A 115,343-nucleotide genomic window follows, 5' to 3' on the forward strand; every position below is an offset into this window, starting at 1 on the left:
TCACCACTGCTGTATTACTCACGTCTGTAATATTTACAGTTGCAGTATTATTATCATGGTCATACTGCACATTTACCGTATTATTTATGCTCACTGCATTAATTTGATTTATTTTCACTTTAAATTCAATATAACCACTCGTATTTGCAGGAACACTACTGAGCACAGCAGTAACAACATTAGATTTCACACTATAATTCATTCCAACAGGATCATTATTTCCTTCACTTGGATTGACTGTCACACCATTCCAATTTTCTCCACTGTTCGATTGATATATTAAACCTGCATCTAAAGTGTCTGTTAACGTCACTATACCTGTGGCTGTACTGCTTAAATTTTGATAATCCAACCGAACAGTAATCACATCTCCATTTGCCACTGTAGTTTGAGAGAATTTTTTGCGTACCACAAATGCAGACTGATTGGTCAACGTTGCTGTATCTACATTGAGTTTAGTACCAGACGCATTGTTAAGGGAATTGACATTAAAATTTATTATCCCTTTTTGGCTTACTGTTGCACTTGTCGGTACATTCGCAGCCACAATTAAGCCAATCGACTCACCTGACGCCAAAGGATAAGAAGTGATTGCCTTACCATCTGGCACACCATCATTGTCTTTATCTAAAAATACAGATAAATTCGTAAAGTCGTAATGATCACCCGTTGTATTACTGGCAGAAAATGTATATTGATCCACTGCATTACCAGTATTGGTTAGAGTATGATTAAAATATACCGTTTGCCCTGAAACCACTGTTTTTGTATTGTTTTCACTTAAATTCATCGAATAAACAGGCAATACGGTGGTCTGTACTAAATTCGAACGGCTCACTTGTATAACACTCGACCCCTCTTCAGTATACTCACCAATCGCCATGTTACTAATAATTTGTTGACTTGACGTTGCGGCAAAACTCATTTGCGGTATAAGTAATAGACTGAACACAAAAATAGCCCAAACTATGATTTGTGTACGAATTTTTTCAAATCGATTGAGACTATTCATTTTTATCATCTGCCCTATTACGGTGTGACTTGTATAGAAAAATACAGTATGGCTTGCTCTTGAGGTGCAAGCCCCCCAATATTTGCTGATATTTGATCACCACGTACCACAACAGACCCTTTACTGACCGAAGGCGCTAAATTACTCCGCAACACACTATATGCAGGAACTACATCATTCATAACGACATTGGCAGCTTGTGTTGAACCTTCATTTTTGAGTGTCAAACGATAAGTTACACACTGATTAGGTTTAATCGTTAATGCTGTACTACTGTAAGTTACGTTCAATACATTGGTTATTCGGCATGTCTCGTCTTTGTTTTGTTCTTTTGTTAAGCGAAGCTGTGTCGGATCAACAGTGGTTAAATCTGTATTTTGCACAGTACTTAGCGTTAATCCTTGCACGGTATTGTTTGCTGACACTACAAGATTAGCAACACTAGACACCCCATTGGTTGCAGTTGTGGGAGCTTGAACTTTTAATAATAACTGAATCGACTGTTGTGGGTTTAATCCGCCCGTCACAAACAGATCATTTGCAACAGGATCTGTTTCATCTAAGACACCATTATTATTGGCATCGTAATAAAGTACATAAGTAAAACCATCATTACTATTTTGAGCAACGACTTTTAAATTAATTTTCCCATTGGCATCTCCCTCAACTAGTGTTCCCACATTCTTTAAAGTATGTAAGTACACCACAGTACCTCCAACATTAATTCGACCTTGTTGATCATTGGCCAAAGTAAGTTTGCGTGACGCAATGTCAATCTGGTTTTTAATACTGTCACCTTGTGCATTCATTGGAGATTTTATAGCAAACCACAACGGTAAACTCGATACACTGGTATTGGCAGGAATACTTACTACAGCACAATATTGTTTTGTTGCGCCTGCAGCTATATTTCCTGTATTACTCATTTCTCCTTGTAAATTTTGGCACGTTGCATCTGCATTATAAAATTTTACAATCCAATCTGCAGGTAAAGTCGTACTGACATTATTTACATCAATGCTGACACTTGAAGCATAAAGATTATAATTATTGCTAGTCGAACTACTATTTTTCACCACCAAAGGAAAAGTAACGTTCGTTGCCTTTACACCACTTTTAATCAATAGAGCCTGCCCTGTTGAACCCGTAACATTACCAACACCTATACCTGTATTATTGCTGTTATATAAATCACTTTCACCAACAGCAATGCTATTTATGAGTCGATTACGGGTACTATTTTTTATGGTCGTATCTATCGATGATGTTGCTGTAATATCAAAATCCATCACATTTGAAGACATACAATTTGATGGAAAATAAATGCCTAATTTTATACGTTTTGAAGCACCTGCAGCTAAACTTCCCGTATCGACCACACCATCGCCATTGGTATCTGTCAGCAATGTACGGCCATCTGCATGGTACATACGCACCACTGCGCACTGAGGAACATTATTAGACACTACCGTTAAATTATAATTATCTGTGGCTTGGCCTGTATTCCAAACATAATTATCAAATTGAATTTCTTTAGCAACACCACCAAAGGTATTATTTAAACTTTGCAGATTATTTGGGTCGTTATTGGGCTCACCATCATCATTTGCACTACTTGCATTTGTATTAAGTATTACAGCAAGTGTTTGTTCTACATTAAAAATGACTGTATTGGTCAGTGCACTTTTAATTACTGTATTTGATGTATTGTATTGTTGATAACTGGCTGTATTTGATATTTTGGATGCAGCATTACTATTCACAATTGCTTTAAAGCGAATATTTCCTTTACTTAAAGGTGCAACATTTTCAACTTCAATGTCAATTTGTCCACGATTGGATTTATATTTAATACCTGTGTTAGTTGTCGCTTCAATATCATCTGCATCTGTGAGCACCCCTGAACCATTGCTCCAACTGGCACTATTGTTTTCATAGCTTACATCTGTTGCCAATGTATCTTTTAAAACTAATCGTGCTGAAGCTGTACCTGTATTGATATAATTGAGGGTGTATATAATTTCTGTACCTGTTTTACCGGTACTCAAATGTTGTGCTTTTGTCACTTGTATAACCGCATCATCAACCACTTTGGCTGTGTCATTAACGGTCATCGTTATATTACTATTGTGCTGACTTGTTGCTGTTAACGTAAAATTTGCACTATTGCTTTCAAGCACAGTTGTCGGAATACTTCCCACTACAACAAGCGAGGCAGATTCACCTGCTTCTAGTCGAAAGCTTGCACTTTCATTGAGCAAATTATTATTATCATCAGGCTCTCCATTTTGATCCCGATCGATATAAACTGCCATATTTTCCAAATTAAATTGGTCGTTTGTTAATTGTTTTAAGCTTAATTTATAATCGTCAACAATATTACCTGTGTTTAATAACACATGTGGAAAGCTGACTTTACTACCAATGGTGCCAATATTTTGCTGATTACTTTGTAAACTGAGCGAGTAAATGGCCTGAACCGTTAAAATAACAGGGTTTGAGTTAATGACTTGTAAATTACCTTGCTCATCGTAAAAATCACCACTTGCAATATTCGTAATACTACTTCCCGCTTTAGGTTGCGCAAACGCCAAAGTGCTAAAACAGGTAATTAAAAAACCAATCAAAGCAATCCATGTTGTTCGAAAAACAGCACTTTGACTAAGAGCGGTAATCATTTTTCATCCTTAAAACGAGTGATCATCATCATTTTTTATTAAAATTTAAAAAAAACTACAAAAAATTACGTCCATGCAACATATTAAATAAATCTTTAACATAGAACAAGGTACATGTGCTGTTTTATACGTATAAAGCATCTAACTTCAAACTTTAATACAGGGTTATTTTCATTTTACATCTGCTGTAAATCAAAGAACATCAGAACATCAGAACATCAGAACATCAGAACATCAGAACATCAGAACATCAGAACATCAGAACATCAGAACATCAGAACATCAGAACATCAGAACATCAGAACATCAGAACATCAGATACATTTAAACTTAAATCCATTTCACGAAAATAGAGATAAATACAATGGCTTTCCATAAAAAAAGCCCCAACAATTGTGAGGCTTTTGGCTAAACCAAAACTATTTAATTACGTCGATGGTACCATGATCGTCACAGTGATCACCATGCGGATGGTGTAAATGACCATCAACTAAGTAATCGATATGGTCACCATGTGGCACAGCTTCATGCCCACAATTTGGACCATGCACATGCTCTTTGTCATGTCCCGAACAGTGATGCTGTGGTGTGCAATCTGCAGGGTTTTTTGCATCAACGGCAATCACATGTTCATCGACATGCGACTCATGCGGGTGGTGTAAATGGCCATCATGTAAATAATCCACATGATCTTCATGTTTGATCGCTGTATGTCCACAGCCTTCGCCATGTTGATGTTCGTGGTTTGTGTGATGCTTATGATTACAAGTCATGCAATTACCCTCTTTTTGATTTCATACAAATCACATAAAGTAGTGATGTATTTAATGCCAGCTACAACTATACCACCGCAATCTTATGATGTAAAAAGCCCCTGCTTTTCTATGAACTCAATCACTTGTTCTACACCATCTTGTGTTTTCATGTTTGAAAAAATGAAAGGTTTATCACCACGCATACGTTTTGCATCTTGTGCCATAATCTCTAAATTTGCCCCAACCATAGGAGCTAAATCTGTTTTGTTAATAATTAATAAATCTGATTTAGTAATGCCAGGCCCACCTTTACGTGGAATTTTTTCACCACCCGACACATCAATCACATATAGCGTTAGATCAGATAGTTCAGGACTAAACGTTGCCGCTAAATTATCTCCACCACTTTCAATAATAATCAGCTCTAACCCATCAAATTTTTCACATAAATCATCTATAGCCGCCAAGTTAATTGAAGCATCTTCACGAATTGCAGTGTGTGGACAACCACCTGTTTCGACTCCCACAATTCGCTCTGGGTCCATGGCTTGATGACGTGTAAGAAAATTTGAATCCTCTTTGGTATAAATGTCATTGGTGACGACTGCCATATTGTATTTTTCTCTTAAAATACGACATAAATTTAACGTTAATGCAGTTTTCCCTGAACCAACAGGGCCGCCAATACCTACACGCAATGGGCTACGTTGTGTCATGTGTTTTTCCTTATTTTAAGATCTAAAAAGTCGTGAATATTGTGTTTCATGTTGCATGCTTAGCATAGCGTATTGGGGTAATGCACTCGATAAACATTCATCAGGCAAAGCCATTGCTTGTTGTACAACCAATGGTACATGCGCATGTAAATGCCATAAAATACGTTGACCACTCATCTGACCTAAAGGCACGGTTTTAACTGCAGCAAGCACCTGATTTTCGAGTACAGTAAACGTATATGCCGTTAGCACTTCATGTACACCAAGCCCCAACTCACCACACAAATGTGCATATACAGGCACAAAACCCAATTGCTTCTTTACTTGAACTGGTTTTTTTAATACATCTCTAATCCATGCATTCAATGAAAATGCAAGTTGTTGCGATTCTGCCAATAATTCTTTACTTTCACGGCTTGCTCGATACATATTGGCCCAAGATAAAAACTCAGTTTCATTTTGATACGAAAGAAGTAGCCGCTTTAAAATAGGTAATTCAAAGCGTGCTAAGAGCATATATAGCACATCATCAAAATAGTGAATTGCTGATGCTTCATCATGCACAGTTCCACAATGAATGGCTGTTTCTACACCTTGTGAATAACAATACGCACCCACAGGTAAAGCTGTAGATGACAAACTGAGAAGCTGAAGTAATTGGGCTGAATTAATGTCCATGATGGTGTAAAGATTTAATTGGGCTCAAGCGATGCTCATGAGCATGTTGAGCATATGCACCACTTTCAGGTTCAAAAGGATGCTCAACCTGTATCACTGTTAGGCCTAAACCTTCAACCATTTCTGCCAGTACATGATCTGGCTCAAAATATAAAGCAGAAGGTGTTAACATGAGTGGAACATGACGATTTCCCAAATGATACGCGGCTTTGAGTAAATCAAAATCTGATTGTGCTGTGACTTGCATCAGCGTTTCTGCTTTGGCATCAATGCGTAAAATATCACCATCTTTTGTGGCAATATATGCGCCACTGCGAAGAATTCCTGTTCTTGGCAAATCTGCACCAATATCAGTCATGTCCTTCATTTGTGCACGAAATCTAGATTTTTGTCGTGTATCAAAACATAACTCTAAAGTGTCAAATGTATCTGATGATGAAATTTCATCTAAACGTTGTGTATAAATTTTCATAAAACAATCTATCTTGAGTCAAATATCTGCCGAATATTAGGCTATAGTGCATTAAAATAAAAAGTATCGTTGTGCCATAGGTAATGTCGTTGCTGGCTCACATGTCAGTAACTCACCATCTGCACGAACTTCATAGGTTTCTGGGTGAACATCCATTACAGGACAATATGTATTATGTTTCATGTCTTTTTTAGTAATGTTACGCGTGTTGTAACATGGACTAATTTGTTTTTTTAACCCCAATTGCGCTGCAATTCCTGCGTCAATAGCCACTTTGGGTAAGAATGTCAGACAAGTTTGTTGAGCGCCTCGTGCCGATGCACCAAACATAGGGCGATAATGCACAGGCTGTGGTGTTGGAATAGATGCATTAATATCTCCCATTGGCGCTGCTGCGATCATTCCACCTTTAATGATCATTGCTGGTTTTACACCAAAAAAAGCAGGTTTCCATAGCACCAAGTCGGCCAATTTCCCTTCTTCAACTGATCCAACTTCATGGCTTAATCCATGTGTAATGGCAGGATTAATAGTATATTTTGCGATATAACGTTTTACCCGTTGGTTGTCACATTGGTAACGATCGCCTTCGAGTGAACCACGTTGGAGTTTCATTTTATGTGCTGTTTGCCATGTACGAATAATTACTTCGCCCACTCGCCCCATGGCTTGCGAATCAGATGACATCATCGCAATTGCGCCTAAATCTTGTAAAATATCTTCAGCAGCAATGGTTTCTCTACGAATTCGACTTTCAGCAAAAGCAACATCTTCAGCAATAGCAGGATCTAAATGATGGCAGACCATGAGCATGTCTAAATGTTCATCAATCGTATTGACGGTATATGGTCGGGTTGGATTTGTAGATGATGGCAAAACGTGACTTTGACCAATTGCTTTTAAAATATCTGGTGCATGTCCACCACCAGCCCCTTCAGTATGATAGGTATGAATAGTTCGGTCTTTGAACGCAGCCAAGGTTTCCTCTAAAAAACCACCTTCATTTAATGTGTCTGTATGTATAGCTACTTGCACGTCAAATTCATCAGCAACACTCAAGCAGTTATCAATCGCCGCAGGGGTTGAACCCCAGTCTTCGTGGAGTTTTAATCCAACAACGCCTGCTTTAATTTGCTCTCGAATAGGCTCTGGCAAACTCAAATTCCCTTTGCCTAATAAACCAATATTCATAGGCATATCATCAATTGCTTGTAACATACGATGAATATGCCATGGCCCCGGTGTTACTGTAGTGGCAGATGTTCCTGCCGCAGGCCCTGTTCCCCCACCAATCATGGTCGTTACACCCGACATGAGTGCAGTTTCCACTTGCTGTGGGCAAATCCAATGAATATGTGTATCTACACCACCTGCAGTTAAAATTTGACCTTCACCTGCAATAACCTCAGTTGCCGCGCCTAAAGGAATCGTAATTCCTGGTTGAATATCTGGATTTCCTGCTTTACCGATTTTCCAAATTCGACCATTTTTAAGCCCTACATCTGCTTTAACAATCCCCCACCAATCCACAATTAACGCATTCGTAATCACGGTATCTGCCACTTCGGCACTTAACTGTTGTGATTGCCCCATGCCATCACGAATCACTTTACCGCCACCAAATTTTACTTCTTCACCATACGTAGTGAGATCTTTTTCAACCTCAACAAAAAGTTCAGTGTCGGCAAGACGTACTTTATCGCCAAGTGTAGGGCCAAACATTTCTGTATAGGCTTTGCGTGACATTTTCATTTTTTTATCCTATGTTTAATCTAATGGCCCCATCACACGACCTGCAAAGCCGTATACCACTCGTTTTCCTGCCAATGCGACTAATTCGATGTCACGAGTTTGCCCCGGCTCAAATCGTATTGCTGTACCTGCTGCAATATTTAATCGATAGCCTCGAGCTTGTACACGATCAAAATTTAAAGCGTCATTGGCTTCTGCAAAATGAAAATGTGAACCCACTTGAATGGGACGATCGCCCGTATTAGATACACTAAGCTTCATTTTTTGACGCCCAACATTTAGCTCAATATCATTGTCTGAACAAATAATTTCACCAGGTATCATAATTTATCCTTATACAATGGGCTGATGTACAGTGACCAATTTAGAGCCATCTGGAAAAGTTGCTTCAACTTGCACCTCAAGAATCATTTCTGGTATGCCATCCATTACATCTTCTCTTGTGAGTAATGTCGTGCCAAAATGCATTAGCTCAGCAACAGTCATGCCATCACGTGCACCCTCTAAAAGTGCAGCCGAAATATATGCAATAGATTCAGGATAATTCAGCTTTAACCCTCTTGCTTTTCTACGCTCAGCCACTAGGCCTGCGGTAAAAATAAGTAGTTTGTCTTTTTCCGTTGGGTTCAACTCCATGATCTTTCCTTTGATTTGAAATAGGGATCCAATCTGATTAAATTACAACAGCATCATGCATACTCAGTATTGTTTTACACCTTTTTTTCTAGGTTTTCCATATTCTTGGGTAAGCTTCTTCGAGTGCAAACCAATATTGACGCAATCTAGCACGTATAGCAGCAAATGCATCATGACACACTCGCACATCATTGCCTAAAAAACGCGCACTAACAACATCATTGAGTAAGGTAATTGTTACAGGCACATGCATACGCATCATTAATTCACGAATCAACTCAATGTGTTGATCTAACTGAACACTTGAACGATATTGTTTAGGTGGGGTCGCCCAAAAACTCCCCATCACTGCATGACCATTCATTCCTAAATAAGAACTTAAAAATCGATCACTACCTTGAAAATAAAGTGTATCGGCAACCAATAAATGTTGCTCTCTTTGTAGTTTAAATTGACTGTTATATTGTCCTGATACAAAGTTTTCTTGTCGAGCTTGGCGACCAATCACAAGCATATCCCAGCCAATAAAACTTGCATGCTCTGACAAACAAATCGTCGTTGTAGTTTTGGCCATAGCACCATCGAACAACATGGTTTCTTGTGGTAGCCATTCAAATATAGCGTCATCATTCACTTCAATTTGAATATGTTGATCAGCCATTTTCCCATTGGTTTTATACCATTTACCTGCACCAGGAGTGGTCACTACAGCATGTGAATGTTGCTTAGCACACATAGAAAACGTGAGATGATCACCCCCTGCAATACCTGCTGGAGGGTGAACAATAATCGCATGGCACACACCTGTTTTTTCAGGCCATAACATTTTTTGCACCCGAACAGGGCCAAAATGCTTTCTATGAGACATAATGGTGCGATCACTCACTGATTCAAAACCTAGTTCTAAGCGTGCGTGCCACTGTTTCTCTTGTTGTGTTTCTAAACCATTCATGCTGTCTTTTAAAATGTGGCAATCAATATTTTTCAGTATAAAGCATGCCAAAATTAAGCCAAGTTATTTCACTTATAGTTATTTTTTAACCACTTAGCGTATTTAACATAAAAAAGCCAACGATATTTACACACCGTTGGCTTATTTTCAATCTACAGAATTAATGCTGTTTATCAATGTTCGCTTCTAAGAACCATAAAAATTGGTCTAAGTCTTCAAGCGCACCTTGAATAATATCTCCTGAAATTGGATCTTTAATTTCATCGATAATTGAACGCAAATGGTTTGCAACCACAGCATAGCGATCGGCAAGCTCTACAAGGTGGTCTTGCACATCGTAAATATCACTTGGGTATTCTTTAAGCTGTGAATTTGCTGAAACACCTTGTACACTGCCTAATGCCGTACCACCAATTTGCACAGAGCGTTCTGCAACATTATCTAAATGAGTGATAATGGTTGTACGGAATGTATCTAACATTTCGTGTACAGCAATAAAGTTGCTACCACGCATATTCCAATGCGCTTGCTTAGTAATTAACGATAAATCAATCAGGTTTGCAAGAACCTGACCTAAAATTTTCAGTGTAGGTTCTTTTATTTTTTCATCGAGATTGTTACGTGTGTAAACACGGCTGATTTGTTTAGGTTTAGTCGTTTTCATCCTGTCCTCACTTTCAAATAATAATAACTTTGATAAAATTTCTTCGTCTTTCTATGATTAAATCATACGCTCTATAGCCGATAAAATCGACCATATCAGCAAGTTTGAAACATTGTTATTACAAATAAGTTTAAACTATTTTAAAAATAACAAAAGAGAATAAAAATGATTATTAATTAAGATCATAAATAAAACAGACTATATATTTCATGATGATTTCTTTGCAAAAAACACACTCAGAAATCATCGTTTAACGGTACATTTTAAATTTAAAACGCAAAATTTTAAGTGTTTAAACGATTGAACCTCAAACCTATTCAAAATATGAAATCATTCACTTTCATTCAAACTTATTTGGGTTAAAATGCATCAATGTACCGTTATAACATCTTTTAAAACAATCGATTTAAACCATTGAGTGCAGCCACACGATAAGCTTCAGCCATTGTTGGGTAGTTAAAGGTTGCTTCCACAAAATACCTTAAAGAATTATTTTGACTTTGCATAATCGCCTGTCCGATATGAATAATTTCAGAAGCATTATTGCCAAAACAATGAATTCCCAAAATTTCTAAAGTATCACGATGAAATAACAGTTTTAACTCACCCTCGGTATCTCCTGTAATTTGAGCACGCGCTAGGTGTCTAAAAGAAGATTGTCCGACTTCATAAGGAATTTTTTCTTCGGTTAACTGCTGTTCTGTTTTACCAAAACACGATATTTCAGGAATTGTATAAATGCCTGTTGGTATATCAGTTACAGGTTTAACATTTTCTTCACCGCTCATATTTGATCCTGCACAGCGCCCTTGATCATAGGCTGCAGATGCCAAAGACGGCCAACCCACAACATCACCTGCAGCATAAATATGTGGTAATTCTGTTTGGTAGCGTTCATTCACCATCATTTGACCGCGACTATTTGGAGTTAGGCCAATGTTTTCTAAACCCAAACCATCCGTATTTCCTGATCGTCCGTTACACCATAAAATTGCATCTGCTTTAATTTTTTTACCACTTTTAAGATGAAGTACAACGTGGTCATCATGGGTATCCAAACTGTCTATTTGCTCATGATGTCGAATCAAAACACCTTGCTCTCTGAGGTGATAAGATAATGCATCTGAAATTTCAGCATCTAGATAACTTAACAATTTGGTTTGCGTGTTAATTAAATCAACTTTGTGATTTAAACCAATAAAAATAGAGGCGTATTCACACCCAATGACACCTGCACCATAAATAATAATTTTTCGTATACTATAATCTAAGTTCAAAATCGTGTCTGAATCAAATACGCGCGGATGACTAAAATCTAGGTTTTGAGGACGATATGGACGACTTCCTGTGGCAATCACCATCTCATCAAATTGAATGTATCTTTTAATACCTTCTGGCGTAAATACCTCGATATGATGCTGATCTGAAATATATGCTCGCCCACAAAATACATCTATATGATTTCGATCATAAAAACGAGTGTGTGTGGCAACCTGTGTTTGAATTACACGATGTGCATGGGTAAGCACCTGATTCATTGTAAACTTCTTCCACTCGCCCACCTTTTGTAACAAAGGGTCACGTTGGCAACGAATAATACTAGAGACCGTTTGGCGTAATGCTTTACTCGGAATCGTACCAACATGCGTGCAGTTTCCACCCAATTGTTCTCGTAAGTCGACTACAGCAACCGTTTTACCCGATTTGCTTAACTTCATTGCAGCACCTTCACCTGCTGGCCCTGCACCTAGTACAATTGCATCATATTTGCTAAAGTTACCCGCTATTATGTCTTTTTTTCGAGACATATCACATACTCCTTATGCTTGAGGTTGTTATTTTTCTTTTCAAACTATGACATGAATATTTTAAAAAATACAGTGTAAAAACCGAGCTTCAAGGTAAATCACTCCACGTGCTGTTGTAAATCATCGTCATGTATTTGCAACAATATGTTTTTCACCCCTAAACATGTTATTTTTGGTTATACTATTCGTGTAGAACATCGCTTTTTAAATTGTCAAAACAGTGGAAAGTTGCCCATGACAAAGTATCAAAAACCAGAACAAGGCGTAAAACTGCGTGGTGCAGAAAAAGTAGCCAGAATTCCAGTCAAAGTGATTCCTACCGTTGACGTGCTACGTAAGCCCGACTGGATTCGAGTGAAAATGACTGCACCAGAAGAAGTGCAAAGAATCAAGACCACCTTACGTGCCCAAAAGCTACACACTGTTTGTGAAGAAGCCGCTTGCCCTAACCTGACCGAATGCTTTGGTGGTGGTACAGCAACATTCATGATTATGGGTGATATTTGTACACGGCGCTGCCCATTTTGTGATGTCGCACATGGTCGACCAAATGCATTAGATGCAGATGAACCACTTCATATGGCTGAAACCATTGCAAATTTAAAGCTAAAATATGCAGTGATTACCTCCGTTGACCGAGATGATTTACTCGATGGTGGTGCACAACATTTTGTTGATTGTATTAAAAAATCAAGAGAACTCAGCCCAAATACGCTGTTAGAAATTTTAGTGCCTGATTTTCGTGGCCGCATGGATACTGCACTAAGAATTATGACGGAATGTCCACCCGATGTATTCAACCATAATATTGAAACCGTCCCACGACTTTATAAAGCCATGCGTCCGGGTTCTGATTATCAACATTCGTTGACATTACTCAAAACATTTAAAGATTATTGTCCCGAAATACCGACAAAATGTGGGCTGATGGTGGGTATAGGTGAAACTGAAGAAGAAGTATTAGCCTTACTCGATGATCTACACGCACATGGGGTCGATTATGTCACCATAGGACAATATTTACAGCCCTCGAAAGAACATGCTGCATTAGACCGCTTTGTCACGCCAGAGGAGTTTGAACGTTATGCAGAGCATGGCCGAAAGCTAGGGTTTAGAAATATTTGGTCTGCACCGATGGTACGTTCAAGTTATTTTGCAGATCGTCAATACTATGGCGAACCTGTACCACAAGTACGCCGCAAAACACCACCTGCACGTAAAATTACCGTACAAGCTGTAGAAGCATAACTGTTTAATAAAAAACCGAATAAAAAGCAGAATCTGCTTTTTATTCGGCATGTTTATCTCATTAGAAATCTGCTTTTAAAACCACGCGATATCTTGCTTTTCCTTCTTTTAGATGTGCCAAAGCCTCATTGACTTTCGACATTGGAAACACTTCAATTTGTGGCGCAATATTTTTACGTGCTGCAAATTGCAACAACTGACGTAATGTCGCAGGAGAGCCCGTTAGCGAGCCACGAACTGCTTTCATACCTGCAATAAGTAATGGTGCTGGCACTTGTATTGGCTCCAAAGGAATACCTACAAGATGTATTGTGCCTTTAGGCGCAAGCGCATTAATATAGCTTGGCCAATCCAATGTAACATTTACTGTACTTAAAATAAGGTCAAATTTGCCTTGCTGAGCTTTTAATGCTTCTGCATCACGGCTATTGACAACATGATCGGCACCCATTGCTTTAAGCTCATCTGTCTTTTCAACACTTGATGAAAAAGCAGTGATTTCACAGCCCCACGCTTTAAGCAATTTAATAGCAATATGACCCAAACCACCAATACCAATCACACCAACGTGATGTAAAGCAGTGACTTCATTTTGCAACATTGGTGTAAATACAGTGACACCACCACACAATAAAGGCCCTGCACTTTCAGGATCTAAATCATCCGGTAAAGGGATTACCCACTGCCAATCTGCACGTACTTTATTGGCGAAACCACCCTCACGGCCAACGATAGTGGCTTTTTGCTGACCACATAACACTTGATCACCACCAACACATGGATCACATGCACCACAACTTTCCGCAGTCCAACCAATACCAACACGCTGTCCAAGCTTCAGCCCTTTTGCATCACTCCCTAAACGAACAACCTTACCAATCACTTCATGGCCTGCAACCACAGGATAAGATGAAACACCCCAATCATTATTAATAATAGATAAATCTGAATGACATACACCACAGTATTCGACCTCAATTTCAACCTGTGAATTTGCAAGTTCACCTGCATCGAAACTATAAGGAACCAGTGGCTCATGTGGTGCTTTAGCAGCATACGCTTGAATAATATTTTGTTGCGACATTAATCGTGCTCCTAGATTCAAACAAAACATAGATAAAATATTTATTATTTCAGCTTCAGTATAATCAATATTTTAAAAAACATTTCACGCTATTACAAATTACATCATTTTTATTTATAGAAATTTTAAGGTTCATCTTATATAAACAACATGTTTAAAGTAACGTTTACCATGAAAATATTTACATTTTGTAACTGCTTCATGTTCTTTTTCTTTAAATTTGTATGGCTTAGAAAAATGTAATGTTATACCATTGCAATTCTTCCAAAGTCGCTCAGTGATCGCTGTTCGCAGTCTGTGTTAACGAGATTTTTAAAAATGATTGACCACTCACACCACCACGTAGAACACCATGTTAATGTGCACAGTCACACCATTGCTCATCAAAAGCAATCTGTAAAAAAGATAACTCCACAGAAAAAACATCCATCAAATCAAGAAAAGCTCATCGCAAAAAAAAACCACGCATCTCATCATAAAAATAAAACACTGCATACATTACAAAAAACAACCACCACTAAACATCATTATCATGCGACTGCACAAACAGCTCCCAAACATAAAAAATCAATTAATGTGAGTAAATTTGCACATACATTAACGCGTAATGCATATCATCGCAGTACCGAAAAATGTGCTAAACATGTACGTTTAGCTTTAGAATCTGCAGGTGCACAAGTCAAATCACACCCTGTTGCTGCTGCCGATTGGGGGCAAACTTTAGAGAAAATTGGGTATAAACGTATTTCTCCTGCTTTTGACAAACCCCAAGAAGGAGACATTTATATTATTGTACGCACAAAAACACATGGTTACGGACATATTGCAGGATATACAGGTAAAAACTGGGTATCTGACTTTAGACAAAACAGCTATGCCGTTTATGGTGGTAGCGCTACATATAAGTACTACAGATTAAGTTAACCCGCTTGAATACTGATGCCTTTCTAAGCTTAAATACAAATACAGAATAATCTACGATAAACATAAGATTATTCTGTATTTTTAGCATGTTTAAAAATTCAAATTTATCTCAGTGATTTTTTAATTATATCAATAATTTCATACTATCAATCACGTACATATGTTACCTTATAACATATCTTTAATTATTTTTATTTTCTCATGTCAGCCCAACTTTCACAGCGCCTTCTTGCCATTGATGCACTTCGAGGTCTTATCATTTTAATTATGATGCTAGATCATGTCAGAGACACTTTTTACGTTCATCATCAAGTTGCAGACCCCATGGTCATTTCACAAACAGAACCTACCTTATATTTTGGGCGTGTTTTAGCCCATTTATGTGCTCCAATGTTTGTTTTTTTAACTGGACTCTCTGCCTATTTATACCAAGCGAAAAACAATAATCTCTCTATGACACGTGCTTTTTTATTTAAACGAGGATTGTTTTTAATCCTGCTTGAAATTACTGTCATTAATTTTGCATGGACTGGTCAACTAATCCCACAGGTGATGTACCTACAAGTCATTTGGGCAATTGGTATCAGTATGCTTGCATTGGCTGGATTAATTGCCCTTCCGCAAAAAATACGTTGGGTTTTAGCACTACTCATTATTTTTGGGCATAATTTGCTTGATCCAATATCATTTAAAGATGTGCCAAGTATTCAACCCTTATGGAATATTTTGCATGAACGAGGTTGGATTGTTCTCAATGATCAATTTAAACTTCGCACCTCGTATCCTGTTTTACCTTGGATTGGGGTGATTTTGCTTGGTTATTGTTTTGGCGAAGCATGGTTTGGACGTCATGTGCTTGCAAAACAACGCCAAAACACGCTCATGAAAGCAGGTATATTGTTTATTGCCATATTTTTTGTATTACGATGTATCAATATCTATGGCGACCATCCATGGGTCAGCATGCCAACCACACTTGAAACCATGATGAGCTTTTTTAATCTTACAAAGTATCCGCCATCATTACTCTTTATACTGTTTAATGTCGGGGTTGGGCTACTCTTATTGGTCTTTTTGGAAAAAAAGCAAATGCATTCATGGATCAAGCCATTGGTCGTCTATGGCTCTGTGCCTATGTTTTTTTATATCTTGCATTTATTTGTATTGAAACTCTTATACAGTATTGCTGTCATGCAATATGGTTTAAACCATGGTCAATATTTTGGCTTAGACAGCGTACTGAGTTTATGGATAACCGCCATCATTTTATCTATTGTACTTTACCCATTGGTTGCACTTTTCGCACGCTTTAAACACAACAACAAACAGATTCGTATTTTAAAATATTTTTAAAATCAAATGGGCAGATTCTCAAATGTATCTGCCCATCACTCTTAAATCATATAAAGTATTGGCCAAAATATCACAATATCTAAAGTGACCATTCTAAAGTTGTATTAAAACTGTGCGAATGGTTTATTGACAGTGGAATACAAATCACACATTTTATAATATGTGCAGATCAGAACTCGTGAGAGATCTAAAGACCTCACCCACAAATACATAAAAGAGTCATTTTTCCATGAGTAGCCGTTTTTATATCGACACCGCACTAGCATGTAATACACATGTTGAACTTACAGAAACTGTCTTTCATCATTGGATTAAAGTCTTACGTGCGAAAATTAATGATCAAGCGATTTTATTTAATGGTCTAGGTGGAGAATATGAGGCCACTGTTATTGAAATAAATAAGAAAAATGCAATTGTTGAAATTACAGCATACAATCCAGATAACCGTACACCATCTTTTAAAGCAACTTTAGGCCAAGTGATGTCTAAAGGTGACCGTATGGATTATGCCATTCAAAAGGCTGTCGAACTAGGTGTTCATGACATTCAACTTCTCACTAGTGAACGTTGTGAAATGCGATTAAAATATGAAAGAGATCAAAAAAAAATCGAACACTGGCAAAATATTGCCATTGCAGCATGTGAACAATGTGGCTTAAATATTGTACCGACCGTTCATGCTCCACTCACACTCAATGACTGGCTCATGTCTGACTTGCCTGAAACCAAGCTTGTACTTGCACCCAATAATCGTACTGAAAACCCGCTCCACAATGCCAAACACACACTTGCCTTACTCATCGGCCCTGAAGGTGGTTTATCAGATACAGAACTTGAACACACCCAAGAGTATGGTTTTGTACCATGGTGTATCGGTGAGCGTGTACTGCGCACAGAAACTGCACCAATTACAGCACTGTCTATTTTAAATTTTGTATTTAAATAATATGACTGCGATGTATTGTTATCTCTTTGTCAAAGCACCAAGTATTTGATTAAGGTCACTATATGCTCTTTCCATCAGAAGAATTAGAAGTTCAAACGCTCTCTAGCTATAAAAATTCTGTAGCAACACGACACTTAAAACCTTTTTTGTTAAGTGTCTTTTTTGTTTGTCTATTTATTTGTATTAATTTCAATATTAGCTTTCCACAATATTCTCAAATAGTTAATCTGTTTTTTATCATTAACAATAGCCTGATTTTAATACTTTTTTTATTAGTTCAATACCATAGTAAAAAAGAAACGCATTTAGATGATATTAACCATATTTGCAATACCATTTGTTTATGTGTTGGCATAAGTTTGGGCTGTGCAATTTATTTATTACACATCTACTTACCAATGCACTACCCAACGCTGGCTTTTTCCGATACCTTTTATATCACGATTATTTTAGTCACAACATCTTTGTTTTCTGCACTATGTTATTTGAGCTTTAAACTCAATTATTTCTTTTTAGTGGCTCTACCCATTACATTTCCAACACTACTTTTGCAACCAATTACACAAGAAAATGTTGCAGGATTTTTACCACTTTCATTTAATTTCATTTTTTTGTCTGTGTACCTAAGCGCCATTGTACTCAATCGAAATTATAAAAAGCATGTTAATCAAATGCTAATCAATACATACATGCTAAAACAGCAACAACGCCAAACACTCGAAGAAAAAAATAAGTATGAAGAACAAACCCAAAAAATGAAGACTTTAGCGAGTCAAAAAGAACGTCTCAGGAAAGAATATACCAATATCAGCGAAGATTTAGATGAAAAAAATCAACTGACGCATAAGCAAAAAATATTACTTCAGCTCGCTCAAAATGAATCCTACAACCATACTTGGCAATGGGATATTGAAAAAAGTACATTTTATGTCAACGATACTTTTTTCACTTTTTTACGTAACGATGCAATGATCGCTGAATATACCGAAGGCTTTATTCATCCAGACGATACAGCGCATTTTTTATCACAACTTAAAAAACATTTGAATCATACTCATGAAATTTTTGAGTGTGAGTGTCGAGTGTTCCATCAAAATGCATGGACGTGGTTTTCTACTATTGGTCAAGTGGTAGAATATGATTCCCAAAAAAATGAGCCTGTACTCATGATGGGTTTATTTAAAAACATTGAACAAGAAAAAGACAACCAAAACCAAATTAACTTATCAACCAATATTATTAAAAACCTCAATATTGGTATTATTACGTTAGATCAAGATTTAAGATTTATTAATGCAAATCCATTTTTCTGTCATCTATCTGGCTCAAAGGAAAAAGACCTTCTTGGCAAACAATTATTTGATTTGACAGATAAATATACACCTCAACAGCGTAGTTTACATTTTTCTGTTACAGATCAACTCAAAAATACGGGGAAATACATTGGTGAATTTGAAGAGAAGTTTATTTCAAGTGAACCTCTCAATCTTGGTTGGCATATTCAATCTGTCATAGACCAACAGCGTGGTACTTCACATTATATTGGTATTGTTTCTGATTTAACCGCTCAAAAAAAACAAGAAGAGCGACTTTCTTTTTTAAAAAATTATGACGATGTTACTCAACTTCCCAACCGTTTTTACTACAACTTTAAATTGTACGAGCTCATGCTCACAAAACGTAAAACATTGTCACAACTTGCCGTCATTTATTTATCAATCGATCGATTTAATGCCTTACATGAGTTTTTGGGAAATACTGCAATCAACCAACTTTTGAAAAGCACAGCAGATCGTTTAAATATCAATCACCGTGATGCATTTATTGTGGCTTGTATTAATAGAGGCGACTTTGCACTCATTTACGAGTCGGGTCAACTCAATAAAAGTATTGAAGAAGTATGTGGTCGAGTCATTCATGATTTTAATGAGCCTTTTAAAATTAATCAGCAAGATTTAATTTTAACGGTATCTATAGGAGTATCTATTTATCCTGAACATGCACTCAATGCTGAGCAAATGAACAATCATGCTCACCAAGCACTGCTTCAAGCACAGCGTTTAGGTGGAAATACCATACAATATTATTCACAACAAAAAATCAACTATACACAAGATGTAAACTTAGAAAATGAATTGAGATATGCCATCAAAAATCAAGGCTTAGAAGTTTTCTATCAACCTAAAATTAAAACCGCCAATGAAAAAATCTTTGGATTTGAGGCACTCATTCGATGGAATCATCCCCAAAAAGGATTAATTCCGCCATCACAGTTTCTTTCTTATGCAAAACAAACCAGTATGATTTCAGAAATTGGGCATTACGTTTTAGAGGAAGCCGCAAAACAAGCAAAAGCATGGCAAATGCTCGGTTATCAAGATATTAGTATCTCTATTAATATCGATCCTCAACAATTATACCGAGGTCAATTATTAGAATTACTCGATGAAATTTTAGCAAAATATCAAATTAAAGGCCAAAGTTTAGAATTTGAACTCACTGAATCTGCACTGATAGAGAAAACTGATCGAATTAAGACCTTACTTCACTCTTTGAAAAAACGAGGTCTGACGCTTTCATTAGATGACTTTGGTACAGGTTATTCATCACTGGCTTATTTGACTGACTTTCCTTTTGATGCGATTAAAATCGATCAACATTTTGTTCAAAACATTACAGATAAAACACAAATTGCTGTACTCAACGCCATTATTGCCATGGGTAAAGCGATTGGTTTAACCATTATTGCTGAAGGTGTAGAAACGAAAGAACAACTTGAATTCTTACAGCAAAAAAAATGCGATGTGATCCAAGGTTATATTTATGCAAAACCACTTTGTGCAACAGATGCAACAGATTATTTAAAAAAACATCATTAATGATCGAGTGAATCAACCCCCAATCATGCAAATGCATTTTGGTAGTTTTGAAGCTGTGCGAGTATACTAAAGTAGTGGTATATTCAAAAAATTCGACTAGCACATGCTAGATTAACCGCAGTAAATGAGATAAAAATGGACGATCAAACACTGAAACAGCAAGCGCTAATGTACCATGAGTTCCCAAAACCAGGCAAAATTAGCGTAACGCCTAGTAAGCAACTGAGTAATCAACGTGATTTGGCTTTGGCATATTCTCCCGGTGTTGCAGAGCCTTGTTTAGAAATTGCACGTGACCCTGCAACTGCTGCAAGATACACCGCTCGTGGTAACCTTGTTGCTGTTGTCACCAATGGTACTGCTGTACTTGGGTTAGGTAACATAGGCCCGTTAGCCTCTAAACCTGTAATGGAAGGTAAAGGCGTTTTATTTAAAAAATTTGCAGGAATTGATGTTTTTGATATTGAAATTGCTGAAAATGATCCAGATAAAATTGTAGATATTGTTGCAGCACTTGAGCCAACATTTGGCGGAATTAACTTAGAAGATATTAAAGCACCTGAATGCTTCTATATTGAACAAAAATTACGTGAACGTATGGGAATACCTGTATTTCATGATGACCAACATGGAACCAGTATTATTGTCGGTGCAGCTTTAATGAATGCACTACAACTCAACGGTAAAACACTTGAAAACATCAAAATTGTCGCATCTGGTGCAGGCGCGGCAGCGTTATCGTGTTTGGATTTATTGTGTGCTTTAGGTGCTCGTAAAGAAAACATTATTGTTGCGGATTCACGAGGTTTAATTACAACATCACGCAGTCAACTTGATGCTTCAAAACAACGTTATATGCAAGATATTGCACAAACACAGCTCGATGAAGTTATCCAAGATGCAGATATGTTCTTAGGGCTTTCAGCGGCAGGCATTTTAACCCAAGAAATGGTTAAAAAAATGGCGAAGCAGCCAATTATTTTTGCATTAGCGAATCCTAATCCAGAAATCCTACCAGAAGATGCCCATGCTGTGCGTGATGATGTCATTATGGCCACAGGACGCTCTGATTACCCAAATCAGGTAAACAATGCACTATGTTTCCCTTATATTTTCCGTGGTGCATTAGATGTTGGTGCAAGTACAATCAACGAAGAAATGAAAGTGGCTTGTGTACATGCAATTGCTCGTATGGCGCATGTTGAAGCAGACTCAACAAGTTACGGTGAAAAATCTTCGGCTTTTGGTCGCGACTATTTGATTCCTGGACCACTTGATCCACGCTTAATTTTAGAAATTGCACCTGCAGTTGCTAAAGCGGCTATGGATTCTGGTGTTGCAACTCGCCCTATTCAAGACATGAACAGCTACAATCAGCAATTGTCTGAGTTTGTGTATAACACTGCATTTATTATGAAACCCGTTTTTGCACAAGCAAAAGCTGCACCAAAACGTATTGCATATGCAGAAGGTGAAGATGTACGTATTTTACGTGCAGCACAAGTGGTGGTTGATGAAGGCATTGCTCGACCAATTTTAGTGGGTCGTACAACTGTAATTGAAGCCAATATTAAAAAGCTTGGCTTACGCTTACACAATGGCATTAATATTGAAATTGTCGACCAAGATAACAATCCCGACTATGAAATTATTTGGAAAGACTACCACCAAATGATGAAACGTCAGGGCGTGACCGTTGCATTTGCTCAACGTGAGGCACGTCGTCGTTCTACACTCATTGCCACGATGCTCTTAAAATCAGGCAAAGTCGATGGCATGCTCTGTGGAACGTATGGTAGTTATGACATGCATTTAGATTTTGTCCGTCATGTTATTGGCATGAAAGAAGGATCTAATCACTTCTTTAGCCTAAATACACTCATGCTCGAAGGCCGTAACCTATTTATTGCAGACACTTACGTTAATGCAAACCCAACAGCTGAACAACTGGCAGAAATGACCGTATTGGCAGCAGAAGAAGTACGTCGATTTGGTATCGAGCCACGGATTGCGTTACTGTCACATTCAAGTTTTGGTAGTGATCCACTTGACCCAAGCGCTCAAAAAATGCGTGAAGTCTATAAATTAGTCACTGAACGAGCACCTGATTTACAAGTTGAAGGTGAAATGCATGGTGATGCTGCAATTGACGAAAATATTCGTAACTTTGCTTTCCCTGACTCACGCTATAGTGGTTCAGCGAATCTGTTAATTATGCCAAACCTAGATGCAGCAAACATTTCATTTAACTTGCTCAAGTCTACGGCAGGTAATAATGTTACGGTGGGTCCAATTCTACTTGGTGCAGCTAAACCAACACATATTTTAACACCAACAGCCACAACTCGCCGTGTCGTCAATATGACTGCACTGACTGTTGCTGAAGTAATTCATCAAGGGAAATAAGCATTTAATATACAAAATGCTTTAACTTTCTAACTTGTAGAAACCTCTATTCTCATGCATCATAATGTCAAGAATAGAGGTTTTTTCATGCGTGTTTATTTAGTCGGTGGAGCTGTTAGAGATCAGCTACTTGGCCACCCATATCAAGAAAAAGATTACGTTGTGGTTGGAGCATCGCCACAACACCTAATTGCCTTAGGATATCAACCTGTAGGTAAAGACTTTCCTGTTTTTCTTCATCCAAAAACAAAAGAAGAGTACGCACTTGCTCGTATGGAACGAAAAAAAGGCCAAGGCTATCATGGTTTTGAGTTTTCAACGTCACCCAATATTTCCTTAGAACAAGATTTAATACGGCGCGATTTAACCATCAATGCCATCGCTCAAGATCAAAATACAGGGCAAATTTTTGACCCCTATGGTGGACAATCCGATTTAGAATATAAAATATTGAGACATGTCTCTGATGCTTTTGCAGAAGATCCTTTAAGAGTACTACGAGTCGCACGATTTGCTGCACGATACGCTCAGTATGGATTTACCATTGCACCTGAAACATTACAACTCATGCAGATGCTCAGTGAATCAGGAGAGCTCACCCATTTAACCCCAGAACGAGTATGGAAAGAAACATCTCGTGCCCTTATGGAACGCCATGCCGATGTTTATTTCCACGTCTTGCGTGAATGTGGCGCACTCAAAGTGTTGTTCCCTGAAATAGATGCTCTCTTTGGCATACCACAACGTCCTGAATTTCATCCAGAAATTGATTGTGGTATTCATACACTCATGTCTCTACAGCAAGCATGTAAAAATAATTACAGTTTAGATGTCCGCTTTTCAGTACTCGTACATGACCTTGGTAAAGCATTAACTCCAAAAGATGTTTTACCTCGACACACCATGCATGAATCTCGTGGTGTTGTGCCTGTAACTGCACTATCTGATCGTTTAAAAGTGCCCACAAGTACCAAAAAACTTGCGATTTCTGTCTGTAAAGAACATCTCAAGTGTCATCAAGCACTACAACTGAAACCGGGCACACTTTGGCGTTTATTACAGCGTTTAGATGTTTTAAGACGGCCAGAAAAAGTTGTAGAGTTTATCCAAGCCTGTGAAAGCGATGCAAAAGGGCGTTTAGGGTTAGAAGATCGCCCCTACCCTCAAGCAAAATACATGAAAGCGGCCATTCATTGTGTAAGAGCCATTAAGGCGCAAGATTTACCTACAGACATCAAAGGCCCAGATATTGGTGAAATGCTGATTGCAAAACGCATAGAAGCATTAGCTACACTTAAAGCAGATTTTCTCATCAGCCATGCTTAAGGCATGGTTTATGCTAAATGTGCAGGAAATGTAATCACTTGCTCTAAACGCATATGATCTTGAATAATCATTAATAAACGGTCTATGCCTAACGCAATGCCTGCACATGCAGGCATATGTGGTAAGGCAGCCAATAAGTGTTCATCTAATGGCATACATTTAAGCCCCAATTGCGCTCTCATTGCATTATCTGTATTAAAACGCTGTCTTAATACTTGTGCATCAACCAATTCATCATATGCATTTGCAAGCTCTAAGCCATTAATATACAACTCAAAACGTGCTGCAACTTCTTCTCCATCATCATCTAATTGCGTTTTAGCCAATGATGCCATTTCGGGAGGAAAATTCGTTAAAAATACTGGTGTATCAAACCCCAAGCTTGGCTCGACCATGTGTGAAAAAAGTAAATCGATATACGCCAAACGATCTTCACCCAAATCAATCTCTAAACCAACTCGCCTTGTGCTCTCTTTAAGTTGCTGTAAAGTAGCTGTTATCGGGTTTATGTCTAAACGATCCATAAAAGCATGCTTATAACTCAACACAATTGGACGAACATCAGCCAAACGGGCTGAACCACACTGCTGTAATAACTCAGTGGTTTCGTGCATTAATTGACGTAACGAAAAATGAGGACGATACCATTCAAGCATGGTAAATTCACTATTATGTTTACGGCCATGCTCATTATCTCGAAATACTTTACAAATTTGGTAAATTGGACCACTGCCACTTGCCAACAGGCGTTTCATCGCAAACTCAGGTGACGTATGTAAATAATGCTGTTGTGCTTTACCCTGTACATGCCTTAAAGTGGCAATTGAAGCCAAATGAACATCCGTAACTCCTGCAGAAGACAGGAGAGGTGTTTCAACTTCGAGGACTTGTTTTTGAGCAAAAAATGCACGTATATGCTGATACAAATCTGCACGTGCTCGAATAGCATGAAGTTCACATGTCGGTTGGTAAGTTAAATTAGGCATTGAAATCGATTCCATGAGAAGCCCATTCTCTGCGTAGAGCATAATTTTTACGCAGTGCGTCAAATGCATGTTGGGACACCATTTGATGGTCGACACATGCACGTAAGTTTCGATCGTCTTGGGCAATATCGTAAATTTGTTTTATATTTTGCTTGAGTGCCATGCGTAATGGTTGTTGAAATTGCTGGCACACAGGTAATTGGGTCGTAAAATCTTTCTGTACGCACTGTTGTAAATGATCACAAAATGCGTCATAAATCATTTGTGTTCCTCGTGCCTTGCCTTCTAAACTATATCCTGCAATATGTGGAGTCACTAATGTCACTGCATCTAGCAAATCAGCACTTATTTTTGGTTCATGTTCAAATACATCGAGTACCACATCACGCTGTGTCTGTTGTATATCCTTCAATAGTGCTTGTTCAGACACCACTGCCCCACGTGCACTGTTTAATACAATCGCTTGTGGTTTCAATTGGGAAAATACTTTTTCATTAAATAAATGATACGTTGGGTGTGTTCCTGTGTGTGTTAATGGAACATGAATAGACACCGCATCTGCCAATTGTAGTAATTCTTCAAAAGACACATGCTGAATATCTGCATGTGAAACAAATGGATCAGATCCTACAACCTGCCAACCAAGTGCATTTGCCACTTTAGCAAGACGTTGTCCAACATTACCTAACCCAACAATACCCAGTGTAAATGTTTTACCCGCAAAAAGTAATTGCGGCTTAATATATAACAGTGCGGTAACCACATATTCTGCCACTGCTTGTGCATTACAACCGGCAGCATTTGCCCATGTGATGTTTTGTTGTTGTAAATAGTCAGTATCTAAATGATCAATCCCAATGGTTGCACTACCAACAAATTTTACTGAACTTCCATGTAATAATGCTTGATTAACCTGCGTAATTGAACGCACAAGTAGAGCATCTGCTTCATGCACATCCACTGAATTTAGCGTGCGGCCGGGCAACGAAACCACCTGTGCTACATCAGAAAAAAAGTACTCCGTCAGTGCAAGGTTTTCATCTGCTATAATTTTCATAGACTTAAAACCAACTTTCTGTTTTCAATGAGTATAACCTGAATTATTCGCAACCATGTGCGTTTACTTGATTAAACTTGTTTTGGCGTCATTTTCAAAGCATTAAAAGATTGTGACGTTGGCATCATTTCAATTTTATTGACATTAATGTGTGCAGGTTGAGAAATAATCCACCACACCGTGTTTGCAATATCTTGAGGAAGAATTGGATCGGTTCGCTCATATAACTGAGTGACTTTATCAAGATCCCCCTTAAATCGAACCATCGAAAATTCTGTACCACCACATAACCCAGGTTCAATGTTAGATACTTTTACTCCCGTACCTACTAAATCAGCCGTTAAATTTAAGCTAAATTGTTGTACAAATGCTTTTGTTGCACCATAAACATTACCTCCCGGATACGGATAAGTTGCTGCAATAGAACCAATATTAACAATGATTCCACAACCACGCTTTACCATATGAGGGAGCACCCATCGTGTTATGGTCACCAAACCTGTAATATTTGTATCAATCATTTTTTGCCAATCTTGTAAATCAGAGTGGTGGGCAGGCTCCAAACCTAATGCAAGACCTGCGTTATTCACCAATACATCAATATTTTTGATACAAAATGCATCTGGTAAATTATATAAGCACTCTTCGACCATTAAATCCCGATCCGATAGATCCAAAACCAAAGGCAAAAAATGATCACCTAACTCTGCTTGAATCATATTTAACTTTTCTGATCGTCTAGCAATACCAATGACTTTATAACCATGATCAATCAACGTTTTTGAAATGTAATAACCAAAGCCCGATGATGCCCCTGTAACCAATGCCAACATAGTTTCGCCCTCATTTTGTGTATAAAAGATCGCTTAAAAGCCTTTTGACTGTATCGCTTACCATTATTTTGAAGTATGGCAAAGGTCAAAATATACTTTTGTTTACAGCCCTTTATTTATGACAAAATAATGACTCAAAAAGCAGTAACAAATTATCAAAAATTAATACATCTGTTATGCCCCAAAAGAAGACACTGTTATGGTCACGTCTAGGTATTTTGCTCAAGTATGGTCAAAACAGTCTTTTCAATCCCATCGAACTGGCTCAAAATCAGATTTAAAAATTACCATGGTAAAACATTAAAATATTGTATCTTTTTATTAAAATTAACGTTTTATCCGAAAATCTATGCATATAATCAAAGTCATTAAGACATTTATCTTAGCGATACATGTCAGTACAGCACAGAGTTATGAAATAAAGTATCGTGCTGTTATTGCTATGATTTTTAATATTCAATCTTAAAATACAACATGTAAATGGAGACACTTTATGTCTAACTACGACTTAACTAGTGTAGAACAAGTAAAAAACTTTCTTCGTGAAGACTATAAAGGCACAGGCAAGCTAGAAGGAAAAGTTGTCTTAATCACTGGTGGTGGTACAGGGATTGGTCGTGCAGTGTCAATGCATGCAGCCACAGAAGGTGCTGATATTGCCATTACAAGTCATACCTCATCGGGTGAACAAGCTCAATCTGTAAAAAAATGGGTAGAAGACTTAGGCCGTACATGTCGTGTATATGAAGTAGATTTAAGTGACAAAGATGCATGTTATGGTTTTGTAGACAACGTACTTAAAGACTTTGGCCGTGTAAATGTTTTGGTAAGCAACGCAGGTATGCAATCACCGAAAGACGATTTAACGAAAGTCTCAGATGAGCAATGGGAAAAAGTCTTTGATGTCAATGTCGATGCAATGTTCTATTTAAGCAAAGCATTATTGCCACAATTTGAATCAGGTGACTCTATCATTAATATGTCGTCCGTAAATGCTTATGTAGGTCTAAAAGAACTTGTAGATTACTCAGCAACCAAAGGTGCTATGAATAGCTTCACTCGTGCGCTATCTAACCAAGTGGCTCATAAAGGTATTCGCGTAAACAGTATCGCACCTGGCCCTATTTGGACACCAATTCAAAATACATGGGGACAAATTGATAAATCTAAAATTGATGATTTAGGTAAAGATACACCAATGCAACGTGCAGGTTTACCATGCGAAATTGGGCCAAGCTTTGTATTTTTAGCAAGCAAAGATGGTTCTTACATCACTGGCCAAACACTGCACATTAATGGCGGTATTATGGTCAACGGTTAAGCATAAATCTATGTTTAAATGGGGTGCATATAGCACCTCATTTTTATTTATACCAATACTTGCACAAGCCTCACCTCAGATGGAGTTACGTCAAATTTCCTTTTAAAGGCTCTTGAAAAATAAGACATGTCTGTAAAGCCAAAACTGTACGCAATTTGCTGTATGCTATACATTTGATGCGATGTACTACGCAATGCATCTTTACTTTTGTTTAATCGATTCGACAAAACAAATCGACCAAACGTGGTATCTTGAGTTTGAAATAACTTACTCACATAACGTGTACTGACTTGAAATTGATCTGCCACATCCTGAATACCAAAGCGACTATCATGCAAATTTTCCAAAATGAAGTGTTGTATTTGCTCAAATAAAAATATAGTTTTACGTGGCCGAATATCTTGATAACCATCTTCAACCATACAACTCATCATATTCAGTACATGATCACTAATTAGATCTTGTTGCTGATAAGACAACGTATTTCCACTAAAAAATTCTTTTAAATAGCTGTATGTAAATGGATACAATGCGTGATTTGTTCCAAATGCAACCCCACAAATATCTCTGATTCGCCCTAAGCGTCGATAAAACTCCGTTCTAGGAATTGAAATCACAATCTGGTCAAACGCTTGAACTAAATTAAGATCATATTCTTGCGTTGTATCATAAAAAGCAAACTGACCTTGTGTTAGGTTTAATTCTTGTTGGTTATATACCAGTCCCATACTCCCTTTGAGCATCAAACTCAATAAAACAACATCTTGTTGATTTGCATTTATTTTTTTATTTCTCCGTTCAACATGCTGAGACTCGCCTTTTACACGAACTATGCCAAGTGTAGAACATGATCGAGCATCTAAAGTTCCCCAAAAATGTGATGACTGAATCGCACAATCCAATGGTACAAACACTTGGCTAATGGCATATTGCCAGTAGTCATTTTGTTGTTTCATATCCACACTACGGGTATCGAAACACTGAGCAGTGCTATTGGGCAAGAGAATTGATGCCATGATTGAGTCACTTTGATCTTTCATTACTTAAAATAAAAGCAAATCTCGTACCAAAACAATTGATATTACAGCGATAACCAATACCTGTTCCGTCTCATACCATTTGTTGTTCTTTTTGAGCATACCGCTACTAAAAATAATTCAGTTATAAAAATAACTCCACAACATCGACAAAAAAAGAGTAGATCATGTCTCAATGTATTAAAGTCGCTTGCGTACAAGCTGCCCCTGTTTTTATGGATTTAGAAGGAACCGTCAACAAAACCATTCAGTTGATTGAAGAAGCGTCACAAAATGGTGCACAGCTCATTGCTTTCCCTGAAACATGGATTCCTGGATACCCATGGTTTTTATGGCTAGATACACCGATGGCTAATATGCCAAAAACATATCAATACCATCAAAACTCACTTGAGTTAAACAGTGAATCTGCTCAGCGTATTCAAGAGGCTGCAAAAAAACATCATATTTTTGTTGTACTTGGATTTAGCGAACGCGATCACGGGAGTTTATATATTTCTCAGTGGACAATAAATGATTTAGGTGAAACCGTCTCTATACGTCGTAAATTAAAAGCCACACATGTTGAGCGTACCTTATTTGGCGAAGGTGATGGCCATTCAATTCGTGTAGATGAAACCCGTTTAGGAAACATTGGTGCACTATGTTGTTGGGAACACTTACAGCCCCTTGCTCGTTATGCGATGTATTCACAGCATGAACAAATTCATATTGCAGCATGGCCAAGTTTTTCACTCTATCAACCACAAATGGCTTCCATTGGGCCAGATGTCAATATTGCAGCATCTCGATTATATGCTGCAGAAGGTCAATGCTTTGTGATAGCTCCTTGTGCCATTGTTTCTCAAGACATGCAAGATATTTTATGCCACAGCGAAGAACAGAAAAAACTCCTTGCCCTTGGCGGAGGTCATGCACGTATTTTTGGCCCAGATGGCAGAGATCTTGTGACGCCATTGGCTGAAGATGAAGAAGGTATTTTGTATGCAGATCTCGATCTAAGCCATATTACCATTGCTAAAACTGCAGCCGATCCGGTGGGTCATTACGCTCGCCCAGATGTCTTTCAGCTCATATTTAATAAAAATGCAGTAAAAAAAGTCATTACTAAGCAAGATCATGAGCAAGAACAAATCGATAAACTTTCAACAGAAACCCATGCTGAGGGCTAAAAAAGATGGAATCTGCTATTCCTAAACATTTGGAGCAGAAACGAACTTGTCCACGAAACTTGGTAGATAGTCAATATCTACCACCATTTCCTGCATGGACAACTCGCTTTGAAACCAATGCAAAACAATTTACCATTGCTTATTTTTCCATTCAGTCAAAAATGGCCATTGATTATTGTGAGCATCAACTGTTTACACAATATTTTCAAGGGTCGCATCAACCACAGTATTGGGTTCCCTCAACCTATGTGGATGCACAACATTATCACCACTTAGTGATTACTGCATATTGGTCGAACGTAGCATCTTTTGATATGTGGTCTATTGGCTCGGGTTTTCAAGCATGGTGGACTTCACCACAGCGAGAAGCTGAAAAATATGGTTATTTTTTAGAGATTTATTTTCCTAAAATTACTGAATTTGAAACTATTTTTTCCGATCAAAAAACACCAGAAGGCATAGCACACCTTGCTCAAGGTATGAGTGATGAAATGCAAGAGCATGCATACTATGGCAGCATGAGAGACCGATTACCCATTGCACAAACCACTCCACTAGATGGAGAAAAAGGCAATTTTGCAAGCATAGATACGCCCCATCAGTCATTACGTATCAAACTTAAAGGCAAAGAAAACTTGAGTCTCATCCGTTCAGGACAAGATTGGGAAAATACCACAGGTAAAGAAAGAACATTATATGTAAATGATGTTGAACCCATTTTACGTCAAGGTATGGATTTTTTAGCCAATCATGGCTTAGCAGAAGGCTGTTTTAACTGTCGCTACATGACAGTGCTTGATGCTCACACAGGAAATAAACTCAATAAAACCTTTGGCTTAGCATATTTTCGTGATTTAAAACATCTCGAACAATGGGCAAAATCCCATCCAACCCATGTAAAAATCTTTGGTAGTTTTATGAAATATGTACAAGAAATGAATTTTCAAATCAATCTTAAACTATTTCATGAAGTCATGAGTATTCCCGCCCAATCACAGCATTTTGAATATATTCGCTGCCATGAAAATACAGGGCTTTTAAACACCAATCCAGTCATAAATATTCAAGAGTAATGACGACAAAACATGCGCTTATAACATATTGCACAAGTTTTTTAAAATCAAGCATGTGCAATACATTTTAAAAATCTGCATTGGGGAAAATGATGAATGAAAATAAAAACGCTCTGGGCTTTACTAACAGCAGTGGTTGTTAGCCATGTGCATGCTCTTGAAGTACAACCAGGTGACTTTGAAGCATTACCCAATGGTACTGCCATGGGATTACTCTATTACAACTATACATCTGGTACAGATTTATATGACAACGATCATAAAGTATCAAGCAATGCAAAACTCAAAGCCAATGCTGGACTGGCACGTTTCATTTATGCCACTCATCCAATACCCAATTTAAGCATCGAACCACAAGCGATTCTTCCTTTTGCACACATCACTACAGGCGGAGATCTCGCTAAACTTGGTAAAACTACAGCAATTGGTGACATTATTTATGGCATGCCTATCAAATACATCCCCTCTTTTGCGCCTAAACATAGCTTAGCTATTGCACCATATATGACTTTACCCACAGGAAAATATGACCCAAATAGTGCATTAAATGTAGGTGAAAATCGATGGAATAGCATTTTACAGTTTGCTTGGTTGTATCATATACACCCCCAATTTACACTAGAAAATCTAATCGATGGTACGATTTATGGTAAAAACTCAAACTACTTAGGACACACAACGTTAAAACAAAATGCAAAGTATGAATATCAAAGTTATTTACGTTATAACTTATCATCAGAAACAACACTAGGCATCGGTGGTGGTTGGGTGTGGGGAGGTGAAACTAAAATTAATGAGGTCAATCAACACAATCGTAGCAATACAATTTATGGAAAATTGGTTGCTACACATTTTCTAACCTCAAGATTTCAAATCAATACCAGCGTAGGTAAAGATTTTAAGGTCAAAAATGGGGTGAAGCAAGAGATAGACACCTATGTACGTTTTGCGTACTTATTTTAATTTGATCATAAAAAAATCCACTTTAAAGAATAAAGTGGATTTTTTGAATTTGGCGGAAGCGGTGAGATTCGAACTCACGGAGGGGGTAAACCCTCGTCGGTTTTCAAGACCGGTGCATTAAACCGCTCTGCCACGCTTCCATGTGCAGTATAATATAAATCTTCTATGTATTGATCAAGTTATTTTATGACTTCAGTTGTTCAACTGCATATATTTTCACCACTTTCCAACTTTTCGCCTACAAATCAATCAATACCGCGCTATTATTCCACTTTAAACTGCTCTAACTTACCAACAAGAAGTTGAATTAAAATTTGCGATGCCCGAGATAATTGGCGTTTAGGTGCAATACACAGCGCTACCGTGAGTGGTTGTACTCCTTTTTCACGCAAAGGAATAAATACAAGCGCCCCACGCTGTATATCTGAATATGCATCTAGATAACTTAAAATAGAAATACCCATGTTTTTTTTCACTAGCGATAGCATGAGACGAATATCATTACATGTCGTCATTTGCTTTGGATTCAATTGATTTCGCTTATAAATTGCGCTCACCCGATCATGAATAACCAATGGTTCATCTGCAATAATATGGCGCTCATGATATGTCATGGACAAAGATATTTGCTTTTCTTTTGCAAGTTCATGCTGTGGAGACACAATAAAACCCAATGGCATTTCTACAAATGACAATACATCCAAATTCGTTCGTTGAATTGGATCTAAAATCACCCCAAAATCAATATCAGCATCAATGATTTTTTGTGCAATCACATCACTATTATCGAGCTGGATATTAAAATTCAACCAAGGATAATTTTGTCGCATTTCATCAATCGCATCAACAATCAAACCTTCACTCAGTGCCGTAATCAAACCAAAATCAATCGAGCCACGTTTTAAGCCTTGTATTTCATCAAAACGTACACACGTTTGCTGAAAGTCTTTTTGCCATTTCAATAAATCTGCATAGAGCAATTCACCTGCCAATGTTAGCTTTAATCCTGTTGGTAGTCGTTCAAATAGCTGTACACCTAAGCTTTCTTCAGCCAGTGCAATTTGTCGATGAACTGCAGAAACAGAAATAAATAATAAGTCAGCAGCACGGCGTAAGTTGCCTGTGCGAGCAACAGCCATAAAGTATTCAGAGAAACGAGAAAATGGAATAGTCATATGATTCTAAAAATTAGAACAGATTGTTGAAATCATTGTAATAGACGAAACAATTTTTTAAAACCATAGTATGAACAGCAACAGAACTCACCCACTTTCTTAGGCAAGTTTAAAATGAACACACCGATTACAACTAAAAATATTCAACTTCCTCGCCACTGTTCGTTCACAACCGAAGATTGGCTATTATTATCACAATATTGGTACCCTGTGGCTCGTTGCATAGATGTCACTCAACAACCTATGAAAGCCACATTGTTAGATGAACCATTGGTCATTTATCGAGTAAAGAATGAAATTGTTGTTGCTAAAGATGTTTGTCCACATCGAGGTGTTCCTTTAACACTCGGTACCCACGACAATGAAGGCGTCATTTGTCCCTATCATGGTTTACGTTTTGGTGAAAAAGGACACTGTAATCGTGTACCCTCGAGTCCACAACAAAACATTCCCACGAAATTACATTTACACACGTATCCCAGTGTTGAAAAATATGGACTGATTTGGACCTGTCTACAAACAGATACCACAACCAAAGTACCCGATATGCCTTTATGGCACGATCAAAATGTACAGCACGTGGTCTGCCCACCTGTAGATGTAGCAGGTTTTGCAGGTCGACAAGTTGAGGGGTTCTTAGATGTTGCACATTTTGCATGGGTGCATAGTGGTACATTTGCTGATGCTGACAACCAAGAAGTGCCTGATTACTCACCCATAGAAACAGATTTTGGTTTTGAAGCAGACTATTGGAGTACTGTAGGTAATTATCCTGCAAGCGCATCATTTAAAGGAGATGCTGGTTTTAAATGGTTAAGACACTTTAAATTACATGTGCCTTTTACCGCAACACTTACCATTCATTTTCGTAACCAAGGTAAAATGGTCATTATGAATGCTGCCTGCCCTGTTTCTGCAAAATACACTCGCCTTTTTGCACCATTGGTGAAAAATTTCGACTTGGACGACAATGAACAAGATATTATAGATTATAACATCAAAATTTTTGAGGAAGATCGCATGATGGTGGAAAACCAAAAACCTGAACGCCTACCTCTCGATTTAACATTAGAGGCACATATTCCCGCAGATCGTAGTTCAATTATGTTCAGACGCTGTCTTAAAAAAGCAGGTTTTGGCGATTTTTTCTTGGTCTAGCCTGAGCCTAATGTTGCACTGCGCATGTATCGCAGTGCGTAACATCATTAACGTTTATCTAATGATATTACCCCAGGGCCTGTCACCATCAGCAATAAAAACCCACCCATAATACTCATATTTTTATAAAAATTCATGGTATTTGGCATCACTTGATCACCTGTCATATTCCAATAGGGATGACCAATGATCGCTGTTGCCAATGTGAATAATGCAAGTGCCAAAGCCAAAGGGCGAGTGTAAAAACCAAGCACAATGAGCCCTGCCACAAACACTTCCATGATGACTGCAACTGCCGTAGCAAGTGATGGAAATGGAACATTTAATGAAGCCATATAGCCCACTGTTCCACTAAAGCCCAGTAATTTTGGTATACCAAATTTAATAAATAAAAAAACCAATAAAATTCGAGCCAGTAATAGCACCACAGATTTTAATGAACCTAGTTCGAAATAACGTAATGTATTCATCGGTTGAAAACCTCTCATGTTAAGATCTATTGAATTGTTGTAAGTCTATCGTTTTTATCTTTAAGTAAAATCTTAAAAAACAAGACACTGTGTTGCATATCTATAACAGCAGATCAATATGATTTAAGTCAGATCAATATCAAGCGCCTTTTTGTTCTATTTTTTAGAACAACTAATACAAAACATTGAAATAGACAGAACAGTAAAGCCTGCACATAATTCACAGTAGACAGCAACCATCGTGCTTAAAAACATGGTAAGCCATCTTATTCCAATCATTATGTTTAAAAGGTCGAGCTATGGAAAATATCCATGTAATTGTTGACAGTATGTCCCGTCAAGGTTGCAACAATATTTCACTGACCCTTGTACCAATAGATCAGGGTATAACCCTCCCTCTTTGGCAAGCAGGTTCACATATCGACGTGCACTTACCAAACAATATTTCTCGTCCATATTCATTGACAGGCAACCCACAAGATCACAGTCATTATCAACTTTGCATCAAAAAAGAAGACCTTTCACGTGGAGGCTCTAAATATGTACATGAACAACTACGTGTTGGCCAAACATTGCAAATTTCAGCACCACGTCAAGCCTTTGCACTACAAGAAACAACTACATATATACTCATTGCAGCAGGGATAGGTATTACGCCTATTTTAGCAATGGCAGAGTCATTAGATATACAAAAAAAACCATTTACGCTTTTATATTACGTTAAAAATCATAATTTTACTGCAATGAAAAAAAGATTAAGTACAGGGTTTAAATATGGAAAAGTACACGTTTTATGTAGTGATCAGGGCGAAAGCTTACGCTCCATCACACCAGAAATATTAAAAACCCCAAATATAGATACTCATATTTATCTTTGTGGCCCTGAAGGCTTTATGTCTTATTGTCATGAAATCGCAAAAGCTGAAGGTTGGTTAAACACACAACTCTTCACAGAAGCATTTCATCCACCTACACGTATCGCTGATGATTTAGCTACCGATACATTTATTGTCAAATTAAGATCTAGCGGACAAAGCTATAACGTACCCTCAGATAAAACCATTGCCCATGTTCTACAAGAACATGATATTTACGTCCCATTGTCATGTGAAATGGGAATGTGTGGTGCCTGTCTAACCAAAGTACATTGTGGCGAAATCGACCACCAAGATACAGTACAAACCGATGAAGAAAAATCTGCAACAGAACAATATATTGCTTTATGTTGCTCTCGTGCCAAGTCAGCCACTCTTGAAATAGATCTTTAATATTTCAAAGCCAACCCACACCGCCATCACTTTTTTGTTAGGTGACTTTATGAATGCAATACCTACAACCAATTTACTCAGTCGCCCATGTTATAGCCAATTCGATCCTAAAGATTGGGATATATTAGCGCAACACTGGTATCCCGTTGCTCGGATTCAAGACATCACACAAAAACCTCAACAACTGATGTTACTTGATGTCAAACTGGCCGCATATCAAACAGAAAGTGGAGAAATTCATCTTGTTAGAGATATTTGCCCACATCGTGGCGTACCTTTAAGTAAAGGCTGGGTTGAAGGTGAAGAAATTATTTGCCCATATCATGGCTTACGCTACGATGGCTCAGGTAAATGTACAAAAATCCCTGCTCAACCCGACTTAGTCAAAATTTCTGATCGCTTTACCTTGTCACAATTTCCAGTCATTTTAAAATATGGTTTAGTGTGGACGAGCCTTTTAAATAGAGACATTGAAGATGCAAATTTACCTGTACTCGACACTTGGAATAACGAGGCACATCAACCTATTCTCCCTCCCTTTGTAGACATTGCAGGTTCATCAGGCAGACAACTTGAGGGATTTATTGATGTCGCACATTTTGCATGGGTACATCATGAAGCATTTGCAGATCGAGAAAAACAGGTCGTTCCAAAATATAAAACCATTAAAACCACCTATGGTTTGCAAACCGAATATATTAGCGATGTCAGCAATTATCCACATGGATTACAACATCTTGCGCCTGAAGGATTTTTATGGAAACGTACTTTTGACGTATACCCACCTTTTTCAGCCATCTTAACAGTCGACTTCCCAAGAGATGGGGTTTTGAAAATACTTAATGCCTGTTGCCCAATATCACACAATAAAACACGCTTATTTGTTCCTCTAACACGAAACTTCGATACCACAGGTGATTTACAGGCCGTTTACGACTTTAACGCGCAAATTTTTGAAGAAGATCAAGACATGGTTGAATCACAAAAACCTGAAGAACTTCCTCTAGATCTCACCGCCGAAGCACACTTTGAGGCAGACCGCTCATCAACCATGTATCGTCGAATTTTGGCGGATTGGGGTTTAAGTCGTAAATATACAGTTTAAAATATTCTCATCACCATCATCACTGGGTGTATCATTACACCCATTTTTTGCATGCTTACAGATGCTATAAATAAATTTTTATTAAAGAAAAATATTGCAAACTTATCATACAGATAAGTAAAGTTCGATACACAACCGATAAAACACTAGTTTATTAAAAAAATACACCTAATTTTTATTTTAAGTCAAACAAAAGTATGTCTTAAAGTGATCATACTTCTCTCATTGTTATTAGCTCTTATTTTTATAGCCTTGAACGAAATTTGGTTTAAGCATCATCAAAGATTTATTTTTGGCTATGCTCAATGACGTGTTACGACCTACAGTCGTATAAAACTTGTGAGCATTAACACAGCACTCTTTGCAAGACATTTGATCAAGAGTACTCAAACTACCGCTAGAGTACATCCCAAAAATTATATTGTATGTGGGCTTGATCACTTAAGCGCGCTATAACCTGATTGCTTCAGGTTTACTTAAGAACATAGCTCGTTGAACTCTAATCCAACGAGAAAAAAAATCTGCTTTTAAACCACGGTATATTTATCTTTTACCACTGTTCCCAAAGAGTGTTTAGAAAGAATTATAAAGGGCTATTACTACCATTCCAATGCATCTAACTCGCCTGTTAAATGCTTTGAAACTTCAAACCCAGTAAAAGAATAATCAGCGACATCGTGAATATAAAACGGATCGTTTTCCATGATTCGTTTTACGTCTTCTATAGATGAACTTAACACCAAAATTATACCACCTTCACGATGTGCCCTACGCCCTGACGCTAAAAATGTCTTTTGAGCATAATACACATCCAAAAATTTTAAATGTTCATCTAAAATTTTATCTACCTCAACCCATGATTTTTTATACGTTAGTGTGACAATAATCATAAACGTTTCACTCTTTTAAATGACCGATGTGCCACTGTGCTGAATGAGTCGTGTAATACCTGTCACAATCATATCTATGGCAATAGTACCAATCAAAAGTGCAGATAACCGCCCTACAATATCAAAGTAATAATCAACAAATTTTGCATGTTTATAACGCAAGTTATCATGCATATACTTCATCAACATTAAAATAGATGACGTCATACACAAGGTCACCGCCAACACGCATATAGCACCGATGGTTTTTACTTCCATTCCCATCACAACAGAGGCACTGATGGTTCCGGGCCCAATCATAAACGGCATAGCCACCGTTCCTGCCAAATTTTCGGTCGCACCTCGTGTATCACCAATCGTATCTGCGCCTTGGAACACATAACGATAGCCAATCACTAAAAAGATAATGCCACCAAAAATTTGAAATGACTCAAAGCGTACATTTAAATATTCAGTGAAAACGGTCTCTCCACCCCATGCAAAAAACACAAACACAGCATAGGAAATAAAACTCCCTTGAATCAGTGCTTTATTAAATATTTTTGCATCTGTATTTCGAATCATTCCCGCCATGTAAATACTCATGAGGAATGGGTTCATTAATGCAAAAAATAACGCAAAAGAGTGGATATAGACACTAAACATACAATTTACTCGTTAGGAGTCACTTGGATCAGGGAAACTTAAACTTTTACCCGCTGTTTTTTCTCGGTTTAAATGCAAGAATGTTAAATGACGCTCATATTTATCTAACACATCATTAATCACTTGTTCTTTGCTATATCCCATTAAATCATTGCCCTGACTACCTTCAAATAAGAAAGTTTCCAAACGATAATAAAAGGTGTTACCAAGTTTGCTACGGCGACTAAACTCAGGTGCATGATAACGCTGTGGCCAAATTTGGTAAATAAAATTTTGCTCGTCATGCAAACCAACACTTAAATCAATATGATATAAATCATGATCATGCTCATCGGTCATATTATTAAAGACGATTGTGGCCTGTACACCCTTACTTTCTAATTCACGCATAACCTCTTCAAGTGCAGGTTTACAAATTGTGTCTAACATTTGTACTGTTGCTTTTCGACCGGGATGATGCATCACACGAGATAAACGTTGTTTCCAGTTTAATATGTCTACATTACCTACGACAGGTGCTGCATTTAATGATGTACTTTGATTACGATAATCTTCTAACCGCAGTGATTTAAATAAACCAAGCATGACTAAAATCATGACAAAACTAAACGGCAAGCCCATAATGACAGTGGCTTTTTGTAATGTGGTAATCCCATTTGACATCATCATTGCAATGGTTAAGACACCAATCACCACCGACCAAAAGATACGAATCCAATTAGGTGCATCACTGTTTACATCTTTCAAACGGTAACAAAAACTACCCAAGACAATTGCGCCCGAATCTGCCGATGTCACATAAAACAATAACCCCGTAATAAAGGCCAATACTGCTGTAAATGAAAACCACGGATAGAACGATAACAGTTTATAAAATCCAAGTTCAGGCTTAGCCAATATTTCTTGTGCAAACTGTAAATTGCCATGAATGACTTGATATAGCGCACTGTTACCCATAATAGATAACCATGCAATGGTAAACAGTAAAGGAATAATTAAAGTGCCAAGTACAAATTCACGGATTGTACGACCTCTTGAAATTCGTGCTAAAAACAGACCCACAAACGGTGACCAAGCAACCCACCATGCCCAGAAAAACAGTGTCCAATCTTTGACCCATTGTCCAGTTTGTGGATTTGAGTCTTGATGATAGGCAAATGTATCCAAAGTCATACTTGGAAAACGGCTAACATAATCACCAATATTAAGCACAAGACTGTTGAGTAAAAATGTACTATTACCTAAAAGTAAAATAAACAATAATAAACCAATGGCAAAATAAACATTCATTTCTGCCAAAAATTTAACGCCCTTATCTACCCCAGTCGTGGCTGAAATAATACTAATAGTGACTGCAAACACAACAAGCCATGCTTGTACCGTTAGACCCTCTTGTACGCCAAATAATAAGCTTAAGCCATAATTTAATTGCACTACACCAATACCACAGGTGGTCGCCAAACCAAATATTGCACCTAAAATTGCCGCAACATCTACCAAATGACCAATCCAACCGTTTATTTTATCTCCAAAAATAGGATATAACGCTGAACGTACAGTCAGTGGTAAATTATAGCGATACGAAAAATAACCCAATGCAATACCAAGTAAAGCATACATACACCAACCCGTTAAACCATAGTGAAAAATGGTTAGGGTAATGGCTTGTCTTGCAGCATCAATGGTTTGCCCTTGACCCACAGGAGGTTGCATGTATTGTGCTATCGGCTCTGCAACCGAGAAAAACATCAAATCAATACCAATACCTGCAGCAAATAGCATTGAAGCCCAACTCAGCATACTAAATTCAGGTTTAGAATGTTTCGGCCCAAGTTTTATATCACCATAGCGTGAAGACGCTAAAAACATCACAAATACAATATAAACAGAAGCAATCGCAAAATAATACCAACCAAAGGTAGATGCGACCCAGTCAAGTGTTGCATCTAGAGCAACAGTGGCTTGAGCATTAAAGAAAATAGTAAATAGTGCAAATGCCAACACTAAACCCGCTGAAAGGTAAAATACTTTACCATTGAGGCGGTCTTCGTTGACAGTTGCCTTCAGATCCTCAGAAGAGTTATCTCGATTCATGCAATCCTCTTTTTATAAAAATAAAAGATAAAAGCTTCATGCCCCTCTATAGGTCATTGAGCTCCATCTAAACCATCACGGCGTAAGACGTATTTTTATGGCAAAAATTGCGATTAGTCAGCGTTTTTTGCCGTAAAAATATCAATAAATAGCAGGTTAAAACCCAGTCAAAACCGACTTAAATTTCACGTGCACAAAGGGATGGTTGTTTAAAATTTGACATATACCCGATAACCATTGGTTTGGAAAATCAGTGATATGTACATGCTCAAGATCTCTCACTACAAAAGTATCGTAAAATCACTTAAAAGCGCAAAAATTAAACAAAAATAGACAAAATAAAATATAAAAAAACGTCTAAACTCACAAAAAATGATGCAAAAACATCTTGCATCATGGTGCGGAGTATAAGTGCTGAAAAAAAAATGTACAAATGTGTAGCTTAAAATATAAACAACAAGGCGCGATAAAATAAAGGAATAATTAAAAAATACAAATAAAAAACAAAAGACTAAACCAATAATTAAACGTTCAATTATTTTGAGAGATTAGCTAAATAATGACCATTTACTTTTTTATCAGATTTTTACCATCGTGTTGTTTAAAACACCCATTGATTGAACGATCAATCAATGGGTGTTACACTTTAGACAATCACCTAGATTTTTATATGTCATATGAGTGTCACTTTAGCGTCCACGAGTCGTATACAACCTGAACATGTACGACGTGAGCAAATTATTCAAGCAGCATTTGAAGTCATAGCTTCGCTCGGACTAACCAATACCACTATTGCTAAAATTGCTAAACAAGCAGGATTATCTACAGGAATCGTGAGTCATTATTTTGGTGATAAACAAGGGTTGATTACCGCATGCATGCGTGAAATGTTGGCTGAACTACAACGTAAAACGATGCAAAACAAAGCACATCGTTCAACAGATTCAATTGAGCAAATTCAAGCCATCATTGATTCTAATTTTGATAACAGTCAAACCAACGCCAAAGCCATGCGGTTATGGTTAGAGTTTTGGACTGCAAGCATGCATATGCCAGCTTTGCAACGTTTACAACGTATCAACAGTCATCGCTTGTACTCCAACCTAAAATACCATTTACAACAAATTTTACCCAAGACACAAGTCGACACCGTAACCCAAGCTTTAGCAGCACTGATTGATGGCTTATGGTTACGTGCAAGTTTAATGAGCCATCAAGAAAATTTTGATGTGACTCAGGCAAGATACATTGCCTATCACTATTTAGAAATGCATACCAATACAGCTCAAAAAATACAAACGGAGAATTAAAGATGTCTAACATTTCAGTATTACCACTTTATATTCATGGTCAATATGTTCAAGCCACCAGTGGTGAGAGTTTTGATACTATCAATCCTGCCAATGGTCAAGTCATTGCACAAATACAACGTGCCTCTCAAGAAGATGTAAACAAAGCGGTTGAAAGTGCACAGCAAGGTCAAAAAATTTGGGCAGCCAAAACGGCTGTAGAACGTGCACGCATTCTACGCAAAGCAGTTGATCTTTTACGTGAACGTAACGATGAACTGGCTAAACTTGAAACGCAAGACTCAGGAAAAGCATTTTCAGAAACGTCAACCGTAGATATTGTTACAGGTGCTGATGTTTTAGAATACTATGCAGGCCTTGCAACCGCGATACAAGGTGAGCAACAGCCTTTGCGTGACAGTAGTTTCTTTTACACACGCCGTGAGCCATTGGGTGTTGTTGCAGGTATTGGTGCTTGGAATTATCCAATTCAAATTGCACTTTGGAAATCAGCGCCTGCACTTGCAGCAGGTAATGCAATGATTTTCAAACCTAGTGAATTTACACCACTAACAGCCTATAAATTGGCTGAAATATACACAGAAGCAGGCGTTCCTGCAGGTGTTTTTAACGTAGTACAAGGCCTAGGCGATGTAGGTGCAATGATTGCATCACACCCTTTGATTGAAAAAATATCTTTTACAGGCTCTGTTGCTACAGGTAAAAAAGTCATGGCTACTGCGGCAAGCTCATCACTTAAAGAAGTGACCATGGAGCTTGGTGGTAAGTCACCACTTATTATTTGTGATGATGCCAATATTGAACGTGCAGCAGATATCGCAATGATGGCAAATTTCTTTAGTACAGGCCAAGTGTGTACTAACGGTACTCGTGTTTTTATCCCTAAAACACGCAAAGAAGACTTTGAAAAAGCACTTCTTGAACGTATTGCCTACATTAAAATTGGCGACCCAATGCAGGCCGAAACAAATATGGGGCCACTTTCAAGTTTTGCACATTTAGATAAAGTGCTGTCTTATATTGATCAAGGCAAAAAACAAGGTGCGACCCTACTTTGCGGTGGTCAACGCTCAACGGATTCTGCACTTACACACGGTGCATATATTGAACCAACCATTTTTACAGACTGTAAAGATGACATGAGCATTGTGACCGATGAAATCTTTGGGCCTGTAATGAGCATTTTGAGTTATGACAGTGAAGAAGAAGCCATTGAACGTGCCAACAATACACCACTTGGCCTTGCAGCAGGTGTGGTTACCGAAAATTTAAATCGTGCACACCATATTGCCCATCAGATTGAAGCAGGTATTTTTTGGATCAATACGTGGGGTGAATCTCCTGCTGAAATGCCGGTGGGTGGCTATAAACAATCAGGTGTAGGACGTGAAAATGGCTTAGTTTCGCTTCAGCATTACACTCGCATTAAATCCATTCAAGTTGAAATGGGTGAATATCAGTCTATTTTCACAAAAAACTAAATAGACTTTTCTCCCACAAGTAAATAAGGATACTCTAACATGGCAAATCAAGAATTTGACTATATTGTTGTTGGTGCAGGCTCAGCAGGTAATGTATTGGCCACTCGACTGACCGAAGATGAAAACGTGAGCGTATTACTGCTCGAAGCAGGTGGCCCTGATTATCGTGCAGATTTTCGCACTCAAATGCCCGCAGCATTGGCTTTTCCTTTACAGGGTAGACAGTACAATTGGGCATATGAAACAGATCCAGAACCACATATGAACAATCGTCGTATGGAATGTGGTCGTGGTAAAGGCCTTGGTGGTTCTTCATTAATTAATGGCATGTGCTACATTCGTGGTAATGCCATGGATTTAGACGGCTGGGCAAAACTTAAAGGTTTAGAACAGTGGTCATATGCTGATTGCTTACCTTACTATCGCAAAGCAGAAACACGTGACATTGGTGAAAATGATTACCACGGTGGTCAAGGGCCTGTTTGTGTCAGCACACCTAAAAAAGGAAATAACGTCTTGTTTCACGCCATGGTCGATGCAGGTGTACAAGCAGGTTACCCAAGGACTGATGACTTAAACGGTTATCAGCAAGAGGGGTTTGGCCCAATGGATCGTACAGTTACTCCTCAAGGGCGTCGTTCTAGTACTGCTCGTGGCTACTTAGATCTTGCAAAATCACGTAAGAACCTCACCATCGTGACACATGCAGTAACCGACAAAGTACTTTTTTCAGGTAAAAAAGCCACAGGAGTTCAGTATTTACAAGGCAGTAGCACGACTCCTACAATAGTTAAAGCACGTAAAGAAGTGTTATTAAGCTCAGGAACGATTGCTTCACCACAAATTTTACAACGCTCAGGTGTTGGCCCTAAAGCACTACTAGACTCCTTGTCTATACCCGTGGTACACGAATTACCGGGTGTTGGTGAAAATTTACAAGATCATTTAGAGCTATATTTACAATATGCATCTAAAAAACCTGTTTCTCTCTATCCTGCGCTCCAATGGCAAAATCAACCTAAAATTGGTGCTGAATGGATGTTTTTAGGTACAGGCGTGGGTGCATCGAATCAATTTGAAGCGGGTGGCTTTATTCGTAGTCGCCCCGAATTTGACTGGCCAAACATTCAATATCACTTTTTACCTGTGGCCATTAATTACAATGGAACCAATGGTGTAAAAGAGCATGGTTTTCAAGCACATGTAGGCTCTATGCGATCACCTTCTCGTGGCCGTGTACAGATTAAATCTTTGAACCCACATGACCACCCTAGTTTGTTATTTAATTACATGTCTACAGAGCAAGATTGGCAAGAGTTCCGTGACTGTATACGTCTAACACGTGAAATTATGCATCAACCTGCACTCGATGAATATCGTGGTCGTGAAATTAGCCCAGGTAAAGATGTCGTCACAGATGAACAACTTGATGAATTTGTGCGTAGCCATGCAGAAACTGCTTACCACCCTTGTGGTAGCTGTAAAATGGGTCATGACGATATGGCAGTCGTTGACCATGAAGGTCGTGTACATGGCATAGAAGGTTTACGTGTTATTGACGCGTCAATTATGCCAATTATTATTACAGGCAACTTAAATGCAACCACCATTATGATTGGTGAAAAAATTGCTGATGCTATTCGTGGTCAGAAACTACCGCGTTCTACTGCAGGTTACTACAAAGCAGGTCAATCACCTGTACGTATTGCCCCTCAACGTGAATTCACGATAGATCAAATGCAATAAAAGTATGATTAAAAAAATGGCGGCCTTCAAGGCCGCCATTTTTTATGTCGTTCAATCAGAATTATGCCAATACTTTCGCAATTGCATCTGCAACATAGTAGACATTTTTTTCGTTTAAGCCAGCAACACACATACGGCCGCTAAGCAAGATATATACAGCATGTTCTGTACGTAATTTATCTGCTTGCTCTGAGGTTAAACCTGTATAACTAAACATACCACGTTGTTTTACAAGGTAATCAAAGTTTTTATTTGGCAGTCGCTTAACTAATTCATCACGCAAAACAGTACGCATTTTGGCAATACGTTCCGCCATACCTTTGAGTTCACTTTCCCAATCAGCACGTAAACTATCATTATTAAGTACAGATTCAACCAATACAGCACCTGTCGTTGGTGGGCTTGAATATACACGGCGGACATTCGCTTTGAGTCGACCAAATACATTATCTGCTGTCACTGCATCTTCCGACACCACGGTTAAACCACCAACACGTTCGCCATACAGTGAGAAAATTTTAGAAAAAGAGTTACTCAACACAAATTGTGCGCCCACTTTATCTAGTGCACGAATGAGATATGCATCTTTTTCTAAATCTTCAGCAAAACCTTGGTATGCAATATCAAGAAAAGGAATCAATTTTCCTTTAATCAATACTTCAATCACTTGATCCCATTGCTCAGGCACCAAGTCTGCACCCGTTGGGTTATGACAACATGGGTGTAATAGCACCACGTCATTTTCAGGAATTGACTTTAGCGTTTCAAGCATTTTTTCAAATGCAACGCCATTGGTTTCTGGGTCAAAGTACGGATATTCTGCTGTTTCAAACCCTGCACCTTGAAAAATGGTGATGTGGTTTTCCCATGTTGGTTGACTCACCCAAACTTTAGACGTTGGAAAGTTTTCTTTTAGAAAATCTGCACCAATTTTAAGCGCACCAGAACCACCTAAAGTTTGTATTGTCACCGCACGTTTTTCTGCACGAGATTTGCTGTCATTACCCAATAATAAAGCTTGCGTTGCATCGGCATAACTTTTCAAACCAGACATTGGTAAATATAGTTTTGCTTTATCTACATTTTTACCAACCTCTAATGCAACTGTTTTGATCGCATTAAACTGTGGCACAATGCTGTGTTCATTGTAATATAAGCCAATACCTAAATTAACTTTGTTATCACGTTCATCTTTTTGGAATTTTTCCATTAATGATAAAATTGGGTCGCCTGCATAAGGCTGAACATGCTGAAACATAACTCGCTCGATCCACTGTAGTGTCTATCCATTATATACATAGTTTGACCCGATAGTGTGAACACTTTTTATACAAACACACTGTTTTAGTACTGATATTTTTAGTCATTTTACAGTGTTGCTTGCGTTTCACCTTGTGCAATTTTATCTAAAATGGGGCAATCTGCTTCTGTATTGCCAGCACAGCATGACACTGATTGTTTTAACAGCTCAACCATTTTTTCAAGCTGACCTATTTGAGTGTTCAATTGAACAATATGTGCCTGTGCAAACGCTTTAACATCAGCACTGTGTCTTGTTTTATTTCCCCACAATTGCAACAGATATTTCATTTGTGTGGTCGAAAAATGTAAGGCCTTTGCATGTAAAATAAACTGTAAAGTCTCAATATTTTTTTCGTTATACACACGATACCCTGCATGATTACGCTCAATATGAACCAACAACCCCACACGCTCATAATAGCGAATCATTTTAGCAGATATGCCTAGACGTTTTGATACTTGACCAATATTCATCACCTACCTCAATTTTTTTCAGTCACAGAAAAACGCTTTAAACGAAGAGCATTGGTGAGCACAAATACAGATGACATCGCCATTGCTGCCGCTGCAACCATTGGTGATAATAAAATGTGATCGCTTGGATACAATACTCCAGCTGCAACAGGAATCAGCGCAATATTATAAATAAATGCCCAAAACAAATTTTGCTGAATATTTCGTATGGTCGCCTGACTCAATGCAATCGCATCAACAGCCGCTTTCAAATTTCCAGACATTAGTACAACATCGGCTGATTCTATGGCAATATCTGTGCCTGTACCAATGGCTATGCCAACATCTGCATGTGCTAAAGCAGGTGCATCGTTGATTCCATCACCAATATAAGCAACTTTACCGTATTTATCTTGTAAAGCGTGTATTGCATCCACTTTACCTGTGGGCATAACACCTGCAATCACTTCGTCAATATTTAGGGTTTGAGCAATCGCTTTTGCAGTTTTTTCTTGATCGCCTGTAATCATCACTACTTTTAAACCCAAACGCTGAAATTGAGCAACCACTTGAGCACTATTGGATTTGACAGCATCAGCCACAGCAAACATTGCCACAAGTACACCATTTATCACCACATAAATCGGAGATTTTGCCTGTGTTGCCCACTGTTCAGCATGCTGATTAAATAAAGAAATATCTATATTCAATTGTGCCATTAAACGATCGGCACCAATCTGCACCCATTGATTTTGTACTTGCCCTTGTATGCCTAGCCCTGTGAGCGTATCTACCTGTTGTGCATCAAACCACTGTATTTTCTTTTGTTTGGCATACTCTATTACAGCAGTAGCTAGAGGGTGTGTTGTATATTGTTCTATAGATGCGATGTATTGTAAAACATGATGTTGACTAATGTCATCAACACATAAAAAATCAGTGAGTGTTGGTTGGCCTTGTGTGAGTGTACCTGTTTTATCTACACCAATGGCTTTTACTTCTTTGAGTTGCTGTAATGCCACGCCCTGTCGAAACAACACCCCCATTTGTGCGCCTTTCCCTGTTGCCACCATAATAGAGGTGGGTGTTGCCAGCCCCATTGCACAAGGACAAGCCACAATAAGTACAGCAACTGCATTCACCAATGCATAAGACACAGATGGACTTGGCCCCCAAACCAACCATACTACACCTGTCAATACAGCAATGAGCATGATGGTGGGTACAAACCACAGTGTAATTTTATCTACCCATGCTTGTATAGGTAATTTGCTGGCTTGTGCATGTTCAACTAAAGCAATAATTTGTGCCAATAACGTGTTTTGGTGCTGTGCTGTTACCTTAACTTCAAGTAACCCTGTTTGATTCATTGTTCCTGCACTGACCTGCTCACCTTGATTTTTTTTTACGGCTAAAGGCTCACCTGTCAGCATTGACTCATCCACTACACTTTGCCCCGAAATTACCACACCATCGACAGGAATTTTTTCACCTGCGTATACCATCACATGCATACCTACAATTACATGTTCAATATTCATCTCTTGTACGGTCATGTCTTTTTTTACATGGGCTATTTGGGGCTGTAAGCCAATCAAATGCTGTATCGCTTGTGTTGTTTTACCTTTTGCTTTCGCTTCTAAATAACGTCCAAGTAAAATTAAAGTCACAATCATTGCTGCCGCTTCAAAATATACATGTACCGCTTGAGAAGGTAACCACTGCGGAAATGCAGTTGCAATCAATGAATAGCTATAAGCCGCTAATGTACCTACCGCAACCAATGCATTCATATCTGGTGCACGGCGTAACAATGCAGGTATTCCTTTTTGGTAAAACTGCCTTGCGGGAAAACATAAAATTATGGTCACAAAAACACACTGTAACCACCAGTTCAGCGATTGCCCAATATATTGATCTAACCAATGCTGAAAAGATGAAGAAATATGTCCAAACATTGCAAGCAGCATCACAGGTAAGCTCAACGCTGCGGCTTGTATTAATGAAGATAATAATGTTTTTGATGCATCGGCAGTGGATTTGTTGTGCGGTACAGCTTTAGAGACCACAGTGGCTGTATACCCTGCTCGCTCTACAGCATCGATTAAATGTTGAACTGGAACATCAGAATGTACAGAAATGTGTGCTTGATGTGTCGCTAGATTCACGACAACCTGCTGTAGACCTTCCACTTTTGACAGCGATTTTTCTGCTCTTGCCACACAAGATGCACACGTTAGCCCCTCTATATTTAAAACAATCTCTTGTGTACTGGCAGTTTCTGGCTCAACGTCATAACCTGCATCTTGAATGCATTTAATTAATTGCTGACGATCTAAATGCTCGCCCCAGATCACAGCTTTCTCAGTGGTTAAATTCACACTCACTTGGCTGATTTTTTGTTTTTTTAATGCTTTTTCCACACGAGCAACACAAGAAGCACAACTCATTCCTTGAATACGCAATTCGATTTGTTGGGGTTTTGTGGTGCTCATGCTTGACCTTAATTCATAATTTTTAGCCAATACAGATTAAACCTTGACACAAGGGTAAGGTCAAGCACATTGACTTTACCCTTGTGTCAAGGTTTAGAATAGCATTTTACATTGGAGCAACACATGAAATTTAATATTCCAAATATGACTTGTGGTGGCTGTGTACGCGGTGTGACTGCAAGTATCCAACATGTAGACCCTCAAGCACAGGTCAATGCAGATTTAACAGCTCAAACCGTTGAGGTTACATCACAACTTGACGCGAAAACCATTCAACAAGCACTAGAGGCCGATGATTTTCCAGCCACTTTAATTTAAGTCGAAAATCTGAACTACATCACAGTATATCCATGACGTGTTACGTAACATAGATATACTGTAACAACAACCCAACAATTTCATATCAAGATCAAAATTTTACTTCACTAAAATACAGCTAGGCCGTCACCTATCATAATAAATACTGATACCTAACGACTCTGCTTTCTACAATAATGACTAAAAATGCAAATATAATTTACATCACATCATGTTTTCGAAAGCATTCATACAATAATGAGGTCTTTTGGAGGGTAAAATGGATATACCTAAGACACGAAGTCACATCATACTGACCAAAATTTTTGCCGTAATTTTAATACTCATTGCATTACCCCTGTTATTTGGTGGAATCTACCTCAGCATCGAAGGAGGATCTTGGTACTACTTATTGACAGGTCTTGCACTCACACTTTCAGGGCTTCTACTATTTAAGGACAAGTTGATCGGCGCCCATATTTTTGGATTATTTTTCATTGCAACCATTGCATGGACCATTTATGAAACAGGGTCACGTTTTTGGGGTTGGGTTCCTCGTCTTGCATTGTTTGCAGTTTTAGCATTTTTTTTGACCTTATTGTTGCCTTACATTGGTCAAGGAATACGTAAAAAAACAGCCTACATACTCACATCTATCATTGCTGTATGCTTTGCAATTGCATTGGTTTGTGCGTTTTTACCTCACAATGAATATCGTTCAGATGAAAGTTTTCCAACACAAGCTTTGACCAATACAAATAGTAATGATCCTACACAATCAGATTCAGATTGGAAATACTATGGTCGTGATGCAAATGCCACACGTTATTCTCCGCTACAACAAATCAATGCAGATAATGCAAAGAATTTAGAACGTGCATGGGTATACCATACTGAAGATTTACCACCTGCAGGCAAAAAAGACCTTTGGGCAGCTGAGCATACACCCATCAAAGTGGGCAATGGTTTATATGTATGCAGTGCAACCAATAATGTCAGTCGGATTGACCCTGCTACAGGTAAAGAAGTATGGAAATTTAAATCCAATGTTGCTTACAGCAGTATTCCATATACGGCAGCATGTCGTGGACTCACGTATTATGAGTCTAAAACTATTCCTATGGGTCAAGCCTGCCACACCCGCATTGTGTTAGGCACATTAGACATGCGTCTGATTGCTCTAGATACAGAAACAGGTCAACCATGCCAAAACTTTGGAGAGCATGGTAGTACCGATTTAAATAAAGGCTTAGGCCATACCGTACCAGGTTTTGTCTCTGTAACATCACCAGTCACTATTGTTAAAAATACCATTATTGTGAATCATGAAGTCAGAGACAACCAACGTCGTTGGGCACCATCTGGCGTTATCCGTGGTTATGATGCCGAAACTGGGAAGTTTAAATGGGCATGGGATGTTAAGCGTCCAAATGACCATACCGAACCTAAAGATGGACAAGAATATAGCCGTGGTACACCAAACTCTTGGACACCAATGGTCAGCGATGAAAAGTTAGGCCTTGTTTATGTTCCTATGGGGAATGCTGCGGCTGATCACTACAGTGCCATGCGCAGTCCTGAAGAAGAAGCTGTGAATGATGCTATTGTTGCTCTAGACCCAGATACTGGAAATGTACGTTGGACATTCCAAACTGTACACAAAGATGTTTGGGATCAAGACTTAGGTTCTCAACCGACGCTCATAGATTATCCAGACAGTAAAGGCAACCCTGTTCCTGCAATGCTCGTCCCGACGAAAAAAGGACAAACATTTATTTTAAACCGTCAAACAGGACAACCTCTGAGTAAAGTAGAAGAAAAACCTGTTCCAACCACAGGCGGTGTTGCTGATGACCCTCGTTCACCAACACAACCATTTTCAGTAGATATTCCACGACTTGGTTTCCCTGATTTAGATGAAACGAAAATGTGGGGTATTTCACCTATCGATCAAATGCTATGCCGTATTAAATATCGTCAGGCCAATTATCAAGGTATGGATACACCACCAAGTTTAGATAAACATTGGATTATGTATCCTGGGAACAATGGCGGAAGTGACTGGGGTAGTTATGCCTATGATGCAAATCGAGGTGTCATTATTGCCAATTGGAACAATACCCCTATGTACGGCAGACTCATTACTCGAGCACAAGCCAACAAAGATGGGTTAGAGTCGATGGATGCAACAAACTACAAACCTGTTGGTGGGATTGGTCGCCCAATGTCAGATACACCATATGGTGTTGAAATTAGTGCTTTCTTTAGCCCGACAGGCATGTTATGCAGTGAACCACCATACGGCATGATCAGTGCGATTGATTTACACAGTAAACGTATTTTATGGCAACGTCCACTTGGAAGCGCTGAACGCAATGGGCCGTTTAATATGGCAACCCATATGCCTATTAATATTGGTACACCAAATAACGGTGGGCCAATTGTAACGGCAGGTGGAATCATTTTTGTTGCTGCAACGACAGACAATAAAATCCGTGCTTTAGACTTAAAAACAGGTAAGGAATTGTGGAGCGATACTTTACCTGCAGGCGGACAAGCCACACCAATGACCTACTCTATTAATGGCGAGCAATATCTTGTGATTATGGCAGGCGGTCATCATTTTATGGGTACTGGGGTAAGTGATGCACTTGTGGCATACAAACTCCCTAAAAACATGAAATAAACATTCATTGTTCACAAAAAAGACCAGCATATTGCTGGTCTTTTTAAGTCGTAAAAAACAAATTGAGATTACAAGAATTTACCTTCGTAAACGTTTTAAAATGAATGATGTACTACGTCTAGATATTAAAAATATCTTGATGATTATCAATATAAACGTGTTGTAGGTTTTTCCTGCTTAGCATCGCCTATGAGTAATGCATTAAAACGATTAAACATTACAGTTAAAAAACCTTATGCCACCTGCAAGCCAAAGAATCTCTCAAACCCGCATATACCCAAGCCTTAAATCAGCTTCAACAAAAGTATTTCATTGGTTATTTTGACGAAAATGGATTTAAATCACACGATCATCGATCTGGTAGTTATTCTCAAAAAGAAATACCACGTTATGACTGGTGTAATTGACAATTAAACAACCAAACCAATGACATGTGTGCACTTGTTGTATCAAGATCAATTGTGTAGCCTTGGCTCATTCGATGGCAAAGTGAATTCAAAAGTATTTCATTTTTGAATAGAATTATTCCTGAATAACCCAAATATAGTATGATCATCATGGAGCATTAATCCTTTGCTTAGCCAATAAATACACAAGAATTAATGATCAGAGTTGATAATTCCCTTCATATAAATGCTGAGTTAAATCCTAAGCAAGCCTCACAGATGTAGTGCAAGATGAATTAAAAAACATAAAAGGTAGAAAGCTTGTATTGACTCTGGCTTTTCAGATGTTTTTTCATGTCTGTATGAATAATTAGACTGTTTGAATATATTTAAACTTTTATTTTGAAATGAGTTTCTTGAGGATTTTAGCCATATAAAATACGTTTATAGCCTGTATTTATGATAATTGAAGCATGCCTATTTCAGTAAAATTCTTTTTTTCATCTTACAAGTTACTCAGAAACACTACAGCTTAGATCAACATAAGTTTATTAGATATTGTAAACAAGATTGAGCTTGTTTTACGAATGTTTAGCACTTAAAAAGTAAGGCTTTTGACTTGCTTTTTAAGTGCTGGCTTTTACCTAAATCTCTTGCCCAAAACTATCACAACTGCTGATGTTACCCGATTGAAAACCGCGATCGAACCAATGCATACGCTGTGCACTCGTACCGTGAGTAAAACTATCTGGTACAACTTGACCTGTAGCACGTTTTTGTAAATAGTCATCACCAATTTTTTGTGCAGCATCCATCGCTTCTGCAATATCGCCTTCATCTAAAAATTGTTCACGATCATTGGTACGTTTTGCCCATACCCCAGAAAAACAATCTGCTTGCAATTCTTGACGCACAGACAATTGATTCGCCACTTTCTGGTTAGATTGACGACTAAGTTGCGATACTTGCTTTGAAATACCCAATAAATTTTGCACGTGATGCCCAACTTCGTGTGCAATAACATAAGCCATAGCAAAATCACCTGCTTGACCTTTATGATTCAGTTTTGTTTGATTTTTTTCACCAGAAATTCCCATTTTGTTACGCATATCTTGGAAAAAAGTGGTATCTAAATATACTTTTTGATCCGCAGGGCAATAAAATGGCCCCATAGCCGCTTGCCCTTGACCACATGCTGTTGTTGTTGAGCCACTATACAAAACCAAAGTTGGTGCTACATACTGCTTGCCTTGTTCTTTAAAAATTTGTGACCATGTTTTTTCAGTATCTGCCAAAACAGTGGTTGTAAAGCCTTTAGATTCTACTTGGTCGGCAGTCGGCTGTGTTAATGCCTTTCCTTGCGTTTGTCCAGAGGTTTGTGACGTGATTTGCTTTGTGGTTTGATAAGCCTGTTGAGGGTCTGCACCAAAAAACTTCCATGCAACAAAAGCAACAAACAGTCCAACAATACTAATACCACCTGTTTTTACCGCACCACCGCCACGGCGATCTTCAACGTTTTTACTTTGTTCTCGATCTTTCCAACGCATAGCGACTCACCTGTCATGATTTTTATTTTAAAAGAATTAGTGTGCTGATTTTTTAAATATTTTTTGTGCCAATGTCACGATCAATACAACGATTGCCCCAGCAACTACGCCTAAAACTAAATTCACACCTGTAGGTACGAGGCTACCAATAATAAAACCAACATTCGGAATTTGTCCCAAACTTTCAGTATTATGGGCTGTAAAATGATGAATTGCAGGAATAGCATGCGCAATAATTCCTCCACCCACTAAAAACATGGCCACTGTTCCTACCACAGACAGTGTTTTCATCAGCTTAGGCGCAAACGCCAATAGTAATCGACCCATCTTTTGTTGTAGAGCAGATGATTTTTTTTGCAAAATAAGACCAAAATCATCAATTTTTACAATCAATGCCACAAGACCATATACCCCTACAGTCATGGCAATAGAAATAATACTCATCACTGCCACTTTATCTATTAAAGGTGCAGTTGCTACAGTACCGAGCGTAATCACTATAATTTCAGCAGATAAAATAAAGTCTGTACGAATCGCCCCCTTAATCTTTTCATTTTCATAGCTTGCAAGATCTTGAATGGGGCTTTCTTGAGGGTCTGCTTGTTCTGTTGTCGGCTTATGCATGAACGTATGCATCACCTTTTCCACACCTTCATAACATAAAAATAGACCACCAATCACCAACAACGGCGTAATTAACCACGGTATAAATACACTAATTAATAACGCCAACGGCACTAAAATACATTTATTTAAAAAAGAGCCTTTGGCAACTTTCCACACCACTGGCAGTTCACGATCGGCTTTCACACCCGTGACTTGTTGTGCATTGAGTGCTAAATCATCCCCTAAAACACCTGCTGTTTGCTTTGCGGCTGTTTTGCTCATCACAGCAACATCATCTAATACTGTTGCGATGTCATCTAATAAAAGTAATAAACTACCGGCCATCACACACCTTTCTTTTGTTTTGATTTTGACTTTATATTAAAGATATTTTAGAAGATTGGCGAACCTAAACCCACAGATTGTGAAAAATTAGCACAGAAAAAATCATATTACGGGCAAAGTCATACACATTTCCCTTGAATATCGTACAATAGTAACACGACCTCTAACAACAAAACTTTAGGATTCGCTCGTATGAGTATAGATCAACGCCCCATTATTTTAACGGGAGACCGCCCAACAGGACAACTTCATTTGGGGCACTTTGTCGGTTCACTACGTTCTCGAGTTGGCTTACAAGACTCTCACCATCAACATATTTTGTTAGCAGATGCTCAAGCACTCACAGACAATGCAGATAATTTTGAAAAAGTACGCCGTAATATTATAGAAGTAGCAACAGATTATTTGGCGGTAGGAATCGACCCAAGCAAAACCACGATTTGTGTGCAATCACACCTGCCTGCACTCAATGAACTCACCATGCTATATCTAAATTTTGTAACAGTATCTCGTTTAGAGCGCAACCCAACCATTAAATCTGAAATTCAAATGCGTGGTTTTGAGCGAGATATTCCTGCAGGATTTTTATGTTACCCTGTTGCACAAGCTGCAGATATTACTGCATTTAAAGCCAGTGTTGTCCCTGTTGGTGAAGATCAAATTCCAATGATTGAGCAAACCAACGAGGTTGTACGCCGTATTAATCGCCAAATTGGTCGAGATATTTTACCCGAATGCAAAGCATTGCTATCAAGTACAGGCCGTCTGCCAGGCTTTGATGGTAAAGCAAAAATGTCTAAATCTTTAGGTAACACGATTGTGTTAAATGCTACAGATAAAGAGATTAAAAAAGCGGTTAATGCCATGTACACTGATCCAAACCATTTACGTGTGGAAGATCCAGGTCAAGTTGAAGGCAACATTGTATTTGCCTATCTTGATGCATTTGACCCTAATAAAGAAGAAGTTGAAGAGCTAAAAGCACATTATCGCCGTGGTGGTTTAGGCGATGGTACTGTGAAAAAACGTTTAGAAGCCGTTCTCAAAAAGCTCATCGAGCCGATCAGAGACCGTCGTAATGAATTAGCAAAAGATCCTGACTATATTATTGATGTACTTAAAGCAGGAACAGAAAAATGTCAGATCATTACGCAAAACACTTTAAATGAAGTTAAAGCTGGACTTGGCATGTTTAAGTTTTAAACAACTAGATGTGTTTTGATTTGACTTACGCAATCGGGCTATTTCTTACATAATATAACATTCTGATACAGCATGTTGACTGAAAAACCCATCCAAATTGCGTATTCTAAAACTATAGAAAGACAGATAGGTCGCCCCCTATCTTCGATTCAATTTTGTGCGTAGTAGTCCCCCAACTGCTACGCATTTTTTTATCTTTATTATGCTGTTCGTCCATGTTTTTTAGTTTCATATCTATTCTACTGACACAGTTCATGATTCCATTTGCATACTTAAAAAGTATTGTAAAATATGTATTTAACAAAGGAATCTAAAAATACTGAAAACAAAATTTAACTAGGCTACTTAAATAAAGCCTCATATACATTCAATTTTTTTGATTAAAATAGCTTATCAAAACAATGATTAAGCATACCTCTTATTTTTCAGATAAAAATATAAAACTAGATCTAAATTTCAAAAACCAGCTTCAAATCAATGAATACGTTGTCAATCTCAATTGAACGAGTACAATATATTTCTTAATATCTGAGAAAATTAAGTTATTTAGTTATTTAAAACGATTAACCATCATTAAATACAATCAATGAAAGTTCAAATAACACACAGTAAAGATCTTCAACGTTAAATAACCTGAATCACGAATAAGCCTTTTTTAAAAATCAATTATTTATGTATTTTTAACCATATAAAATATTGTTATAGCATTTATTTTTTGTCACTAGTACTTCAACTTTTCAGGTGAAGTCACATTGTGTACCACGCGAGCTAGTAAGCAAAAATATTAAATTTACAATAACTTACTGATTTTTCTTATTCGTAATCTGGGTTAAAATATGACATAAATCATATATATGATCTGCACTATAATTATTTTGATATTAAAAAATTATCGTAAAACATATAGTGTCATCCAACCCCAATCACGGATAAACTTTTATTTAAAATCAATTATTTATATATTTTTTCCATATGTAGCATCAATTTTCCATCCCTTACGCTTGTTTTTTTTAAGGTGAATTTAACTTATTTGCAATACAAGATGATAACGAAAAGCAGTGTAATTGAGATAAGAATATATAAAACAGTCGCTTAATCGTATTTCTTATCCGCGATTCGGGTTAATCTAAGCAAAAATAATCCTATCTACACTTATTCTATCTTTAAATGACTCAAGGATGAGTAACATCTTATTTTTCTGAATACAAAATTCATATAAGTATCTTTGTTACCCTTAATAAAATATAAATACGATTTAATCGATAAAAATCGAATAGATGAAATCAATCTTACAAACGATAAGATGGACGATACATTGCGTTATGTCATTTAGTTCAATAAAAAAGCGGTCTATATCAGACCGCTTTTTTAAGCTTATTTGCGTTTACGCTGTACAGCATGAATGGCTCGACCGTCTACGGCTAAAGCAGCTTCATGAACCACTTCTGAAAAAGTTGGATGTCCAAAAGTCATCAGTTGTAAATCTTCAACAGAAGATACAAACTCAAGTGCGATCATACCTTGATGAACAATATCAGAAGCAGCAGGGCCAATGACATGCATACCAAGCAAACGATCTGTTTTTGCATCGGCAACAAATTTAACAAAACCTGCACTTTCACCTGCAGCTAAAGCACGACCATTGACTGCAAATGGGAATTGACCCGCTTTCACATCATAACCTTGCTCTTTTGCAGCCTCTTCTGTTAAACCAACCCAAGCAGCTTCAGGGTGCGTATAAATCACACTAATGATCGTGTCATAATTCACTTGCGCTGCATGGCCATGCATCCGCTCTACAGCCATTACACCTTCTTCCATTGCTTTATGGGCAAGCATTGGACCTCGAACCAAATCACCAATGGCGTATACGCCATCAATAGAAGTCGCACAATGATCATTCACTTCAATAAAGCCACGATCCGTCAGCGTAATTCCTGCATCTTCTGCCAATAAACCTTCTGCATATGGCTTACGCCCTACACACACAATCAATTTATCAAACACTTGCTCATGTTCTTGGCCATCTTGACTATATTTAACAGTCACTTCACGACCATTAACTTCAGTACCTGCAACTTTAGCGCCAATTCGAATGTCTAAACCTTGTTTTTTCAAGATTTTTTGGAAGTCTTTTGCCAAAGCCTTGTCTGCCATTGGCAAAAAGCGATCCATCGCCTCAAATACAACAACTTCAGCACCTAAACGGCGCCATACAGAACCCAACTCAAGTCCAATCACCCCTGCACCAATCACCCCTAGGCGCTTGGGTACTTCAGAGAAGCTTAAAGCACCTGTCGAGTCGACAATTACATCTTGATCTATAGGTGCAACAGGAATGTTTACAGGTACAGACCCTGACGCCAAAATGATATATTTTGGTGATAAAACTTGGGTTTCACCCTCATGCGGTACAAATTCTACTTGTTTACCTGCAAGTAGTTTACCTGTACCTTGTAACCATTCAATTTGATTTCCCTTAAGTAACTGTGCAACCCCACCTGTCAGTTGCTCTACAACTTTGTCTTTACGTGCAAGTAATTTTGCTAAGTCTAGCGATACTTCACCTGTGCTAATCCCATGATCAGACAATTCATGTTTTGTCGATTCAAAACGATGTGACGAATCAAGCAGTGCTTTAGAGGGAATACATCCTACATTTAAACATGTACCCCCCATAGAAGGTTTTCCATTTTGAATGCGTTTTTCAATACAAGCCACTTTAAAGCCTAATTGTGCCGCACGAATTGCAGCCTCGTATCCACCTGGGCCACCACCAATCACAACTAGATCAAACTGTTGAGACATGTCCATCTCCATTATTCACAATACTTTACCGAAGTAGATTGTGTTTTTTTATCACGATAATTTCAAGTTAAAGATCAAGAATGAGTTTTGCAGGCTCTTCCAATAATTCTTTTACTGTTACTAAGAAACCAACAGCTTCCTTACCATCAATCATACGGTGGTCATAAGATAATGCAAGATACATCATCGGTAAAATCACCACTTGGCCATCGACTGCCATTGGACGATCTTGAATTTTATGCATTCCTAAAATAGCCGTTTGTGGCTGATTTAAAATAGGTGTAGATAACAATGAGCCAAATGTTCCACCATTGGTAATGGTAAATGTTCCACCTGTCATCTCTTCAATGGCCAATTTCCCATCACGCGCTTTGCCTGCGTAACTACGAATACCGGACTCAACCTCTGCATAGCTCATACGATCTGTATCACGAAGTACAGGAACCACAAGACCTCGTTCAGAAGATACCGCTACGCCAATATCATAGTAACCATGATAAACAATATCCTCGCCATCAATTGAAGCATTTACAGCAGGATAACGTTTTAATGCTTCTGTCACAGCTTTAACAAAAAATGACATGAAGCCTAAACGTGCACCATGACGTTTTTCAAAAACATCTTTATATTGCTTACGAATATCCATAATCGGTTTCATGTTAACTTCATTAAATGTCGTTAACATGGCAGTTTGCTGTGTTGCTGCAAGTAAACGCTCTGCAACACGCTTTCTTAATCGCGTCATTGGTACACGTTTTTCAATACGGCCTGTACTCGATGATGCATGCTCTGTAATGGTAATTTGTGGTGCAGCTACAGGGGCAGGAGTCGCTTGATGGTTTACAACATCTTCTTTTGTAATCCTACCACCTCGGCCTGTACCTGAGATTGTGTTCGCATCGAGCCCTGTTTCTGTTAATGCCTTACGTACAGAAGGTGCTTGATCTTGTACAACAGGTTGTGAGCGTTCTACTACTGCTGTTGCGCCTGCATGCGTTTGAGATGATGTTTTTTCAACTTGTTGAGTAACAGTAGATGTACTTGTCGATTGCCCTGCTTCAAAATGAGCAATTAATTCATTTGAAAGCACCGTATCGCCTTCTTGTTTCACAAAAGCACTAAGTTGACCGTCCGCAGGTGCAACTACTTCAAGAACCACTTTATCTGTTTCGATGTCACAAATCACTTCATCTCGAGCAATCGATTCACCTATGCTTTTATGCCAAGTTGCAATGGTGCCATCTGCAACAGATTCTGGAAATACAGGTGCTTTAATTTCAATAGCCATGAGTAATCTCTCCTAATTATTCAGCTTCGAGCGCAAGTGCGTCAGAAATAAGCTGGTTTTGTTGTTGTGCATGTAAGTAAGGTGAACCACATGCTGGAGCTGCTGCCGCTTCACGACCTGCAAATTTTAATCTGATTCCACGCCCTGTTTGAGCAATGCCCTCAAAGAGTTGCGGGGCAACAAATTGCCAAGCACCTTGGTTTTTTGGCTCTTCTTGACACCATACAAGATCGGTGAGATTTGGATAGCTTGCCAAAACTTGGGCAATACGTTGTTCAGGATAAGGATACAATTGCTCAATTCGAACAATGGCTGTATTTTCTAACTCTGCACTACGGCGTTTTGCTAATAAGTCGTAATACACTTTGCCCCCACACAACACCACACGCGTCACTGCACTGTTCGTTAAAGCGTCCACTTCGTCAATCACTGTTTTAAATTGGCCAACTGCCAATTCATCGAGTGTAGATACGGCCTCTTTATGACGTAACAATGATTTTGGTGCCATTACAATTAAAGGCTTCCGTAGTGGACGAACCACTTGACGTCTAAGCAAATGAAAGATTTGAGCTGGAGTGGTTGGTGTAACCACTTGCATATTATCTTCAGCACACAACTGTAAAAATCGCTCTAAGCGTGCAGATGAATGTTCAGGCCCTTGCCCTTCAAAACCATGAGGCAATAGCATCACTAAACCACATACACGTTCCCACTTGGTTTCACCAGATGCAATAAACTGATCAATCACCACTTGAGCACAGTTGACAAAATCACCAAACTGAGCTTCCCACACCACAAGTGCATGTGGTTGTGTGGTCGCATAACCATACTCATAGGCCAACACCGCCTCTTCAGACAGTAATGAATCCCAAAGTGCAAAGCGAGGTTGATTCTCTTTAATATGACATAGTGGTAAATATTCTTGCCCATTGTTTTGATTATGCAGTTTGGCATGGCGATGCGAGAATGTACCACGCCCAACATCTTCACCACTAATACGAACTAAATAGCCATCATCTAAAATAGTGGCATAGGCCAATACTTCAGCAGCCCCCCAGTTTAAAGGAATTTCCCCCGTTTGCATTTTTAGTCGTTCATCAATCACTTTTTCAACTTGACGTTGCAACTGAAAATCTGCTGGGCGTTCATGCATAATCTTGCCAAGTTGCTTTAATCGCTCAAGGCTAAATGAAGTATCCCAATTGTCGGTATAATCCATACCTAAATAAGGCTTCCAATCCACAAACATTTTAGTATTTGGTTCAAGGACTAAAGCATTAGCAACATGGTGCCCTGCTTCTAAATCTGATCGATAATGTTCAATCATTCGATCGGCAGTTGCTCGATCTACAATCTGTTGTTGTACCAATGTGTCTGCATATAAAGTACGGGTTGTCGCTTTTTTACTGATGGCCTTATACATACTTGGCTGTGTGCCCGATGGCTCATCTGCTTCATTATGACCACGACGACGATAACAAAATAAATCTAAGACCACATCTTTACGGAAGGTATGACGAAAGTCATGTGCCAACTGTGTAATAAATACAACAGCTTCAGGATCATCTCCATTCACATGAAAAATAGGCGCTTGCACCATTTTTGCAATGTCTGTGCAATATTCAGTCGAACGTGCATCTTTTGGATTAGATGTCGTAAAACCAACCTGATTATTGACAATAATATGTACTGTACCACCCACCGTATAGCCACGCGTTTGTGACATTTGGAAGGTTTCCATATTAACACCTTGCCCTGCAAAAGCTGCATCACCATGAATAATCACAGGCAATACATCATCTCCACCAATATCCTTACGACGAACTTGGCGAGCACGAACAGACCCTTCAACCACAGGGCCAACAATTTCTAAGTGAGATGGGTTAAATGCCAAAGCCAGATGAACCTCTCCACCTGGTGTCATGACATTCGATGAAAATCCTTGATGGTACTTTACATCACCAGAGCCTTTTTTATGCAGTGATTTACCTTCAAATTCACCAAACAAATCAGCAGGATTTTTACCCATGGTGTTCACCAATAGGTTTAAACGACCCCGATGTGGCATACCAATCACCACTTCTTTACAGCCCACTGCACCTGCTTGTTGTATGAGTTCATTCATCATTGGAATAAAGGATTCAGCACCTTCTAAACCAAATCGCTTTGCACCCACATATTTGTTACCTAAATATTTTTCTAACCCTTCGGCTGCTGTTAAGCGCTCTAAAATATTCTTTTTTTGTTCAACCGACAAACCATACTGACCACGTGCACCTTCTAAACGCTGTTGAATCCAGCGCTTTTCAGTCGTGTTCACAATATGCATGTATTCAGCACCAATAGACTGACAGTAGATGGCTTCCATTGCATCGACCATTTCGCCTAACGTTGCTTCTGATTTACCAATGGCCAAGTTTGCGGTATTAAAGACCGTGTCTAAATCTGATTTGGTTAATCCGTGTGTTCCTAAATCTAAATCAGGAACATCTTCACGTTGAGCAATACCTAACGGATCAAGTCTTGCTTTTTGGTGACCACGGTTACGATACCCTGCAATTAATTGCAAAATACCAATTTGGCGATGTTCATGTGCAGTGCTGACGCTACTCGATACCACAGGTGTCATGCGGTTGGCATTTCGTGCAAGCAATAAAAATTGCTCACGAACAGCCCCATGCGGTTGGTCACCTTTTGGAAATGTATCAAAGTATATTCGCCAGTCTTCACTGACTGAGGTTGGAGAAGTTAAGTACTGTTCGTATAATTGTTCTATATACGCTGCACTGTCAGCTGAAAGTTCAGTATCTAGACGCAGTGCGTCTGCAACTTCTTGCATTTGTGGACCCATTTCCTTTATTGCAAAAATTAAACGGTTGCTTGATCTCAAGTAACCCTTGATCAACCTGTTTAAACACATTTTTCAATGTGACTCAATCAAACTTATTGTTCAATCCATTGAGTGATGTACGGTTGAAATACACCAAATAAGTCAATAAAAACACAGTATATTTTATAAATGTAGCGAACATATTACTCAATATATTGCGTAATTTTTTGCAAACCGACTTAGAAAAAATAAACACGTCCATTTAATTTTTCTAAAGCGACTACATCCTTATACTCACCTCATGATGGCATGAAAATTCACATTTAGTGACCGTCTTTTGGCATCACCCACAAAGCAGGACGTGCCAAAATGACGGTCGACTATACCGACCACATAATCAAACCAACATCTGTGGTTTATGCGTTCGTGTTGTTCTATCCTGCTTGATCTAACAACATGCCACGAATATGACCAATCGCTTTGGTCGGGTTCAGCCCCTTTGGACACACTGCCACACAGTTCATAATGCCTTTACAACGAAATAGACTAAATGGGTCATCTAAACGTGCAAGGCGTTCGGCTGTTGCTGTATCTCTTGAGTCAATAATAAAACGATATGCATTAAGTAATGCTGAGGGCCCTAAAAATTTATCAGGGTTCCACCAAAATGATGGACAAGATGTCGAACAGCATGCACATAAAATACACTCATACAATCCGTCAAGATGCTCTCTTTCTGCAGGTGTTTGTAAGCGCTCTTTGGCTGGAGCAGGTTGATGATTAATTAAAAATGGCTGAATTTTGTCATACTGGTCATAAAACTGATTCATATCTACTACAAGGTCTTTAATCACAGGTAACCCAGGTAGTGGACGAATGACAATCTTTTTAGGCAAGTCATTTAAATTCAATAAACAAGCTAAACCATTTTTACCATTAATATTTACACCATCTGAACCACAAATTCCTTCTCGACAAGAACGTCTAAAAGTCAAGGTTTCATCTTGCACTTTTAATGCCAATAAAGCATCGAGTAACATTCGATGTTTATCATTGAGTTCAAGTGTAAAAGTTTGCATGTATGGCGCTTTATCCTTATCAGGATCGTAGCGGTAGATTTCAAAGGTACGAGTGCCTCTACTCATGTCTATACTCCCGATTTAGAATGTACGTGGCTTAGGTTGAATCGCATCCACTGTAAGTGGTTTATAACGTACTGGCTTGTACTCTAAACGGTTGTCTGAGGCATACCACAATGTATGCTTCATCCACTCATCATCACGGCGACCATACGAGTATGTTGGGTGCTCTGCAGGTAGTTCATAATCTACGACCGTGTGTGCACCACGACATTCTTTTCTTGCTGCCGCTGAAATTAAAGTTGCTTTGGCAACCTCATATAAATTTTCAACTTCTAATGCTTCAATACGTGCTGTATTAAAGACTTTAGATTTATCTTTTAAATGAATATTTTGTACACGTGGTGCAATCGCTAATATCTCTTTTACACCTTGATCTAATAAAGCCTGTGTACGAAATACGCCTGCATGGTTTTGTACAATTTCACGAATATCGTCTGCCACTTCTTGTGCATTTTCACCCGTGGTCGAATCATCTAGTTTTTTGATTCGTGCAAAGGTTTGTTCTAACACATTGGTAGGTAATGGCGCATAATCGTCACCATGATGCTTAGTAACATAGTCAATAATATGCTCACCTGCAGCTTTACCAAACACCACCAAATCAAGCAGTGAATTTGTACCTAAACGGTTTGCACCATGTACAGATACACAAGAGCACTCACCAATGGCATAAAAACCTTTGACTGGTTGAGTAAAATCACGTTCACCTTGAATATGATATTGGTCTTGTGCAACGTCATAACCTGCTTGTAATGGTTGTTTTTCTGCTGTCGCAGGCACAACCACTTGACCATGAATATTGGTCGGGATTCCCCCCATTTGATAATGAATGGTTGGTACTACTGGAATCGCTTCTTTGGTAATATCGACATTGGCAAATTTTTTACCAATTTCAAACACTGATGGCAAACGCTTCATAATAGTGCTTGCCCCTAAATGGGTCATATCTAATAAAATATAATCCCCTTTAGGGCCACAGCCACGACCTTCTTTAATTTCTTGATCCATCGAACGTGATACAAAATCACGTGGTGCTAAATCTTTTAATGTAGGTGCATAACGTTCCATAAAAGGTTCGCCATCTTTATTTCTTAAAATTGCACCTTCACCGCGACATCCTTCTGTGAGTAATACGCCCGCACCTGCCACACCTGTAGGGTGAAATTGCCAAAACTCCATGTCTTGTAACGGTATACCTGCACGTGCAGCCATACCCAAACCATCACCAGTATTGATATAAGCATTGGTTGAAGCACGATAAACACGGCCTGCTCCACCTGTTGCAAATAATGTTGTTTTTGCTTGAAATACTGCAATATCACCTGTTTCTTGGTCATATGCCGTTACACCTAAAACATCGCCTGCATCATTACGAATGAGGTCTAAAGCAATCCACTCTACAAAAAACTGTGTCCCCATTTTGACATTGCTTTGATACAAAGTATGTAATAATGCATGGCCTGTACGGTCGGCTGCGGCACAAGCACGAGGAACTGCTTTTTCACCATAATTTGCAGAATGACCACCAAATGGACGTTGATAAATCGTGCCATCTTCATTGCGGTCAAATGGCATACCCATGTGTTCAAGTTCATAAACCACTTTAGGTGCTTCACGGCACATAAACTCAATAGCGTCTTGATCACCTAACCAATCAGACCCTTTCACTGTATCGTAAAAGTGATAATGCCAATTGTCTTCTTGCATGTTGCCTAAAGATGCACCAATGCCACCTTGTGCGGCCACTGTATGTGAACGTGTTGGAAATACTTTGGTAAGTACCGCCACTTTTAAACCTGCTTGTGCCAGCTGATATGCTGCTCGCATACCTGAGCCACCACCACCGACAATCACGGTGTCAAATGTCAAGTTTTGAATATTTGAATATTTTTCTTTGGGAGTAATTGCGCCCATGATCTATTACCGCCTTATTTATTTGCCCAAAAAATTTGGATACACCAAATCGCATACACAAAAACTGCCACAATCACGAGTGTTGTCAGTATCAAACGTAAACGGGGTGCAAATGGCCCCATTTGTCTTGTAGTCACATAGTCTGTAAAGACTTGCCACATACCAATCCATGCATGGGAAACCAAAGATAAGACAGCCAAAAGAGAAAGTATTTTCATAGGTAAAGTCAGCATAAAGCCTGACCATTGCTCATAACTAAAACCGCTATGCAGTACAATCCAACCAAATACAACCACAGTATATACAGCCAAAACAACTGCACTCACACGCTGAATAAACCAATCACGTGACCCTGAGCCAGTTAAACCAGTGGCACTTTTCATAAGACAACAATCCATATAAATGCTGCAACAATCCCTATTGCAGATAAAACCAAGGATACTATGGCAGCCACACGGCCACTATGAAGCTCTTCATAATAGCCAGCGTCTGCAAGTAAATGACGTACTCCAGCCACAAAGTGATAAATCAGACCTGCAACAAATGCCCACACCAGTAAACGTACTGCAATATGGCCAAAAATATGTTCTTTAACGTAGGTGAATCCATCAGCTGAAGATAGTGACTTATCCAAAATCCATAGTAAAATTGGAATCAGTAAAAATACAATTACACCAGAGAGGCGATGCAATATAGAGGCAATAGCCACGGGTGAGCGCAAGTTAACCGCTAACACCTGTCCCATGGTCAAATTGACAGGTCTATTACTTTTCACAGCGGGCATCCTATATAATATAAAACCCCAATTTGGGTTTTTTTAGTCCATTTAATGAAGGAGAGCTAGCATATGATTTAGGCATCATTTGCCCAAACTTTATTCTAGGCAAAGTATAAGGTGGCTATTTTAAAAACTCAAACGACACAAAAAGCCAGTCCATACCATAAATCGAATCGTCCATGTAGTGTAATGAAATGCATTGAACAAAAGAAAAATAAAATTAATTACGTATAATCATAGATATATAGATATTTTTCCCAATCACTTCATCTCAAAAACATGTATAAATTACCACCAATTTCACAACCTTATGTTTTAAATATACAGGTATTTTTTTTAGATATAGCCAATGCCCTTTTTTAGTCAAAAGAGAGCGTTTTATACTTATTAGTACACATAAATATGCATGCAAAGAGCACGGAATAACCTCATAGCTTTATACTCAAGCACTTTAATTCTATGAATTTTTCATCAAAAATCGGCTATGAATCATACAACTTTAGTCTATATTTTTTTTAAATAGCAACAATTACCCACATAAAACACTATATTTTTAAGCTCATGTTAGGGTACATTGAGGCACGAAGGTTTCAAGTATTGTTTTATAGCTTGTATTATGATAGTTAAAATTTATCTTTTATATGCACTGCGTAAAATAAATTCACAATAAAAATAAAAACTTACCTTCCTTTTACAGCAACTTTATGACGCACAATCGCAAAATAAAGCAGCATACAACGATCAGATTACATTCACCAGGACAGGAGATCTCTGAATGTCTGAAGCAACGGGCGACAAAGCCACCCTACAACTCAATGGAAAAACGATAGAACTGCCGATGTATAAAGGTACGTTAGGACCCAATGTTATCGATGTAAAGGATATACTCGCATCAGGTCACTTCACGTTTGATCCAGGGTTTATGTCGACGGCATCATGTGAATCAAAAATTACTTATATTGATGGCAATGCTGGCATTTTATTACATCGTGGCTATCCAATTGACCAATTGGCAATGAATGCAGATTACCTGACCACTTGCTATTTATTAATTAATGGTGAATTACCCACACCTGAACAAAAAAACGAATTCGATCAAAAAATTCGTACTCACACCATGGTACACGATCAAGTGAGTCGTTTTTTTAATGGCTTTAGACGTGACGCTCACCCAATGGCAATTATGGTTGGTGTTGTGGGGGCACTCTCTGCCTTTTATCACAACAATCTCGATTTAGACGACATTAACCATCGAGAAATTACCGCCATTCGACTATTGGCAAAAGTGCCTACATTGGCTGCTTGGAGTTACAAATATACAGTAGGTCAACCGTTCATGTATCCATGCAATGACCTAGGTTATGCAGAAAACTTTTTACATATGATGTTTGCCACACCTGCCGACCGTAATTACCAAGTTAATCCAATTCACGCCAAAGCAATGGATCGAATTTTCACGCTACATGCAGACCATGAACAAAATGCATCAACCTCAACGGTTCGTTTAGCAGGCTCTACAGGTGCAAACCCCTACGCATGCATTTCTGCAGGCATTGCCGCACTTTGGGGACCTGCTCATGGTGGTGCAAATGAGGCTGTGCTCAAAATGTTAGATGACATTGGCTCAGTCGAAAATGTGGCATCATTCATGGAAAAAGTAAAAACCAAAGAAGTCAAACTCATGGGGTTTGGCCACCGTGTATACAAAAACTTTGATCCTCGTGCCAAGGTTATGAAAGAAACCTGTGATGAAGTCCTCTCTGAACTCGGTATTCACGACCCACAGCTAAAACTAGCAATGGAATTAGAGCGCATTGCTTTGTCGGATGAATACTTCATTAAACGTAATCTTTATCCAAATGTAGATTTCTACTCAGGCATTATTTTAAAAGCCATTGGTATTCCAACATCTATGTTTACGGTTATCTTCGCTCTTGCTCGAACTGTCGGCTGGATGAGTCATTGGTTAGAAATGCAATCTAGCCCACATAAAATTGGTCGCCCACGTCAACTTTATACAGGTGAATTACCACGAGACATGTAATCACTACGCATAGAAAAGGCTACATCATTTGTAGCCTTTTTTACGTCACTTTTTTGATTTTAACTTTTTACAGTACGACACTGCTTTAACAGCTCTATACAAATATCTTGCACCATTGTTGTTGTAATTGGTACTTCACGACCCTCATCATCAAGCATAAAACAATGGTTCTTTACCGCATGTTGTTCTGCAACGTGGTGTGTATTGTTTTGCATGTTGTTCTCATCATGTATCTGCATAATTGCCTCACTCACTAAGACATAACATCTATCTTTGGCTACCCAGATCTATAGTATTGAGAAATCATGTCTGAAAGTAAACTGCCAGATGTAACAAAGATTGAATGTATTTTTGTTACAAAGTTAACTTAAAATGACATCATATTGCTCTTGCGTATACAGCGTTTCTACTTGCAGTTGAATAGATCGATTGAGTAAAAACATTAAATCTGTCAATGCAGATGCTTCTTCTGTCAGCATACGGTCAATAACCACGGCACTTGCAACCAAGATAAAACCTTTTTGATGAGGATACTGCCTTGTGAACTTCATCATCTCTCTAAAAATTTCATAACAGACAGTTTCGGCAGTTTTTACAAATCCACGCCCCTGACATGTGGGACAAGCATCGCACAATAAATGTTCTAATGATTCACGTGTTCGCTTACGTGTCATTTCCACAAGTCCCAATTCAGACACTTGTGTGATTTTTGTTTTTGCATGATCTTTGGCAAGAACAAGGGAAAAGTACTTTAAAACCTCTGCGCGATGAATCTCTTCTTGCATGTCAATGAAGTCAATAATCAATATTCCACCCAAGTTGCGAAGTCGTAATTGTCGACCAATCACCTCTGTGGCTTCCATATTCGTACGATATACTGTGTCTTCTAAACTTCTTCCACCCACATATGACCCCGTATTTACATCAATTGTGGTCATTGCCTCTGTTTGATCTATCATTAAATAACCACCAGATTTCAATGCAACACGTGTTTGTAGTGCTTTTTGAATATCATCTTCAATCTGATAGGTTTCAAATAAAGGCTTTTGTTCGCGGTGAAATACAAGCCGTGTAGATAGTTGTGGCATAAATTCTGCCATAAACGCTGTGAGTGTGTGATAAACCACTTCATTATCTACATAAACTTTTTCTGTATGTTCTGAAGCCAAATCACGTACCACACGCTGTGGCAAAGGAAGTTCTTCAAATACTAAAGATGGTACTGTAATCGCCCTTTTTTTACGCTGAATATGCTCCCATAAACGGCTTAAATAAGCCATATCACGCTCAATAGCTGTTTCTGACACCCCTTCAGCTGCTGTACGTATAATGACACTACCAGGTAACGGATATTTAATTTTAATTTGATCGATCATGGATCTCAAACGAATCCGCTCACTTTCCGTTTCAATTTTTTGTGATACGCCTACATGACTCCCAAAAGGCATAAATACCAAATAGCGAGATGGAATAGAAAGATCTGTGGTTAATCGAGCTCCTTTTGTGCCAAGCATATCTTTCATGACCTGTACAGTTAAGATCTGGCCTTGCTGTAACAGTTCAAATACATTTGGCGTCGACATGCCTTTTGGCCACACCATGTCATTAATATGCAAAAAAGCAGTTCTTGACAAACCAATATCTACAAAAGCAGCTTGCATACCTGGTAGTACACGAACGACTTTCCCTTTGTAAATATTTCCAACAAGGCCTCGCTTGAGCGTCCTTTCAACAAAAACCTCATTGACTACACAATTTTCTGTCAATGCAACCCGACACTCCATGGGAGTCACATTGATGAATAATTCATCAGACATAATAAAAGCTCAAATGTTATAAGAATTTTTGAACGACTAATTTAGTGCCTTAATCGTTTGCTGTAATAATTGATGTGTTTCATATAAAGGCAGACCAACCACATTGCTATAACTGCCTTTTATTTCTAAAATATATTTTGCTGCAATCCCTTGTATAGCATAAGCACCTGCTTTTCCTATCGGTTCTTTAGTATCCCAATATTCTTGCATTTCTTGCTCACTTAGCGTTGCTAATTTAACCTGTGTTTGAACCACACTGGTATATATTTCCCCCTGCTGCATCACACAAATGCCTGTATAAACATCATGATACTTCCCTGCAAGTGCACGCCAAATTTCAAAAGCATGTTGTTTTGATGTAGGTTTGCCAATAATTTCTTGTTGTATACTTAAACAAGTATCTGCAGCCAATACAATACGCTTTGGATGTTTCTCAACAATAACACATGCTTTTTCATAAGCCAAACGAGCAACATAGTGCTGTGCCTGCTCTTGCTCAATGATACTTTCGTCAATGTTTGGCACACACACTTCAAACGTATAGCCAATTTGTGTGAGAAGTTCCTGCCGACGAGGTGAACTCGATGCTAAAATTAAAGGCGCCATTTTTTTAAAATATAATAAATAAAAGGCCAGCACAAAATACTACTCACCAAAGGTGGCCAGCGTCGCATTAAAGGATAATCAACACCACCTAATGTATGTAATATCCAAATAAAGATCACATACGCAATGGTCGCTAAAATACTAATTAACCACAAATTTAAAAATGTCAGAATTCTTTTTTCTCGTATAAGATAACGAGCAATAAAAGCAATCAGTACAAATGCAGATGCATTTTGCCCTAAAGGGGCATCAATGAGTAAATCATAAAAAACACCAACCCCAAAAGCAAACCATACACCGCACCATGTAGGTTGACATAAAACCCAAAACAGCATCACCAACATTAAAACAAAAGGTCGCCATGCAGAAAAATCATACGACAATGGATAAATGGTCAGTACTGAAGAAATCATGACCGTAAGAATGATCAAAAGTAATGGGTCTTTTCGTTTCAATGGCTTGTATTTAGCGATTAGCATAGGGTTGTTCCTTCGCTAAAGAGTCTGAAAACAGCACTACAACATAATGTCCACCTGCAAGTTGTGCTGCAGGTTTAATGTCAATTTGTGCAAACTCACCTGTATTTTGGCGTTGAATTTTATTGACCGTACCCACTAAATAACCTGCAGGAAAATGCTCTCCAAGACCTGAACTATAAATATTATCTCCCACTTGTAGATCTGCACTCGTTGGCACATATTGCATTTTTAAACGTCCCAAATCGCCCGTGCCTGACACAATTGCCCGCATACCTGTACGTTCGACCCGCACAGATAAGGAGCTGTCTTTATCTGATAATAAAAGCACTCGCGCATTGTGCTGATGTACATCTATGATTTGCCCCATAATACCTTGATTATCGAGCACCACCTGACCTTGGCGTAATCGATCAGCCGTACCACGGTTAATAATCACAACATGGTGAAGCGGATCTGTATCTGTGCCAATCACTTCTGCAATTTCCATACGCCCATCAATAATCAATGGCGTATCTAACAACCCTCTTAGTCGTGTATTTTCTGCCGACAATTCAGAGAGCTTTTGCAGGCGAACCTGAGCCTGTAAAAGCTCTGCTTGCATTGCCGTGTTTTCACGGCGTAACTGCTCTTCAGATTTGGTTTTTTGCGTTAACCACTCTCTAGAAATGACAGGATAACTGGCCACTGTGTATATGGGAGTATACATCGAATACAGTACATTTCTTGCTGGTTGCACAACGTACGGCATACGCCAATCAAAAAATGACACCACCAAGCAAGTTATCATGGCAATAATAAACGAGCGAAATGATGGCGGTTGTCTTGAAAAAATATTCGGTTGCACCCGCCTTCCTACCTTATGTTATCCTACAAAAAGCATGTCATGATTTGGATTATCAAAGAATTCAAGTACTTTACCACCACCACGAGCCACACACGTTAATGGTTCTTCTGCACACACCACAGGTAACCCTGTTTCTCTTGATAGCAATTGATCTAAATTACGCAGTAATGCCCCACCACCTGTCAGTACAATACCACGTTGTGCAATGTCAGATGACAATTCAGGCGGTGTTTGCTCTAAAGCAGATTTAACTGCACTGACAATACTTTGCAATGGATCGGTAATGGCTTGAACAACTTCTTCAGAAGTCACAATAATTGAACGAGGTACGCCTTCTGCTAAATTACGGCCACGTACTTCAATTTCAAGTTTTTCACCTTCATTGATTGCTGTACCTACTTCTTTTTTAATCAACTCTGCGGTGGTTTCACCAATCACACAGCCATGTGCTTTACGAACATAATTGATAATTTGTTCATCAAATACATCACCACCGATGCGCAATGAATCTGAGTAGACACAACCTTGTAAAGAAATAATTGCAATTTCAGTTGTACCACCACCCACATCAACCACCATAGAACCACACGCTTGTTCTACAGGTAATCCTGCACCAATTGCAGCTGCCATTGGTTCTTCAATTAAACGTACATCACGTGCACCAGCATTGTATACGGCTTCACGAATTGCACGGCGTTCAACCAACGTTGACTTACACGGAACACAGACCACAACACGTGGTGCAGGTGGAAACAAACGTTTTTCGTGCATTTTACCAATAAATTGATTTAACATGGTTTCAGTCACTTCAAAGTCAGCGATCACACCATCTTTCATTGGGCGAATTGCAGAAATATTAGCCGGTGTACGACCAAGCATCTGTTTCGCATCTAAACCTACTGCCGCCACAATCTTTTGTGAGCCACTGTGACGTATTGCCACAACAGTAGGTTCATTTAATACAATGCCTCGTCCAGGCGCATAAATAAGTGTGTTGGCTGTGCCTAAGTCGATGGCAAGATCTGGCGAAAACAAGCCAATTAGTCGTTTTAAAATCACGGGTCATTCCCAGTTTTTACAAATATGGACGCAAGTTGGCAACTTTAACTAAATGTGATGATTTGAACAAGTCAATCGCTTATCATATCACAGGATATTTCAAAGTTTTTGATACTCAACGAGGTGATATTATGTCAACCCCAGATACACAGCATACCGATTTAGATGCTCAAACCGTATCGAGCATTGCCAATCTCGCTCGATTATCTCTCAATGATACGCAATCTCAAGCATACGCACAAAGTTTAAATAAAATTTTAGACATGATGGATACATTGAAGAACATAAATACAGAAGGTGTCGAACCACTTAAGAGTCCATTTGACCACCCACAACCGCTACGTGACGACCACATATCACAAAGCAACCATCGTGATGAATATCAGGCAGTTGCGCCTAATGTAGAACAAGGTTTATACCTTGTACCACGTGTGATTGAATAACCTTTTTTCGACCCATTTAACCAATAGCAGATATTATGACTGACTTACATCGTTTAACGATTAAAGAACTCTCAAACGGGCTCAAACAACGAGATTTTTCTTCACGTGAGCTTACACAACACTATCTTAACCGTATTGCTAAGATTGACCCACAGGTCAACAGTTACGTGACTGTAACGCCTGAACTTGCACTAGCACAAGCAGATGCTGCAGATATCGCTTTGCAAGCAGGGAATGCACACCCACTTTCGGGCATCCCTCTTGCACATAAAGATATTTTTTGCACTCAAGGTATTCGTAGCTCTGCTGGTTCAAAAATGTTAGATAATTTTATCTCACCCTATGATGCCACTATTGTTACAAAAATCAAACAAGCAAATATGGTGACTCTTGGCAAAGTGAACATGGATGAGTTCGCCATGGGCTCAACCTCAGAAAGTTCATTTTATGGTGCAACTAAAAATCCTTGGAATTTAAACCATGTACCTGGTGGTTCTTCAGGTGGTTCTTCTGCGGTGATTGCAGCAGACCTTGCACCGCTTGCCACAGGCACAGATACTGGGGGCTCTATTCGCCAACCTGCTTCATTTTGTGGCCTTACAGGCTTAAAACCAACCTATGGTCGAGTGTCTCGCTTTGGCATGATTGCTTTTGCATCATCGTTAGATCAAGCAGGGCCTATGGCACGTTCAGCAGAAGATTGTGCCTACCTCATGAATGTTTTGGCAGGACATGACGAAAAAGACTCTACATCTGTAAACCAACCTGTAGATGACTATATTCACCATTTAAATACAACATCCATTCAAGGACTACGTATTGGTATACCAAAACAATATTTTCATGTCGAAGGCTTACATGCAGATGTCAAACATCGTGTTGAAGACGCCTTAAAACAGCTTGAAAGCATGGGAGCAACACTGGTCGAGATTGATCTCAACATGGTAGAGGCCTACGTGCCTACGTACTATTTGATCGCACCTGCTGAAGCATCTTCTAATCTATCTCGTTATGACGGTGTACGTTTTGGGTATCGTTGTGAAAATCCCCAAGATTTAGATGATTTGTACAAACGCTCTCGCTCAGAAGGGTTTGGTGAAGAAGTTAAACGTCGCATTCTCATTGGTACATATGCTCTTTCAGCAGGTTACTATGATGCTTACTATGTGAAAGCACAAAAAGTACGTCGCCTAATTCAAGAAGACTTTTTAAATGCATTTGCACACGTCGATGTGATTGCAGCACCATCTGCCCCAACCACAGCCTACAAAATTGGTGCGGCACTTGATCCTGTTGAAATGTATTTAGGTGATTTATACACCCTTGCTGCAAACCTTTCTGGACACCCTGCTATCAACGCACCTGTGGGCTTTGATCAACAAGGCTTACCTGTAGGATTACAGTTGATTGGTAATTATTGGACTGAAGCACAACTTCTTTCTGTCGTTCATCAATACCAACAAGCAACAACTTGGCATCGCCAACGTGCTGACATTGCGAAGGAGAATGTATAATGGCAAAGTTAATTGATGGCTGGGAAGTGGTGATTGGGCTTGAGATTCATACTCAGCTCAACACACAGTCAAAAATATTTTCAGGCTCAAGCGTTGCATTTGGTGCAGAACCAAATACACAAGCCAGTTTAGTCGATTTAGCCATGCCTGGTGTATTGCCTGTACTGAACCGTGTAGTGGTCGACAAAGCAATTCGCTTCGGTTTAGGCATTAATGCCAAAATTGACCTTGCTTCAGTATTTGCACGAAAAAACTATTTTTACCCAGACTCACCAAAAGGCTACCAAATCAGCCAAATGGACAACCCGATTGTTGGCCTAGGTCATATCGATATTTTTCTTGAAGACGGCACACAAAAACGAATTGGTGTCACACGTGCGCACTTAGAAGAAGATGCTGGCAAATCTTTGCATGAAGATTTTGAAGGCATGACAGGCATAGACTTAAATCGTGCAGGTACACCACTGCTTGAAATTGTATCTGAACCTGATATGCGTTCAACAGAAGAAGCTGTGGCTTATGTACGTGCCATGCACACACTTGTGCGTTGGTTAGGTATCTCTGATGGCAACATGGCAGAAGGTTCTTTCCGCTGTGACTGCAACATATCACTACGTAGACCGGGCGATGAATTCGGTACACGTTGCGAGTTAAAAAACATTAACTCATTCCGTTTTATTGAAAAAGCAATTGATGTTGAAATTGAACGCCAAATGGATATTTTGGAAAGTGGCGGCAAAATTGTACAAGAAACCCGTTTGTTTGACCCAAACAAAATGGAAACTCGCTCTATGCGTAGCAAGGAAGAAGCCAACGATTATCGTTACTTCCCTGACCCAGACTTGCTACCTGTACACATTTCAGAACAGCAAATCTTAGACATTCAAGCAGACATGCCTGAGCTACCTCAAGCACGGCGTGAACGTTTTATTCATGATTACACCCTCACTGAATACGATGCGCGTGTACTGACTTTAAGTCGTGACATGGCCGATTTTTTTGAAGCAGTTGTAGTTGCAGCAGGTGGTGAAAAACATGCAAAAATTGCTGCTAACTGGGTAATGGGTGAGTTTTCTGGAGCACTCAACAAAGCAAATCTAGATATTACTCATTCACCTATCAGTGCAGCACAACTCGGTGGTATGGTTGCTCGTATTGTAGACAACACCATCAGTGGTAAAATCGCAAAGCAAGTTTTTGCACATCTGTGGGAATCTCCAACACAAACTGCAGATCAAATCATTGCAGACAAAGGGTTGAAACAAGAAACTGATACAGGTGCTATTGAAGCCATCATTAAAGATGTACTTGCAGCCAATGAAAAAATGGTTGAAGAGTATAAATCTGGCAAAGAAAAAGCCTTTAACGGTCTAGTCGGTCAAGTCATGAAAGCATCTCGTGGTAAAGCAAACCCTGCCCAAGTGAATCAACTTATGAAACAATTATTAGGTTAGTTCATCTTAACCTACGTGCTTTAGATGAGCTTAAGCTCATCTAAAGCATAAAGTACTTTAGTACAGCAGGTTTACACAACTTTTCATATTTCAATGATAAAACATCTATACAACCCCCTTACAAGCCCTGTAAATTTTTCATACCCTTTTCAAAAATTATAGGAAACATATGACTGACTATAAAAAGAAGTTTGATGAGCTCAGAAAAAAAACACAAAATACTGAAGAAGAACTAATACAACTTTTTGATCAACTGCCAACCATACCGTCAAGCCAAATTATGCATAAATGGAAAGGTGGGACATTCTCTGGAGAATGGGATTCAGAGGAGCTAAAACAAATTGGCTGGTATGGTAAATGGTTTAAAAGTCCATTAGATGCCATACCTGTCATTTGTTACAACAGCAATGGTGAACTTTTTTCAAATCAAATTATGCAAGGCGAAGCAACCATGTGGGACATCAATTTCAGAGGAAAAGTGTCTGCAACAATGGTATATGATAATAAGCCCTTTTTTGATCATTTTAGACAAATTGATGAACATACATTAATGGGAATCATGAGTGGAAAACCAATTGAAGGTGCTCCACAGTCTGTAATGCAAGGAAAATATTCATTTTTTTATCTCGAAAAAGTCGACCAATTCCCTGCACATTATATTTCTTAACTTTCAACAAGAGTTGACCATACTATATGGTCAACTCATATTTATACTTAAATTTTAGACTCAAACATTTTCAAACGTTTAACAATAGATAATAATTCAACAATGGTTTTCCATGACGTGATCAAATACTGAAAAGATGAGCGGACTTTATCGAAAACATTGGCAATTTGGTTAATTAAACCTAAAGTAATTAAACCTGCTGCAATCGATGGAAATAAAACCACAAGACTAAATAAAATATCGAGTTGCATATACCAATTACTAATTAAATTAAAATATGCATAATGAAAATACAATCTAAAATAATTATATCGAACATGATCAAATAACTCTTTTAACGTTGCAGGGTCTGCACGATCTGTGTGATCTTCACCATAGACCAATTCTTTACGATATGCCGCCTCAACTTTCTGATTATTAAACTCAAGACCAGGTAACTTAATCCCGACAACAATCATCAATACTGTACCAAATACAGACCATACAATGGCAGCCCAAACCAATGAATGTGGAACCACACCCACAATCGGGAGTTCAGGTACATGTTTAGATAAAATAAATAATACGGGTAAAAAAGCGATGAGTGTCATAATCGCAGAAATAAAACGTACGCCTAAGCTTTCCATAATCGTTGCAAAACGCATGGTATCTTCTTGAACACGCTGAGAAGCACCTTCAACATGACGTAATGCATGCCAATGTGCTGTGTAGTATGCCGTCATGGCTGTACGCCAACGAAAAATATAGTGACTGACGAAAAATGTATTTAGCAAAGCAACAAAAATAGCCACCATCGCAATATACATAAAGGTCAGTGTTCCTGCATATAAATCACCAATATGGCCACCATGATTAGACAGCATATTTTGAATTAAATCCCAAAATGGGCCATACCATGCATTAATAGCCACACTAATTTGCACATCAAACCAAATATTAAAAATAATAAATGCAGATCCTAAAATTGACCATTTTTGCCATGTATGATTAGCTACAATGCGCCAAAACAAGAAAAATATTGCAGTAAAAATTGCAAACCACAGATAAAACCAAATAAAAGATAAATGCCAAAAACGACTCACCCCAATCGGCAGTTCTTGTTGTGCATACCCTTTTGTAAATCCAATCCATTCACCCCAATGCTCACCCCCTGTATACCAGAGCAACATACTTACAATGCACCATATAGTTGCAGATAAGAAAAAAAATTTAGGATTTGGAAAAAACGATTTAAACATAAGAAATTATCAAATATTAGTAAAATTTAAATATAGTAAACACATCAATGGGGGGTTTTTCTATGATATATCTGTAGCATAGCAGACTCCCTGATCAAAACAGAGAATCTGACCATCGAAGCATCTAACGTTACGCAGCATGATTACGCTTTTGATCGGTTAAAATAATATTTTGAATTTCCTCACTAATCATCACCGCTGTTGCAGCAGATAAAGTGAATCCTAAATGACCATGACCTGTATTATAAAACACACGCGGATGCCGACTACGTTTCACTTTTGGCATCATATCTGGCATCATCGGACGTAATCCACTCCACGGTACAGCAGACTCTGTAGAGATTTGAAAATTTTTATTTACCCAATCAATTAAAGGTTGAATTCGATCTGCGCGAATATCTCGATTATAACCATTAAATTCAGCTGTACCCGCCACTCTAAAGCGATCTTGACCAAGCCTTGATGTAACAATCTTGGCACTTTCATCAAGTAAACTGACCCACGGCGCATGATTTTGACTATGTTCATCCAAAAGTGCAACTGTAATCGAATAGCCTTTCACAGGATAAATACTCACCCGATCTCCTATGGCATTGGCCAAGTGATAACTTGCCACACCACCACACACCACCAAAGCATCTGCTTGAATTTCATGAATCTGTTGAGTATTTCCTCGAACATCTTCACTACTGCACTGATACCGCACAGTAACGCTTTGCTCATGATTAATGACTGCCGTAACTTCGGTGCCAAATAAATACTTTACCCCATATTTCTTAGATGCCTCTGCAAGGCCTGTACTGAATTTATGAATATCACCTGTGGCATCATCTTCTGTAAAAAAACCTGCATAATACTCACCTTGCAAGGTAGGCTCTATTTTCTTCATTTCATCACAAGTGACTTCATAACGCTTTAACCCTCCTTTACGCAAAAGATCATTTACATCACCTGCTAATTTAAAATCTTCTGCTGAGTGATAAAAATGTAAAATACCTTTCTTTTCCAAATTAAAATCAATGCCTTCTTTTTCTGCCACATGAAACATGCGTTCACGTGCCAATAAAGCCAGTTTCACAGTATCTACAGTATTTTTTTCGTAATGTTTAATATGACCGACAAATTCCATGAGCCATGCGTATTTGTGAAGGTCAAATGAAGGGTTAATTAATAAAGGCGCATCTTTTTTAGTCATCCACTTCAAACCCTTCAAAATGGTGGCACGCTGATTCCATACTTCCGCATTACAAGCTGAAAGTTGGCCACCATTTGCAAAAGAAGTTTCCATGGCAGGATATAAATGTTTATCTAATACAGTGACTTCAAAACCCATTTGACTGAGCTCATATGCAGTGGTTACACCCGTCACACCCGCACCAATAACAATCACATGTGGCATAAAACATCTCCTTGTATGCTTTAGCCCCATCTGTACTTTGACCTGAGATCTTCAATAAAAGTAACCTTACTTTTATCTTCTTCCTTCGGTGAGCAAATATCTGCTTCTCTCCAGATTGATATATTGATTACAGTCCTTTGGCCTGAGAGATTCCGGGGTCGTTGCTCCTTCGGCGGGTAACGAGTACCACTCTCCTGTAATTGAATAATATTTATGCAAGCTGTATGCCATCTTTAACAATCATTCCAACGAACACATAAAAAGGCTTTTTAAAGACATAACTCTCCGTTTTCTACACATCTAAGCCAACAAAAGCGTTTTAAAATTGGCATTTTTATATCTATGTGCCAAGTGATGCTTCATTACGTGTATTTAAGGGAACAATTTATATACATTGTGGTGATTATATTGTGTTTTTAACCATGCAAATAATGAGCAAAACTTATAGAATAGAACAAAATTCTTTCAATGATGCTCATTATAATAATGAGTGAGTTCATAATATTAGGATCTAGAATGACTGACCATGCAACAATTTTGCAAAACATACCTGTAGGTAAAAAAGTAGGTATTGCTTTTTCTGGTGGCTTAGATACATCGGCGGCTTTGCTTTGGATGAAACAAAAAGGTGCACAACCTTATGCATATACTGCCGATTTAGGCCAACCCGATGAAGACGACTACCATGCGATTCCTAGAAAAGCAGAACAGTATGGTGCTGTAAAAGCACGTCTTGTTGACTGCCGTTTACAACTTGCACTTGAAGGGATTGCTGCTATTCAATGTGGCGCCTTTCACATCAGCACAGGTGGTATCCCTTATTTCAATACCACACCACTTGGCCGTGCAGTTACAGGGACCATGCTTGTCACCGCAATGAAAGAAGACGATGTAAATATTTGGGGGGATGGCTCTACCTACAAAGGCAATGATATCGAGCGTTTTTATCGTTATGGTCTCCTTACCAACCCAAATCTGAAAATTTATAAACCATGGCTCGACCAACAATTCATTGATGAGTTGGGTGGCCGTGCTGAAATGTCACAATTTTTAATTGACAATGGTTTTGACTATAAAATGTCAAAAGAAAAAGCATATTCAACAGATTCAAATATGCTTGGCGCAACTCACGAAGCCAAAGATTTAGAATATCTCGATGCAGGTATCAAAATTGTAGACCCAATTATGGGTGTTGCATTTTGGCGTGACGATGTAAAAGTAGATGCAGAAGAAGTGAGCATCACTTTCGAAGAAGGCATGCCTGTTGCGCTCAATGGCAAACGCTTTGACCATCCTGTAGACCTGATTTTAGAAGCCAATGCCATTGGTGGTCGCCATGGCCTAGGCATGTCAGACCAAATTGAAAACCGTATTATTGAAGCAAAATCTCGTGGGATTTATGAAGCACCAGGTATGGCATTACTGCATATCGCATACGAGCGTCTTGTGACAGGTATTCACAACGAAGATACCATTGAACAATATCGCATTAATGGTCTACGCCTAGGTCGTTTATTGTATCAAGGTCGTTGGTTTGATTCGCAAGCACTGATGTTACGTGAAACAGCACAACGTTGGGTTGCAAAAGCCATCACAGGTACCGTGACACTTGAATTACGTCGTGGTAATGATTTCAGTATTTTAAACACTGAGTCTGAAAATCTAACCTATGAAGCTGAACGTTTGACGATGGAAAAAGGGGATTCAACATTCAGCCCAATGGATCGTATTGGTCAATTAACCATGCGTAATTTAGATATTACAGATACTCGCAGTAAGCTTGGTATTTATAGCCAAGCAGGGTTACTTTCTATGGCTCAAGGATCTGCTGTACCACAGCTTGAAACCAAAAAATAAGTATGTAAAACCAATAACCACCTTGGCGTTAGATGCGTGAAGGTGGTTGTCAAAATATGTTCAACTCGTAAATACTCAATACTCATTCCGCGCTAAAATCAAACCGTCTACCAATGTATACGATGACTTCACAGATCAAGTACTATCTTTAAATACATTCTTTTTTTAAACAGCTGTATTGAAGTACTTATTCTTTTAATCATTAGACTTCTTGCGAAAGTCAAAAAACAATCAATCGCAATCTATGATTTATAAGACATTGTAAAAGAAAATAATCACTGAAATTTCTATTTCGCAAGAGGTCTATTCTATATTTTCATGTGCAACTAAAATGATGATATCACTATTAGCCTTTAAACCATCATCAATCTCAATCACATTTTATGGACATAAATGATCTATTACATAAAACCTAAATCTATACTGGTTATACTCAAACGATCTTGCTGATTTTATTTATTTTTATTCAAAACCAAATCTTGCTGCATAGACAATGAGTGATGGTGATACACACTTCGATCTACCCTATGGTTTGATCAACAAGTTAACGTCAATCTACAAGATAAAGATAAGTGACAAAACATAGATGCTATGAAATATATGATATGGCAGAAAATATATAAAAATGGATTTTAAAACTACACACAAACCATTCTAAGAAAGCATGTATTTCACAATATCGTTATATTTTTTATAACACGTCCCATAACAGCATGTCGCAATTGAATCTCTCAACTCTTGTGTTACTGTTCATCTAAACCGATCTCAAAGTAAAATTTTTAAGCACCATAAAAGCTTTAGTTTAAAAATGCAAATGTTGCCATACGACCTGTTTTGGGGTCACGGCGATACGAGAAATAATCTTGTGGTTGAGCATAAGTACAAGCATCTGCACCCAAAACACGTTGAACCTGAAACTGTGTTAAAATAAACCGAGCAATTGCATATAAATCTGCGAAGTACTTACCTTCTGTATTCGAATGTTGAAAAGCAAATTCGACAGCATAACGCTCACAGAAGATCGTTTTAACCTCTGCGCCAACTTCAAAACAAGGCTGATTAATACATGCACCTAACCACGCCCATGTTGGCGGGTTACTCATATTTTCAATGGTTTTTTCAATAATACCATCGGCTAAACCACGCCAGCCTGCATGTAACACAGCAACTTCAAGCCCATTTTCATCACCAAGAGCAATCGGTAAACAGTCTGCGGTCATGATCATGACCGCATGACCTTTACGCTGCGTAATAAGTCCATCTCCAGACAATGGCTGAAAATAAACCGCATCATTTATGCAATAACAGGTCGTACTATGAGTCTGATTTAACCAACTCAATTTGTACACCCCATAAGCATTTAAATCACGTAACAAAGCCATACGATGAGCATGGACTCTCGCAGGCATATCACCGACATGTAATGCCAAATTAAAGCCATCTAAACTTGGCTGATCTGCTTTTACAGTGGTTGAATACAACACTTTTGTTTGCCCAACATATATCCCTTTTGGTAACCCTTGTACAAAATGCATTCAACCACCCTCTTATTCATCAATACTTATGCTTAGTACGCTTTATTTTCTTCACGCAATACGTCAACAAGTGATTTAAAGTCTTCTGCCCATGGTGCTTCAAACATCATCTCTTCTTGTGTTCTTGGATGAATCAATCCTAATTTTGCCGCATGTAATGCTTGACGACGAAACCCACGTAACGTTTCTGCCAAACGCTCAGACGCACCTGCAGGCACACGCACACGATTCATATATACAGGATCACCCACCAAGCCAAAGCCAATATAGCTAAAATGAACACGAATTTGATGTGTACGTCCCGTTTCTAGTTGTGCTTGCACACGAGTAAAATGTTGGAAACGCTCTTTCACATTATAATGTGTGACTGCATCTCGCCCACCCGGTAAAACTGTCATTTTAATACGATCTACAGGATGGCGTTTAATTGGCTCATCAATCCTACCACCAGCAATCACATTACCGTATACAATCAAGTCATACACGCGATACACTGTTTTTTTGGCAAGTTGTTGTGACAACGAAAATTGTGCTTCAAGCGTTTTAGCCACAACAAGCAATCCAGAGGTGTCTTTATCAATACGGTGCACAAGCCCTGCACGAGACAACTCAACCGACTTAGGCACATGATGTAAAATAGCATTGACCAACGTACCTGATGGATTACCTGCACCAGGATGCACAACCATCCCCACAGGTTTATCGATTACTAAAATATCATCATCTTCATAAATAATATGAAGTGGAATGTTTTCTGCTTGGCAATATGTTTGTGGCTCTAGATCAACCTCTAAGGTTAATTTTTCTGTCCCTTCACAGCGTGTTTTTGGCTTTACCTTATTACCATTGAGTAACAAGTGGCCATCATTCATCCACTGTTTGAGTTTTTCTCGCGAAAAATCAGACCATACACTTGCAGCAACCTGATCTACACGAAGTCCTGCATACTGTTCGTCCAACTGAATCTGCAACGATAAATGTGTTGCAGCCGTAGCAGAAGTATGATTATCTGCTGCGTCAGTCTCTTCAAGTAAGTTAAAATCTGTTTCAGTCAGATTAGAATGAGAATATTTTGTCAAAGTCATTTGGCTCATTAGAACAATTAATGGTTTAATAGTGCCATTGTAGCTCATTGCCCGTATTAACTGAGGAATTTTTATGTCGCTACCACGTTATAAAGTGACAATGCTTGCGCTATCGTTCGGCGTTGCTTGTACATTTGTGGGCTGTAGCAGTAATCCATCAAAAAAAGAAACTGCCGATCTCGGACCAAAAGCCACTGAAGAAACCTACTTCAGTGCTGCTCAAACTGCTTTAGATAAAGGTCAATATAACGAGGCGGCAAAGAATCTGCAATCGATTGATACTTACTATCCTACAGGCCAGCGCATTGCACAAACTCAACTTGAACTTATTTATGTTAAGTTTCAACAAAAAGATTATCCTGCGGTCATTACTGCAGCAGATCGTTTTATTCGTTCAAATCCTGAAAACCCAAACCTTGATTATGCATACTATGCAAAAGGTGTGGCCAATATGGAAGAAAACTATGATGGTATGATTCGCTATACCTCTTTAAAACAATCTCACCGTGACGTAGGTTACTTAAAAGTTGCGTATCAAAATTTTGTTGAATTTATTCAACGTTACCCTTCAAGCCAATATGCAGTTGATGCAGCAGAACGCATGAAGTTTATCGGACAAGAAATTGCCGAACATGAAATGCAAGCTGCTCGATTTAATATCGAACGCAAAGCATGGGTGGCCGCTATTGAACGAGGCCAATGGGTCACAGAACACTTCCCAGACACACCACAAGTTCCTGAAGCACTCGCAACAATTGCATACGGCTACACAGAGCTCGGTGACAAAACAACAGCACAGCAATACATTGAAGTACTCAAACTCAACTATCCAAATCTTGTGCGAGCAAATGGTACCGTTAACCTAAAAGCTGCACGTCATGAAGGAAGTTTCTTCAACCGTGCCACACTCGGTATTTTTGGGCGTGGTGAGCAAAATACTCAATCCAAATCACAACAAAATACTGAATCACGTAGCTTAACCAATAAATTGAGCTTTGGCTTATTAGATCGTCCTCATACTGAATCAGACACCATCCGACCGAAGGCTCAACCGCAACCTGAGCCCACTGAATCACGGAGTTGGTTAAATCGTTTGTCATTTGGCTTACTCGATAAACAACAGCCATAAAACACGCGTGTCATATACAAGGTGGGCCATGCCCGCCTTTTTTTATGTATCCATTTTTTGTTACACTATAACTTCACATCTATCTTTTTGAGTACATGATTCATGGCCATTCCACAACAAACCATCGACCATATTTTAGACCGAGTCGATTTGGTTGAATTGATTGGTCAGCGTGTTAAGCTCAAAAAAACAGGACGTACTTATTCAGGTTGCTGTCCGTTTCACCAAGAAAAAAGCCCTTCTTTTCATGTATACCAAGACAAACAGTACTATCACTGTTTTGGTTGCCAAGCCAATGGCAATGCCATTCGTTTTTTAATGGACATGGACAGCCGTAACTTTATTGACGTTATGAAAGACCTCTCTAGCCAAACAGGAATAGAGCTCCCTAAAGACAATACAGACCAAAAAAAACTCAGTTATAAAAAAACCAATACACCACCTCCTTCCACTCCACTCAATACATCTCAAGCTAAAGATTCTTTTAGCTTTCAACCAGAGCATGACCCTTTTGCTATGCTCTCTGAACCAGAAAATGAGTTTTCCTTTCAAAATGCCTTACCTCAAGAAGAAATTAATGAAGAAGGAAATTTGTATGATCTACTCGAACATGTAACTCAATTTTATCAACAACAACTCAAGCACAATACGGGTGCACAACACTATTTTAAACAGCGTGGCTTAAATGAAAATACCGTACAAGATTGGCGTTTAGGTTATGCACCTGAAGATTGGCAGCATTTAGAAAAAGCATTTCCAGTAGATATTGAGGGACTCAAAAAAGTTGGGCTTATCCGTACCAGTGACCACGGCCGTGATTTCAATTTGCTACGTGAGCGTGTGATTTTCCCCATTAGAGACCCTAAAGGTCGAGTGGTCGGCTTTGGGGGGCGTGCACTCAACAATGAGATTAAACCCAAATATATTAACTCTCCAGACTCAGATATTTTTCATAAAAATCAATTACTCTATGGCTTCTACGAAGGCATGAAAAATAAAGCAAAAAATTGGTTAATGGTGGAGGGTTATATGGATGTCATTGCGTTAAGCCAAGCGGGCATATATGGAGGCGTTGCCACACTAGGAACTGCAAGTAATACAGAGCATTTAAATATGCTGTTTAAACGCAATCCACGCTTAACCATTGCGTTTGATGGCGATCAAGCAGGGCAAAAAGCAGCCCGTAGAACACTAGAGATTGCATTACCACTTTTAGAAGATGGCAGAGAGCTCAAGTTTTTTATTTTACCCAATGAACATGATCCAGATTCTTTAATACAACGAGAAGGCCTAGAGCATTTTAAAAACCTATGGCAAAGCGCACCGTTATTGTCCGACTTCTTATTTGCCTTACTCACTCAAGGTGAAAATATTAGCCACCCAGAAGGTAAAAGCCACGTCATGGGTGAGCTCAAAAACCTCACAAATATGCTCCCGCCCAAAGGGTCTTATCGCTATCTACTCACACAGTCTTTTCGAGAAAAACTCGGTTTAGGACGACGCTTCACCCCTCAAAACAACAATGATGCCTCTCTATCATTTAACATACACACCAAGGATAAAGACTTTGCGATTGCACTTTTAATCAGTCAACCCTTTTTATATAAGGAATTTGAACAACTACGTGCCTACGTACCACAAGGAGATTTTCTACGCTATATTTTAGACACTCTAGACAACGTATTTGACCATTTACCTGAAAATCAAGAGGCTGCTGTTTACTACTTACTTGGTGCAACCGCTGTAGTACACACAGAAATTACAACAATTTTAAAGACAACCAATATATTCAACTTAATTGAATCACCCGAAAAGGCATTAAATCTTGCGAAAGAATATTCATTGAGCTTACAAGAAGACTATTTAAAACAAAAAATGAAAAAACCTGCTTCACTTGCAGAATCTCAACACCTACGTTTAAAACTTAATGCACTGACCAAACAAATTAGCCTTAAGCTCATTCAATAAAGCAACAGGCAGTATAAACCGCCTGTTCGATGGACAACTTGTTAATTCATTAATGAAAAAAACGATGACACTGAGTACGTACAAATTGCTGAACGTTAACACGTTTGGTTTGAAAAGATGCTTTTTGCTTTTGTTGCAACTCTTCAAATTCACCATCAAAAACACCAATTGAAGGTAAATGTATTTTTATTTGATCAGGAAATTTTTGTTTCAATGTATCTGCTTTTTCATTCAATTTGATCAAAGCCAAACGCTGATAAGCACGACCATGACGAACCCATGGTACATGAGATACTTGTTGTAATAGTTGGCTTAAATCTTTATTTTTCATTGTCATCACCTCAGCTCAATCTCAACACTATAGCCGTCAAGCACTGCATTCATACTCACGTATAAATTGCTCATTTGACGCGTCATTTATCTACAAATGATAGTACAACCAAATGTTGTTTTTCGCCAATAGGTGGGAAATCAAGAGTACGACAAAAAATAAATAAAAATTATTAAAATCAAATATTTATACTGAAAATAAAAAATGACTGACAAGTTCACATTAATATATTGACTTCCAAACCTGTTAGATATTGCCTAAAGAGCTAGTCAAAATGTTTATGCGAACGTCCATCACGTAAAATATGTTGCAAATGCATTTTGAGCCACTCAAAATATTCAGGTTCATCTTCTTTAACCGCTTCACGCAGTAAAATAGACGTTGGATGCAACAGTTTATTGGTTAAGCGATGTGCAAATACCTGCATAACTTCAGCCGCATCTTCACCAGATTCAATTTGTTTTAAGGCCAAAGCCAATTCTTTTTGTTGAATATGGTGCCCTGCATCGCGATATGCGCCAATCACACCGCCTGCATGTTTTAACTTTTGATGAGAAACCAATTGCATTGCCAACTGATTCACCATCACTTCAGCCTCTACGGCTGCCTGACGGCGCTGTGCTAAATTTTCATCAATCACGGTTTGTAAATCATCGACACCATATAAATAGACACCATCTAAGACATCAACTTTAGGATCAATATCACGAGGAACCGCCAAATCTACCAAGAGCATTTGTTGATAACGACGACGCTTCAATGCAGATTTCACTGACTTAAAATCAATCACCTGATGTAGACTACCCGTACAACTAGAGATTACATCTGCTCGATGCAAATGTTGCTCTAACTCTGCAAATGGAATAATTTCCACATCCACTGATCCTGCAAGTTCAGTAGCCAATTGCTGTGCACGTTCTGGCCCTCGGTTACAAATTAAAATTTTAGCCACGCCCATATCAGCCATATGCTTTGCAACTAAAGTATTCATTTCGCCTGCAGCAACCACCAAAAGCACTAATTTTTCAGGATGACTAAATACTTGATGTGCAAGTTGAGCAACAGCATAACCCATAGACACAGCATGACTACCAACTGCTGTTTCTGAACGTACCCGTTTTGCCGCATAAAATGCATAGTCAAAGATTCGGTTTAAACTAGAAGACACCGTGCCTTGATCTTTTGCCAAAGACAAAGCACTTTTGACTTGCCCTAAAATTTGAGGCTCACCAAGCATTAACGAATCTAAACCACTAGAAACGCGCATTAAATGCGATACTGCTTGAATATCTTCATGACAATACACATGCTTTGACAGCTCAGAAGTCGCCACACCATTGGTATTTGCTAACCAATCGAGCAGGGCCTGTTCTGAGTGCGCGTTCGCATATATCTCAGTTCGATTACACGTAGACACAACCACCAAGTCATTTAACTGGTCTTGTGTGGATTGTACAAGCAATAGTTCAGACAGACGATCTGCATTAAAGGCAATTCGTTCACGTAACTCAACAGTTGCTGTATGATGGTTGACACCAAGGGCAAAAAACGTCATCTAGTCATATCATCATTTAACAAAAATTATGCATGTGTTATTGTGCATCATATGTACGGCCATCAGAAAAATTGGATAACAACTTGCAATACCTCTCTCGCAAGCATTCAGGACGACTTATTCGGCGCTATTCTAACACAATCTTGTTCGTAAGTAGCATGGCCTTGTTTACGTCAGGGAGAATATCTGCACAAAATCATACCGCTACACATTACAACACACTCCCATTAAAGCAAAGTATGATTGCTGAATTTGCTTTACAATATGACGAACCCAAGCTGGCATTACAAAACTATACCGACTTAGCCATACATAGTGATTCTACCATCGCAAAACAACGAGCGCTTGATATCGCACTCGACGAAAACGACTTAAATGCAGCACTGAGCATTGCCATGCACTGGGTTAAACAAGATCCATCTGACGTACCAGCACTCTTCTACCTCACTCATATTTCACTCAAAGCACATAAATATGAACTGACTGCCAGCACATTAGATAAAATTTTAAGCATTGACTCCGATGCAGATTTGGCAGAAATACTTGCAGGGATCTCACCAGATACAGCAGCAGATCGTAATGCACTGCTTGAAACCTTACGCAAAAGTCGGACTAGACATAATCCATCCATCATCGTACTTATTGCAAGCCTAGAAGCACAAAATAATGACTTTGTTCAAGCCATCAAAGATGTAGAGCATGCACTTCACAAACGTCCGCATGTCACGAGCTTTATTTTACTTAAAGCCAGCTTACTCGAACTTAACGACAATCAAGCAGCTACACAAGCATGGTATCAACAATCTAGCCTACATCATCGTCACAATTATGAAGTTCGACTTGCCGAAGTGAAGTATCTAACCAAAATTGGCCAGCCACAAAACGCGCTAAAGAAACTTCAATCGATCATTCAAATGTGGCCACAAGCAGATGAAGCACTGTTTATCGCTGGGCTAACAAGTATTGATTTAAAAAAATATGACCTTGCAGAGCATTACCTATTACAGCTTGGTCATTCAAACCGTTATCAAAATGAAGCCAATTACTACCTTGCAATTAACGCTGAGCGTAAGCAACATTATGAAACAGCAATTGTTTATTATAGACGAGTTGATGGGAGCTTATATACCGTTTCTCGCAGAGCGTTAATGAGTATTTTTGATAAAACAGATCGGTTATCAGATGCATTAAGGTTTTTAACCCAAGAACGCGTCAATTACCCACAGCACGCAAGTTTTTTGTATCAACTGCAAGCCAATATTTTAAAAAAACAAAATGATAAACGAGCAGCAATAGAGCTACTCAGCGAAGCCATACAAAATTTGCCAGATGATCCCGACCTCATCTACGCCCAAGTATTACTTCTTGATCCATTTCAAGATCGCAACCTTTTAGAACAAGATTTGAATCGCTTACTCATCATAGAGCCCAATAGCCCGACATATCTTAATGCATATGCCTACACGCTTGCCGTACAAAATCAAAGACTCCGTGATGCGCGTTTATATGCAGAAAAAGCCCTTGATCAAGCACCAGATCAGGCTTCCATTTTAGACACGTATGGATACATCGCATTTTTACAAAACGATTTTAAAACAGCCATTCCTGTACTTGAAAAGGCCTACTTAGCCAATCATAACGCTAAAACAGGCGCTCGACTTGCTAAAGCACTATATTTAACAGAGGATATCAAAAAATTTACTACCCTCACAAAACAACTACAGTTAGATTTTCCACAACATGCTGAAATATCAGAACTTACCAAACTTTCTCGCCCCCACTTAACACCTTAGAGTACAGTTATATGCCATCTCCAATGCGCACGCACCTTCTCTTCATTTCTAGCTTCGTCATATTGTTAACGGGCTGCCAACAATATCAACGTACTGTGCCTACTATTCCATCAATGGTCAATTCAACACCGTCAACCACACAAGCACCAAGTAACCAATTTGCGATTCAAGGAAAAATTGGCATAAAAACCCCCACTCAATCAGGGAGTGCTTTTTTTACTTGGCAACAAGATCAAGATACGTTTAATATTGAACTAGCAGGCGCACTTGGCATTGGAAAAACAAATATTCAAGGCAATGCACATCAAGCCACCCTCATGAGTGCCAAAACAGGCACTATAGTGTCAAACTCTCCAGAAGAACTCTTAGAGCAAGCCACAGGCTGGAGCGCACCTATTCACCACTTAATTCCGTGGACTCAAGGATATGCTGCAACCCCTAAAGCTCATATCAAATATGATGAACAGCACCGTATTAGTGAATTAGACGAAGATCATTGGCTCGTTAATTTCAGTTACAACACAGATCACAAATTACCCTACAGAGTTATTTTAAAGCAAGCTATTGAAAAAAATCAAGAAAATAAAATTACTCTCGTCATAGAAAACAGATAGAACCATGCAAATCAAAGTCCCATCTCCAGCAAAACTTAATTTATTTCTACATATCACAGGCCGTAGATCAGATGGTTATCATGAAATACAAACGATTTTCCAACTCATTGATCTTTATGATTGGTTGACCTTTACACCAACACATACATCTCACATTTCTATTGATGGTGTAGATATCCAACCACAAGATAATCTCATTTACAAAGCTGCTCAATGCCTGAAAGACAGCGCAAAAAACCATCATGGCGTCCATATTCAACTTGAAAAAAACATCCCTATGGGCGCAGGATTAGGTGGAGGATCATCCAATGCCGCAACCACACTTATTGCATTGAACACACTGTGGAATTGTGGGAAAAGTACGCAACAACTGGCTGACATTGCTGCCACACTTGGGGCAGATATTCCACTTTTTATACATGGTCAAAATGCATGGGCTGAAGGCATTGGCGAACGTATTACCCCAATCAATCTTCCCCAAAAACAATTTATTGTGCTCAAACCTGATTGTTTTATCAGCACTCAGCTACTTTTTTCACAAAAAACATTGACAAGAGACGCTAAGCCCTCTAAATTTTGCGCCTATCAACAACAGCCATCTATTTTTGGTAATTGTTTTGAGCCTTTGGCAAAAAAACTCTACCCAGAAGTAAATGAAGCTTTGCTTTATTTAAACCAATTTGGTGAAGCAAAGCTCACAGGAACAGGTGCTTGTGTGTTTGTTGAAGTGAAAAGTAACATGAATACTCATGATATTTTAAGCCACTCACCATGTAAATCTTACATGGTCAATAGTTTAAATATATCACCAGTACATGATATTTTTCGGGATTAGGGGTATCGCCAAGTGGTAAGGCAGCGGGTTTTGATCTCGCCATCCGTTGGTTCGAATCCAGCTACCCCTGCCATTTAAACATCTGAAAAACATATATTAGGGGTATCGCCAAGTGGTAAGGCAGCGGGTTTTGATCTCGCCATCCGTTGGTTCGAATCCAGCTACCCCTGCCATATATGTGTCAAATATTAGTAGGGGTATCGCCAAGTGGTAAGGCAGCGGGTTTTGATCTCGCCATCCGTTGGTTCGAATCCAGCTACCCCTGCCATTTGACAACAACTACAGCCGTTTTCTTGATCCTTTTATCAATGATTGACAAAAGAAACAAAAAACATTACAGTGCTGTGCAAATACTAGGGGTATCGCCAAGTGGTAAGGCAGCGGGTTTTGATCTCGCCATCCGTTGGTTCGAATCCAGCTACCCCTGCCAAATTCTTTCAAACCTGCCAACCGCCAAGGCTGCTTCATGCCCAATCTTGTCGTTTTTAGTGGAAATGCTCATCCACAATTCGCTCAAAAAGTTGTAAGCCACTTACACGTTCCTTTAGGATCAGCTTCCGTTACCCAATTTTCAGATGGTGAAATTGCTGTTGAAATCACTGAGAATGTTCGTGGTAAAGATGTTTTCATTGTTCAGCCAACATGTGCACCGACCAATGACAATCTCATGGAAATCTTGGTAATGGCAGACGCCCTACGCCGAGCAAGCGCAGGACGTATTACAGCTGTTATTCCATACTTCGGATATGCTCGTCAAGACCGCCGTCCTCGTTCAGCACGTGTGCCTATTACTGCAAAAGTTGTTGCAGATATGCTCACCACTGTAGGAATTGATCGTGTCGTAATGATCGATTTACATGCTGACCAAATCCAAGGCTTCTTCGACATTCCTGTAGACAATATTTACGGTACACCTGCGCTACTTGCAGACTTACGCCAACAACAACATGATAACCTCATGGTTGTCTCACCAGATGTCGGTGGTGTTGTTCGTGCAAGAGCTGTGGCAAAGCTACTCGGTGACATCGATCTTGCAATTATTGATAAACGTCGCCAAAAAGCAAACGTATCTCAAGTCATGCATTTGATTGGTGATGTTAAAGACCGTGACTGTGTTATTGTTGATGATATGGTCGATACTGCAGGTACATTATGTAAAGCAGCAGATGCACTAAAACAATTTGGTGCACGCCACGTGGTCGCTTATGCTACACACCCTGTATTATCAGGTAAAGCCATTGAAAATTTACGTAATTCAGTGATTGATGAATTGGTTGTAACAGATACCATTCCACTCTCACCAGAAGCACTAGAGCTTGGTAAAATTCGCCAAGTGTCTGTTTCTAGCATGGTCGCAGAAACGATTCGCCGTATTAATAACGAAGAATCAATCAGCGCTATGTTTGATAGCTACTTATAAGTACTTATCAAAATAAAGGCCTTAATACATATTAAGGTCTTTTTTATCACTAGATTGGTCGTAAATCTAGTATTCAACTCACTTAATGAGGACATCTCATGTCAAACTTTGTATTAAACGCTCAAGAACGTGCCAATGATCTGCAAGGGAAAGGTTCGAGCCGCCGCCTTCGTCATGCTGCACAAGTTCCAGCAATTATCTATGGTGGCGATGCTGCACCTGTTTCTGTAACTTTAGAGCTTCGCCAACTTGTACGTTTTCTTCAAGAAGATGCATTTTTCACAGATGTGATCGAAATTCAAATTGGCGACAAAACTGAAAGCGTTAAAATCCAAGCATTACAGCGTCACCCATCAAAAGAAACACCTATGCACGCTGACTTTAAACGCGCATAAGTCAATCTAAGCGTTATTTTATGAATAATATTTCGCTTATTGTCGGTTTGGGTAATCCTGGTTCACAGTATACCCAAACCAGACACAATGCAGGATTTTGGTTTGTTGAGCGTCTTGCAGAACAATACAATATTCCCCTCAAGTCAGATGCAAAATTCTTTGCTCTTTCTGGCCGTGGTCAAATTGAAGGTCACGATGTAAGACTATTACTTCCAACAACATTTATGAACAAGTCTGGTCAAAGTGTTGTCCCTTTCAGTAAGTTTTATCAAATTCCTACCACATCTATGCTGATTGCACATGATGAACTTGATATGAATCCGGGTGTCATTCGCTTAAAAACAGGTGGAGGTCATGGAGGTCATAACGGGTTAAGAGATATTGTCCCTCATTTAGGTGCAGACTTTCATCGTTTACGCATCGGAATTGGTCATCCTGGTAGCAAAGAACGTGTTGCCGCTCATGTTTTAACGAAAGCACCTCGTAGCGAGCAAGATCTCATCGATGATGCCATTCATCATGCTTTAACACGCACTCGCCCACTCATTCATGGCGATATTCAAAAAGCAATGAATGAAATTAATGCATATAAGCCTTAATTTAGTCTTCAACCATATCGATTAGATTTTTGCCAAAAGTATTGGCTCTAATCCATGCTAATTCATAACTCGCTTCAGCCAACTGAAGCACTTTAGCCTCAAAAGCATCCCATGTTGGTCGCACAAGAGAGGCTTTAATACCTAAGCCACTTTCATCGGCTAACGTGTTATTTTTTTCACACAATTTCAAAGCATGATACAACTTACGCCCCCAAGTGGCATTTTCCAATACTCTAACTTTTTTTCTATCTAAAAATGCCTCCACCTGTGAAAGCTCAGCATGTACAAGCATTGGCACTAAAATTCGATCAAGTTGCTCATCTAAGCGCCGCCAAACAGCCCACTGTTGTTCTTGAGTATAATTATTCCAACGTATGACTTCATGGTCAAATCGTCTACACCCACGACACACTTGATCTCCAAATACTGTTGAGCAACGACCTGCACATGGTGTTAATGCTTTTACTTGATGATCTTTGTTCAACACACTCTCCAACTATTTCTCAAAAACCATAATTTCTGTATGGATTTCTCGCTTATTTCTATATTTCACGCTAAAATATGCACTCAAATTTTTCGATCTTTAACCATTGGAGTATCCATGAACGCTACTGTAGAACAGCTTGCACCTGTAGAACAGCAAGCGAGCACAAGCTGGGTTGTTGCCGCATTATATCAATTCAAAGAAGTGAACAATGCTGCTGAATTGCAGAAACGTCTTTTAGATTTGGTAAAAACGATTAACCTATGTGGAACTCTAATTGTTGCTGATGAAGGCATTAACGGTACTGTAGCAGGCGATCAAGATTCAATTTCAGCCGTTAAACAATTTTTGCTGAACGAAGGTTTTACTGATATGGAGTATAAAGAATCTTTCAGCCAAGACAAGCCTTTTAGAAAAATGAAAATTAAACTCAAAAAAGAAATTGTGACCTTGGGTGTAAAAGTAAAACCTCGCAACCTTGTGGGGCACTATCTTAACCCAAAAGAATGGAATGACTTAATTGCACAAGATGATGTCATTTTAATCGATACAAGAAATGATTATGAGTATAAAGCAGGTACATTTAAAAATGCTGTTGATCCTAAAACAGACAGTTTTAGAGAATTTCCAGAGTACGTAAAAACACAATTGGCTGAACACAAAAATAAAAAAATTGCGATGTTTTGTACAGGTGGAATTCGTTGTGAAAAATCAACATCTTTACTTTTACAAGAAGGTTTTGAAGAAGTTTATCACCTTAAAGGCGGTATATTAAAATACTTAGAAGAAACACCCGCAGAAGAAAGCCTTTGGGAGGGTGAATGCTTTGTATTTGATGGCCGCACAACGGTCACACATGGAATGGAAGAAGGATCCAATATTAAATGTCATGCTTGTGGCTGGCCATTAAGCGCCAAAGAAGCTGAATTATCAAGCTACGAACACGGCGTGTCATGTCTATATTGTATCGATCAAACCTCTGACAAACAAAAAGAGGGATTCCGTATGCGCCAGTCACAAATTTTAGCAGCCAAGCGTAAACGTCTTTAATCTTCATGCATCAAAAGGACAGGCTTAAAGATGACTGTCCTTTCGTGCTTAAACTGGTTGCAATTAAAATATAAACTTGTGTTTGGTAGTATAAATATACGTCTGTCCTTTGTGAAAAAGTGAGATTTATAACCAAAAATCAGGCTCAAGCAAAACCACATTTCACATATAAAAAAGCTCAAACTTTAAAACAAATAGTAGTTCAACCAATCTCATATTTTTTGAATAACTATTGGTGTATTCCCCTAGACCTATTTAGAGATTAATTTACTCGAATCCTATTTAAAGGCGTGATTAAAAAAGATATGCATTAAGCTCATACTTTAAATGATTAAGCATCACAGATTACTCTCATTTTTATCGTGGCTATATTCACTAAATGCTTAAAAATTTTGATTTAGTTACCGATCACGATAAAAAATATGATCAATACAGTTATCTAAAATGGATGAAAATCATTTCATTCGCGCCACGAAATAAAATTAAGACATTGTTCAGTTTATCAAAAAGATCTATATAACTTCACTACAACTAAAAAAGGATTCAAAGGTGTTTATCTAAAATTATGTATCTTTATGTGTGTATAAGATTTTTCATGAACACAGACTACTACTTGGCTCATAAATACGTTAGCTGAAACAGGAGAAGAGTTAATCACAATATTTTTTATTTATTTCATCTTTTTCAAACAATTACACTTTCATTTCATATAAAAAAAACACCTTTGAAAAGGTGTTTTAAAAAATATTGCTTATGGCGTGTGATACATTAAATATAATTCATTAAGATTATCTGGAATCTCTTCTGCAAGTTCATCCATCAGTTGCCCATTACGACGAAATGACTCCATTTGCGGATCTTCATCATCGATGCCACTAAATACCATCATAGGTAACGTCAGGTCGATTAATTGCTCTTCAAACTCTGGTGTGAACCATGCATCTTCATTCAAGAACATGGCATCTACAAAACCGACAGCCCAATCGCCTAAGCTCGATTCAGTATCTGCTTCTTCAACTTCAAATGGAAAGCTAATCCCATCTTCATTGGCTAAACTTTGGCGAATATCGTCTAACCACAATTTAACTTGTGCAATAATATCTTTAGGAACTGCATTGTTTTGACCATCAAATAGCTCAGCTAACCAACGGTCAAAGCTTGGGCCAACGGCAATTGCACTTAAAAAACCATGCGTTGCTGCAAAATCTAAACCATGCTCATTGCTTTCACCATCTAAATATTCGGCAAGCAATTCTAAATCCAAGCTCATTGTATTTCCTCTATTATGGCACTTAGTAATATTTTCAATTTAAAACGACCATAATTTGATTATTCATCATCAAAATCATCATCATCAAAATCGTAATCAAATTCTTTGAGCTCACGCTCTAAACGGCGCTGTGCCAATAGTTCATCAATTAAACGACGTTTTTCTAATGACTCTTTTGCAGTCACTTTACTTGATGAATCATCAAAACTGGTATCATCATCATAACTATCATCTAATTCAAAATCGGTAGAAGACACTCAACTACACCTCAATAATAAAAATTGATCTCTTTAGGCGCTATTTATCTGTGTTAGGAAGTTTTGTCAAGATTTATCTTTTTAAATTTGTTTTTCCAATCATAAAAACCCAATTTAAGGCTGACTTGCACACACAATAAACAATATTGACCCAATATAAACTTACATGTAAACATGGTTATATTACATGTAAACCTTCAATGTAAAATTATTTTTACTTGAAAATAAAAGACTCGTCCCCATTAATAACATAAGTTACAGAACACATGCCATATCAATTGAAACCTAGATGCAGTAAATGGGTAAAACTTCAAAACAATATGACCAAAGCATGGTATTATATATGGTTTTACTGCCACTGATTTAACTAAAGGGTAAGCATAAGATGAGCAATATCAATTCTCCTACTTCTCAAGTAGCGGCTCTGATTAGCCGAGGAAAAGAACAAGGCTATTTAACTTACGCTGAAGTTAATGACCACCTACCAGATTCGATTACTGAAAGTGAACAAATTGAAGACATTATTCAAATGTTGAATGATGTCGGTATTCCTGTACACGAACGTGCACCTGAAAATGATGACACTGTATTTGGTGAATCTAACGATTCAGGCGATGAAGTTGCAGAAGAAGAAGCTGCAGCTGTACTTGCCTCTGTAGAAAGCGAACCAGGTCGAACCACAGACCCTGTACGCATGTACATGCGTGAAATGGGTACTGTAGAACTACTGACCCGAGAAGGTGAAATTAGTATTGCAAAACGCATTGAAGAAGGTATTCGTGACGTCTTGCACTCTATTGCCTACTGGCCAAATGCCGTTGAAGTTGTACTGAAAGAATATGATGAATATAACCAAGGCGAACGCCGTTTAGCAGATATTTTATCAGGCTATCTTGACCCTGAAACAAACGATGATATTCCTGAAGTGATTGAAGATGAAGCATCTTTAGAAACCAAGAATACAACAAATGCAAAAGCCAAAGATGTTAAGCTTGATGATGACGATGAAGACGAAGATGAGTCAAGCGATACAGATGATTCAGATGGCGAATCAGGTCCTGATCCTGAAATTGCAAAAGCACGTTTTGATGAACTGTCTAACGCATGGGAAAAAACTAAAGCAACCATTCAAAAACATGGTCGTAATACACAAGAAGCAGAGGCTGCACTACAAAGTTTAGCTACTGTTTTCATGATGTTTAAGTTTACTCCACGACTATTTGATCTGATTTCAAATATGATTCGTGGTACCCATGAACAGATTCGTCAATCTGAAAGAGAGATCATGCGTTATGCTCTGCGCCGTGGTCGTATGGATCGTAACTTATTTAGAACCACGTTCCCTGGACAAGAATCAAACCCAAGTTGGATTGATCAACAACTTGAAAAAATGCCTGCAGAAACAAAAGGTCATCTTGAAAAAGTACGTCCTGATGTTTTGGCATTCCAACAAAAAATTGCAGATATTGAAACAGATCTAGGTTTACGTGTTGTAGAAATTAAAGATATTTCTAAACGCATGGCTGTTGGTGAAGCTAAAGCTCGCCGTGCAAAAAAAGAAATGGTAGAAGCCAACTTACGTTTGGTGATCTCTATTGCAAAAAAATACACTAACCGTGGTTTGCAATTCTTAGATCTCATTCAAGAAGGTAATATTGGCTTGATGAAAGCGGTCGATAAATTTGAATACCGCCGTGGTTATAAGTTCTCAACCTATGCAACATGGTGGATTCGCCAAGCGATTACTCGATCAATTGCCGACCAAGCACGTACAATTCGTATTCCTGTACACATGATTGAAACGATTAACAAAATTAATCGCGTATCGCGCCAATTGTTACAAGAAATGGGACGTGAACCGACACCTGAAGAATTAGGTGAACGTTTAGAAATGGATGAGGTTAAGGTTCGTAAAGTACTTAAAATTGCCAAAGAGCCAATCTCAATGGAAACACCGATTGGTGATGATGAAGATTCGCACTTAGGTGATTTTATTGAAGATTCAAATATCACATCACCTGTAGATGCAGCAACGTCTGAAGGTTTAAAAGAAGCAACGCGCGATGTGTTAGAAAATCTTACAGAACGTGAGGCAAAAGTACTTAAAATGCGTTTTGGTATTGATATGCCAACAGACCACACTTTAGAAGAAGTAGGTAAACAGTTTGACGTAACTCGTGAACGTATTCGTCAAATTGAAGCAAAAGCATTACGTAAACTACGCCATCCTTCACGCTCAGAGCATCTACGTTCTTTCTTAGAAAACGATTAATACCTGTAATATTCACCCCCTACACTTCAAACGCCTGCTCTTTTGCAGGCGTTCATTGCTAAAGAGGCTCATATGTTAGATCGCACCCCATCAAGAGAACTACGCGAAGACCTTTGGGTATTTCCAATGGACTATCCAATTAAACTCATTGGTGAAGCTGGAGAGCCATTAAAATCAGCAGTGGTAGATATTTTGATCAAACATTTTCCAGAATTTGATGAAAAAACATTATCCATTCAACCTTCTCGAACTGGAAAATATCATTCGATTACCGCACAGCTTCGTTTTGATGAATTGGAACAAGTTCATGCATTGTATGCAGATTTAGCAGCATGCCCTTTAATTAAAACTGCACTGTAAATCGTGTTTCGATCAGACAATTTCTTGTTATGTTATTCCATTTGTTATGACGCCACTTCCTGAGCAAACACCGACTTTAATCATTCGTTGCTTTCAAACACTACAGGACTACACTGCCATGTTTGAAACAATGAAACATTTCACGCATGAACGTGATGTAACACAAGCTGACGAAATTTGGTTGTTACAACATCACCCCGTTCTTACACAAGGTCAAGCAGGAAAGCCCGAACATATTTTAATTGATCGTGGTCTTCCTATTGTACACAGTGACCGTGGTGGACAAGTTACTTGGCATGGGCCTGGTCAGCTTGTCGGTTATTTACTTTTGGATTTAAATCGATTAGGTTGGAATGTCAGAACTCTAGTAAGTTTTACCGAACAATTAATGATTGATCTGCTCAATATTCATCACATTACAGCATATGCAAAACCCAAAGCACCGGGTGTATATGTTGATGAAAAAAAGATTGGTTCTTTGGGCTTTAAAATTCGTCGTGGTTGTAGCTATCATGGCTTTGCATTAAATATCGATTGTGGCTTTGATGGTTTTGAAAGCATTAATCCCTGTGGATATGCTAATTTACAAATGACCACAATCAACCAAATATCAACGTGCCCAGTTGATATTCAGACTGTGCAAGAAAATATTGTACAGTACATGCAAAACACGCAGTTGTTTAGCAAGATCAATGTTATTTTCCAATCATGAACGTGGAATATTGCCATGCCTATACACCATCTAAAACCAACAATGCAAATCGCATACGTCAAAACAATGATGCAAATCATTGGTCGTGGCTTAGTCACTGCAAATGAAGTCGATACAGAGATCCGACAGGAATTTGCTGCGTTGCCTGTTGGTTTTACATTAAGTATGAATGTATTCCCAAAAGGCCCTTCATTTACACTTCAAGTTCAAGAAAATAAGCAACTAAAACTTTTATCTCAATCGATTCAAAAACCCGACTTAACCATCACATTTAAACATTTAAGTTATGCTTACATGGTACTGTCTTTCCAAGAAAGTACAGCTCAAGCGTTTGCAAATGATCGAATGATTGCAAATGGTGATTTATCACATGCGGTACGTTTGGTACGTTGTTTAAATAAAATGGAAGCTATCATTTTACCTAAAACCGTGGCTCGCCTAGCCGTCAAAGAATATCCCAAAAACTTAGATTTTAAAGATAAAATGAATGCTGCTCGTCAAATTTATCTCAAAATTGCTCAATCATTTTTAAAGCGGAGCCAGTAACATGTCTAATTATTACGAATTTTTCTGCCCTGTAAAAATGATTGCAGGTCATGCTGCACTTGAAAATATCCCTTTTGAGCTTCATCTGCTGAATGTAAAGCGTCCTATGATTATTACAGATCAAGGGGTTCGCCATAATAAACTATTACAACCCATTGAAAGCATTTGTAGTAGCGCCAATACATCTATTTCAGCGATCTTTGATAACGTACCACCTGACTCAAGTGTAGACACCGTAAAACAAGCAACTCAACTCTACCGCGACCATCAGTGTGATGCCATTTTAGCAATTGGTGGTGGTTCAGTCATTGATACCGCTAAAGCCGTCAATACCTTAGTCAGTGAAGGTGGTAACGATATATTACAATATGCAGGTGCTCACCACCTTACACAACCGCTCAAACCATTATTTGTGATTCCAACCACATCGGGTACTGGCTCAGAAGCGACGATGGTTGCTGTGATTTCTGACCATAAAAGCAATACTAAAGTCGCGATTGCATCTCAATACTTAATGCCAAATGCAGCCATTTTAGACCCTCGTATGACGCTGACTTTACCCACTAATATTACGGCCATGACTGCCATCGACGCACTAACACATGCGATTGAAGCATATACAGGTTTAGCATCTAACCCTATGAGTGATGCTTATGCCACTGCAGCCATGCAAAAAATTACTCAAAACCTATTACAGGTTTTAGAGTCACCCCTTGACTCACAAAAACGTTTAGAAATTGCACAAGCATCTACCATGGCTGGCATTGCCTTTTCTAATTCCATGGTAGGCCTAGTTCATTCTCTAGGGCATGCTCTTGGTGCAGTGGCAAAGATCCCTCATGGTATTTGTATGAACGTTTTTTTACCTTACGTTTTAGAATACAATCTTTCGGTTAATCATCATAAGGTCGCAGAGCTGTTATTGTATATTGCAGGTGCTGAGACTTATGCTTTGACACCTGCTGAACAACGTGCAGAAAAAACTATTCGTACCATTTTAGATTTAAGAGATCAATTATTTGAACTTACCCACTTACCACGCACTCTGAGAGAAACACGCCAAGTCTTAGCATCACAATTTGATGAAATTATAGATAAAGCGATGAATGATGGTTCAATCATTTATAATCCTAAAGAAGCAACTCGAGAAGATTTAAAAAATATTCTCGAAAAAGCATGGTAAAGATTTTAAATTAAGTAAAGCCTGATATATTAAACATCGGGCTTTTTTAAATACAACGAAAAATACATACTCATAAAATTGTTAACAACAAGTATTTTTTTCTTACATAAATAAGTGAGTTGCTATAGAATCGCCCGCTTAAATTAAAATCGGGGGGATCGTTCGTCCTAAACGATCCTTAAAATATTGAACTGGTCTTTACTTGATCACATTACGAGGATACCGCCGTTGACTAATACATCTGGGACTCAACCGGCAGCTTCACTGCAAAAAACCCTTCTGCTTGGGCACATTATTATTATTGGTTTAGCTTATATCCAACCAATGACCCTCTTTGATACATTTGGTATGGTATCTGAAGCGAGTTTCCAACATGTGCCTACGTCATACTTCTTTGCACTTTTAGCCGTACTTTTTACCGCTTTAAGTTACGGTCATATGATTAGACGTTACCCATCATCAGGCTCTGCTTATACTTATGTGCAGCGCTCAATTCATCCTAATGCAGGCTTCATGGTTGGATGGTCATCTTTACTTGACTACATTCTCAGCCCAATGGTCAATATTTTATTGGCTGTGATTTATCTAACAGACATTTTTCCAAACGTCAATCACTGGGTTTGGGTCATTGGTCTAACTGCATTTATGACTTGGGTCAATTTAAGAGGGATCAAGTTTGTTGCAAACTTTAATGGCCTGATCGTATTTTTTCAGCTCATTGTCATTACTGTATTCACCATCTTAATTATAAAACATTTATCTATAGGTGATACTGCACTTAATGCATTGGGTATGAGTCAAGCACATGATGCCACTTTGTGGTCAACCAAGCCATTATTTAGTGATGAAGTAAAAGTAGGTGCTTTGATTACAGGTGCAACCATTTTATGTTTTTCATTTACAGGGTTTGACGCACTTAGCTCTTTAGCTGAAGAAACAAAAGATACAGATAAAGTATTACCTCGTGCAATTTTCTTAACTGCATTGATTTCTGGCGTAATCTTTATTGTTGCAACCTACTTTATGCAACTTTACTTTCCTGGCAACCCAAGCCGATACTTTTCCGATGTAAACGCAACTCAACCTGATATTTTAAGAATTGTCGGTGGTGAATTGTTCAAATCCATCGTGTTAGGTTTTGCGATCATTACGGTCATGGCTTCGGGCATTTCTGCACATGCAGGTGTCTCTCGCCTGATGTATGTAATGGGTCGTGATGGTGTTTTTAACAAAAAATACTTCGGACATATTAGTGAAAAAAATGCTGTACCCAAGTTTAATATTATTTTAGTGGGTATTATTGCATTATCAGCAGGATTTACAGACTTAGATCATGTGGTATCGCTCATCAGTTTTGGGGCACTTACGGCATTTAGTTTTGTTAATTTGTCTGTGATTTCACAATATGCTTTACGTGAAAGCCGAACCAAAACACCAAAAGATATCTTTAATTTTGTTGTTATTCCTATGCTTGGCTTCATTGCTGTAGGTGCATTGTGGCTACAAATCGACCATGTTGCTTTGAAATGGGGGATTGTATGGGCAATTGCAGGGGTTCTATTTTTAGGTTACAAAACCAAAGGCTTTAAAATTCCACCTCCACAATATAAAAATGATTAAATAAAAAACCAGCGATGCTTCGCTGGTTTTTTTTGCTTAAATAAGCGGTCTAAACCCTTGTTGTCGCCATGCTTCATATACAATCACAGCCGTTGCATTCGACAAATTTAAACTGCGAGAGTTTTCTGCCATAGGTAGCTTAATCCATTGCTCACTTGGAAACATAAGACGGACTGGTTCAGGCAATCCTCGAGTTTCAGGGCCCATAAGTAAAGCAATAGGCCGGTTTAAATCCACTGTATGTGGTGTTGCATGACCTTTTGTGGTTAATGGAAAAATATGTTCAACACCGTGTTGTTTTAAATACAGTACACATTCCTCAATATTATCCCACAACTTCATACGTGCATATTCATGATAATCCAAACCTGCTCTTTTGAGTTTTTTATCATCCAACTCAAAACCTAAAGGTCGAATTAAGTGTAACTGCGCACCGGTATTTGCACACAAACGAATAATATTTCCTGTATTACTTGGAATTTCAGGCTCAAATAAAACAACATGTATCACGTAAAATTCCTTACTTTTTTCGATGGTGTTATTGCCACTGCAATTGCTCTCTCAGTTGAACAACATCTCCAATAATCGTTAATGTCGGTGCTTGAATATCGTGTTCATGTACTTTAGAAACAATACAGCTTAAAGTTCCAATCACCACTTTTTGCTCTGGTGTCGTTCCTTTAGAAATCAAAGCAACAGGCATATTTTCACGTTGACCATGTGCAATTAATTGCTTACAAATGGTACTCAAACCCACCAAACCCATATAAATCACTAACGTTTGGTTTTCGTACACCAACTCTTGCCATGGTAAATCTGGTGAACCTTCTTTTAAATGACCTGTTAAAAATCGGACGCTTTGGGCATAATCTCTATGCGTTAGAGGAATGCCTGCATAAGCAGCACACCCAGATGCTGCGGTAATACCTGGTACCACTTGAAAAGAAATGTTTTCAGTAAAAAGTTCCTGAATTTCTTCACCACCACGACCAAAAATAAACGGATCGCCACCTTTTAAACGACAAACACGTTTACCTTCTTTAGCATACTGTATCAAAAGTTGGTTAATTCCCTCTTGTGGTACACTATGATTCGAGCGTGATTTTCCAACATAGATTTTATCTGCATCACGGCGACACAACTCTAAAACTGCAGCAGACACTAAACGATCATAAATAACAACATCTGATTGTTGCATTAGACGTAAAGCTTTTAGCGTTAAAAGCTCTGGGTCACCAGGGCCTGCTCCAACCAAATAAACTTCACCTTGAGGGGTTTGCCATGCTTCTAAAGCATCATGCATGATCGCTTGTGCTTTTTCTAGCTGATCATTAAACACATGCTCTTTAAGTGAACCTGCATATAGATTTTCCCAAAAAATACGGCGTTCTTCCGGACTAGGAATCTTGGCTTTTACACGTGTACGCCACGCTCCAGAGAATTCAGCCAACTTTCCCATTCCATGCGGAATCATGGTCTCAAGTTGTGTTCTAATTTGCCGAGACAATACAGGCGATGTACCATTTGAGGCAATAGAAATCACTAAAGGCGAACGATCGACAATCGCTGGAACCATAAAACGACAGTGTGGAATATCATCGACACTATTGACTAATAAATTACGTGATTCGCAATACTCAAAGACCGATTGGTTTACCTGAGCATTGTCTGTGGCTGCAATCACTAATTTGTACGGCAAATCAAGATCTGTTTCTGAAAAGTAGCGTTTGAAGATTTGCCCTTTTCCTTGCACAACAAGTGCTTCTAGATCTGCTGACACTTCAGGTGCAACAATATGAATAATTGCACCTGCTTTGTTTAATAAAAATGCTTTACGATAAGCAATACCGCCACCGCCAACAATCAAGCAAATTTGTTGTTTCAATTTTAATGAAATGGGAAAAATATCCACATTAACCCCTTAAATCTGGCAATTGGCTAGACAATAACGCTTGATCTTGTTAATCAATATAAGATGTACCACCCATATATGGACGCAATACCTCAGGAACCTCAATCGAGCCATCTGCTCTTTGATAGTTTTCCATAATTGCTAACAACGCACGACCAACTGCCAGTCCTGAACCATTCAAAGTATGTACAAATTCAGTTTTCTTTTGCTCTGTACGATATCTTGCTTTCATACGACGTGCCTGAAAGTCACCCGTATTTGAGCAGCTTGAAATTTCACGATAAGTATTTTGGCTCGGCACCCACACCTCTAAGTCATAGGTTTTTAATGCACTAAAACCAATATCACCCCCACACAGCAACACTTTACGGTAAGGTAATGCCAATGCTTGTAAAATACCCTCAGCATGTGAGGTCAAATCTTCTAAAGCCTGCATCGAATCTTCAGCTTTAACAATTTGAATCATTTCTACTTTATCAAACTGATGTTGACGAATAAGGCCACGAGTATCACGGCCATAAGAACCTGCCTCACTACGAAAACACGGCGTATGTGCTGCATATTTGAGTGGTAAACGTTGTGCATCTATAATTTCATCACGCACAAAGTTAGTAATCGGTACTTCTGCTGTAGGAATAAGATAGTATTCTTTATCCCCTTTAAGTTTAAACAGATCTTCTTCAAACTTAGGCAATTGCCCTGTACCACGTAAACTATCTGCATTTACCATATATGGGACATAAGCTTCGGTATAGCCATTTTTTAAAGTATGAGTATCGAGCATAAATTGTGTGAGAGCACGCTGTAATCTTGCTAACGGACCTTTAAGTACACTAAATCTCGAACCCGTCAGTTTAGTTGCTGTTTCAAACTCTAATCCCCCCATCATTTCACCAAGATCGGTGTGATCTTTAACGTCAAAGTCAAAATGGCGAGGTGTTCCCCAACGTGATACTTCAAGATTATCTGCTTCACTTTTACCTTCAGGTACAGACGCATCTGGTAAATTTGGAATCGCTAATAATTTATCTTCTAAAGTTGCTTGTAATTCAGATAATTCGATTTCAGCTGCTTTAATTTCATCTGCAATGGCTTGCATACGTGCCATAATTTCGGACGCATCACCACCAGACTTCTTAATTTGCCCAACTTGTTTTGCACCACTATTACGCTCAGCTTGCAAACTTTCAGTTTTTGATTGCAATGTTTTACGGCGAGATTCTAGCTCAGCCCATTCATCTACGTTTAGTTGAACACCACGTTTTGCGAGTGCTAAATTTACAGCCTCAATATTATTTCTAAGTTGCTTTGGGTCAATCATAATTAGTCTGATTACATGAAAAAAACTCCTTATAGTGTAAGCGTTTCCCTGCCAAAAATACAATCAGATTATACAACTTCGTGACTTAGTGAATACTTTTCACCAAGTCAGCGCAGTAAAGATAAACACTTACGGTAAATATTGAGGATTAATCAACGTCTTGGCATCGACATATGGCAAAGTGAGCTCTGTCATTCCTTCAGCATAAGAAGCCAACTCGTACAGTGGATACACAAAAACAAGACCATCTTGACCGTAATAAAAATTATCCGTCGGCTCTAGTTTTCCTGCCTCTATGCCATGTTCTTTTAACCATGGCTCATTGGCACTGTACAATGCCTGATATACTTTCATTTGTTGATCGGTTGAATAAAGATCAGACATCGTGACACGTTTTTGAGTATTAAGATCAAAAATCACATACTCTTTATGATACATCCCATGCGCAGCACCTGCAGAATAGCTATCACTTTCTAAAACAAAAGTAATCAGATGATAATTTTGAGCGATAAACCTAACACTATAATTACTTTGGTTAATATCACTTTCACTGGTCTCCTTAGCAACGACATGCGGTGATTTTGCAAAAGCAAGTGGAGCATCTTTTTTCAACCGTTGTGCAAAATACTCATTCACCCAAGGTAAATTGGTGTCAACACTCTCTATGCTATAAGCCGTACATTCATCAGACTCACAATATACCTTCTGTGGCAAAGCCACACTGACTGTCTTTGCAGACACTGCAGGTAATGCTACTTTTTCTGCTGGTGCTGACGCTGTTTTTGTTGCTTCTTGTTCTGTATTTTGTTTTTGACAACCAGATATAAAAATCACGCCACAGGCCAGACTCAACATCAGGTTGCGTTTAGAGTTCAAAAATTGCATACAACATCACCTTAAATACATTTTCAACTACTATACAAAGGACTTATATGTTATGCACATAGTAAAAATGTATCTTGGCGATCACCTATATCACAATTTATTGATCAATAATATCTGTACCTTTTGGTGGTACAAAATTAAATGTAGACGGTGTAATTTTAGTATTTTTAATCACACGATTAAAGTTAATGGTTGTTGTTTGACCCAATGCATCATTTAAAATCATGACATTCGGTGTACCGTCTTTTGCAAAACCAATACTCAAATCTTGAAAACTACCTTCTGTATTTTTAGGGATAAGTGTGTAATAACTTTTGCTCACATCGGGCTGAGAAACGGTATAAGACTGCATAATTTGTGCAGTATTGCCAGATAAAAGTAATGCAGGTGTATTTGCAACCTGATCACTCACCGTTTGACGTACAACCTGTTGTAAATCTGGATCATAAATCCAAATAGTTTTGCCACTTGTCACAATAATCTGTTTAGACGGTGCCATAGTTTCCCAGTAAAATTTTCCTGGGCGTTCAACTTTCATCACACCTGTAAATTTTTGATTCAGATGCTGTGCTGATACTGCTTTTTTAGGTGCATTACTTTTTATATTTGCTTTTGTTGTTTGTTCAAAATCAGCACTAAAACTACGCAACCCCGTTAATTGACGGACTAGTGCTTGTGTGGCTTGTTGATCTGTTGCTGTCGGTGCTGCATTGACCACAGATGTCATGCCAAAAGAAAAAAAGACCACCATGCTCATTACAGTTGTTTTAATATTCATACTCATCATTAAATCTCGCTTTTATACACAAACTATTGTAAGGATAATCAAGCAAATGCAGTAGTGAAAAATGTATTGAAAAGATACTCTTTTGTGTTGTTATATGCTTAAAGTGTGCTTTTTTTATGGTTTATGAACAAAGCATGAATGAAATAATATGTCAAAAAAAGCACGCTAATGCGTGCTTTTTTAATGTGTTAGAAGCAATTAAGCAGCTTCAATTTTCACATAACGGCGTCCGAACTGGCCTTTTACTTCAAACTTCACTACACCATCAGTAGTAGCGAATAAAGTATGGTCACGTCCCATGCCTACGTTTGCGCCTGCATGGAACTCAGTACCACGCTGACGAACAATAATTGTACCTGCAGTGATCGTTTGACCACCGTAAGCTTTAACACCTAACATTTTTGGGTTTGAGTCACGACCATTTCGTGTCGAACCACCAGCTTTTTTATGAGCCATGTCTATTACTCCTCGTGATTAGCCTGAAATAGCAGTAATTTTCAACTCGGTAAACCATTGACGGTGACCTTGTTGCTTACGATAGTGCTTACGACGACGCATTTTAACAATACGAATTTTGTCGTGACGGCCATGGCTAACCACTTCTGCAGTTACTTTAGCGCCAGCGACTACTGGAGCACCAATTTGAATGTTGTCACCATTTACAAGCATTAAGACATCGTCAAATGCAATCGTAGAACCAGTTTCAACTTTTAAAAGCTCAACTTTAAGCGTTTCGCCTTCAACCACACGGTGCTGTTTACCACCGCTTTGGATTACTGCGTACATAATGTACTCCAACATTGCCCGTGTCGTCGTGCCGATAAAGGAATATATCGATCTTAAAACGCCCGCCACTGGGGGTATATAAAGGTGGAATATTGTATGAAAAAATCATCAAAACAACAAGAGCAGATCACTTTTTTTTCATATACTCTCATATAAGGTTAAAGATCATCTAAAATACATAAAAACGATGCTGCTAATTTAAACAAAGTACATCTAATTTTAGACACCTCACATAACCCTCAAAAAAGTACATGCACTGAGTATTTCATATTTTTTGCATACCAGATCACAAAAATCAATGTTTGCTTTTATAGAAATTTGAGTAAAATTATGACAGTACACATGCTAATGCAAGTATTCACCTCTCGAATGATGCATTTTTATGGTATAACAACATGCCTAAAGTGACACACAGCCAAATACCCTTGGGTTGATCATCTTGCACTTTGGCCAACTCAACATCAATTATCTTCATCAACGAACAAAGGTTTTTTATTGTATGGCCATCGACTTCCAGCAAGATATTCTTTCGCCAGTTGCCACAGATTTTGCTGCAATGGATCAGTTTATTAATGAAGGGATCAGCTCCAAAGTAGCCCTCGTCATGTCTGTCAGTAAGCATGTCGTTGAAGCTGGTGGTAAGCGTATGCGCCCCATCATGTGCTTGCTTGCCGCCCAAGCCTGCGGTCAAACTGATTTAACACAAACACAAAAATTGGCTGCTGTCATTGAAATGTTGCACACAGCAACTTTAGTGCATGATGACGTTGTAGATGAATCTAACTTACGCCGAGGTAGACCAACAGCCAATGCAACATGGAACAATCAAACAGCCGTCTTGGTTGGAGACTTCTTAATTGCACGTTCATTTGACTTATTGGTCGACTTAAATCACATGCCATTGCTTAAAGAATTTTCAACAGGAACATGTGAGATTGCAGAAGGTGAAGTGTTGCAACTACAAGCACAACATCAGCCCGAAACCACAGAAAGCATGTATTTAGACATTATCTACGGTAAAACGTCTCGTTTATTTCAACTGGCAACAGAAGGTGCTGCAATGCTTGCAGGCAAACCTGAATACCGAAATGCATTAAAACAATATGCAGGCCATTTTGGTAATGCTTTTCAAATTATTGATGATATTTTAGACTACACGTCAGACAAAGATACCTTAGGAAAAAATATTGGTGATGACTTAATGGAAGGTAAACCGACTTTACCACTCATTACTGCTTTAAAAAATACACATGGCACCGCACACGATATGATTTATAAAAGCATTGCTACAGGTGGTTTAGATGATTTAGACCAAGTCATTGAAGTGGTACACGCCAGCGGTGCATTAGATTATTGCCGTACACGTGCACATGAAGAAACTCAAGCTGCCATTCATGCACTCGATATTTTACCAGACACTCAAGCACGCCAAGCATTACTTAACTTAGCGCACCTTGCTTTAAATCGTATTCAATAAGAATCTGCCTATGAGAAAAATTAAAAAGTCATTAACCCAAGTATTTAGTAGTATTCAACTACAGCTTGAACAGCCAGAATCTATTCATGAGCAGGCACTCATTCAGCTCATTGAGATCATCCGCCCTAAATCACCCAAAAACATTCAAGAAGTGAAAAAAAATGTGCTTGGCTTCATTCACTTCTTATCAACCGATGCGCAACGCCCTATACTGTTTCGCACCTATTTAATTAAACTCATTTCTAAATACAAGCAAACTAACTTATATACAAATAGTGGGATTTTGTCGCTCGATGGTTTTTGGAATCAGCTTGGTCAACGTATGATGTCACACGTACTGCCACCTGTCTCTGACCCTAGCGAATTAAAATATTTAATCAGCCAAGTGTTTTATTTAAAAACAGATAAATATTGGCTTGAATTAATTGAAATGTCAGATTGGCACACGTTATTACTTCTACTTGATGAACACGAACAACCGACTCCAATAAATACGCATATTGAAGAAAGTATTTTAAAAGCAATAAATGTTTTAAGTTATCGTGTGAGCGGAATTGGTTTGTTTCCTGAGCTGATTTATGCAGATCCGAAAATCAATGAACATGAATCGCCATTCTTAGCACAAAATCGTGAAATTATTGAGCTTATTGAACAATATAGATACTGCATCGAACGTAGATATCAGGTCAGTGTTTGTACACCTGTAGATTCTTCACAAGTTTTTGTGATGCTCGAGCAATGCCAAGGTGTAGTCAGTAATATTCGACGTGCAACAAAACGTATTGGCGTAAGTTTAAATTTAACCTATTTATTGACCGTACTTGAACAAAGTTTAGAACGTATTGAGTCTTTAATTCGAATTTTAGATGAAAAACCTACAGTCAGACATACAGCCATTCGAGATTTGTTGTATGACCTTGTCAAAGCCAACCACAGTGAAAAACGTGTGGGGGCACTTTTGTCGGCAAACAGTGAGCTACTTGCCTTACAAGTCACTGAAAATGCAAGTAAAACTGGTGAAACTTATGTAAGTACAGACAAAAAAGGCTTTTTTGCGATGTATCGAGCAGCCGCGGGTGCAGGTTCAATTATTGCAATCATGTCTGTGATTAAAATTCTCACAGCAAGACTGTCTTTAGCACCGCTTTTTCATGCCATTTCTTATAGCTTAAATTATAGTTTAGGTTTTGTACTTATTCATGTTCTTCACTTTACTGTTGCAACCAAACAACCTGCAATGACCGCAGCAGCTTTAGCATCGACAGTACAGCATAAAAAACGTTCAAAAACAGCACAACTTGCAGAACTTGCCAATCTTATTGTCAATATTATTCGTACACAGTTCATTGCAATTTTAGGTAACATTTCAATTGCTATACCCGTTGCTGCGTTAATAACCTGTATATGGCCTTTTATTTTTGATGAAAAATTACTCACCAATGCAAAAGCAGTTTCATTATTACATGCACTAGACCCATTTACCTCTTTAGCAGTACCACACGCAGCGATTGCTGGCGTCTGTTTATTTTTATCAGGTTTGATTGCTGGTTATTTTGATAATATGGCAATTTACAGACGTATTGGG

99 protein-coding genes, 5 tRNA genes and 1 riboswitch (2 of these 105 cut by a window edge) are annotated in these 115,343 nt (G+C 38.6%); of the genes, 47 read left to right on the forward strand and 57 right to left on the reverse strand.

The genetic code is table 11. From position 1 onward, the window contains the following. From I2F17_RS00240 to sthA, 12 genes are all read right to left on the reverse strand, one after another. A protein-coding gene (locus tag I2F17_RS00240; RefSeq protein WP_211138797.1) for a hypothetical protein crosses the window boundary here: on the reverse strand, window positions 1–1,012 show its start. The gene continues 1,676 nt to the left of window position 1, outside the view; the window shows 1,012 of its 2,688 coding nt (coding positions 1–1,012); it begins with the start codon at window positions 1,010–1,012; the stop codon falls past the left edge of the window. A gap of 17 nt (window positions 1,013–1,029) precedes the next feature. Further along, window positions 1,030–3,690: a COG1470 family protein gene (locus I2F17_RS00245; protein WP_211138798.1), complete on the reverse strand. Its 2,661-nt coding sequence runs from the start codon at window positions 3,688–3,690 to the stop codon at window positions 1,030–1,032. A gap of 419 nt (window positions 3,691–4,109) precedes the next feature. Continuing rightward, a complete protein-coding gene (locus tag I2F17_RS00250) occupies window positions 4,110–4,463 on the reverse strand; it encodes a hypothetical protein (protein WP_211138799.1) in 354 nt (117 codons plus the stop codon). 83 nt (window positions 4,464–4,546) lie between these two features. Next, entirely contained in the window at window positions 4,547–5,161 is a 615-nt protein-coding gene (gene ureG / locus I2F17_RS00255; protein ID WP_196422997.1) for an urease accessory protein UreG, read from the reverse strand. 15 nt (window positions 5,162–5,176) lie between these two features. Continuing rightward, entirely contained in the window at window positions 5,177–5,839 is a 663-nt protein-coding gene (locus I2F17_RS00260; protein WP_196422996.1) for an urease accessory protein UreF, read from the reverse strand. Continuing rightward, window positions 5,829–6,311 carry an urease accessory protein UreE gene (gene ureE / locus I2F17_RS00265; protein WP_196422995.1) on the reverse strand — a complete coding sequence of 161 codons (483 nt, stop codon included), beginning with the start codon at window positions 6,309–6,311 and terminating at the stop codon, window positions 5,829–5,831. The genes I2F17_RS00260 and ureE overlap by 11 nt, the downstream gene beginning before the upstream one ends. Window positions 6,312–6,362: 51 nt before the next feature. Beyond that, window positions 6,363–8,063: an urease subunit alpha gene (gene ureC / locus I2F17_RS00270; RefSeq protein ID WP_235985879.1), complete on the reverse strand. Its 1,701-nt coding sequence runs from the start codon at window positions 8,061–8,063 to the stop codon at window positions 6,363–6,365. A gap of 15 nt (window positions 8,064–8,078) precedes the next feature. Continuing rightward, window positions 8,079–8,387 carry an urease subunit beta gene (locus tag I2F17_RS12545; RefSeq protein WP_196422993.1) on the reverse strand — a complete coding sequence of 103 codons (309 nt, stop codon included), beginning with the start codon at window positions 8,385–8,387 and terminating at the stop codon, window positions 8,079–8,081. Window positions 8,388–8,396: 9 nt separating this feature from the next. Beyond that, complete coding sequence (ureA, locus tag I2F17_RS00275) at window positions 8,397–8,699, reverse strand: urease subunit gamma (protein ID WP_196422992.1); 303 nt, start codon at window positions 8,697–8,699, stop codon at window positions 8,397–8,399. An 88-nt stretch (window positions 8,700–8,787) separates the two neighbouring features. Beyond that, window positions 8,788–9,651 (reverse strand): urease accessory protein UreD, encoded by an 864-nt coding sequence (locus I2F17_RS00280; protein ID WP_211138800.1) that lies wholly within the window; start codon window positions 9,649–9,651, stop codon window positions 8,788–8,790. A gap of 160 nt (window positions 9,652–9,811) precedes the next feature. Beyond that, window positions 9,812–10,315, reverse strand: a complete 504-nt coding sequence (gene dps / locus I2F17_RS00285; protein ID WP_196422990.1) for a DNA starvation/stationary phase protection protein Dps — start codon at window positions 10,313–10,315, stop codon at window positions 9,812–9,814. A gap of 392 nt (window positions 10,316–10,707) precedes the next feature. After that, window positions 10,708–12,123 carry a Si-specific NAD(P)(+) transhydrogenase gene (gene sthA, locus I2F17_RS00290; protein WP_196422989.1) on the reverse strand — a complete coding sequence of 472 codons (1,416 nt, stop codon included), beginning with the start codon at window positions 12,121–12,123 and terminating at the stop codon, window positions 10,708–10,710. Window positions 12,124–12,357: 234 nt separating this feature from the next. Between sthA and lipA the strand changes: the two genes are divergently transcribed. Then, entirely contained in the window at window positions 12,358–13,371 is a 1,014-nt protein-coding gene (lipA, locus tag I2F17_RS00295) for a lipoyl synthase (RefSeq protein ID WP_211138801.1), read from the forward strand. Window positions 13,372–13,432: 61 nt separating this feature from the next. Here lipA and ahr read toward each other — a convergent pair whose 3' ends face one another. Continuing rightward, window positions 13,433–14,455: an NADPH-dependent aldehyde reductase Ahr gene (gene ahr, locus I2F17_RS00300; RefSeq protein WP_211138802.1), complete on the reverse strand. Its 1,023-nt coding sequence runs from the start codon at window positions 14,453–14,455 to the stop codon at window positions 13,433–13,435. Between the two features lie 318 nt (window positions 14,456–14,773). Between ahr and I2F17_RS00305 the strand changes: the two genes are divergently transcribed. The 6 genes from I2F17_RS00305 (at window position 14,774) to I2F17_RS00330 (ending at window position 24,289) form a co-directional block, all read left to right on the forward strand. Further along, complete coding sequence (locus tag I2F17_RS00305; RefSeq protein WP_213014392.1) at window positions 14,774–15,379, forward strand: CHAP domain-containing protein; 606 nt, start codon at window positions 14,774–14,776, stop codon at window positions 15,377–15,379. 201 nt (window positions 15,380–15,580) lie between these two features. Next, window positions 15,581–16,732, forward strand: coding sequence for a DUF1624 domain-containing protein (locus I2F17_RS00310; protein ID WP_196422986.1), 1,152 nt, complete (start codon window positions 15,581–15,583; stop codon window positions 16,730–16,732). Between the two features lie 229 nt (window positions 16,733–16,961). After that, the gene (locus I2F17_RS00315; RefSeq protein ID WP_196422985.1) at window positions 16,962–17,678 is read left to right on the forward strand and encodes a 16S rRNA (uracil(1498)-N(3))-methyltransferase; all 717 of its coding nucleotides are present in this window, start codon (window positions 16,962–16,964) and stop codon (window positions 17,676–17,678) included. 62 nt (window positions 17,679–17,740) lie between these two features. Next, window positions 17,741–20,557 (forward strand): sensor domain-containing protein, encoded by a 2,817-nt coding sequence (locus I2F17_RS00320; RefSeq protein WP_211138803.1) that lies wholly within the window; start codon window positions 17,741–17,743, stop codon window positions 20,555–20,557. 135 nt (window positions 20,558–20,692) lie between these two features. Next, window positions 20,693–22,963: an NADP-dependent malic enzyme gene (locus tag I2F17_RS00325; protein WP_196422983.1), complete on the forward strand. Its 2,271-nt coding sequence runs from the start codon at window positions 20,693–20,695 to the stop codon at window positions 22,961–22,963. Window positions 22,964–23,050: 87 nt separating this feature from the next. Continuing rightward, window positions 23,051–24,289 (forward strand): multifunctional CCA addition/repair protein, encoded by a 1,239-nt coding sequence (locus I2F17_RS00330; protein ID WP_211138804.1) that lies wholly within the window; start codon window positions 23,051–23,053, stop codon window positions 24,287–24,289. An 8-nt stretch (window positions 24,290–24,297) separates the two neighbouring features. On the opposite strand, the gene epmA is transcribed toward I2F17_RS00330, so the two are convergent. The 3 genes from epmA to I2F17_RS00345 form a co-directional block, all read right to left on the reverse strand. Beyond that, on the reverse strand, window positions 24,298–25,290 hold the full coding sequence (gene epmA / locus I2F17_RS00335) for an EF-P lysine aminoacylase EpmA (protein WP_235985880.1): 993 nt from the start codon (window positions 25,288–25,290) through the stop codon (window positions 24,298–24,300). After that, window positions 25,268–26,332 carry a 4-phosphoerythronate dehydrogenase gene (locus tag I2F17_RS00340; protein ID WP_211138805.1) on the reverse strand — a complete coding sequence of 355 codons (1,065 nt, stop codon included), beginning with the start codon at window positions 26,330–26,332 and terminating at the stop codon, window positions 25,268–25,270. Before I2F17_RS00340 ends, epmA begins: the two co-directional genes overlap by 23 nt. A 71-nt stretch (window positions 26,333–26,403) precedes the next feature. Then, window positions 26,404–27,165, reverse strand: coding sequence for an SDR family NAD(P)-dependent oxidoreductase (locus I2F17_RS00345; RefSeq protein WP_211138806.1), 762 nt, complete (start codon window positions 27,163–27,165; stop codon window positions 26,404–26,406). Window positions 27,166–27,658: 493 nt separating this feature from the next. On the opposite strand from I2F17_RS00345, the gene I2F17_RS00350 reads away from it, so the two are divergent. Next, entirely contained in the window at window positions 27,659–28,486 is an 828-nt protein-coding gene (locus tag I2F17_RS00350; RefSeq protein ID WP_196422979.1) for an SDR family oxidoreductase, read from the forward strand. 47 nt (window positions 28,487–28,533) lie between these two features. Here I2F17_RS00350 and I2F17_RS00355 read toward each other — a convergent pair whose 3' ends face one another. Beyond that, a complete protein-coding gene (locus tag I2F17_RS00355; protein ID WP_211138807.1) occupies window positions 28,534–29,502 on the reverse strand; it encodes a helix-turn-helix domain-containing protein in 969 nt (322 codons plus the stop codon). Window positions 29,503–29,690: 188 nt separating this feature from the next. On the opposite strand from I2F17_RS00355, the gene I2F17_RS00360 reads away from it, so the two are divergent. The 3 genes from I2F17_RS00360 to I2F17_RS00370 all read left to right on the forward strand — a co-directional run bounded on the left by I2F17_RS00360 (window position 29,691) and on the right by I2F17_RS00370 (window position 32,731). Continuing rightward, entirely contained in the window at window positions 29,691–30,695 is a 1,005-nt protein-coding gene (locus tag I2F17_RS00360; RefSeq protein WP_196422977.1) for a carbon-nitrogen hydrolase family protein, read from the forward strand. 5 nt (window positions 30,696–30,700) lie between these two features. Continuing rightward, window positions 30,701–31,768 (forward strand): phenylacetaldoxime dehydratase family protein, encoded by a 1,068-nt coding sequence (locus I2F17_RS00365; RefSeq protein ID WP_211138808.1) that lies wholly within the window; start codon window positions 30,701–30,703, stop codon window positions 31,766–31,768. 96 nt (window positions 31,769–31,864) lie between these two features. Next, window positions 31,865–32,731: a transporter gene (locus I2F17_RS00370; RefSeq protein ID WP_211138809.1), complete on the forward strand. Its 867-nt coding sequence runs from the start codon at window positions 31,865–31,867 to the stop codon at window positions 32,729–32,731. A 50-nt stretch (window positions 32,732–32,781) separates the two neighbouring features. On the opposite strand, the gene I2F17_RS00375 is transcribed toward I2F17_RS00370, so the two are convergent. Next, window positions 32,782–32,871 (reverse strand) — tRNA-Ser (locus I2F17_RS00375). Window positions 32,872–32,994: 123 nt separating this feature from the next. Continuing rightward, complete coding sequence (locus I2F17_RS00380) at window positions 32,995–33,906, reverse strand: LysR family transcriptional regulator (RefSeq protein WP_196422974.1); 912 nt, start codon at window positions 33,904–33,906, stop codon at window positions 32,995–32,997. 114 nt (window positions 33,907–34,020) lie between these two features. Here I2F17_RS00380 and I2F17_RS00385 point away from each other — a divergent pair, with 114 nt between their 5' ends. Beyond that, on the forward strand, window positions 34,021–35,064 hold the full coding sequence (locus I2F17_RS00385; RefSeq protein WP_196422973.1) for an aromatic ring-hydroxylating oxygenase subunit alpha: 1,044 nt from the start codon (window positions 34,021–34,023) through the stop codon (window positions 35,062–35,064). Window positions 35,065–35,111: 47 nt separating this feature from the next. Here I2F17_RS00385 and I2F17_RS00390 read toward each other — a convergent pair whose 3' ends face one another. Next, on the reverse strand, window positions 35,112–35,534 hold the full coding sequence (locus I2F17_RS00390) for a DoxX family protein (RefSeq protein ID WP_211138810.1): 423 nt from the start codon (window positions 35,532–35,534) through the stop codon (window positions 35,112–35,114). A 299-nt stretch (window positions 35,535–35,833) separates the two neighbouring features. Here I2F17_RS00390 and I2F17_RS00395 point away from each other — a divergent pair, with 299 nt between their 5' ends. Both I2F17_RS00395 and I2F17_RS00400 read left to right on the forward strand, forming a co-directional pair. Beyond that, complete coding sequence (locus I2F17_RS00395) at window positions 35,834–36,802, forward strand: PDR/VanB family oxidoreductase (protein WP_211138811.1); 969 nt, start codon at window positions 35,834–35,836, stop codon at window positions 36,800–36,802. 49 nt (window positions 36,803–36,851) lie between these two features. Then, on the forward strand, window positions 36,852–37,907 hold the full coding sequence (locus tag I2F17_RS00400; protein WP_211138812.1) for an aromatic ring-hydroxylating oxygenase subunit alpha: 1,056 nt from the start codon (window positions 36,852–36,854) through the stop codon (window positions 37,905–37,907). A 599-nt stretch (window positions 37,908–38,506) separates the two neighbouring features. Here the strand turns inward: I2F17_RS00400 and I2F17_RS00405 are convergent. The 3 genes from I2F17_RS00405 to betT are packed head-to-tail and all read right to left on the reverse strand — an operon-like array spanning window position 38,507 to window position 41,536. Next, a complete protein-coding gene (locus tag I2F17_RS00405; RefSeq protein ID WP_196422970.1) occupies window positions 38,507–38,797 on the reverse strand; it encodes a YciI family protein in 291 nt (96 codons plus the stop codon). Between the two features lie 15 nt (window positions 38,798–38,812). Next, entirely contained in the window at window positions 38,813–39,442 is a 630-nt protein-coding gene (locus I2F17_RS00410; protein ID WP_196422969.1) for a MarC family protein, read from the reverse strand. Between the two features lie 12 nt (window positions 39,443–39,454). After that, the gene (gene betT / locus I2F17_RS00415; RefSeq protein WP_196422968.1) at window positions 39,455–41,536 is read right to left on the reverse strand and encodes a choline BCCT transporter BetT; all 2,082 of its coding nucleotides are present in this window, start codon (window positions 41,534–41,536) and stop codon (window positions 39,455–39,457) included. Window positions 41,537–42,213: 677 nt separating this feature from the next. Here betT and betI point away from each other — a divergent pair. The 3 genes from betI to betA are packed head-to-tail and all read left to right on the forward strand — an operon-like array spanning window position 42,214 to window position 46,073. Continuing rightward, a complete protein-coding gene (betI, locus tag I2F17_RS00420; RefSeq protein ID WP_196422967.1) occupies window positions 42,214–42,846 on the forward strand; it encodes a transcriptional regulator BetI in 633 nt (210 codons plus the stop codon). A 2-nt stretch (window positions 42,847–42,848) separates the two neighbouring features. Continuing rightward, window positions 42,849–44,327: a betaine-aldehyde dehydrogenase gene (gene betB / locus I2F17_RS00425; protein ID WP_196422966.1), complete on the forward strand. Its 1,479-nt coding sequence runs from the start codon at window positions 42,849–42,851 to the stop codon at window positions 44,325–44,327. Between the two features lie 39 nt (window positions 44,328–44,366). After that, window positions 44,367–46,073 (forward strand): choline dehydrogenase, encoded by a 1,707-nt coding sequence (gene betA / locus I2F17_RS00430; RefSeq protein WP_211138813.1) that lies wholly within the window; start codon window positions 44,367–44,369, stop codon window positions 46,071–46,073. Between the two features lie 61 nt (window positions 46,074–46,134). On the opposite strand, the gene I2F17_RS00435 is transcribed toward betA, so the two are convergent. From I2F17_RS00435 to I2F17_RS00445, 3 genes are all read right to left on the reverse strand, one after another. Beyond that, window positions 46,135–47,331, reverse strand: a complete 1,197-nt coding sequence (locus I2F17_RS00435; protein ID WP_196422964.1) for an amino acid aminotransferase — start codon at window positions 47,329–47,331, stop codon at window positions 46,135–46,137. Window positions 47,332–47,441: 110 nt separating this feature from the next. After that, window positions 47,442–47,849 (reverse strand): MerR family DNA-binding transcriptional regulator, encoded by a 408-nt coding sequence (locus tag I2F17_RS00440; protein ID WP_196422963.1) that lies wholly within the window; start codon window positions 47,847–47,849, stop codon window positions 47,442–47,444. An 8-nt stretch (window positions 47,850–47,857) separates the two neighbouring features. Next, on the reverse strand, window positions 47,858–50,323 hold the full coding sequence (locus tag I2F17_RS00445; RefSeq protein WP_211138814.1) for a heavy metal translocating P-type ATPase: 2,466 nt from the start codon (window positions 50,321–50,323) through the stop codon (window positions 47,858–47,860). Between the two features lie 123 nt (window positions 50,324–50,446). Between I2F17_RS00445 and I2F17_RS00450 the strand changes: the two genes are divergently transcribed. Both I2F17_RS00450 and I2F17_RS00455 read left to right on the forward strand, forming a co-directional pair. Next, window positions 50,447–50,641, forward strand: a complete 195-nt coding sequence (locus I2F17_RS00450; RefSeq protein ID WP_196422961.1) for a heavy-metal-associated domain-containing protein — start codon at window positions 50,447–50,449, stop codon at window positions 50,639–50,641. Window positions 50,642–50,900: 259 nt separating this feature from the next. Further along, window positions 50,901–53,306 carry a membrane-bound PQQ-dependent dehydrogenase, glucose/quinate/shikimate family gene (locus I2F17_RS00455; protein WP_211138815.1) on the forward strand — a complete coding sequence of 802 codons (2,406 nt, stop codon included), beginning with the start codon at window positions 50,901–50,903 and terminating at the stop codon, window positions 53,304–53,306. 1,030 nt (window positions 53,307–54,336) lie between these two features. Here the strand turns inward: I2F17_RS00455 and ypfJ are convergent. Together ypfJ and I2F17_RS00465 are read right to left on the reverse strand one after the other, a co-directional pair. Next, entirely contained in the window at window positions 54,337–55,242 is a 906-nt protein-coding gene (ypfJ, locus tag I2F17_RS00460; RefSeq protein ID WP_211138816.1) for a KPN_02809 family neutral zinc metallopeptidase, read from the reverse strand. 36 nt (window positions 55,243–55,278) lie between these two features. Then, window positions 55,279–56,193, reverse strand: a complete 915-nt coding sequence (locus tag I2F17_RS00465) for a DUF808 domain-containing protein (RefSeq protein ID WP_211138817.1) — start codon at window positions 56,191–56,193, stop codon at window positions 55,279–55,281. Window positions 56,194–56,385: 192 nt separating this feature from the next. On the opposite strand from I2F17_RS00465, the gene trpS reads away from it, so the two are divergent. After that, window positions 56,386–57,396 carry a tryptophan--tRNA ligase gene (gene trpS / locus I2F17_RS00470; RefSeq protein WP_211138818.1) on the forward strand — a complete coding sequence of 337 codons (1,011 nt, stop codon included), beginning with the start codon at window positions 56,386–56,388 and terminating at the stop codon, window positions 57,394–57,396. A gap of 1,374 nt (window positions 57,397–58,770) precedes the next feature. Here trpS and lpdA read toward each other — a convergent pair. The 7 genes from lpdA to sdhC form a co-directional block, all read right to left on the reverse strand. Beyond that, window positions 58,771–60,204 carry a dihydrolipoyl dehydrogenase gene (lpdA, locus tag I2F17_RS00475; protein ID WP_211138819.1) on the reverse strand — a complete coding sequence of 478 codons (1,434 nt, stop codon included), beginning with the start codon at window positions 60,202–60,204 and terminating at the stop codon, window positions 58,771–58,773. Between the two features lie 67 nt (window positions 60,205–60,271). Continuing rightward, the gene (gene odhB / locus I2F17_RS00480) at window positions 60,272–61,492 is read right to left on the reverse strand and encodes a 2-oxoglutarate dehydrogenase complex dihydrolipoyllysine-residue succinyltransferase (protein WP_211138820.1); all 1,221 of its coding nucleotides are present in this window, start codon (window positions 61,490–61,492) and stop codon (window positions 60,272–60,274) included. Window positions 61,493–61,508: 16 nt separating this feature from the next. Then, window positions 61,509–64,331, reverse strand: coding sequence for a 2-oxoglutarate dehydrogenase E1 component (locus I2F17_RS00485; RefSeq protein ID WP_211138821.1), 2,823 nt, complete (start codon window positions 64,329–64,331; stop codon window positions 61,509–61,511). 425 nt (window positions 64,332–64,756) lie between these two features. Further along, window positions 64,757–65,467: a succinate dehydrogenase iron-sulfur subunit gene (locus I2F17_RS00490; protein ID WP_196423244.1), complete on the reverse strand. Its 711-nt coding sequence runs from the start codon at window positions 65,465–65,467 to the stop codon at window positions 64,757–64,759. Window positions 65,468–65,482: 15 nt separating this feature from the next. After that, on the reverse strand, window positions 65,483–67,378 hold the full coding sequence (sdhA, locus tag I2F17_RS00495) for a succinate dehydrogenase flavoprotein subunit (RefSeq protein WP_211138822.1): 1,896 nt from the start codon (window positions 67,376–67,378) through the stop codon (window positions 65,483–65,485). Window positions 67,379–67,392: 14 nt separating this feature from the next. After that, the gene (gene sdhD, locus I2F17_RS00500) at window positions 67,393–67,761 is read right to left on the reverse strand and encodes a succinate dehydrogenase, hydrophobic membrane anchor protein (protein ID WP_196423246.1); all 369 of its coding nucleotides are present in this window, start codon (window positions 67,759–67,761) and stop codon (window positions 67,393–67,395) included. Then, on the reverse strand, window positions 67,758–68,162 hold the full coding sequence (sdhC, locus tag I2F17_RS00505; RefSeq protein ID WP_196423247.1) for a succinate dehydrogenase, cytochrome b556 subunit: 405 nt from the start codon (window positions 68,160–68,162) through the stop codon (window positions 67,758–67,760). The genes sdhD and sdhC overlap by 4 nt, the downstream gene beginning before the upstream one ends. Window positions 68,163–68,931: 769 nt before the next feature. Between sdhC and gltA the strand changes: the two genes are divergently transcribed. Continuing rightward, complete coding sequence (gene gltA / locus I2F17_RS00510) at window positions 68,932–70,200, forward strand: citrate synthase (protein WP_211138823.1); 1,269 nt, start codon at window positions 68,932–68,934, stop codon at window positions 70,198–70,200. A 59-nt stretch (window positions 70,201–70,259) separates the two neighbouring features. Here gltA and I2F17_RS00515 read toward each other — a convergent pair whose 3' ends face one another. The 6 genes from I2F17_RS00515 to I2F17_RS00540 form a co-directional block, all read right to left on the reverse strand. Next, window positions 70,260–70,439 carry a PA1571 family protein gene (locus I2F17_RS00515; RefSeq protein WP_171258551.1) on the reverse strand — a complete coding sequence of 60 codons (180 nt, stop codon included), beginning with the start codon at window positions 70,437–70,439 and terminating at the stop codon, window positions 70,260–70,262. 123 nt (window positions 70,440–70,562) lie between these two features. Continuing rightward, complete coding sequence (gene rng, locus I2F17_RS00520; protein ID WP_196423249.1) at window positions 70,563–72,017, reverse strand: ribonuclease G; 1,455 nt, start codon at window positions 72,015–72,017, stop codon at window positions 70,563–70,565. Window positions 72,018–72,053: 36 nt separating this feature from the next. Then, window positions 72,054–72,623: a Maf family protein gene (locus tag I2F17_RS00525; RefSeq protein WP_211138824.1), complete on the reverse strand. Its 570-nt coding sequence runs from the start codon at window positions 72,621–72,623 to the stop codon at window positions 72,054–72,056. Further along, window positions 72,611–73,102, reverse strand: coding sequence for a rod shape-determining protein MreD (mreD, locus tag I2F17_RS00530; RefSeq protein WP_196423251.1), 492 nt, complete (start codon window positions 73,100–73,102; stop codon window positions 72,611–72,613). Before mreD ends, I2F17_RS00525 begins: the two co-directional genes overlap by 13 nt. Then, the gene (mreC, locus tag I2F17_RS00535) at window positions 73,089–73,946 is read right to left on the reverse strand and encodes a rod shape-determining protein MreC (protein ID WP_196423252.1); all 858 of its coding nucleotides are present in this window, start codon (window positions 73,944–73,946) and stop codon (window positions 73,089–73,091) included. The genes mreD and mreC overlap by 14 nt, the downstream gene beginning before the upstream one ends. A gap of 18 nt (window positions 73,947–73,964) precedes the next feature. Further along, window positions 73,965–75,005 carry a rod shape-determining protein gene (locus I2F17_RS00540; RefSeq protein WP_196423253.1) on the reverse strand — a complete coding sequence of 347 codons (1,041 nt, stop codon included), beginning with the start codon at window positions 75,003–75,005 and terminating at the stop codon, window positions 73,965–73,967. A 131-nt stretch (window positions 75,006–75,136) separates the two neighbouring features. Between I2F17_RS00540 and gatC the strand changes: the two genes are divergently transcribed. The 4 genes from gatC to I2F17_RS00560 all read left to right on the forward strand — a co-directional run bounded on the left by gatC (window position 75,137) and on the right by I2F17_RS00560 (window position 79,083). Next, window positions 75,137–75,448 (forward strand): Asp-tRNA(Asn)/Glu-tRNA(Gln) amidotransferase subunit GatC, encoded by a 312-nt coding sequence (gene gatC / locus I2F17_RS00545; RefSeq protein WP_196423254.1) that lies wholly within the window; start codon window positions 75,137–75,139, stop codon window positions 75,446–75,448. 35 nt (window positions 75,449–75,483) lie between these two features. Continuing rightward, entirely contained in the window at window positions 75,484–76,962 is a 1,479-nt protein-coding gene (gene gatA / locus I2F17_RS00550) for an Asp-tRNA(Asn)/Glu-tRNA(Gln) amidotransferase subunit GatA (RefSeq protein ID WP_196423255.1), read from the forward strand. Beyond that, complete coding sequence (gene gatB / locus I2F17_RS00555) at window positions 76,962–78,416, forward strand: Asp-tRNA(Asn)/Glu-tRNA(Gln) amidotransferase subunit GatB (RefSeq protein ID WP_211138825.1); 1,455 nt, start codon at window positions 76,962–76,964, stop codon at window positions 78,414–78,416. Before gatA ends, gatB begins: the two co-directional genes overlap by 1 nt. Before the next feature lie 169 nt (window positions 78,417–78,585). Continuing rightward, complete coding sequence (locus I2F17_RS00560; RefSeq protein ID WP_196423257.1) at window positions 78,586–79,083, forward strand: DUF4334 domain-containing protein; 498 nt, start codon at window positions 78,586–78,588, stop codon at window positions 79,081–79,083. Window positions 79,084–79,130: 47 nt separating this feature from the next. Here I2F17_RS00560 and sbmA read toward each other — a convergent pair whose 3' ends face one another. Both sbmA and I2F17_RS00570 read right to left on the reverse strand, forming a co-directional pair. Then, entirely contained in the window at window positions 79,131–80,321 is a 1,191-nt protein-coding gene (sbmA, locus tag I2F17_RS00565; RefSeq protein WP_211138826.1) for a peptide antibiotic transporter SbmA, read from the reverse strand. A 130-nt stretch (window positions 80,322–80,451) separates the two neighbouring features. Then, entirely contained in the window at window positions 80,452–81,720 is a 1,269-nt protein-coding gene (locus I2F17_RS00570) for a D-amino acid dehydrogenase (RefSeq protein ID WP_196423259.1), read from the reverse strand. Between the two features lie 120 nt (window positions 81,721–81,840). Next, window positions 81,841–81,927, reverse strand: a riboswitch (glycine riboswitch). Between the two features lie 294 nt (window positions 81,928–82,221). Here I2F17_RS00570 and argG point away from each other — a divergent pair. Beyond that, a complete protein-coding gene (argG, locus tag I2F17_RS00575; RefSeq protein ID WP_196423298.1) occupies window positions 82,222–83,577 on the forward strand; it encodes an argininosuccinate synthase in 1,356 nt (451 codons plus the stop codon). A 797-nt stretch (window positions 83,578–84,374) separates the two neighbouring features. Here argG and pgeF read toward each other — a convergent pair. Beyond that, window positions 84,375–85,112 carry a peptidoglycan editing factor PgeF gene (gene pgeF, locus I2F17_RS00580; RefSeq protein ID WP_211138827.1) on the reverse strand — a complete coding sequence of 246 codons (738 nt, stop codon included), beginning with the start codon at window positions 85,110–85,112 and terminating at the stop codon, window positions 84,375–84,377. 32 nt (window positions 85,113–85,144) lie between these two features. Further along, window positions 85,145–86,197: a 23S rRNA pseudouridine(1911/1915/1917) synthase RluD gene (gene rluD, locus I2F17_RS00585; RefSeq protein WP_211138828.1), complete on the reverse strand. Its 1,053-nt coding sequence runs from the start codon at window positions 86,195–86,197 to the stop codon at window positions 85,145–85,147. 73 nt (window positions 86,198–86,270) lie between these two features. On the opposite strand from rluD, the gene I2F17_RS00590 reads away from it, so the two are divergent. Both I2F17_RS00590 and I2F17_RS00595 read left to right on the forward strand, forming a co-directional pair. Beyond that, on the forward strand, window positions 86,271–87,326 hold the full coding sequence (locus I2F17_RS00590) for an outer membrane protein assembly factor BamD (protein WP_211138829.1): 1,056 nt from the start codon (window positions 86,271–86,273) through the stop codon (window positions 87,324–87,326). A 102-nt stretch (window positions 87,327–87,428) separates the two neighbouring features. Beyond that, window positions 87,429–89,294 (forward strand): DNA primase, encoded by a 1,866-nt coding sequence (locus I2F17_RS00595; RefSeq protein ID WP_211138830.1) that lies wholly within the window; start codon window positions 87,429–87,431, stop codon window positions 89,292–89,294. 49 nt (window positions 89,295–89,343) lie between these two features. Here I2F17_RS00595 and I2F17_RS00600 read toward each other — a convergent pair whose 3' ends face one another. Then, on the reverse strand, window positions 89,344–89,625 hold the full coding sequence (locus I2F17_RS00600; protein WP_211138831.1) for a hypothetical protein: 282 nt from the start codon (window positions 89,623–89,625) through the stop codon (window positions 89,344–89,346). A gap of 265 nt (window positions 89,626–89,890) precedes the next feature. Then, window positions 89,891–91,180: a glutamyl-tRNA reductase gene (gene hemA, locus I2F17_RS00605; protein WP_211138832.1), complete on the reverse strand. Its 1,290-nt coding sequence runs from the start codon at window positions 91,178–91,180 to the stop codon at window positions 89,891–89,893. Between the two features lie 32 nt (window positions 91,181–91,212). On the opposite strand from hemA, the gene I2F17_RS00610 reads away from it, so the two are divergent. The 10 genes from I2F17_RS00610 to pth all read left to right on the forward strand — a co-directional run bounded on the left by I2F17_RS00610 (window position 91,213) and on the right by pth (window position 96,836). Further along, the gene (locus I2F17_RS00610; protein ID WP_407926533.1) at window positions 91,213–92,973 is read left to right on the forward strand and encodes a tetratricopeptide repeat protein; all 1,761 of its coding nucleotides are present in this window, start codon (window positions 91,213–91,215) and stop codon (window positions 92,971–92,973) included. 11 nt (window positions 92,974–92,984) lie between these two features. Beyond that, window positions 92,985–93,587: a lipoprotein insertase outer membrane protein LolB gene (lolB, locus tag I2F17_RS00615; protein WP_407926534.1), complete on the forward strand. Its 603-nt coding sequence runs from the start codon at window positions 92,985–92,987 to the stop codon at window positions 93,585–93,587. A 4-nt stretch (window positions 93,588–93,591) separates the two neighbouring features. Further along, on the forward strand, window positions 93,592–94,422 hold the full coding sequence (gene ispE, locus I2F17_RS00620) for a 4-(cytidine 5'-diphospho)-2-C-methyl-D-erythritol kinase (protein ID WP_196423268.1): 831 nt from the start codon (window positions 93,592–93,594) through the stop codon (window positions 94,420–94,422). After that, a tRNA-Gln gene (locus I2F17_RS00625) sits at window positions 94,421–94,495 on the forward strand. Before ispE ends, I2F17_RS00625 begins: the two co-directional genes overlap by 2 nt. A 25-nt stretch (window positions 94,496–94,520) precedes the next feature. After that, a tRNA-Gln gene (locus I2F17_RS00630) sits at window positions 94,521–94,595 on the forward strand. 20 nt (window positions 94,596–94,615) lie between these two features. Then, window positions 94,616–94,690 (forward strand) — tRNA-Gln (locus I2F17_RS00635). 87 nt (window positions 94,691–94,777) lie between these two features. Next, window positions 94,778–94,852, forward strand: a tRNA-Gln gene (locus I2F17_RS00640). Window positions 94,853–94,888: 36 nt separating this feature from the next. Next, window positions 94,889–95,842, forward strand: coding sequence for a ribose-phosphate pyrophosphokinase (locus I2F17_RS00645; RefSeq protein ID WP_196423269.1), 954 nt, complete (start codon window positions 94,889–94,891; stop codon window positions 95,840–95,842). A gap of 98 nt (window positions 95,843–95,940) precedes the next feature. Further along, complete coding sequence (rplY, locus tag I2F17_RS00650) at window positions 95,941–96,237, forward strand: 50S ribosomal protein L25 (protein WP_196423270.1); 297 nt, start codon at window positions 95,941–95,943, stop codon at window positions 96,235–96,237. A 20-nt stretch (window positions 96,238–96,257) separates the two neighbouring features. Continuing rightward, window positions 96,258–96,836, forward strand: a complete 579-nt coding sequence (gene pth / locus I2F17_RS00655) for an aminoacyl-tRNA hydrolase (protein WP_211138835.1) — start codon at window positions 96,258–96,260, stop codon at window positions 96,834–96,836. Between the two features lies 1 nt (window position 96,837). Here pth and I2F17_RS00660 read toward each other — a convergent pair whose 3' ends face one another. Beyond that, window positions 96,838–97,320, reverse strand: a complete 483-nt coding sequence (locus I2F17_RS00660) for a DUF1289 domain-containing protein (RefSeq protein WP_196423272.1) — start codon at window positions 97,318–97,320, stop codon at window positions 96,838–96,840. Between the two features lie 117 nt (window positions 97,321–97,437). On the opposite strand from I2F17_RS00660, the gene trhO reads away from it, so the two are divergent. Next, entirely contained in the window at window positions 97,438–98,370 is a 933-nt protein-coding gene (trhO, locus tag I2F17_RS00665; protein ID WP_196423273.1) for an oxygen-dependent tRNA uridine(34) hydroxylase TrhO, read from the forward strand. 751 nt (window positions 98,371–99,121) lie between these two features. Here the strand turns inward: trhO and I2F17_RS00670 are convergent. After that, on the reverse strand, window positions 99,122–99,640 hold the full coding sequence (locus tag I2F17_RS00670) for a YecA/YgfB family protein (RefSeq protein WP_196423274.1): 519 nt from the start codon (window positions 99,638–99,640) through the stop codon (window positions 99,122–99,124). A gap of 59 nt (window positions 99,641–99,699) precedes the next feature. Then, the gene (locus I2F17_RS00675) at window positions 99,700–99,897 is read right to left on the reverse strand and encodes a PA3496 family putative envelope integrity protein (RefSeq protein ID WP_196423275.1); all 198 of its coding nucleotides are present in this window, start codon (window positions 99,895–99,897) and stop codon (window positions 99,700–99,702) included. A 385-nt stretch (window positions 99,898–100,282) separates the two neighbouring features. Here I2F17_RS00675 and rpoD point away from each other — a divergent pair, with 385 nt between their 5' ends. The 6 genes from rpoD to I2F17_RS00705 all read left to right on the forward strand — a co-directional run bounded on the left by rpoD (window position 100,283) and on the right by I2F17_RS00705 (window position 106,590). After that, a complete protein-coding gene (rpoD, locus tag I2F17_RS00680; RefSeq protein WP_211138836.1) occupies window positions 100,283–102,169 on the forward strand; it encodes an RNA polymerase sigma factor RpoD in 1,887 nt (628 codons plus the stop codon). 72 nt (window positions 102,170–102,241) lie between these two features. Beyond that, window positions 102,242–102,529: a YbeD family protein gene (locus tag I2F17_RS00685; protein WP_196423277.1), complete on the forward strand. Its 288-nt coding sequence runs from the start codon at window positions 102,242–102,244 to the stop codon at window positions 102,527–102,529. Between the two features lie 46 nt (window positions 102,530–102,575). Beyond that, window positions 102,576–103,241 carry a lipoyl(octanoyl) transferase LipB gene (gene lipB / locus I2F17_RS00690; RefSeq protein ID WP_196423278.1) on the forward strand — a complete coding sequence of 222 codons (666 nt, stop codon included), beginning with the start codon at window positions 102,576–102,578 and terminating at the stop codon, window positions 103,239–103,241. 15 nt (window positions 103,242–103,256) lie between these two features. Next, a complete protein-coding gene (locus I2F17_RS00695; protein WP_196423279.1) occupies window positions 103,257–103,787 on the forward strand; it encodes a hypothetical protein in 531 nt (176 codons plus the stop codon). 1 nt (window position 103,788) lies between these two features. Continuing rightward, on the forward strand, window positions 103,789–104,970 hold the full coding sequence (locus I2F17_RS00700) for an iron-containing alcohol dehydrogenase (protein ID WP_211138837.1): 1,182 nt from the start codon (window positions 103,789–103,791) through the stop codon (window positions 104,968–104,970). A 228-nt stretch (window positions 104,971–105,198) separates the two neighbouring features. Continuing rightward, window positions 105,199–106,590: an APC family permease gene (locus I2F17_RS00705; RefSeq protein ID WP_196423281.1), complete on the forward strand. Its 1,392-nt coding sequence runs from the start codon at window positions 105,199–105,201 to the stop codon at window positions 106,588–106,590. A gap of 36 nt (window positions 106,591–106,626) precedes the next feature. On the opposite strand, the gene I2F17_RS00710 is transcribed toward I2F17_RS00705, so the two are convergent. From I2F17_RS00710 to rplU, 7 genes are all read right to left on the reverse strand, one after another. Then, the gene (locus I2F17_RS00710; protein WP_196423282.1) at window positions 106,627–107,100 is read right to left on the reverse strand and encodes a tRNA (cytidine(34)-2'-O)-methyltransferase; all 474 of its coding nucleotides are present in this window, start codon (window positions 107,098–107,100) and stop codon (window positions 106,627–106,629) included. A gap of 28 nt (window positions 107,101–107,128) precedes the next feature. Beyond that, a complete protein-coding gene (gene cysG, locus I2F17_RS00715; RefSeq protein WP_211138838.1) occupies window positions 107,129–108,502 on the reverse strand; it encodes a siroheme synthase CysG in 1,374 nt (457 codons plus the stop codon). Between the two features lie 49 nt (window positions 108,503–108,551). Further along, entirely contained in the window at window positions 108,552–109,823 is a 1,272-nt protein-coding gene (gene serS / locus I2F17_RS00720; protein WP_211138839.1) for a serine--tRNA ligase, read from the reverse strand. Window positions 109,824–109,952: 129 nt separating this feature from the next. Beyond that, a complete protein-coding gene (locus I2F17_RS00725) occupies window positions 109,953–110,708 on the reverse strand; it encodes an RsiV family protein (RefSeq protein WP_211138840.1) in 756 nt (251 codons plus the stop codon). 97 nt (window positions 110,709–110,805) lie between these two features. Beyond that, complete coding sequence (gene lolA, locus I2F17_RS00730) at window positions 110,806–111,465, reverse strand: outer membrane lipoprotein chaperone LolA (protein WP_235985123.1); 660 nt, start codon at window positions 111,463–111,465, stop codon at window positions 110,806–110,808. Window positions 111,466–111,693: 228 nt separating this feature from the next. Further along, the gene (gene rpmA, locus I2F17_RS00735) at window positions 111,694–111,951 is read right to left on the reverse strand and encodes a 50S ribosomal protein L27 (RefSeq protein ID WP_211138841.1); all 258 of its coding nucleotides are present in this window, start codon (window positions 111,949–111,951) and stop codon (window positions 111,694–111,696) included. A gap of 18 nt (window positions 111,952–111,969) precedes the next feature. Continuing rightward, entirely contained in the window at window positions 111,970–112,281 is a 312-nt protein-coding gene (gene rplU, locus I2F17_RS00740; RefSeq protein WP_196423287.1) for a 50S ribosomal protein L21, read from the reverse strand. A gap of 499 nt (window positions 112,282–112,780) precedes the next feature. Between rplU and sdsA the strand changes: the two genes are divergently transcribed. Together sdsA and I2F17_RS00750 are read left to right on the forward strand one after the other, a co-directional pair. After that, a complete protein-coding gene (gene sdsA / locus I2F17_RS00745; protein WP_196423288.1) occupies window positions 112,781–113,758 on the forward strand; it encodes an All-trans-nonaprenyl-diphosphate synthase in 978 nt (325 codons plus the stop codon). A gap of 10 nt (window positions 113,759–113,768) precedes the next feature. After that, window positions 113,769–115,343 carry the 5' portion of a site-specific recombinase gene (locus tag I2F17_RS00750; RefSeq protein ID WP_213014394.1) on the forward strand. It continues 486 nt past the right edge of the window, so only the first 1,575 of its 2,061 coding nucleotides appear in the window; it begins with the start codon at window positions 113,769–113,771; its stop codon lies off the right edge, out of view.

This window comes from Acinetobacter baretiae (genome assembly GCF_015627105.1).
Lineage (GTDB): Bacteria > Pseudomonadota > Gammaproteobacteria > Pseudomonadales > Moraxellaceae > Acinetobacter > Acinetobacter baretiae.

What these genes read in the sequence shown, in the direction of transcription:
- I2F17_RS00245 (WP_211138798.1), bottom strand. Translation starts at nt 3,690, where the DNA reads ATGATTACCGCTCTTAGTCAAAGTGCTGTTTTTCGAACAACATGGATT.
- I2F17_RS00250 (WP_211138799.1), bottom strand. Translation starts at nt 4,463, where the DNA reads ATGACTTGTAATCATAAGCATCACACAAACCACGAACATCAACATGGC.
- ureG (WP_196422997.1), bottom strand. Translation starts at nt 5,161, where the DNA reads ATGACACAACGTAGCCCATTGCGTGTAGGTATTGGCGGCCCTGTTGGT.
- I2F17_RS00260 (WP_196422996.1), bottom strand. Translation starts at nt 5,839, where the DNA reads ATGGACATTAATTCAGCCCAATTACTTCAGCTTCTCAGTTTGTCATCT.
- ureE (WP_196422995.1), bottom strand. Translation starts at nt 6,311, where the DNA reads ATGAAAATTTATACACAACGTTTAGATGAAATTTCATCATCAGATACA.
- ureC (WP_235985879.1), bottom strand. Translation starts at nt 8,063, where the DNA reads ATGAAAATGTCACGCAAAGCCTATACAGAAATGTTTGGCCCTACACTT.
- I2F17_RS12545 (WP_196422993.1), bottom strand. Translation starts at nt 8,387, where the DNA reads ATGATACCTGGTGAAATTATTTGTTCAGACAATGATATTGAGCTAAAT.
- ureA (WP_196422992.1), bottom strand. Translation starts at nt 8,699, where the DNA reads ATGGAGTTGAACCCAACGGAAAAAGACAAACTACTTATTTTTACCGCA.
- I2F17_RS00280 (WP_211138800.1), bottom strand. Translation starts at nt 9,651, where the DNA reads ATGAATGGTTTAGAAACACAACAAGAGAAACAGTGGCACGCACGCTTA.
- dps (WP_196422990.1), bottom strand. Translation starts at nt 10,315, where the DNA reads ATGAAAACGACTAAACCTAAACAAATCAGCCGTGTTTACACACGTAAC.
- sthA (WP_196422989.1), bottom strand. Translation starts at nt 12,123, where the DNA reads ATGTCTCGAAAAAAAGACATAATAGCGGGTAACTTTAGCAAATATGAT.
- lipA (WP_211138801.1), top strand. Translation starts at nt 12,358, where the DNA reads ATGACAAAGTATCAAAAACCAGAACAAGGCGTAAAACTGCGTGGTGCA.
- ahr (WP_211138802.1), bottom strand. Translation starts at nt 14,455, where the DNA reads ATGTCGCAACAAAATATTATTCAAGCGTATGCTGCTAAAGCACCACAT.
- I2F17_RS00305 (WP_213014392.1), top strand. Translation starts at nt 14,774, where the DNA reads ATGATTGACCACTCACACCACCACGTAGAACACCATGTTAATGTGCAC.
- I2F17_RS00310 (WP_196422986.1), top strand. Translation starts at nt 15,581, where the DNA reads ATGTCAGCCCAACTTTCACAGCGCCTTCTTGCCATTGATGCACTTCGA.
- I2F17_RS00315 (WP_196422985.1), top strand. Translation starts at nt 16,962, where the DNA reads ATGAGTAGCCGTTTTTATATCGACACCGCACTAGCATGTAATACACAT.
- I2F17_RS00320 (WP_211138803.1), top strand. Translation starts at nt 17,741, where the DNA reads ATGCTCTTTCCATCAGAAGAATTAGAAGTTCAAACGCTCTCTAGCTAT.
- I2F17_RS00325 (WP_196422983.1), top strand. Translation starts at nt 20,693, where the DNA reads ATGGACGATCAAACACTGAAACAGCAAGCGCTAATGTACCATGAGTTC.
- I2F17_RS00330 (WP_211138804.1), top strand. Translation starts at nt 23,051, where the DNA reads ATGCGTGTTTATTTAGTCGGTGGAGCTGTTAGAGATCAGCTACTTGGC.
- epmA (WP_235985880.1), bottom strand. Translation starts at nt 25,290, where the DNA reads ATGGAATCGATTTCAATGCCTAATTTAACTTACCAACCGACATGTGAA.
- I2F17_RS00340 (WP_211138805.1), bottom strand. Translation starts at nt 26,332, where the DNA reads ATGAAAATTATAGCAGATGAAAACCTTGCACTGACGGAGTACTTTTTT.
- I2F17_RS00345 (WP_211138806.1), bottom strand. Translation starts at nt 27,165, where the DNA reads ATGTTGGCATTGGTTACAGGGGCATCATCGGGCTTTGGTTATTACATT.
- I2F17_RS00350 (WP_196422979.1), top strand. Translation starts at nt 27,659, where the DNA reads ATGTCTAACTACGACTTAACTAGTGTAGAACAAGTAAAAAACTTTCTT.
- I2F17_RS00355 (WP_211138807.1), bottom strand. Translation starts at nt 29,502, where the DNA reads ATGGCATCAATTCTCTTGCCCAATAGCACTGCTCAGTGTTTCGATACC.
- I2F17_RS00360 (WP_196422977.1), top strand. Translation starts at nt 29,691, where the DNA reads ATGTCTCAATGTATTAAAGTCGCTTGCGTACAAGCTGCCCCTGTTTTT.
- I2F17_RS00365 (WP_211138808.1), top strand. Translation starts at nt 30,701, where the DNA reads ATGGAATCTGCTATTCCTAAACATTTGGAGCAGAAACGAACTTGTCCA.
- I2F17_RS00370 (WP_211138809.1), top strand. Translation starts at nt 31,865, where the DNA reads ATGAAAATAAAAACGCTCTGGGCTTTACTAACAGCAGTGGTTGTTAGC.
- I2F17_RS00380 (WP_196422974.1), bottom strand. Translation starts at nt 33,906, where the DNA reads ATGACTATTCCATTTTCTCGTTTCTCTGAATACTTTATGGCTGTTGCT.
- I2F17_RS00385 (WP_196422973.1), top strand. Translation starts at nt 34,021, where the DNA reads ATGAACACACCGATTACAACTAAAAATATTCAACTTCCTCGCCACTGT.
- I2F17_RS00390 (WP_211138810.1), bottom strand. Translation starts at nt 35,534, where the DNA reads ATGAATACATTACGTTATTTCGAACTAGGTTCATTAAAATCTGTGGTG.
- I2F17_RS00395 (WP_211138811.1), top strand. Translation starts at nt 35,834, where the DNA reads ATGGAAAATATCCATGTAATTGTTGACAGTATGTCCCGTCAAGGTTGC.
- I2F17_RS00400 (WP_211138812.1), top strand. Translation starts at nt 36,852, where the DNA reads ATGAATGCAATACCTACAACCAATTTACTCAGTCGCCCATGTTATAGC.
- I2F17_RS00405 (WP_196422970.1), bottom strand. Translation starts at nt 38,797, where the DNA reads ATGATTATTGTCACACTAACGTATAAAAAATCATGGGTTGAGGTAGAT.
- I2F17_RS00410 (WP_196422969.1), bottom strand. Translation starts at nt 39,442, where the DNA reads ATGTTTAGTGTCTATATCCACTCTTTTGCGTTATTTTTTGCATTAATG.
- betT (WP_196422968.1), bottom strand. Translation starts at nt 41,536, where the DNA reads ATGAATCGAGATAACTCTTCTGAGGATCTGAAGGCAACTGTCAACGAA.
- betI (WP_196422967.1), top strand. Translation starts at nt 42,214, where the DNA reads ATGAGTGTCACTTTAGCGTCCACGAGTCGTATACAACCTGAACATGTA.
- betB (WP_196422966.1), top strand. Translation starts at nt 42,849, where the DNA reads ATGTCTAACATTTCAGTATTACCACTTTATATTCATGGTCAATATGTT.
- betA (WP_211138813.1), top strand. Translation starts at nt 44,367, where the DNA reads ATGGCAAATCAAGAATTTGACTATATTGTTGTTGGTGCAGGCTCAGCA.
- I2F17_RS00435 (WP_196422964.1), bottom strand. Translation starts at nt 47,331, where the DNA reads ATGTTTCAGCATGTTCAGCCTTATGCAGGCGACCCAATTTTATCATTA.
- I2F17_RS00440 (WP_196422963.1), bottom strand. Translation starts at nt 47,849, where the DNA reads ATGAATATTGGTCAAGTATCAAAACGTCTAGGCATATCTGCTAAAATG.
- I2F17_RS00445 (WP_211138814.1), bottom strand. Translation starts at nt 50,323, where the DNA reads ATGAGCACCACAAAACCCCAACAAATCGAATTGCGTATTCAAGGAATG.
- I2F17_RS00450 (WP_196422961.1), top strand. Translation starts at nt 50,447, where the DNA reads ATGAAATTTAATATTCCAAATATGACTTGTGGTGGCTGTGTACGCGGT.
- I2F17_RS00455 (WP_211138815.1), top strand. Translation starts at nt 50,901, where the DNA reads ATGGATATACCTAAGACACGAAGTCACATCATACTGACCAAAATTTTT.
- ypfJ (WP_211138816.1), bottom strand. Translation starts at nt 55,242, where the DNA reads ATGCGTTGGAAAGATCGAGAACAAAGTAAAAACGTTGAAGATCGCCGT.
- I2F17_RS00465 (WP_211138817.1), bottom strand. Translation starts at nt 56,193, where the DNA reads ATGGCCGGTAGTTTATTACTTTTATTAGATGACATCGCAACAGTATTA.
- trpS (WP_211138818.1), top strand. Translation starts at nt 56,386, where the DNA reads ATGAGTATAGATCAACGCCCCATTATTTTAACGGGAGACCGCCCAACA.
- lpdA (WP_211138819.1), bottom strand. Translation starts at nt 60,204, where the DNA reads ATGTCTCAACAGTTTGATCTAGTTGTGATTGGTGGTGGCCCAGGTGGA.
- odhB (WP_211138820.1), bottom strand. Translation starts at nt 61,492, where the DNA reads ATGGCTATTGAAATTAAAGCACCTGTATTTCCAGAATCTGTTGCAGAT.
- I2F17_RS00485 (WP_211138821.1), bottom strand. Translation starts at nt 64,331, where the DNA reads ATGCAAGAAGTTGCAGACGCACTGCGTCTAGATACTGAACTTTCAGCT.
- I2F17_RS00490 (WP_196423244.1), bottom strand. Translation starts at nt 65,467, where the DNA reads ATGAGTAGAGGCACTCGTACCTTTGAAATCTACCGCTACGATCCTGAT.
- sdhA (WP_211138822.1), bottom strand. Translation starts at nt 67,378, where the DNA reads ATGGGCGCAATTACTCCCAAAGAAAAATATTCAAATATTCAAAACTTG.
- sdhD (WP_196423246.1), bottom strand. Translation starts at nt 67,761, where the DNA reads ATGAAAAGTGCCACTGGTTTAACTGGCTCAGGGTCACGTGATTGGTTT.
- sdhC (WP_196423247.1), bottom strand. Translation starts at nt 68,162, where the DNA reads ATGCCCGCTGTGAAAAGTAATAGACCTGTCAATTTGACCATGGGACAG.
- gltA (WP_211138823.1), top strand. Translation starts at nt 68,932, where the DNA reads ATGTCTGAAGCAACGGGCGACAAAGCCACCCTACAACTCAATGGAAAA.
- I2F17_RS00515 (WP_171258551.1), bottom strand. Translation starts at nt 70,439, where the DNA reads ATGCAGATACATGATGAGAACAACATGCAAAACAATACACACCACGTT.
- rng (WP_196423249.1), bottom strand. Translation starts at nt 72,017, where the DNA reads ATGTCTGATGAATTATTCATCAATGTGACTCCCATGGAGTGTCGGGTT.
- I2F17_RS00525 (WP_211138824.1), bottom strand. Translation starts at nt 72,623, where the DNA reads ATGGCGCCTTTAATTTTAGCATCGAGTTCACCTCGTCGGCAGGAACTT.
- mreD (WP_196423251.1), bottom strand. Translation starts at nt 73,102, where the DNA reads ATGCTAATCGCTAAATACAAGCCATTGAAACGAAAAGACCCATTACTT.
- gatC (WP_196423254.1), top strand. Translation starts at nt 75,137, where the DNA reads ATGTCAACCCCAGATACACAGCATACCGATTTAGATGCTCAAACCGTA.
- gatA (WP_196423255.1), top strand. Translation starts at nt 75,484, where the DNA reads ATGACTGACTTACATCGTTTAACGATTAAAGAACTCTCAAACGGGCTC.
- gatB (WP_211138825.1), top strand. Translation starts at nt 76,962, where the DNA reads ATGGCAAAGTTAATTGATGGCTGGGAAGTGGTGATTGGGCTTGAGATT.
- I2F17_RS00560 (WP_196423257.1), top strand. Translation starts at nt 78,586, where the DNA reads ATGACTGACTATAAAAAGAAGTTTGATGAGCTCAGAAAAAAAACACAA.
- sbmA (WP_211138826.1), bottom strand. Translation starts at nt 80,321, where the DNA reads ATGTTTAAATCGTTTTTTCCAAATCCTAAATTTTTTTTCTTATCTGCA.
- I2F17_RS00570 (WP_196423259.1), bottom strand. Translation starts at nt 81,720, where the DNA reads ATGCCACATGTGATTGTTATTGGTGCGGGTGTGACGGGTGTAACCACT.
- pgeF (WP_211138827.1), bottom strand. Translation starts at nt 85,112, where the DNA reads ATGCATTTTGTACAAGGGTTACCAAAAGGGATATATGTTGGGCAAACA.
- rluD (WP_211138828.1), bottom strand. Translation starts at nt 86,197, where the DNA reads ATGACTTTGACAAAATATTCTCATTCTAATCTGACTGAAACAGATTTT.
- I2F17_RS00590 (WP_211138829.1), top strand. Translation starts at nt 86,271, where the DNA reads ATGTCGCTACCACGTTATAAAGTGACAATGCTTGCGCTATCGTTCGGC.
- I2F17_RS00595 (WP_211138830.1), top strand. Translation starts at nt 87,429, where the DNA reads ATGGCCATTCCACAACAAACCATCGACCATATTTTAGACCGAGTCGAT.
- I2F17_RS00600 (WP_211138831.1), bottom strand. Translation starts at nt 89,625, where the DNA reads ATGAAAAATAAAGATTTAAGCCAACTATTACAACAAGTATCTCATGTA.
- hemA (WP_211138832.1), bottom strand. Translation starts at nt 91,180, where the DNA reads ATGACGTTTTTTGCCCTTGGTGTCAACCATCATACAGCAACTGTTGAG.
- I2F17_RS00610 (WP_407926533.1), top strand. Translation starts at nt 91,213, where the DNA reads ATGTGTTATTGTGCATCATATGTACGGCCATCAGAAAAATTGGATAAC.
- lolB (WP_407926534.1), top strand. Translation starts at nt 92,985, where the DNA reads ATGCCATCTCCAATGCGCACGCACCTTCTCTTCATTTCTAGCTTCGTC.
- ispE (WP_196423268.1), top strand. Translation starts at nt 93,592, where the DNA reads ATGCAAATCAAAGTCCCATCTCCAGCAAAACTTAATTTATTTCTACAT.
- I2F17_RS00645 (WP_196423269.1), top strand. Translation starts at nt 94,889, where the DNA reads ATGCCCAATCTTGTCGTTTTTAGTGGAAATGCTCATCCACAATTCGCT.
- rplY (WP_196423270.1), top strand. Translation starts at nt 95,941, where the DNA reads ATGTCAAACTTTGTATTAAACGCTCAAGAACGTGCCAATGATCTGCAA.
- pth (WP_211138835.1), top strand. Translation starts at nt 96,258, where the DNA reads ATGAATAATATTTCGCTTATTGTCGGTTTGGGTAATCCTGGTTCACAG.
- trhO (WP_196423273.1), top strand. Translation starts at nt 97,438, where the DNA reads ATGAACGCTACTGTAGAACAGCTTGCACCTGTAGAACAGCAAGCGAGC.
- I2F17_RS00670 (WP_196423274.1), bottom strand. Translation starts at nt 99,640, where the DNA reads ATGAGCTTGGATTTAGAATTGCTTGCCGAATATTTAGATGGTGAAAGC.
- rpoD (WP_211138836.1), top strand. Translation starts at nt 100,283, where the DNA reads ATGAGCAATATCAATTCTCCTACTTCTCAAGTAGCGGCTCTGATTAGC.
- I2F17_RS00685 (WP_196423277.1), top strand. Translation starts at nt 102,242, where the DNA reads ATGTTAGATCGCACCCCATCAAGAGAACTACGCGAAGACCTTTGGGTA.
- lipB (WP_196423278.1), top strand. Translation starts at nt 102,576, where the DNA reads ATGACGCCACTTCCTGAGCAAACACCGACTTTAATCATTCGTTGCTTT.
- I2F17_RS00695 (WP_196423279.1), top strand. Translation starts at nt 103,257, where the DNA reads ATGCCTATACACCATCTAAAACCAACAATGCAAATCGCATACGTCAAA.
- I2F17_RS00700 (WP_211138837.1), top strand. Translation starts at nt 103,789, where the DNA reads ATGTCTAATTATTACGAATTTTTCTGCCCTGTAAAAATGATTGCAGGT.
- serS (WP_211138839.1), bottom strand. Translation starts at nt 109,823, where the DNA reads ATGATTGACCCAAAGCAACTTAGAAATAATATTGAGGCTGTAAATTTA.
- I2F17_RS00725 (WP_211138840.1), bottom strand. Translation starts at nt 110,708, where the DNA reads ATGCAATTTTTGAACTCTAAACGCAACCTGATGTTGAGTCTGGCCTGT.
- lolA (WP_235985123.1), bottom strand. Translation starts at nt 111,465, where the DNA reads ATGAGCATGGTGGTCTTTTTTTCTTTTGGCATGACATCTGTGGTCAAT.
- rpmA (WP_211138841.1), bottom strand. Translation starts at nt 111,951, where the DNA reads ATGGCTCATAAAAAAGCTGGTGGTTCGACACGAAATGGTCGTGACTCA.
- rplU (WP_196423287.1), bottom strand. Translation starts at nt 112,281, where the DNA reads ATGTACGCAGTAATCCAAAGCGGTGGTAAACAGCACCGTGTGGTTGAA.
- sdsA (WP_196423288.1), top strand. Translation starts at nt 112,781, where the DNA reads ATGGCCATCGACTTCCAGCAAGATATTCTTTCGCCAGTTGCCACAGAT.